Here is a 111,544-nt window from a genome sequence, read left to right as displayed (position 1 = left end):
TTCCGCGAGGCCATGGAGAAGCCTCACCTGGCGAAGCAGCCGGGCCAGGAGCAGCACATGGAGAAGTCGCCCACAGACGCCTGACCACCTGCACCGAAGGCGCCTGGGACGTCTGCGCCCAGGCCCCCTTGAGGTCCCGTACGGGCGGCCCCGACGGTGCACTGACAGGGTGGTCCCGTACTGTCGTTCCATGCCACGCCGCACCGCGACGATGCTCGCCTCCACCCTGATGCTGATCGCGCTCCTGTGCGCAGGGGTCTTCATCAATGTGCCGTACTCGGAGATGTCACCCGGTCCGACGGTGAACACGCTCGGCGAGCACGACGGTGAGCCGGTGCTCCAGATTTCCGGCCGCAAGACCTACCCGGCGGACGGCAACCTCAACATGACGACGGTCCGCGTCACGAGCGCCGACTACAAGATGAACCTCGTCGAGGCCGTGTACGGCTGGCTGGCACACGACAACAAGGTGGTCCCGCACGACACGCTCTACCCGGACGGCAAGACGGAAGAGCAGTCGACGCAGGAGAACGCCGAGGAGTTCAGCCAGTCTCAGGAGAGCGCCAAGGTCGCCGCCCTCAAGGAGCGGAACATCCCGGTGAAGTCCTGGACCATCGTCTCCTCCGTGCTCAAGGACAGCCCGGCCGAGGGCAAGCTGCACGCGGGCGATGTGATCAAGGCCGTGGACGGTACGCCGGTCAAGGCGTACGACGAGGTGGCGAAGCTGGTCACCAAGCACAAGCCGGGCGAGAAGGTCGTCTTCACCGTCGTGCCCGCCAAGGAGCAGGCCGCCGCCGAGAAGGAAAAGCGGACGGCGACGAAGACCGAGGACATCACCATCACCACGACGAAGTCGGACGACGACGGCGAGGAGCGCGCGATCGTCGGCATCGCTGCCGGGACCGACCACACCTTTCCGTTCACCATCGACATCAAGCTCGCCGACGTCGGCGGCCCGAGCGCCGGCCTGATGTTCGCCCTCGGCATCGTCGACAAGCTCACCCCGGGCGACCTCACCGGCGGAAAGTTCGTGGCCGGCACCGGCACCATCGACGACGACGGCAAGGTCGGCCCCATCGGCGGCATCGAGATGAAGACGGTCGGCGCCCGCGCCCAGGGCGCCGAGTACTTCCTGACGCCCAAGGACAACTGCGCGGCCGCCGCCCGGGACATCCCCGACGGGCTCACCCTCGTCAAGGTCGACACCCTCGACGACGCGATGAACGCCCTCAAGGACATCCGCGGCGGCAACACCGACAACCTGCCCCAGTGCACGAAGAGCTGAGCCGGCTCATGCAGTACTACGCCAAGATCTACGAGAGCTACTCGGCGAACGTCGCTGCCAGCGCCTCCGCCAGCCCCGGCACCAGGTCGGAGCCGGTGAGGACCTCGGTCGCCGAGTCCTTCTCGCGCAGCCGCAGTGCCGACTCCCGCTTCCCGCCGCGCAGCACCCCGACGGTCATCCGGACCTCCTGGCGCTCAGGATGCTCGGCGACCCACTTCGCCAGATGCTTCTCGTCGAGACCTTCCGGAACGGACGCCTCCGCGGACGGCGGCAGCATCAGCCGCTCCACGGACAGCGCGCAGCCGGCCACCGCGTCCGGCCATGCGATGGTGCCGAGAAACTCGTCCAACGGGCTGCCCGCGGGGAGTTCCTCCTGTTCGATGGGGGTAAGAGCGCCGTCGGGTGCGTCATCGGGGAGACCGAGACGCGTCGCGAGACCTGGTTCCTCGGAGCGCAGCTGAGCGGTGTCGACCAGCGCGAAGAGCCGTGCGGGCTGGTCCCAGCCGAGCCCGGAGACGTACTCGTCGATTTCGAGGACGGCACGGGTCAGCGGGCCGGCCGCCATGGGGGTGCCTGTAGAGGCGGTGTTGGACATGGTCACAATCCTGCCTCGTTCGCACCCCGAACCGGGAACCGAGTAAAGCATCAGTAAGTTGCATAGATGTGGCCCTGTGTTCGCAGGGCCCGAAGACCAAGACCGAACTTCGAGGTGCACACCTTGGCTTTCCAGATGCCGGACCGCGGCGGAGGCCCGACGGGGCCACGGATCAGAGTGGGCCGACCGTCCCGGCGCGTCCGGACGCTGCTCATGACACTGGGCGTACTGGCCGTGCTGGCCATGGCGTTCGTCATGTTCGCGGGGTTCTGGACGGACTGGCTCTGGTATCGGTCGGTCAAGTACTCCTCAGTCTTCACGACCACCCTGTGGACCAAGATCGGACTGTTCTTCGTCTTCGGTCTGCTGATGGCCCTGGCGGTCGGCGTGAACATCTGGCTGGCCCATCGGCTCAGGCCACCGCTGAGCGCCATGTCGATGGAGCAGCAGAGCCTGGACCGCTACCGCATGGGCGTGGCCCCGTACAAGAAGTGGATCCTGCTCGGGATCACCGCCCTAGTCGGGCTGATCGCGGGCGCCTCCGCGTCAGGCCAGTGGCGTACGTGGCTGATGTGGGTGAACGGAGTGCCCTTCAACCAGAAGGACCCCCAGTTCCACCTCGACGTCTCCTTCTACGCCTTCGACCTGCCCTGGTACCGCTTCCTGCTGGGCTTCGGCTTCGCCGCCACGATCCTCGGTGTGATCGCCGCAGCGCTGACCCACTACCTGTACGGCGGCCTCAGGGTCACCAGCCCCGGCGCGCGTGCCACGGCCGCGGCCACCGGTCATCTCTCCGTGCTGCTCGGCCTGTTCGTCGCCCTGAAGGCGGTCGCGTACTGGCTCGACCGGTACGGGCTCGCCGTGAAATCGAGCGACTTCAAGGCCACGGACAACTGGACGGGCCTCAGGTACGTCGACGCCAACGCATACCTGCCGGCCAAGACCATCCTGTTCTGCATCGCCGTGATCTGCGCGCTCCTGTTCTTCGCCACGCTGTGGCGGCGCACCTGGCAGCTGCCGCTGATCGGCTTCGGTCTTCTGGTTCTCTCGGCGGTGCTGATCGGCGGGCTGTACCCGGCGATCGTGCAGCAGTTCCAGGTCAAGCCGAACGAGCAGGCCAAGGAGACCTCGTACATCGAGAAGAACATCGAGGCAACACGCAAGGCGTACGGCATTGACGGCGTGAAGATCGACGAGGTCTCGGGCACAGGCGATGGCGGCGACGCCAAGCAGCATCGCGATCAGGCCGATTCGGTCGCGAGCTACCGGCTGAACGACCCGAACGTGGTCTCGCCGACGTTCCAGCAACTGGAACAGGAGCGGAAGTACTACCAGTTCCCGAAGACGCTGGACGTCGACCGGTACAACGGCCAGGACACGATCATCGGTCTGCGTGAGCTGAACCTCAACCGCGTGGACAAGAAGAACTGGATCAACCAGCACTTCATCTACACGCACGGGTACGGCGCGATCGCGGCCAAGGGCACAGCGATCCAGGAGGGGTCCGAAGGCTCCCCGGACTTCACCGAGCAGGGCCTGCCCACCACCGGCACCTTCAACAAGGGCTACGAGCAGCGCATTTACTTCGGCGAGAAGACCACCCAGTACTCGATCGTGGGCGGGCCCCAGAAGGAACTCGACTACGAGGAGGCGGGCGGCCAGAAGACGTACCAGTACAAGGGCAGTGGCGGCATCGACCTGTCGAACCCGCTGAACCGTGCAGCGTATGCGGCACGGTTCAGCGAGCCTCAGATGCTGTACTCCGGTGCCATCGGAGAGGGCTCGAAGATCCTCTACGACCGCACGCCCAAGGAGCGCGTCGAGGCGGTCGCGCCCTGGCTGACCATCGACGGCGACGCCTACCCGACCGTCATCGGCAAGCGGGTCGTGTGGGTTGTCGACGCGTACACGACCACGAACGGCTATCCGTACGCATCGCGCACCACACTCGGCGACACCACCACGGACGCACTGACCAACGAGGACAGCCAGCGCGCGGTGGTCGCCCAGCAGAACCAGGTCAACTACATCCGCAACTCGGTGAAGGCGACCGTCGACGCGTACGACGGCACGGTCAACCTCTACACGTGGGACGACAAGGACCCGGTCCTGAAGACGTGGAAGAAGGCGTTCCCGGACACGGTGAAGGCGAAGGCCGACATCCCGGCGGAGCTGAAGGAGCATCTGCGCTACCCGCAGGACCTGTTCAAGGTGCAGCGCGAGCAACTGGGCATCTACCACGTCACCAACGCCAACCAGTTCTACAACGCGAGTGACGTGTGGCAGGTGCCGAACGACCCGACGAACCGACAGGACAGCGTCGCCGTACCGCCGTACTACCTGTCGCTGAAGATGCCCGGCGACGACCAGCAACGGTTCTCGCTGACCACCACCTTCACCCCGAGCGGACGGCCGAACCTGGCCGCGTACATGGCGGTGGACGCCGATGCGAGCAGCGACGGGTACGGCACGATGCGGCTGCTCAGAGTCACCGGCGAGTCCGAGGTGGACGGACCGGTCCAATGGCAGAGCAAGTTGAGTTCGATCCCAGCGGTCCAGGAGTTCACACGGAACGCGGAGACGTCGAAGTCGAACATGATCTTCGGCAATCTGCTCGCGGTGCCCATGGACGCCGGATTCCTGTACGTCGAACCGATCTATGTGCAAGGCAGCAGCGCCGAGTACCCGCTGCTGAAGAAGGTCGCGGTGTCGTACGGAGGCACCACCGCCTTCGAAGACACCCTCGCCCAAGCGCTGGACAAGGTCTTCGGGGTACAGGACACGACCCCGCAGCCGCCACCGGACGAGGGCGAGGACACCACCGAGCCACCACCGGCGACGGGTGATCAGACCGTCCAAGAGGCGGTCGCCGACGCCCAGAAGGCATACGAGGCCAGCCAGGAAGCCCTGAAGAAGGGCGACTGGGAGGCGTACGGCCGGGCGCAGCAGGACCTCGAGGAAGCGCTGCAAAGGGCCGCGGAGGCTCGGGCCCAGCCCGACAACACCGGTGGTGAGGGCGCGGACAACGGCGACGGCAACACCGAAGGGAGCGGCGGAAGCGGCTGACCGGCGGCCGCAACTGACTGAGCGAAAGGCCCGTCCCGCGCCGTGATACGGTTGCCGAACAACGGCGCGGGGTGGAGCAGCTCGGTAGCTCGCTGGGCTCATAACCCAGAGGTCGCAGGTTCAAATCCTGTCCCCGCTACTGAAGACGAAGGGCCCGAATCCTCAAGGGATTCGGGCCCTTCGCCATGTGTGGGTCGTGTGTGTGTTCGCCCATTCGACCAGGACTGCCCCGACAAAGGGCGCTCCATGCGGGGAGACTTGAGAAATCTGTGTTTGACTTGTCTCTCTGTGGGCATGTCGACAAAACGCTGAAGTGACCTCACTGGCTGCGGTATACCAGGTGTACCCAGGTTGCAGGTGGTGCGACGATGGACGTTATGGGGGACAAGGCAACTCTGTTGGAGACAGGGCGTATTGTGCAGCCCTCCGACCGGGACGAGACCGGGGAGGCTGCGGAGGAGGCACGTCATCGGCTCGCCGCCGAAGCCGGCGACGTCGAAGCGATGAGCGTCCTCGGAAGCCTGCTGCTGCGCCGCGGCGATCTCGACGGAGCCGAGCCTCAGCTGCGTGCTGCCACCGCCGCCGGTGACCGTGCCGCCGCCAACAACCTGGGTGTCCTCCTGCACCAGCGCGGATACGCCGACGAGGCCGCCGGCTGGTGGCGGATCGCCGCAGTCGCCGGATCGGCCGCCGCCGCGCACGCACTCGGCCGCCACCACCGCGAGCGCGGGGACGAGCCCGCCGCCGAGTACTGGCTGCGCCAGTCCGCCGAGCAGGGCCACGTCCTCGGCGCGTACGCGCTCGCCGATCTCCTCGAGCACCGCGGTGACGGTGCCTCCGAGGCATGGATGCGGGCCGCCGCCGAGCGGGGCCACCGCGAGGCGGCGTACCGGCTTGCCCGCGCTCTGGACCGGCGGGCTGCCGCCGGCGGACCCGCGGTGCCCGCGCAGTCCACGAAGCAGAGCGGCACCGACAAGCCCGACAAGCCCGGCGATCCAGCTGACAAGGCTGACAAGGGTGCCGGGCTGTCCGTGATGGCCGAGGCTGAGCAGTGGTACCGGCAGGCCGCCGCGCGCGGGCACCGCAGGGCCGCGCTGCACCTCGGCGTCATCCTGGAGAAGCGCGGGAAGCTGAAGGAGGCCGGACGCTGGTACCTGACGTCCGCCAAGGACGGTGAGGCGCGCGCCGCTTGCGCGCTCGGGTTCCTGCTGCGGGACGCGGGCGACACCGACAGCGCCGCTGTGTGGTGGCTGCGAGCCGCCCAGGACGGCGACGGGAACGCCGCCAACGCCCTGGGCGCGCTGCACGCCGAGCGTGGCGAGACGCAGACCGCCGAGCGCTGGTACCGCGCCGCGATGGACGCGGGCGATGTGAACGGCGCGTACAACCTCGCGCTGCTCTGCGTCGAGCAGGGGCGAACCGGGCAGGCCGAGCAGTGGTACCGGCGTGCGGCGTACGCGGGGCACCGTGAGGCGGCCAATGCGCTGGCGATCCTGCTGCTTCAGGTCGGCGACGCGGCCGGGGCCGAGCCCTGGTTCTCCAAGGCCGCGGAGGCCGGCAGCGTCGACGCCGCGTTCAACCTCGGGATCCTGCACGCCGGTCGGGGCGAGGACGCCGCGGCCCTCAAGTGGTACGAGCGGGCCGCGGCCGCCGGGCACACCGTGGCCGCGCTCCAGGTCGGGATCGCGCGGTTGCGGGACGGCGACGAGCAGGAGGCCGAGCGGCATCTGCGTTGCGCTGCCGGCGGAGGGAGCGCGGAGGCGGCGTACCGGCTGGCTGCCGTGCTCGACGCCCGGCGCCCGCCCGCGTCCGCGCATGAGCTGGGGGAGCCGGCGACCGAGAAGAGTGAGTGCGAGGAGTGGTACGAGCGGGCTGCCTCGCAGGGGCACCGGCGGGCCCAGGTACGGGTCGGGATGCTGGCGTCCGCACGTGGGGACGTGGTTGAGGCGGCTCGGTGGTATCGGGAGGCGGCCGAGGCCGGGTCTCGGAACGGGGCGTTCAATCTTGGGCTGTTGCTTGCCCGGGAGGGGAGTGAGCCGGAGGCTGCGCTGTGGTGGACTCGGGCCGCTGACGCGGGGCATGGGCGGGCGGCTTTGCGGCTTGCCCTCGTCTATGCGCGTCGGGGTGAGCTTGCGGAGGGGCAGCGGTGGGCTGATCGGGCGGTGGCCCTGGGGCCTGACGAGGTGTCTGAGCGGGCGGCTCGACTGCGGGACGCCTTGAAGGAGGAGCTGTCCGCGTAGGGCTCCGCAGGAGGAACTGTTCGCCTTGGGGGCGCTGGACTTTGGGTTTCGTGGGCGGGTGCAGGCCGGTGGGTGGTCTGTGCCCACCCGTTCCGCCCTGCGGAACGACTGCCCACAGACCAGCGGGCCGGGTGCCCACAGACGGGCAGGCCGGCCGCCCGCAGACCGGCGGGCGTGGCGCCCGCAGACCCGCGGGCCGGCCGCCCGTAAAGCGATTTGCGCTGGTCGGCGGTGTTGACGTAGTGTTCAGTTCATCGCCGCGGGGTGGAGCAGCTCGGTAGCTCGCTGGGCTCATAACCCAGAGGTCGCAGGTTCAAATCCTGTCCCCGCTACTGAAGGCCGGAGGGCCGGAATCCGAAAGGGTTCCGGCCCTCCGGCCTGTTTGCGAGCGAGTGCGGCTACGGCCGGTGGCCCACCGCCTCCCCGTACAGTGCGCGGTCGACCAGGCGGGACTCCGGGAGTGGGTCGCCCTCCGACACGCCTGCCGCGCGATACGCGGACTGGAGGCGGTTTGTCGTCCCCGCGCGGATCTCCCAGTCCATGCGGAGGGAGGGCGTCGACTCCAGGACCGTACGGTCCGTCTTCATGAGCCTGGCCAGCTCGGCCACGAAGGCGGGGTCCTTCTTGTAGTCGGCGGCGAAGTACGTGTTGATCGTGCGGATGTACGCCCGTAGCAGCGCGACCCCCGCGTCCACGTCCTCCGTCAGCAGGTTCGGGCCGAACAGCATGCCGCCCAGGGGCTCGCCGGGCGGCTGGCCGCCGAGGAAGGCGTAGCGGTCGTCGCCGTCGACCTTGCGCCAGACCGGGTCGAGGAGCCAGGCGGAGTCGACGCCGCCGTTCTGCAGGGCGGTGAGGACGTCGGCCGAGCCGAGTGCCTGGAACTGGACCTTGTCGAGGCCGCCGCCGTGCTTCTTCAGGGCCTGGTTCATGGGGTACGCGATGACCGAGCCCTTGCCGATCATCGTGCCGAGCTTGCGGTCGGCCATCGGGACGTGCGACGCGCTCTCGCCGTCCTTCAGCCGCACCCACAGGCCGCTCTTCGACTTCGGGTCGGGCGAGAAGTTCCCGGCGACCCACTTGATGTCGAAGCCGCTGTTGACGCCGTTGATCACGGCGGCCTCGGGAGCGGCCCACTGGGCATCGATGTCGCCCTTCGCGAGCAGCGGCAGCGCGTCCGGCGTCGGCAGCACCTTCAGCGTGACATCCAGGCCCTCCTTCTTGAACTCGCCCTTCGCCACCGCCACTTGAAGCGGAGCCACATATTCCGCACTGAGCGTGCCCGTCGCGATCGTCAGCTTCCGGCGCTCCTTCAAGGGCTTTGCTGCCGGTGTGCCCTTGGTGCAGCGCGCGGGCGCACGGTCCGCCGCCAGGCCGGCCGGATCCGTCCAGCTCCCCTCCCCGCAGCCGGGCACCGCCTTGATGGTGCGCGGCTCGGAGGCCCCCGCGCCCTCCCCGGAGTCCTGGGCGGCACACCCCGCCGAAACCAGCAGCGCACCCGCGGCCAGCACGGCACCGCATGCGAAACGCCTCATGACTGCCCCCGCCCCCGGTCGCGCGGCGCCCACGGAGTGAGCAACCGCCCCAGAATCCGCACCAGTTCGGAAAACACGACGCCGAGTACGGCGACGCAGACGATCCCGACGAACATCACGTCGTTCTGGAAGAGCGCCCGTGAGTCGAAGATCAGATGGCCAAGACCGTTCGCCGCGGCGATCTGCTCCGAGGCGACGATGACCAGTACCGCCACCCCCGCCGCGATCCGCGCACCCACCAGCACCGCGGGCAGTGAGGCCGGCAGCAGCACATGCCGGAACATCTGCCAGGACGAGGCCCCGAAGACCTGCCCCGCGTCGCGGTACCCGGCCGGTATCGACATCACGGCCGACATCGTGGAGATCCACACGAAGAAGAAGACGGTGGCCGCGACGAGTGCCACCTGCGGTCCCTCGCCCAGCCCGAACATGTTCAGGAAGATCGGCAGCAGCGCGAGCTTCGGTACGACGTACAGCGCGTCCAGAAGCGGCTCAAGTGCCGCGCGTACCAGCGAGAGCGAGCCCATCAGCAGGCCCAGCGCATAGCCCGAGGCCGTGCCGATCGCGTACCCGGCGAGTACGCGCTTGAGGGTGGCCCACACATCCGGCCACAGGTCGCCGGCCGCCGCGCGGTCCCAGCCGTCGGCCAGGATCGTGGTGGGGGCCGGGTAGACCCGGTCGTCGATCCAGGCCTGGGCGGCGGCCAGTTGCCACAGCAGGACCAGCACCAGGGGCACGGCGAGGGCGAGGGAGAGTTCCAGGGTGCGGCGTCTGCGGTGGGTGCGTACGGGGTGCAGTTCCTGCGGGCCCGGGCGGCGGACCAGTACGGCTGCCGCATCGGTACGTTCCTTGCGTACGGCCGTGTTCATGCGGGCACCGCCTCCGGGCGCAGCAGCTGCCACAACTCGCTCTTCAGGGCGGTGAATTCGGGAGCCGAGCGGACCTCGCCGGAGCGTGGGCGCGGGAACGGCGGGCGGCGTTCGGCGATGAACCGGCCCGGGCGCGCGGACATCACCAGGACGCGGTCGCCGAGGACGATCGCCTCCTCCAGGCTGTGCGTGATGAAGAGGGTGGTCGTGCGCGTCGTCTGGGTGAGCTCCAGGAGCTCGTCCTGGAGGATCATGCGCAGTTGGGCGTCGAGCGCGGCGAACGGCTCGTCCATCAGCAGGATTTCGGGCTCCACGGCCAGCGCGCGGGCGATTGCCACGCGCTGGCGCATCCCGCCGGACAGCGTGGCGGGATACGCGGAGGCGAAGTCCGCGAGGCCCAGGCGCTCGAGCCAGTCACGGGCGCGGGCGTTCGCCTCGCGGCGCGGGACGCGCTGGATGTCCAGGCCGAAGCGGACGTTCGCGAGGACGGTCTTCCAGTCGTAGATGCCGTAGTCCTGGAAGATCATGGCGGCCGGGCGGGGGCTGGTGGTGCGGATCGCCAACTCGCCTGTGCTGGGGCGCAACAGGCCCGAGGCGATCCGCAGGAGCGTGGACTTTCCGCAGCCGGATGGGCCGACGATGCAGACGAACTCGCCGGGAGCGACGGTCAGGTCCAGCGGGCCCAAGGCGTTCACGGCTGAAGGGCCCCGGCCGAAGGTCCGGCTCAGATCAGTGGCTTGGAGTTTCGGGTGCGGCTCTCCCACGGTGTCTCCTCGCGGAGTGCGGAACGGACTGGTGGGTGCCGTCGACGATATGACGACCCGTCAGATTCGGGAAGTCCGCGCGCAGAAGTCCGAGGCCCGAAGTCCGCGCGCCGAAGTCCGCACGGAGATGCCCGCACGCAGCAGAAAGCCCCGGCACCCATGGGGTGCCAAGGCTTCAAGGCGTCCTTGAGGAACCGTATCCGCGGATCAGGCCGCCGCGCAGTTCGGGCACACGCCGCGGTACGTCACCTCGACCGCCGAGACCGTGAAGCCGAAGCGCTCGGTGTCGGGGAGGTCGGAGAGGGGGTCGCCGCTCGGGTGGACGTCGCGGATCGCGCCGCACTGGGCGCAGACCAGGTGATGGTGCGGACGGTGCGCGTTCGGGTCGTACCGCTTGGCGCGCTTGTCCGTGGCGACTTCCATCACCTCGCCGAGCGAGACCAGCTCACCCAGCGTGTTGTAGACGGTCGCGCGGGAGATCTCGGGCAGCTTGGCGACTGCGCGCGCATGGACCTCGTCGGCCGTCAGATGGACGTGGTCGCCGTCGAGGACCTCGGCCACGACGCGGCGCTGCGCGGTCATGCGCCAGCCACGTCCGCGCAGTCGTTCCAACAGGTCACTCATAAAGCGCAGTCTAACAGCCGGTGAAGCCAATCCCGAACGGGTGTGATTTTGGAGCACTACTCGACTTGGACGTTATCCAGAGTGGCGACGCGAGCGGGCCGGATCCCTGATGGCGCTCCGGCCCGCTCGCGTCGCTCAGGCCGGTGCGTGCTGCCGCAGTGGAGCCCAGCAGCGGATGATGTCGCGGACCGAGACGATGCCGATGGGCTCGTCGTGGTCGAGGACGATCAGATGCCGGAAGCCGCCGTGCGCCATGGCGTGCGCCGCCTCTTCCAGCGTCCAGGACGGCGCGGCGAACACGACGTCGGTGGTGGTGTGGGCGTGTGCCCGTTCGGCGTCCGGGCTCTGGTCCAGGCCGACGGAGTTGAGGATGTCGCGCTCGGTGAGGATGCCGAGGCCGGTGCCGTCGGGGTCGAGGACCACGGCTGCGCCGACGCGTCGTGCGGACATCAGCGCGGCGGCCTGCCGGAGGGTGTGATCGGGTCCGATGGTGAGGACCACCGTGCTCATGGCGTCGCGGACGAGCATGGACGGAGCCACCTCCTACGAATCCGTTCGTTAACGGATTCACAAGTTCACAAGTGGGGGGACTCTCAGAGTCGCAGTTAAAAGGGGAGTCAACAAGAGGGCGTGTACGAGCGCTTTTGGGGGCGCTGTCTTCCGGTGAGCGCCGGTGGCCTCAACCGGCCTCGGATCGGGCTCAGTAGCGGTGGTTCAGGTAGCCCAGCAACTCGTCGTGCAGGAGGCCGTTCGACGCGGCGGCGTTCCCGCTGTGCGGGCCCGGGCGGCCGTCCAGGCCGGTGAAGCTGCCGCCCGCCTCGGTCACGATGATCGCGTTCGCCGCCATGTCCCACAGGGACAGCTCGGGCTCCGCGCAGATGTCGACCGAGCCCTCGGCGACCATCATGTACGGCCAGAAGTCGCCGTACGCGCGCGTGCGCCACACCTCGCGGGTCAGGTCCAGGAAGCCGTCCAGCAGGCTCCGCTCCTCCCAGCCGCCCAGCGAGGAGTACGCGAAGGAGGCGTCCGACATCCGCGAGACCCGCGAGACGTGCAGCCGGGTCGCGGAGGACAGGCTGCGCCCGTTGAACGCGCCGTGCCCCTTCGCGGCCCACCAGCGGCGGCCCAGCGCGGGCGCGGAGACGACGCCTACGACGGGCTGGTAGCCGCCCTCGCCTGCCTCCATCAGCGCGATCAAGGTCGCCCAGACCGGCACCCCGCGTACGTAGTTCTTGGTGCCGTCGATCGGGTCGATCACCCAGCGGCGCGGGCCCGTGCCCTCGACGCCGTACTCCTCGCCGAGGACCGCGTCCCGCGGGCGGGCCCGCTGCAGGTGGCCGCGGATCAGCTCCTCGGCGGCCTTGTCGGCCTCGCTCACCGGCGTCAGGTCAGGCTTGGTCTCGACCTTGAGGTCGAGCGCCTTGAAACGGTCCATGGTCGCGGCGTCGGCGGCGTTCGCCAGGACGTGGGCGAGGCGCAGGTCATCGCGGTAGTCGGGCATGGCTGCACCGTATCTGCCCACTTCGGCCGGGGGCCATACCGTCCAGGTGCTCGGCACAGGACCTCCCCGCCGATGCGGTGATCACTTCCCCCGCGCGCACGGCGACGACGTACGCCCCCTCGATGCCGTCGCGAACCCTTGACAGTGCGCCCGTCCGCGTCAACTCTGAGCGGCAGAGCCGATCGCCCCAGGGAGGCGCTGATGCCTGCAGCCCGGGAATCCCTCCTCGACGCCGCCTATACGTCGCTTGCGCGGCGCCCGTGGTCCGCGGTGCGGATGGTCGATGTGGCCGCCGTGGCCGGGGTCTCCCGGCAGACCCTCTACAACGAGTTCGGCAGCAAGGAGGGGCTCGCCCGGGCCCTCGTACGACGGGAGGCCGACGCCTATCTCGCCGGCGTGGAGCGCGCTCTCGTGAGCCATGGCGAGCCGCGCGAGCGGCTGGCGGCGATCGCGGAGTGGACCGCTTCGGCGGCTCGCGGGAACCCGCTGGTGCGGGCCGTGCTCACCGGGTGCTGGAGCGAGCGGCTGCCGTCTCCGACACTGTCCGCCGTGCCGTCGTCCTCCGCGGTGCCGGCGCAGCGGCGGGCCGACGGGCCGTTGCCGTCGCCGGGGGACTTCGTGCAGGTCGTACGGGACCGGGCGGTTGCCTCGCTCACGGCGGTGGGGGTGACGAAGTCGGAGACGGCGGAGCTGGCGCGGGCCTGTGAGCTGGTGGTGCGGCTGGGGTTGTCTTGTGTGCTGGCTCCCGCCGGGGAGGGCGGTACGGCCGGCTTGGTTCGGGACGCCCTCGCAACCGTGCGGGTGGTGAGTTGAACCGGTTCTAAGCGGTTGTCCCGCTGAGGCGCCCGTTTGAGCTGCGGGTGCGTCGTGGCTGGTCGCTCCCCCACTCTCGGCTGCTCCCCCACTCTCGGCTTCGCTCGAGCGGGGGGACCCCCATGAGCGGGGGGGACCCCCATCGCGGCGGAGCCGCAAATGTCACAGCCCCGCGCCCCTATGGGGCGCTTCAGTGGGACGAGCCGGAAAGCTGGAGCCCGATCACTCCCACGATCACCAGCGTGATCGACACGATCTTCAGCGTGGAGACCAGGTCGCCCAGGAAGATCATGCCGTAGATCGCGGTGCCGGCCGCGCCGATGCCCGTCCAGACCGCGTACGCGGGGCCGACGTCGAGCTTCTTCAGGGAGAGGGTCAGGAGGCCGAAGCTGCCCAGGGCGAAGATGGCGAAGGCGACCGTCGGCCAGAGCCTTGTGAAGCCGTGTGAGAGTTTCAGGCAGACGGCGAAGCCCGTCTCCAAGAGACCGGCGACGACAACCAGCAGCCACGCCATGTGATGCCCTCCCACGCTCCGTGACCGCTTCGTCTGGCTTAAGGTCCCGCTTGGTGCGATTATGCCTTTACCGTCGTGGCGGCGATGCAAACAAAACTGAGGTCACCGGCGATCAGCCGCCGTCCACCGCCATCAGTCGCCCTCGCGCCGCTCACGCGTAGCGAGCAGCCTGCGCAGCGAGTAGAGCCGGGCCGGATCCGCGTGGCCCTCGGCCACCCACTCGTCCAGCGCGCAGTCCGGCTCGTCGTGGCTGCAAGCGCGCGGGCAGCCCTCGGTCCCCGGCTCCAGGTCCGGGAACGCGTGGATGACCCGGGACGGGTCCACGTGGTGCAGCCCGAAGGACCGTACGCCCGGAGTGTCGATCAACCAGCCGTCGTCGTCCGGCAACGGCAGCGCGAGCGCCGACGTCGTCGTGTGCCGCCCGCGACCCGTCACCGCGTTGACGACGCCCGTCGAACGCCGCCGCTCCTTGGCCACGAGCGCGTTGACCAGCGTCGTCTTGCCGACTCCCGAGTGCCCGACGAACGCCGTGATCTTGCCGTCCAACTGCTTGCGCACCCGGTCCACGGCCTCCCCGCTCTCCAGCTCCGCACGGCTGGTCACGACATACGGAACACCCAACGCCCCGTAGAGCTCAAGGAGTTCGTCCGGCGGGGCGAGGTCCGACTTGGTGAGCACGAGCAGGGGGTCGAGTCCGCCGTCGTACGCGGCGACCAGGCAGCGGTCGATCAGGCGTGGGCGTGGCTCCGGGTCGGCGAGGGCGGTGACGATCGCCAACTGGTCGGCGTTGGCGACGACGACGCGCTCGTACGGATCGTCGTCGTCGGCGGTGCGCCGCAGGACCGAGGTGCGCGGCTCGATGCGGACGATGCGGGCCAGGGTGTCCTTTTTGCCGGTGAGGTCGCCGACGATGGCCACCTGGTCGCCGACGACCGCGGCCTTGCGGCCCAGTTCGCGGGCCTTCATGGCGTACACCACGCGGTCCTCGACGAGGCATGTCAGCCGGCCCCGGTCGACGGTGAGGACCATGCCCTCGGCGGCGTCCTCGTGCTTGGGCCGGATGTTCGTACGTGGCCTGCTGCCCTTGCGGCCCGGGCGGGTGCGGATGTCGTCTTCGTCGGTGTGCTTGCCGTAGCGGCGCATGGTCCGTGTCCGCCCGTCAGTTCCCGAGCATTCCGGTCCACAGGTCGGAGAAGTCCGGCAGGGTCTTCGCCGTCGTCGCCACGTTCTCGATCTGCACGTCCGGCACGGCGAGACCGATGATCGCGCCCGCGGTGGCCATGCGGTGGTCGTCGTACGTGTGGAAGACCCCGCCGTGCAGCGGACGCGGGCGGATGTGCAGTCCGTCGGCGCTCTCCGTGACGTCGCCGCCCAGCTCGTTGATCTCCTTGGTCAGCGCGGCCAGGCGGTCCGTCTCGTGCAGGCGCAGATGGGCCACGCCCCGGAGGCTGGAGGGCGAGTCGGCGAGGGCCGCCACGGCCGCGATGCCGGGGGTCAGCTCGCCGACCTCGCCGAGGTCCACCTCGATGCCGTGGATCGCGCCGGAGCCGGTGAACTCCAGGCCCCGGTCGGTCAGTTCGCAGGAGCCGCCCATCTCGGTGAAGATCTCGCGCAGCCTGTCACCGGGCTGGGTGGTGTGCGCGGGCCAGTCGGGGACGACGACCCGGCCGCCGGTGACCAGGGCCGCCGCCAGGAACGGCTGGGCGTTCGACAGGTCGGGCTCGACCGTCAGATCGCGGCCGAGCAGCGCGCCGGCGGTGACCCGCCAGACGTTCGGCTCGCCGCCCGACTCCGGGGTGTCCACCTGGGCGCCGACCGACCGCAGCATGTCGACGGTCATCCGGATGTGCGGCATGGAGGGCAGCGTCGAGCCGGTGTGCCGTACCTCGACGCCCTGGTTGAAGCGCGGACCGGACAGGAGAAGCGCTGAGACGAACTGGCTGGACGAGGACGCGTCGATCTCCACAGGGCCGCCCTCCAGGGCCCCGCCGCCGTGCACGGTCAGCGGCAGCGCGCCGCGGCCGTCGTCGTCGATACGGGCACCGAGGGCGCGCAGCGCGTCGATCACGCCGTTCAGGGGACGCTCGTACGAACGCGGGTCGCCGTCGAAGCGGATGGGGCCGTCGGCGAGCGTGGCGACCGGCGGCAGGAAGCGCATCACCGTGCCGGCGTTGCCGACGTCGACCGTGGCCGGGCCGTGCAGGCCGGAGGGGATGACACGCCAGGCCTCGCCGGAGCCGTCCGGGCCCACGCCCTCCTCGATGCCGACGCCCATGGCGCGCAGGGCGTCGGCCATCAGCACGGTGTCGCGGGAGCGCAGGGGGCGGCGCAGCCAGCCGGGCTCGGCCGCGAGGGCGGCCAGCACCAGGGCCCGGTTGGTGACCGACTTGGACCCGGGCACGTGGACCGTCGCGTCGACGGCTCCGCTCGCGTGCGGGGCGGGCCAGAGGGCGGTGTTCTCGGGGTTCGGGGCCATGAACCCACTCTATAAGCAGGGGCTCGGTCGGTTGTCTGACGACTGCGGGTGCGTTGTGGCTGGTCGCGCCCCATGGGGGCGCGCGCGGTGTTTCAGACCTGCAGGAGCCACCTGCCCCCTCCTATCAGGGAGCACAGCGACACCGCGTGGAACAGGAACAGCCACATTCCGGCCGGGACATGGGTCAGCCGGGACAGCTGGTCCGCGTCCGAGTCGCCCGCATTGCCCCGGCTGCGCTTGGCCTGCAGCTCGAAGGCCGGGCGTACGCCGCCGAGGAGCAGGAACCAGACCACCATGTACGCGAAAGCCGCCTGCACCTGAGGGCCCGTCAGCCAGGACACCGCCACGAAGGTGCCGCCGGTGAGGAGCACCGTGAGTGCGCCGTACGCGTTGCGGATCATCACCAGCATCGCCACCAGGAGCAGCGTGGCCAGCCACAGGAGTGCGGTGATGTGGCCCGCGGCGAGCAGCGCGGCGCCGCCGAGGCCCAGCAGCGGGGGAGCGGTGTAGCCGGCCGCCGCGGTGAGGATCATGCCGAGACCGGTCGGCTTGCCGCGGCTGACCGTGAGGCCGCTGGTGTCGGAGTGCAGCCGTATACCGCTGAGGCTGCGGCCGGTGAGCAGCGCGACCAGACCGTGGCCGCCCTCGTGGGCGATGGTGATGGCGTTGCGCGAGAGCCGCCACAGGCCGTGCGGGACGATCACGGCGAGAGCGGCGACCATGGTGGCGCCGACCACCCAGAGGTCTGGGTCGGGCTGGCTGCCGAAAACCTCGTCCCAGAGGGTGGCCAGGGAGGTGGCTGCGGTGGGGTCCATTGCGGCGGAGGTCTCCTCTTGGTCGCGCCAAGTCTGGCAGTGTGGCACGTATGTGCGGACGTTATGCGTCGAGTCGTAGGCCTGAGGATCTCGCAGGAATCTTTGAAGTCGAGAAGTGGGAGCCGGAGGAACAGTTCGAACCCGACTACAACGTGGCTCCCACCAAGGACGTCTACGCGGTACTCGACCGTCCTCTAAAGGACGCCGAAGACCCGAAGCCGGTTCGCCAACTGCGCCGGCTCAAGTGGGGCCTGGTGCCTTCCTGGTCGAAGACGCCCGAGGGCGGCGCCCGGATGATCAACGCCCGCGCGGAGACCGTCCACGAGAAGCCCTCGTACCGCCGGGCCTTCTCATCCCGGCGCTGCATCATCCCCGCGGACGGCTATTACGAGTGGGTGACCGGCAAGGCCGAGCGCGATCTGGAGGCCGAGGGCAAGAAGAAACGGCCGCGCAAGCAGCCGTACTTCGTGCTGCCCGCCGACGGTTCTGTCTTCGCGATGGCCGGGCTGTACGAGTTCTGGCGGGACAAGACGCTCCCCGACGACCATCCGCAGTCCTGGTGGGTGACCTGCTCCGTCATCACCACCGAGGCGGAGAAGTCGCCCCTCGCCGTGGCCCCGGCCGACGGTCCGCACGCGCTGGCCGACATTCACCCCCGTATGCCCCTGATGCTCACCCCCGACCGCTGGGACTCCTGGCTCGACCCGTCCCGTAAGGACGTCGAGGACCTGCGCTCCCTGCTCGAGCCGCCCCCGCCGGGCCTGATGCGCGCCTACCCCGTCTCCACGGCGGTCAGCAACGTACGCAACAACGGCCCGGAGTTGCTGAAGGAGCTGGAGGGGCCCGAAGAGGGCACACTCTTCTGATGTGAGGCAGAGCAACGAACTCGTAGAGCTTGTGGAGACGGACGCGGGTACGGCCCGCGTCACCTGGCACAAGGCGAAGCAGGCGCGGCTGGTGCTCGCCGCGAGCCACGGGGCCGGCGGCGGTATCGAGGCGCGGGATCTGCGCGCCCTCGCCGCCGAGCTTCCCGCGCACGGCGTGACCGTCGCGCTCGTCGAGCAGCCCTGGCGGGTGGCGGGCAAGAAGCTGGCGCCCGCGCCGAAGACGCTCGACGTGGGCTGGCGCGGGACCTGGCAGACGCTCGCCTCAGGCGGCCTGCCGGTCGTGGCGGGCGGTCGCAGCGCGGGCGCCCGCGTGGCCTGCCGTACGGCGCGGGAACTGGGCGCCGCCGCCGTCCTCGCCCTCAGCTTCCCGCTCCACCCGCCGGGCAAGCCGGAGAAGTCGCGCGCCGACGAGCTGCTCGGGGCCGGTGTGTCCACGCTCGTCGTCCAGGGCGGCAACGATCCGTTCGGGAAGCCGGAGGAATTCCCGGAAGGTCCGTACGACCTCGTGGAGGTGCCGTACGGCGATCACGGTTTCGCAGTGCCCAAGCGGGCTGAAATCGGCCAGGAGCAGGCGCTCGGAATCCTCACCGAGGGGGTCGTGAAGTGGCTTTCGTCACTCGCGTAAGCCCGGATCACGGGGCGGGAATGATGCGGTAGCGGCCCCTGTTGAGAGCGGCAGAAGTACTCACACCGAGTACTTACCGTTCGTCCGAGAGGAAGTCCGCCGCATGGGTTCGACCATCTGCCCGAACCGCAGCAGTGCAACTGACCTGGACTGGTCTGTCCTGCATGCGGCAAAGACCGTCCCCGTACGGGCGGCCGGGGGACCCAATCGGCGCGCCGCCCAGACCACAGGTCGTCTATCCTCCGATTCGAGTGGGACCGGTTTCGGTTCGACGACATCGTTTGAGGAGGTGGGTCCGGTCACCGGTACCGACGCAGGGACCGACTACGGCCAGGCGGAGCAGCCCGAGGGCCGGGGCAGCGGTACGGAGTCGACCGCCGAGCGCAACGCGCGCTTCGAGCGGGACGCCATGGAATTCCTCGACCAGATGTACTCGGCCGCGCTGCGCATGACGCGCAACCCGGCCGATGCCGAGGACCTGGTGCAGGAGACGTACGCGAAGGCGTACGCGTCCTTCCACCAGTTCCGCGAGGGCACCAACCTGAAGGCCTGGCTGTACCGGATCCTCACGAACACCTTCATCAACTCGTACCGCAAGAAGCAGCGCGAGCCTCAGCGCAGTGCGGCCGAGGAGATCGAGGACTGGCAGCTGGCGCGTGCCGAGTCGCACATGTCGACGGGTCTGCGCTCCGCCGAGTCGCAGGCGCTCGACCACCTGCCCGACTCGGACGTGAAGGAAGCGCTCCAGGCGATCCCCGAGGAGTTCCGCATCGCCGTCTATCTGGCGGACGTTGAGGGCTTTGCGTACAAGGAGATCGCCGACATCATGGGGACACCCATCGGTACGGTGATGTCCCGGCTGCACCGGGGCCGCCGCCAACTGCGCGGCATGCTCGAGGACTACGCGCGTGAGCGCGGACTGGTCCCGGCCGGCGTCGGAGAGTCGAACGAAGCGAAAGGCTCGGGCTCATGAGCTGCGGAGACCCGCACGAGACGGACTGCAGTGAGGTCCTCGATCATCTCTACGAGTTCCTCGACAGCGAGATTCCGCCCGCCGATCGCGACAAGTACAAGCAGCACTTCCGGGAGTGCTCGCCGTGTCTGGAGAAGTACGGGCTCGAAGAGGCCGTGAAGAAGCTGGTCAAGCGGTGCTGCGGTCATGATGACGTGCCGACCGATCTGCGGTCGAAGGTCATGGGCCGTATCGAGATGATCCGCTCCGGCGAGACCGTCCCCGACCACGATGTGACGGCCACGCCCCGGGTGACGCCGCAGGAGTCCTGACCTCCTGGCGCGCCACGTACATACGCGTACACCGTGACCCCCGAGGGATCACGGTGTACGTCAGCGGGTCTGGTCGCGCGGCCCGTTCAGACCTCCAGGCCGTTCTCGATCCGCTTCAGGCCGTGCCGGGCCAGCGCCAGGTTGCTGCGGGACCGGTCGAGTGCCAGGTAGAGGAAGAGCGTTCCCTTGCTGCTGGTGAGTGGCCGGATCAGGTGGTACTGCTTGCCCAGCGTGATCAGGATGTCCTCGATCACGTCGTCCATGGCCAGTGAGGCCAGGGTGCGTATCTTGGACCGTACGACTTCGGTGTTGCCGGCCGCCGCGAGCTCCAGGTCGAGGCCTTGGCCGCCGCCCAGCGTGCCGAGCGACATGCCGCTTTCGTAGTCGACGAGGGCCACGCCGATCGCGCCCTCCACCGCCATGGCTTCCTTCAGCGCGGTGTCGATGTTCATGCTCTTGCCCCAATTCCTCGGTGCTGCTGACCGGTCGGTGTCCGGCCAACTACGATCGGCTGCAAGCGCTTACGGGTCGTAAGCGGTCAACTTCGTGGCGAGTTATGGAAGTTGACAGTCAAAGTACTGTGCGGCCCACGGAGGTGGAGGGGGAATGGGGGAAAAAGGTACGGCGCTCCAGGCTTCCCTGGACCGGCTCCTCGATTCCCCGGGAGTCACCGGCGTCGCCCTCATCGACGCGGTCACCGGCCTGACGTACGGAACCGCTGGAGACATCGCCGAGGCGGGTGACGGGCCGGAGGTCTCCGAGTTCGCCGCCCTCATCGCCGAACGGCTGGGCGCGGCAGGTGCCGACGGGGAGTTGGAGAGCGTGGTCACCACCAGCACGAAACGCCATCAGGTGCTGTTCTCCGTCGTACGACCCGGGGGTGATCCGCTGATCCTCGCGGCCGGCCTCGACCGGGACCGGGCCAATATGGCGCTGGCCCTGCGCAGTCTGGGCGACCGGGCCGCGGAGGTACTGGCGTGACGGCGCCCACGGCACGCAATGTGCCCGCGCTGCTGCAGGGTCTTCGCGCGGAGGGCTTCACCGGAACGGTGCGCGTCTCCGGCACACCAGGCGGATCGATTCACCTGCGGAACGGGCTGGTCGGCGCGATCGAGACACCGGGCGCTCCGACCGCCACATCGACGCTGCTCACCTCTGGGCGGATCGGCGACGAGGACTGGCTGGCCGCCTGCGCCGCGGAGCCCGACGCGGACCGGCTGGGCGGGCACTTGGTGGCCGAGGGCCTGATCGGCGCCGCCGAACTCGAAGTCGTCTGCACCGCGGCCGTGTTCGACGCGGCGTTCGCCATGGCGCTGAGTCCGCGGGGCAGTTGGGAGCTGGGCGACCGGGAGCCCGTACTCCTCGCGGAGCCGGGGGTCGAGCCGCGGCGGCTGACCGAGGAGGCCTCGCGGCGTGTGGCGCTGCTGTCGCGTCTGTGGGGGCCGCCGGGCGAGCTGACACGTGTCCGGCCCGCTCCGGTCGCCGGGGCCGGGACCCGTGGCTCCGACGGGTGGCTCGCGCCCCGGCACCGGGACGTCCTGGACAACGTCAACGGGCGTCGTACGCCACGAGACATCGCCTTCGCGCTGGGCCGCGGACTGTACGCCGTCATGCTCGACCTGATCCGCATGGAGGCCTTGGGCCTCGTCCAGTGGGGGAGCAGGACGACCGCCGACGGTCGGCCGAGCACTGCGCCTCGTGTGCCGCAGGACGAGCCGACCAACGCCGTACGGACCACTGCCGTACGGCCCCCCGAGGCCGCGCCGCTGCCGAAGCGCAGACCCGGCGGCGCGTCCCCCGCACAGGACGTCGGACAGAAGAAGAAAGGAGGGTAGTGAGCAGCGACGACGACCGAGCGGCACAGCCCCGGGAACGCGAAGAAGCCGCGCCCCCGGACGAGCAAGAACACAAGCGCGAAGAAGAATCAGGGCAAGAGAAGGAACGCGGGCAAGAGCCGGAGCAAGAGCAAGTACGCGGACAAGGATCAGAACAAGAAGCGCAAGATCAAGAACCAGAGCAGGAGCAAGAACGCGAACGAGGCAGCGCCTCTACGAGTGCCCGCCCTCCGCCGGATGCCGATGCCGAAGCCGGTTCTTCACCCGCGCCCCCACCGTTGCCCGTACGCCGACCGCTGCCCAGACGCGATGCCGCACCGGCCGCGCCCGCACTCCCGCCTGCTCTCTTGTCGATGCTCACGGCCGAGGAACTGGCCGCCGAGGCGCCCTCGGTCGACATGCTGCGGCGCGTCCGCCGGGCGCTGCGGGATCTCCCGGATACCGACTGAAATCCCCGGCGGGAATCTCCGGCCCACTCCGCCGAGTACCCCGAGTACGCCTCAAACATATCAGCACCGCATATGCCAGGACCCAAGGAGCACCAACCATGACCGAAATCCCATCGCCCGATTCCCTGACCGGCATTCTGACCTCGCTGCGTGAACGGGTGATGGGGGTCTCCGAGAGCGTCCTGTCCACGGTGGACGGCCTCCTCGTGGTCGCGGACACCGACACGGTTCACCCTGAGTCCGTCGCCGCCCTCGCCGCCGCGACTCTCGGTGTGGGGCGTCGCATGGCCGATACCGCCGGGGTCGGTGCGCTCCGCGAGGTGGTGGCCCGCTGCGGTTCGGGTCACGTCATCGTCGTGGCCGTCGGCGACCGCGCCCTGCTCACGGTCAAGGGCGACGACGGGCTCGATCTCGCCGCGTTCCAGCGTGAGTCTCCGGCCACGGTTGAACAGCTGACCAAGGCACTCGCCTCCGACGTGTCGCGTTGAGCGGTCTGACCCCGGTCCTGGCTGGGTAACCCCTGGGTAATGAGCGCCCGTCCGACCGTACGTGGTTGGATGCGAGGAAGAGGACAACAGGGGGCACAGTCCAGCCCGAGGCTGCACGCTCTTCGACGAACTGGCAGGCGGGAATGAGGATCTTCGGCAAGGGACGGCACCGGCCCTCCGCCTCATGGCGGCAGGCCACCGACCGCGCGTTCACGCTGATAGGCGACGGTCGGTACGAGGACGCGGGAGCGCTGCTCACGCGTGCGGCGGACCTGGAGCCCTGGCTGTCCGAGTCCTGGTTCAACCTCGCTCTGCTGCACAAGTTCCGGCACGACTGGGAGCAGGCGCGGGCCGCGGGTCTCAGGGCCGTGGCGCTGCTCGACCGGGCGACCGGGGCGCCCGACTGGTGGAACGTGGGCATCGCGGCCACCGCCCTCCAGGACTGGCCCCTCGCCCGCCGGGCCTGGCAGGCGTACGGGCTGAAGGTGCCCGGAGGCACCACTCGGCCGAAGCCCGGGGGAGGCGCCACCGCCTCCGGGGAACCGGTGGGGATGGAGCTGGGCAGCGCGGCCGTACGACTGTCGCCCGAGGGCGAGGCCGAGGTCGTATGGGGGCGTCGGCTGGACCCGGCCCGGATCGAGGTGCTGTCCATTCCGCTGCCGTCCTCCGGGCGGCGCTGGGGCGAGGTCGTCCTGCACGACGGGGTACCGCACGGCGAGCGGACCACGGCCGCCGGGCACGCGTATCCCGTGTTCGACGAGATCGAGCTGTGGGCGCCCTCACCGGTCCCCACCTGGGTCGTACTCCTGGAAGCGGAGACCGAGGACGACCGGGACGCCCTGGAGCGGCTCGCGGCCGACGCCGGCTTCGCCGCCGAGGACTGGTCGTCCTCGGTGCGGCTGCTGTGCCGTATGTGCTCGGAGTCCCGGATGCCGTCCGACGAGGGCGACGGCGAGCATCTGGATCCGCACGATCACAGCGAGCCGGGGCATCCTGGGCCGCTCGGGCATCGCACGGACGGGCAGCTGTGGATGCCGGAGCGGGAGTGCGGGCTTGCGGCGCCCGCCTCGCTGGTGCGGGGTTTGTTGGACGGGTGGGTTGCGGACAGTCCGGACACCCGGGACTGGCGGGATCTAGAAGAGGTTTGTTAGGGGTTGCGAGGACCGCTGTCGGCTTGCGGTCCGTCGTGGCTGGTCGCGCCCACGCGGCGGAGCCGCATATTGACACAGCCCCGCGCCCCTTACGGGGCTGCGCCCCGCTACGGGACCTGCGGCCCCGATACGGGGCGCGGAAAGGTGCTCAGCCGCCGCCGTAGGCTGTACCCGCAACTTTTTCTTGAGGATCCCAGGAAGGCATACGTCGGTCATGGCGCAGCAGGACACCGATCAGCAGCACGCGGGCGTGCTCCCCGTGGACGACGACGGCTTCGTCATCGACACCGAGGACTGCGAGGAGCGCGAGGCGGCGTACCGCGAGCGCGGCACCTCGCGGCCCATCACGGTCGTCGGGAACCCCGTGCTGCACAAGGAGTGCAAGGACGTCACCGACTTCGGCGACGAACTGGCCCAGCTGGTCGACGACATGTTCGCCAGCCAGCGCACCGCCGAGGGCGTGGGCCTGGCCGCCAACCAGATCGGCGTCGACCTGAAGGTCTTCGTCTACGACTGCGGGGACGACGAGGGCAAGCGCCACGTCGGCGTGGTCTGCAACCCGAAGCTCGTCGAACTGCCCGCTGATCAGCGCCAGTTGGACGAGAGCAACGAAGGCTGCCTGTCCGTGCCGACCGCGTACGCGCCGCTCGCCCGCCCCGACTACGCCGAGGTCACCGGGCAGGACGAGAAGGGCAACCCGATCAAGGTGCGCGGCACGGGCTACTTCGCGCGCTGCCTCCAGCACGAGACGGACCACCTGTACGGCTACCTCTACATCGACCGGCTCTCCAAGCGTGAACGCAAGGACGCGCTGCGGCAGATGGCTGAGAACGAGCCGCGCTATCCGGTCGTGGCCAACGACTGACCGTACGCGTCCGCTGTCGGTGCCCTGCCGTCCGCCTTCTGAACCATGGCCGAACGGCCGGGGCAGGAAATGACAGTTGGGGTCAACGCGTCCCCATGCACCCCTCTGCGAACGAAGCCTGGCCGGAAATCCCTTCCGACCAGGCTTCGTTCGTATGTCCGTCGGACGTTCGATCCCGTTTGTTCTTCATAGAACCAAAATGAGTCACGCAAGAGGGCGTTCTCGGCACCATGGGGTAGTGAGGGGAGCGGATCTGTTCCCTAACAGTCGGTTTTCGTGCTTCATGGAAGGGCGGGGATACGCAAACGACACATGCCCAGCGCAGCGAATGGGGCATATGTCAACAGGCGGCTGAGAGGGGTTTGTTCGTGCCTGCTTTCTCACAGAGCACCGCAACAACGCACACCCGGGTCGCGGTTCCACCGGCGCTCACTCTCCCGGTGATCGAGACCGAGTTTCCCCGGCAACTCCATCCGTATTGGCCCAGGCTTCAGAAGAACACCAGGGCCTGGCTACTGGAAAAGCGCCTGATGTCGCCCGACAAGGTCGCGGCTTACGCCGATGAACTGCGCTACACGGACCTGATGGCCGGCTACTACATCGGTGCGCCGGACGACGTACTCCAGGCGATCGCGGACTACAGCGCGTGGTTCTTCGTCTGGGACGACCGGCACGACCGTGACGTGATCCACAAAAGGCCGCTGGCCTGGCGACGCCTCAAACACCAGCTGCACGCGGCCCTCGACTCTCCTCAGGACCATCTGCATCACCGGGATCCCGTGGTCGCGGGGTTCGCGGACAGCATGGTGCGGCTGTACTCGTTCCTGAGCAGGCGATGGAACCACCGCTTCGCGCGGCATTTCCACGCCGTCATCGAGGCGTACGACCGGGAATTCCGCAATCGTACGTCGGGAATCGTCCCCACCGTCGAGGAATATCTCACACTGCGGCGGCTGACCTTCGCGCACTGGATCTGGCTCGATCTGCTGGAACCGAGCGCGGAGTACGAACTCCCCAGCGCCGTACTGAAAAATCCCGCATACCGGCGGGCGGCCTTGCTGTGCCAGGATTTCGCCGCCTGGTACAACGATCTGTGCTCACTCCCCAAGGAAATAGCGGGAGATGAGGTCCACAATCTCGGAATCAGCCTCATTCACCATGAAGGGCTGACGCTGAGCGAGGCCGTCACGGAAGTGCGGCGGCGAGTCCAGGGCACCATCACCGAATTTCTCCGGGTGGAAAAGGAGGTATTGCGGTACGCGGACCGGCTCGACGACGGATCCGCGCGCGGCGCCGCATTAGCGGCCGCTGTGAGGGCGTGTCTGCGCAATATGCGGAACTGGTTCAGTTCCGTGTACTGGTTCCACCACGAATCCGGCCGGTACCGCGTCGACAGCTGGGACGACCGCTCCACACCCCCCTACGTCAACAATGAAAGCGGCAGGTGAGAAATGACCGTCCAGTCCGCACAACCCGAGGCGACCGAGGCCGCCTCGAAGCCGCTCGAACCGGAACTCGCCGGGGGCGCACTGCCCTTCCTCGGCCACAGCTGGACCATGGCGCGCGACCCGCTGGGTTTCGTGACCCGGCTGCGCGACCACGGCGACATCGTCCGGATCCGGCTCGGACCGAAGACGGTGTACGCCATCAACAGCCCGGAACACACCGGAGCCCTCGGCCTGAACCCCGACTTCGGGATCGGCGGACCGCTCTGGGACACCATGGAAGTCCTCCTCGGCAAAGGAGTCGTGACCAGTAACGGCGCCCGGCACCGGCGCCAGCGGCGGACGATCCAGCCACCCCTGCGCATGGATGCGATCAAGCGGTACGAGTCGGTGATGGTCGAGGAGGCCCGCGCCCTCGCCGAGAGCTGGAAGCCCGGAGGCACCGTCGACGTCACGGCGGAGGCCTTCCGTACCTCCATCCGCATCGTGGCCCGCTGCCTGCTCAGGACCGAGAACATCGACGAACTCGCCGACCGGCTGAACGCCGCGCTGAACGTCGTGATCACGCGAATGTTCCGGCGGATGTGCCTGTCGTTCGGGCCCTTCTACCGGCTGCCGCTTCCGGCCCACCGCGAATTCGACCGCGCACTGGCCGAAATGCACCGACTGGCCGACGAACTCATCGCCGAGCGCCGCCGCGTTCCCATGGAGGGCCACGATTTGCTGTCGTCCCTGTTCGAGGCGGAGGACGAGAATGGCGAGCCGATCAGCGACCAGGAGTTGCACGACCAGGTCATTTCGCTCCTTACGGCGAGCAGTGAAACGACCGGTGTTCAGTTGATGTGGATCTTGGATCTGCTCACCGAGCACCCGGAACACGCGGAGCGAGTGCGCGAAGAAGTCGAATCCGTCATCGGTGACCGGACGATCACCATCGGCGACGTCAGGAAGCTCACGCACACCAACAATGTCATCACCGAGGCGCTCCGGCTGCGCCCGGCGGTGTGGATACTCACCCGGCGGGCATTCGCCGAAACCCAACTCGGCGGGTATCGCATTCCGGCCGGTGCGGATGTCGTCTACAGCCCGATGGCCGTCCAGCGCGATCCGAGGTCCTACGAGCGGCATCTGGAGTTCGACCCCGACCGCTGGCTTCCGGAGCGCGCCGAGGACATCCCGAAGTACGCGCACGTTCCGTTCAGTGTGGGCAATCGCAAGTGCCCGGGCGACCACTTCTCCATGGCCGAACTCGCCATCATTCTGGCGACGGTGATCCCGAAGTGGCGGTTCGAGTTCCTGCCCGAGACAGACCGCACGACCCGTATCGGCCTCACGCTCAAGCCCACCCGGCTGCTGCTGAAGGCCGTACCGCGCTGAACCCGCGTACCGGCGGGCGCACGTTCAGGCGACCTCGGGCTCCTTGTCCTGCGGGCCCCTGAACGTGCGCCGGTACGCCTGCGGGGTCGTCCCCAGCGACCGTACGAACTGATGGCGCAGCGCGGCCGCGGTCCCGAACCCCGTACGACCCGCGATCGCGTCCATCGTCTCGTCCGTCGCCTCCAGCAACTGCTGGGCCAGCAGCACCCGTTGGCGCAACAGCCAGCGATACGGCGTGGTACCGGTCTCCTGCTGGAAACGGCGCGCGAAGGTGCGCGGCGACATATGCGCACGGCCGGCGAGCTGCTCGACGGTCATCTCCTCGTCGAGGTGGCGCTCCATCCACACCAGCACCGCGCCGACCGTGTCGCACCGGGACAGGGGCAGCGGCCGCTCGACGAACTGGGCCTGACCGCCGTCACGGTGCGGCGGCACGACCATCCGCCGGGCGATCTTGTTCGCCACCTCCGTGCCCTGCTCCTTGCGGACGATGTGCAGACAGGCGTCGATACCGGCGGCGGTACCGGCCGAGGTGATCACCGGGTCCTCGTCGACGTACAGCACATCGGGTTCGACGGTCGCCCGCGGATAGCGGCGACGAAGATCGTCCGCGTGCCGCCAGTGCACCGTGCAGCGCCGCCCGTCGAGCAGCCCGGCCGCGCCGAGGATGAAGACGCCGGAGCAGACGCTGAGCACGCGCGCCCCGCGGTCGGTGGCCCGGCGCAGGGAGTCGAGCAGCTCGGGCGGGTACTCGCGATCCATGAAGTCGCTCCCGGCCGGTACGGCGATCAGGTCGGCCTCTTCGAGCCGGTCCAGGCCATACGGCGTGGAGACCGTGAACCCGGCGACATGGGTGCTGAGTGCCGGGCCCTCCGCCGAGACGACCGCGAAGTCGTACACGGGCAGGCCCTCGTCGCTGCGGTCGAGGCCGAACACTTCGCAGAGGACGCCGAGTTCAAAGGGATGCACCCCGTCGAGCAGGACCGCTGCCACGTTGCTCAGCATGATCCACCTCGCATGGATGCGCAGGTCAACGGAGACTTCGGCCGGGGGTCCGGGGGGTGTCCCCCGGGATGGCACAGCAGCATGCCGCCAGTATGTCCGAAGCGTGGCAGGAAATCGAGGGTGTGCGGCAGTCCTGCCACTGACGGTAAGGAGCAATGAGCGCGACAGTGGTGTCCATGGATACGACACGCATGGAAGCACTCATCGGAATGGTCACCGTCCTCGCGATCCTGGTCCTGCTCGTCCTCCCCGCCGCGATCGGAATCGCGCGCGACCGGCGCATCGACCGTGAGCTCAGGGAGGCCGAGCAGGGACACCCGGAGGATCAGAAGTCCTCGTCGAAGCCGACGGTCCCCTCCACCGCCACCTGGTACGCCGAGGGCCGCCGCTCAAAGAAGTTGGTCAGCTCCTGAACGCCCTGCAACTCCATGAAGGAGAAGGGGTTTTCGGACCCGTAGACGGGCGCCAGTCCGAGGCGTACGAGTCGCTGGTCGGCGACGCACTCCAGGTACTGCCGCATCGAGTCAGTGTTCATGCCGGGGAGGCCGTCACCGCACAGATCCCGGGCGAATTGCAGTTCGGCGGTGACGGCTTCGCGGATCATGTCGGTGATCTGCCTGTCCAGCTCCTCGTCGAAGAGATCAGGCTCTTCCCTGCGGACGGTGTCGACCACGGCGAACGCCGCGTTCATGTGGCAAGTTTCGTCTCGGAAAACCCAGTTGGTGCCGGTCGCCAGGCCGTGCAGCAGACCGCGGCTGCGGAACCAGTAGACGTACGCGAAGGCACCGTAGAAGAACAGGCCCTCGATGCACGCCGCGAAACAGATGAGATTGAGGAGGAACCGGCGGCGGTCGGCCTTGCTCTCGAGCCGGTCGATCTTCTCCACCGAGTCCATCCACTTGAAGCAGAACGCGGCCTTCTCGCGGATGGACGGGATGTTCTCGACCGCGTCGAAGGCGGCGGCGCGGTCCTCCGGGTCGGGGAGATAGGTGTCGAGCAGCGTCAAGTAGAACTGGACGTGCACGGCCTCCTCGAAGAGCTGACGGCTCAAGTAGAGCCGTGCTTCGGGGGAGTTGATGTGCTTGTAGAGGGTGAGCACCAGGTTGTTCGCGACGATCGAGTCGCCGGTCGCGAAGAACGCGACCAGTCGGCCGATGAGGTGCTGCTCGCCGGGTGACAGTTTCGCGAGATCTGTCACGTCCGAGTGGAGGTCGACCTCCTCCACGGTCCAGGTGTTCTTGATGGCGTCCCGGTAGCGCTCGTAGAAGTCGGGGTAGCGCATGGGGCGCAGGGTCAGCTCGAAGCCCGGGTCGAGGAGATTCTGGGTTCGGGTGGTGCTGGTCACTGGCAGGCCTCGCAGGACTCGGGGTTTTCGAGGGAGCAGGCGACGGCTTCGGGGTCCGGGTCTGCCTGCTGTACGGGGACGGGGGCGGCCGCGGCCGTGGAGGAACCGGCCGCGCGGGCGATGCGGGTCGCCGGGCGGGAGCGCAGGTAGTACGTCGTCTTGAGGCCCGACTTCCAGGCGTACGCGTACATCGAGGAAAGCTTGCCGATGGTCGGCGTCTCCAGGAAGAGGTTCACGGACTGGGACTGGTCCAGGAACGGGGTGCGGCCGGCGGCCATGTCGATCAGCCCGCGCTGCGGGATCTCCCAGGCCGTGCGGTAGAGGCGTCGTACGTCCTCGGGGATCCAGGTGAAGTCCTGCACGGAGCCGTTCGCCTCGCGGAGTGCCTCTCGGGTACGGGTGTCCCAGACGCCCAGCGCCTTCAGCTCGTTGACCAGGTACGAGTTGACCTGGAGGAACTCACCCGACAAAGTCTCGCGCTTGAAGAGGTTGGAGACCTGCGGCTCGATGCACTCGTAGACGCCCGCGATCGAGGCGATGGTCGCGGTGGGCGCGATGGCGAGGAGGAGGGAATTGCGCAGGCCGGTGGCGGCGATGCGCTCGCGGAGGGCCGACCAGCGCTCGGGCCAGGTGAGTTCGACGTCGTAGTGGTCGGGGTGCAGCACGCCCTGGGCCGTACGGGTCTTCTCCCAGGCCGGCAGCGGGCCGCTGCGCTCGGCGAGGTCGGCGGAGGCCTCGTACGCGGCGAGCATGATGCGCTCGGCGATGCGGGTGGAGAGGGTCTTGGCCTCCGGGGAGTCGAAGGGCAGCCGCAGCTTGAAGAAGACGTCCTGGAGGCCCATCGCGCCCAGGCCCACCGGCCGCCACTTCGCGTTCGACCGGCCTGACTGCTCGGTCGGGTAGAAGTTGATGTCGACGACGCGGTCGAGGAACGTGACGGCGGTACGGACGGTGGCGTCGAGCCGTTCCCAGTCGAGATCACCGGTCGATGTGCCGACAAAGGCACCCAGATTGACGGACCCCAGATTGCAGACCGCCGTCTCCCCGTCGTCCGTCACCTCCAGGATCTCCGTGCAGAGGTTGGAGGAGTGGACCGTGTGGCCGGGCAGGGCGGTCTGGTTGGCGGTGCGGTTGGCGGTGTCCTTGAAGGTCATCCAGCCGTTGCCGGTCTGGGCGAGGTTCCGCATCATGCGGCCGTACAGCTCGCGGGCGGGGATGGTCTTCCTCGCGAGACCGTCCGCCTCCGCCTTGCGATAGGCGGCGTCGAACTCCTCGCCCCACAGGTCGACCAGTTCGGGTACGTCGGAAGGGGAGAACAGAGACCACAGGCCGTCCTCGTCGACCCGGCGCATGAACTCGTCCGGGATCCAGTGCGCGAGGTTCAGGTTGTGCGTACGCCGGGCGTCCTCACCGGTGTTGTCCCGCAGCTCAAGGAACTCCTCGATGTCGGAGTGCCAGGTCTCCAGGTAGACGGCCGCGGCACCCTTGCGCCGACCGCCCTGGTTCACTGCGGCGACCGAGGCGTCGAGGGTCTTCAGGAACGGGACGATGCCGTTGGAGTGCCCGTTCGTACCGCGGATCAGCGCACCGCGGGAACGGATCCGGGAGTACGCGATGCCGATGCCGCCCGCGTGCTTCGAGAGCCGGGCGACCTGGTGGTAGCGCTCGTAGATGGAGTCCAGCTCGTCTTTCGGGGAGTCGAGGAGGTAGCAGGACGACATCTGGGGGTGCCGCGTACCGGAGTTGAAGAGGGTGGGGGAGGACGGCAGGTAGTCGAGGCGGCTCATCAGGCGGTAGAGCGCGGCGACTTCGTCGACGGACCGGGCGCTGTCGTCTTCGGCCAGTCCGCTCGCCACGCGCAGCATGAAGTGCTGGGGCGTCTCGATGACGTGCCGGGTGATCGGGTGCCGCAGGAGGTACCGGCTGTGGAGCGTACGGAGCCCGAAGTACCCGAAGCGGTCGTCGCCTTCGGTGTCGATGAGCGCGTCGAGGCGAGCCGCGTGGATCCGTACGAACTCGGCGGTGCGGTCGGCGATCAGGCCCTCGCGGTGCCCGGCCGCGACCGACTCGGAGAAGGACCGCACGCCCTGCGAGGCGGCCTCGGCCGCGATGCCGATGGCCAGCAGCCGGGCAGCCAGCGTCGAATAGGCGGGGTCCTCGGAGATCAGGCCCGCGGCCGCCTCGGTGGCCAGCTCACGCAGCTCCGCCACGTCCGCGCGTGCGGACCGGCCGCGCAACGCCGCGGCGGCGACCCGTCCGGGGTCGGTGTCGGGGAGGTCGGCGGTGAGGTCGGTCAGGGTCCGCAGCAAATCAGAGGGGCGGCCCGAAGGGCCTCCGTTGAGGGCGGTGGTGGGAGACGGGCGGGCGGTCCCTGGTCCGTCGGCCTCGGCCCTGTCCTGCTGCTGGTCCAGTGGCGCTTTCGCTGAGACCGGATCGGCCGGCGCGATGGTCACGTGGGGCTCTCCCTCGCTCGGTAAGGGGCCAGCGTGGAGAGGGGGTTCGGGGCGACACGGGCGTACGCGCACTGCGGCAGCGGGACGCCGCGTCCACCGGCCCACTCCGCGAGGCCCGGACGTCATGGTCACCCGGGCCGGCTTGGCCTGGGCACGCTGCCGGCAGGTCCTCGGACTGACGCTCGGGCACGGCCGTCCCGGGGACAGACATGCACAAGTACACCGTTGCGGGACAGTTCCGGATTCGCACCGGATTCCCCTGCGGCGGCAGCGAGGATGAGCATACATGTTGTGTTGGGCTTGGGGAGTGCACCCCACATGTTGTGTTGTGTGGCGGAGCCTCGGTGGGACGCGCGGGCGCGGGGCGTTGCGTTACGGTGCCTCCATGACGCCGGAGACCATCAGCTTCCGCCCGGACGACGAGACGTATCGCGAGCTGGAAGAGCTGGCTGCTGCCTGGCGCGTCACTCCGGCGGAGGCGATCGGAATGGCTGTGCACGAGGCGTACGTGCGTGAGCAATACCGGCGCGCCGCCGCCGAGTTGGACGAGTGGCGCAACGACCCTGCCTATCAGGCGGAGGTCGCTGACGCGCGAGCGGAGGTTGAAGACTCGCGCGTGTGGTGACGGCCTCTACAGCTCCAACTCGTAGGCCAGCAGGTTGAGGTCGTCGAGGTGGGGGATCGGGTTCCAGTCGCGTTCTGGGGCGCGGGCGAAGCCGAGACGTTCGTAGATGCGGTGGGCTGCGTGCATGGCGCGCTGGGTCGACAGGACGATGCCTGCGCAGCCTTCGGCTCGTGCGCGGTCCATGCAGGCGCGTACGAGGGCCTCTCCGATGCCTCGGCCGCGGGACTCCGGGGCGACGGCGAGCATCCGTATCTCGGCCTCACCGGGTTCCGCGATGTCGGCCATCGGTCCGCCGGAGGGTACGAAGGTCACGCCGCCCAGCACGCGGTCGTGCTCGACGGCGACCAGCACCTCGGCCGCGGCGGCGCGCTTGGCGACGTTCCGCAGCTCGTCCAGGTACCCGTCGCTCTCTCCGAAGTCGAGCAGGCCGTCCCCGAGATAGGCCTGCGCGGTGATCTCGCCGAGGGTCTCGTACTCCTCCGGGGCTGCCTGCCTGATCGCGATGTCCATGCGGTGCAGTGTGCATCACGGGTGTGACAACGGCCTGTGGTTTTCCCTGCGCTGGGGGCTCTGTACGGGGACCTCGTGCGGGGATCTCGGTACGGGACTCAGTGCGGGGATTTCAGTGCGGGATCTCAGCCCATGCCCGGCCACTGCGGCAGTGTCGCCACGAAGTCCTTCACGAAGTCGCGGGGGCCCGGGCCGAGGGCCACGCGGCCTGTGACGGTCAGGCGGGTGGTGAGGGTGGGGGAGTCGGCGTAGTAGGCGCGATGGGCGCCAGCTGGGGCGAACACGGTCTTGCCGCGGGTGAGTTCGCTCGCGGACTCGACGATGACCGCGCCCTCCGCGGCCGTGATGAACGACTCGTCCGCGCACACGCCCACCGCGAGCGGATCGTGCAGCGGGCAGGCGTCGCCGCCGCCGTGGAGGCGGTACGCGTCCATGTACACCCGCAGCAGGCGGGCGGCCAGGGCCGTGCCCGCGCCCGCCGCCTCCAAGACCGCCAGGTCGGCGGGCCGGAGGAGCCAGCGGAGCGAGGCGTCCAGGTCGACCATCGTGAACGGGATGCCGGACGAGACGACCACCTCGGCGGCGTCCGGGTCGGCCCAGATGTTGAACTCGGCGACCGGGGTGATGTTTCCGGGCACCTGCGCGGCGCCGCCCATGAACACGAACTTCTTGACGCGGTGGGCGAAGGCCGGGTCCTCGAGCAGGGCGATGGCCACGTTGGTGAGCGGGCCTGTGGCGCAGACGGTGAGTTCGCCTTCGTACTCGCGGGACAGGCGTAGCAGTGCCTGTGCCGACGACTCCGTCGGGTGCGGGGCCGTGGAGTCGGGCAGTGTCTCGTTGCCTAGGCCTGCCTTGCCGTGGAAGGCGGACGCGGACGTGTAGGGGAGGCGGGTCAGGGGGCGGCCGGCGCCTCGGTGGACGGGGACGTCGGCGTCGATGCGCATTGCTCGGGCGAGGGCTCGGGCGTTGAGGTACGTCTGCTCGGCGGGGAGGTTGCCTCCCACGGAGGTGTAGGCCTTCAGGTCCCACAGCCCTGTACCGAGGAGGTACTGGAGGGCCAGGGCGTCGTCTATGCCGGGGTCACTGTCGAGGACGATCGGTGAGGGAAGGGGCACGGTGGCCAGCGTAGCGGCGGGCGGTTGTGCCGCTGGGGGGAGTTCGCCCCCGCCGCCCCTACCCGTCCCATCCTCGGGGCGTTGCCCCGAGCCCCCACCAGGGGCTCTGCCCCTGGGCCCCGCTGGGGCTGCCGCCCCAGACCCCGCATCGGCCTGAACGGCCTCGTCCTCAAGCGCCGGACGGGCTGAATATCAGCCCGTCCGGCGCTTGAGGAGCGGGGGTCCGGGGGCTGGCCCCCGAACGGGGTCCGGGGCGGAGCCCCGAAGGGGGTCCGGGGGCGCAGCTCATGGCCGGGGTCCGGGGCGGAGCCCCGTGGGGGGCAGGGGCGCAGCCCTGAGGGGGTCTGGGGCGCAGCCCCCAGCGGGGTCCAGGGGCGGAACCCCTTGGTATGGGATGGGTAAGGGCGGCGGGGGGCGAAACACCCCCCGGCCCCACCCCCTAGTGCCCCGCCCCCGCCGTAGCCGGCGGCAGCTCCACCTGCACCCCCGCATCCCCCGCATCCGCCGTGTAATCCCCCGGCGACGTCTCGTCGACACCATCAGGCGCCTTCGCCGCGCGCAGCACGAACGTCAGGACCACCGTCACCACCACGTTCAGGACGAACGCCGTCAGCCCGATGTACCCCATCTCCCCGAGACCGGGGATCTCCGCGTTGGAGCCGCCGAAGTGCTTCTGGGTCGGCGAGGCGACCCCGTACGCGGCCACCGTGCCGTACACCATCCCGACCGCCCAGCCCGCGAGCAGCGCCCAGCGGTGGAACCAGCGGGTGAACAGGCCGCCGACCAGGGCGGGGAAGGTCTGGAGGATCCAGATGCCGCCCAGGAGCTGGAAGTTGATCGCGACCGTCTTGTCCATGGTCAGGACGAAGGCGAGCGCGCCCACCTTTACGAGCAGCGAGACGAGTTTCGAAACCTTCGTCTCCTGCGCCGCGGTCGCGTCGGGCTTGATGAAGTCCTTGTAGATGTTGCGGGTGAACAGGTTCGCCGCCGCGATGGACATGATCGCCGCCGGTACGAGCGCGCCGATACCGATCGCCGCGAAGGCGACACCCGCGAACCAGTCGGGGAACATCGTCTCGAAGAGCTGCGGGATCGCCAACTGCCCGTTCTCCACCTTGATCCCGGCCGCGATCGCCATGAAGCCCAGCAGCGCGAGCAGGCCCAGCATCAGGGAGTACAGCGGCAGAATCGTGGTGTTGCGCCGGATCACCTCACGGCTGCGTGAGGACAGCGTCGCCGTGATCGAGTGCGGGTACATGAACAGCGCGAGCGCGGAGCCCAACGCCAGCGTGGCGTACGTCCATTGGCCCGCCTCGGCCGGGACCAGCGCACCGCGCGGCGCCCCCGTCGCCTCGTTGGTCTGGCTGTACGCGTCGCTGGCCGCGGCGAAGATGTCGTCGAAGCCGCCCAGCTTGATCGGGATGTAGATGATGGCCACCGCGATCACGATGTAGATCAGGGTGTCCTTCACGAACGCGATCAGCGCGGGGGCGCGAAGCCCCGACGAGTACGTGTACGCGGCCAGCACGCCGAAGGCGATGAGCAGCGGCAGGTCCTTGATGAACCAGTTCGTGTTCTCGCCGCCGCCGACGCCCATCACGTCAAGGACGGCCTGGATGCCGACCAGTTGGAGGGCGATGTACGGCATCGTGGCGAGGATGCCGGTCACGGCCACCGCCAGCGACAGGCTCTTCGAGCCGAACCGCCCGCGCACGAAGTCCGAGGTCGTCACATAGCCGTGCTTGTGCGACACCGACCAGAGCCGCGGCAGGAAGGTGAAGATCAGGGGGTAGATGAGGATCGTGTACGGCACGGCGAAGAAGCCGGCCGCGCCTGCCGCGTAGATCGCCGCCGGGACCGCCACGAACGTATAGGCCGTGTAGAGGTCGCCGCCGAGCAGGAACCAGGTGACCCAGGTGCCGAACGACCGTCCGCCCAGGCCCCATTCGTCGAGGCTGTTCTCGTTCTCGGCCTTGCGCCAGCGCGAGGCCAGGAAGCCCATGACCGTGACGGCCAGGAAGAAGAAGATGAAGACGGCGAGTGCGACGCCGTTCACGCCGTCCTTCATGCCGACGCACCCCCGTTCTGGGAGGCCTCGGACCGGGCGGCCTTGCGGGCGCGCTGGTCACGCTGCCACAGCTGGTACGCGATCATCGTGAGCGCCGTGGAGATGAGCACCCAGGCCATCTGGTACCAGTAGAAGAACGGGATGCCGATGAACGTGGGATCCGTCTTGGCGTACGAGCCCACCCAGAGCATCGCCACGAACGGCGCGAACAGGCAGAGGCCGATCACCACACGGACCGGTGTCACCACCGGTGGCTTCACTTCAGACGCTCTTGGCGCATCCGGCGCCTCTGTCGCTTCTGACATATCGCGGTTCCGTCCCCTCACTGATTACCAGTTGCAACGCGCAGGAAATCTAAGGGACAGTTCCGCCCTATGGAACCCCCGTCCGGAATACGGAAGTAAATGTGCGCATTCCGTGGCGACCACGTGTGATCAGCAGCAACGGAACCCCTGCCGGGGATCCGACTCCTGACGCTCAGTACGCTCCCGCTCGAACTCGCGACGGGACGGCACGAGTGCGTCCGGATGTGCCGTACGGACATGGGTGGCGTAACGGTCGTACGCGGACTCGTCGGTCAACTCCCGTACGTACCACCGCACCGACCTAAGAACCCGGAGCAGCCCCGACAGCATCACGTTCCTCCTCCTTCTCCTGGCGGGTCGGGATCAGCCCGGCCGGGGCGACGATCTTCGACTCCACGTACGGTGCCTCGCTGAGCGTGGAGAGCGCGGGGCGGCGTACATGCCTGATGCACACCCTGGCAGCGTCCACGATCACGATCACGATGAGCAGTGCGAGGACCGCCGAAAGGACGCCGTCCACGGTGGAGTTGGTGACGACGGTACGCATGTCGTCCATGGTCTTCGCGGGCGCGAGCACCTCACCCCGGTCGATGGCGTCCTGGTATACCGAGCGCTGCTTGAAAAAGCCGACGCGCGGATCGCTCGAGAACACCTTCTGCCAGCTCGCCGTCAGCGTCACCGTGGCGTCCCACGCGAGCGGAATCCCGGTGACCCAGGCCCACTTGAGGCGCCCGGACTTCACCAGCAGCGTCGTACAGACGGCCAGCGCGACCGCCGCGAGCAGCTGGTTGGAGATGCCGAAGATCGGGAACAACTGGTTGATGCCGCCGAGCGGTTCATGGACGCCCACCCACAGGAAGTAGCCCCACAGACCGCAGACGATGCCGCTGGTGATGACGAGTCCGGGCTTCCAGCTCACGTTCTTGAAGGGCTTGTAGACGTTGCCCAGGGTGTCCTGGAGCATGAAGCGGCCCACGCGGGTGCCCGCGTCGAGCGCGGTCAGGATGAACAACGCCTCGAACATGATCGCGAAGTGGTACCAGAACGCGCGCAGACTGTCCCCGGTGATCTGGGAGAAGATGTCCGAGATACCGATCGCGAGCGTGGGAGCGCCGCCGGTCCGCGACAGCAGGGACGCCTCCTCGACGTTCCGTGCCGCCGCCGCAAGGTCCTCGGGGGATATCTGGTAGCCCCAACTCCCCACCACCTGCGAGGCGTTCTGCACCGAGTCCCCGATGACACCGGCGGGCGCGTTCATCGCGAAGTACAGACCCGGGTCGATGATCGACGCCGCGATCAGCGCCATGACCGCGACCGACGACTCCATGAGCATGGAGCCGTATCCGATCATCCGGACCTGCGTCTCCTTCTGGATCATCTTCGGCGTCGTACCGGAGGAGATGAGGGAGTGGAAGCCGGACAGTGCGCCGCAGGCGATGGTGATGAAGACGAACGGGAAGAGCGAGCCCGCGAAGACCGGACCGTCGCCGCGTGAGGCGAAGTCCGTGACCGCGTCCATCTTCAGCGTCGGCAGGGCGACGACGACGCCGAGCGCGAGCAGGAAGATGGTGCCGATCTTCATGAACGTGGAGAGGTAGTCGCGCGGCGCAAGGAGCATCCACACGGGCAGGATCGAGGCGATGAAGCCGTACGCCACCAGCCAGATCACCAGCGTCGAGGGCGCCAGCGTGAACGCGTCGGCCCACGTCGACTCCGCGACCCACCGGCCGGAGACCAGCGCGAGCAGCAGCAGCGCGATGCCGATCAGCGAGACCTCGGTGACCCGGCCTGGCCGCAGCACCCGCAGGTAGAAGCCCATCAGCAGGGCGATCGGGATGGTCATCGCGATGGAGAAGGTGCCCCAGGGCGACTCGGCAAGGGCGTTGACGATGACCAGGGCCAGTACCCCGAGCAGGATGATCATGATGGCGAAGGCGGCGAGCAGGGCGGCCGCGCCGCCGAACGGGCCGATCTCCTCGCGCGCCATCTGCCCGAGCGACCTGCCGTCGCGGCGCGTCGAGAAGAACAGCACGACCATGTCCTGCACGGCGCCCGCGAAGATCACGCCGGCGACGATCCAGATGGTGCCGGGCAAGTAGCCCATCTGCGCGGCCAGTACAGGTCCCACCAGTGGGCCCGCGCCGGCGATCGCCGCGAAGTGATGGCCGAGCAGCACGCGTCGGTCGGTCGGATGGAAGTCGATGCCGTTGTTGAGACGCTCGGCGGGCGTGGCCCGGGTCTTGTCGACCTTGAGGACCTTGTTCGCGATGAACTTCGAGTAGAAGCGATAGGCGATGGCGTACGAGCCGAGAGCCGCCGCCACCATCCAGGCGGCCGACACCTCCTCGCCCCGCGAGAGCGCCAGTACGGCCCAGCCCGTCGCGCCCACCAGCGCGACGAGCGTCCAGATGACGATGGATCGAGTCTTCGCGGTGCGCACCGGGTGGTCCTCCCGTCCATGCGGCGACGGGGGGACCGTAAAGCAGGAACAGCGGTTGCGCTACACCGCCTGCAGCAACACTCCTGATGCTGCTTCAGCCGCTACTCCTGAGGCCGCTTCAGCCGCGCGACGAACTTGTACCGGTCCCCCCGGTACACCGACCGCACCCACTCCACCGGCTGGCCGTCCTTGTCCAGCGAATGCCGGGACAGCATCAGCATGGGCAGGCCCACGTCCGTGCCGAGCAGGCCGGCCTCGCGTGGGGTGGCCAGGGAGGTCTCGATGGTCTCCTCGGCTTCGGCGAGATGGACGTCGTACACCTCGGCCAACGCCGTGTACAGCGACGTGTACTTGACGAGCGACCTGCGCAGCGCGGGGAAGCGCTTCGCGGACAGATGCGTCGTCTCGATCGCCATCGGCTCGCCGTTGGCCATGCGCAGCCGCTCGATGCGCAGCACCCGGCCGCCCGCCGAGATGTCGAGCAGCCCGGCGAGGGTGTCGTCGGCGGTGACGTAGCCGATGTCCAGGAGCTGCGAGGTGGGTTCGAGCCCTTGGGCCCTCATGTCCTCGGTGTACGAGGTGAGTTGGAGCGCCTGGGAGACCTTCGGCTTGGCGACGAAGGTGCCCTTGCCCTGGATGCGTTCGAGCCGCCCCTCGACGACGAGTTCCTGGAGGGCCTGGCGGACGGTGGTGCGCGAGGTGTCGAACTCGGCGGCCAGAGTGCGCTCGGGGGGTACGGACGTTCCGGGCGGCAGCGTCTCCGTCATGTCGAGCAGGTGCTTCTTGAGGCGGTAGTACTTGGGCACACGCGCGGTACGGATGGGGGACCCACCCTCGTTCTCCGCACTGCTCACGTCGGTGCTCATCCTCATGCCTTCCCGGCTCCTGGTGCCGATGCGGCCGACGTACGCGTCGGCACGGCTCACATCGTGGCACGGCCTGTCGTGCGAGTGTCCCCCGCACGCTCCGTGATCTCCCCTATATACCGTTCACCATTACCTCTGGTCTAGTCCACCACATTTAAGTGGTCCACCCGGGGCCGGCGAGCCCACCTGCTCTTTTTGCCACTTTCCTGCTTAAAGGTTCTTGAATATGTAGTTCTCGTAACGGACGTCCGGACGGGCCTGTTCGCCGTTGACACCCCTCTAGGTCTAGGCCAATCTTCGGCTACTGGTCTACACCACTGGTGGCCAGGCGAGGAGGGGTGACATGAAGCGCAAGCTCATCGCGGCCGTCGGTGTCGCGGGCATGATGGTCTCCATCGCGGCGTGCGGAGGCGGCGGCAGCAAGGCGGCCGAGGATCCCAAGGACCGCAAGGGCGAGTTGACGGTCTGGCTGATGGTGGATGCCCAGACGAGTTGGCCGGAGCTGGTGAAGCAGGCCAACACCGAGTTCAACGAGAAGTACCCGGGCGTCAAGGTCAACGTCCAGTACCAGCAGTGGGGCGACAAGACCAAGAAGCTCGACGCCGCCCTGTCCGGCGACAAGTTCCCCGACGTGGTCGAGCTCGGCAACACCGAGACCATGACGTACATCCTCAACGGGGCCCTCGGCGAGATCGACGAGAAGAAGTACGACAACTCCGACACCTGGATCGACGGCCTGAAGGACACCTGCTCCTACGAGGGCAAGATGTACTGCGTGCCCTACTACGCCGGTGCGCGTGTGGCCATCTACAACAAGGACATGTTCAAGGCCGCCACCGGCAAGGCCACCCTCCCCGAGACCGAGGCCGAGCTGACCGAGGCGCTCGACCAGGTCGAGGCCGAGTACGGCAAGAAGGACAAGGCGTTCTCCCCGCTCTATCTGCCGGGCCGCTACTGGTACGCCGCCATGTCGTACGTCGCCGCCTACGGCGGACAGATCGCCGAGTACGACGAGGGCGGCAAGAAGTGGAAGGCCACGCTCTCCTCACCCGAGGCGCAGAAGGGCATCCAGCACTACGTCGACCTGGTCAAGAAGTACAACAACGGTGACCAAACCAAGGACGAGCAGGACCACGCCAACGTCATGGCCAACCAGAAGACGGCCCTGATCTACGGCAACGGCTGGGAGTCCGGCAGCGTCATCGACCCGGCGGCCAACGGCAACCCCAAGCTCAAGGACAAGATCGTCACCGCCGGCATGCCCGGCCCGAACGGCAAGGCGCTGCCCAGCTTCATCGGCGGCTCCGATCTGGCCACCGTCTCCAAGTCCGAGAACCAGGACCTGGCACAGGACTGGATCTCGATCTTCACCAGCGAGAAGTCCGAGGCGGCGCTCGCCGAGAAGGACATCCTGCCGAACAACACCAAGCAGCTGGAACCGCTGAAGGCCAAGCCGGAGACGGCTCCGATCGCGAACGCCGTGCCGGACGCCTGGTTCACGCCGATCGCGCCGGGCTGGGCCGCTGTCGAGAAGAAGGAAACGCTCGAGCTGATGCTGCTCGACATCCTCAAGGGCACGTCGGTCGCGGAGGCCACCAAGGCCGCCGACGCGGAGATCGACGAGCTGATCAACGAGGCCTCCTGACGCCTTGATCCTGCGGGGACGGCGGGCCAATCCCCCAAGTCCGCCGTCCCCGCACCCCGGTTACCGGTCCGAACGGAAGGCCAGCACAGTGAGTGCCGCCGAAATGAAAGCCCCCGCCCCTCCGGTGCCCGTCCCTCCGCAGCCCGCGCACCGCGACACCCCGCCGTCGCCGGCCCGGACAGCGCCGAGGAAGCGGGTGGGTGCCTATCTGCCGTACGCCCTGATAGCCCCGACGGTCGTGGCGATCGCCGCGGTGTTCGTCTGGCCGCTCATCAAGACGGTGATCATGTCCTTCCAGGACGTGGGCCGCCGGGAGTTGTGGACGGGCCAGGCGGCCGAGTGGGTCGGCTTCGAGCAGTTCACCAACATCCTCGGTGACGGCGAGTTCTGGGACGTCGTCTGGCGGACGGTGCTGTTCATGGTCGCCTGCGTCGTCACCACCATGGGCGTGGGGCTGCTCCTCGCCCAGGCCATGCAGCGGATGAGTACGTGGATCCGGCTCGCCCTGACCGCGGCGCTGGTCGCCGCCTGGGCCATGCCGCTGCTCGTGGCGACCTCGATCTTCCGCTGGTTCGCCGACTCCGACTACGGCGTCGTCAACATGGTGCTGACGAAGTATCTGGGGCTGGACTTCCGCGGCCACAACTGGTGGCTCGACCCCAAGCAGGGCTTCCTGATCATCGCGGCGGTGGTCATCTGGGGCGCCATCCCGTTCGTCACCATCACCCTCTACGCGGCCCTCACCCAGGTGCCCAGGGAGCTCGAGGAGGCGGCGGCGCTGGACGGCGCGGGCGCGCTCGGCGTATTCCGCTACGTCACCTGGCCCGTCATCAAGCCGGTCTTCCAGATGGTCGCCACGCTCTCGGTGATCTGGGACTTCAACGTCTTCGGCCAGGTCTTCCTGATGCGCGGCAACGAACCGGAGCCCGAGTACAGCCTGTTGGGCATCTACTCGTTCGAGAAGGCCTTCGAGTCCAACTCCTTCAGCCAGGGCGCGGCCATCTCGCTCATCACGGTGCTGCTGCTCTCCGGTGTGGCCGTGTACTACCTGCGCCAACTGCTCAAGATCGGAGAGGTCGAGTGAGCGCCACGACGTCCACGCGCCCGGGGCGGCTTGCCCGCCTGGGGTCCAGTACGGCCCCCCGCCCGGATCGCAAGAAGAAGAGCCGGCACGTCTACAACCTCGTAGGCATCCTCGCCCTGCTCGTGATGGCCTTCCCGGTCTACTGGCTGGTCGTCAGCGCGCTGCGGCCCAACCACGAGATCCGCAGCTACGACCAGACCCTGTGGCCGTCCTCCGTCTCCTTCGACAACTTCAAGCGGGCGATCGACGCTCCGAACTTCGGCTCGGCGATCCAGTCCAGCCTGATCATCTGTGTCACGGCCGTGGTCGGGGCGATGGTGCTGTCGACGATCGCGGCCTTCGCGATCGGACGGTTCCACTTCACCGGCCGCAAGGCATTCATGATCACGCTTCTGGTGATCCAGCTGCTGCCGCCGACCGCGATGCTCATCCCCATCTACATCCAGCTCAACGGCCTGGGTGCGCTCAACGAGTACTGGGGCGTCATCGTCATCTACCTGGTCTCCGCGCTGCCCTTCGCCACCTGGATGATCCGCGGCTTCGTCATCAACATCCCCAAGGAGCTGGAGGAGTCGGCGATGGTAGACGGCTGCAGCCGCATGGGTGCCTTCTGGCGGGTCATCTTCCCGCTGCTCGCTCCGGGCCTCGCCGCCGCCTCGATCTTCTCGCTCATCAACGCGTGGAACGAGTACCTGCTCGCCTACGTGGTGCTCCAGGACAACGACAAGTACACCCTGAACGTGTGGCTGATGAACTTCACCACGTCCCGCGGAGTCGACTACGGCGCACTGATGGCCGCCTCGACACTCATCGCTCTCCCGGTGGTCGTCTTCTTCATGCTCGTCCAGAAGAAGATGGCCTCGGGGCTTACTTCCGGCGCCGTGAAGGGATAACGCCACCGATGACGACACTCACCGATGGAACCTCCACTCTGACCCGCGACGCCCTGGCCGTCCTGCAGCCCGGCTTCACAGGCACCACCGCCCCTGACTGGCTGCTCCGGCGCCTGAGCGAGGGCCTCGCCTCCGTCGGCCTCTTCGGCCGGAACATCGCCTCGCCCGACCAACTCGCCTCCCTGACCGCCCAGTTGCGCACCGAGCGCGACGACGTCCTGGTCGCCATCGACGAGGAGGGCGGTGACGTCACGCGCCTTGAGGTGCGTACGGGCTCGTCGTTCCCGGGCAACCACGCGCTGGGCGCGGTGGACGACGTCGCGCTGACCCGGGAGGTCGCCGCCGAACTCGGCCGCCGCCTGGCCGCCTGCGGCGTCAACCTCAACTGGGCCCCGTCCGCCGACATCAACTCCGACCCCGGCAACCCGGTCATCGGCGTACGTTCCTTCGGCGCCGACGCGTCATTGGTGGCCCGGCACACGGCCGCGTACGTCTCCGGCCTCCAGTCCGCCGGAGTCGCCGCCTGCGCCAAGCACTTCCCCGGCCACGGCGACACGGCGGTCGACTCGCACCACGCGCTGCCACGCATCGACGCGGAGCTGCCGGTCCTTCAGAGCCGGGAGCTGGCCCCGTTCCGTGCGGCCATCGAGGCGGGCACGCGCGCTGTGATGACCGCGCACATCCTGGTCCCGGCCCTGGACCCGGACCGCCCCGCGACCCTCTCGCCCCGCATCCTGACCGGGCTGCTGCGCGAGGAACTGGGCTACGACGGCCTCATCGTCACCGACGGCATGGAAATGCGGGCCATCTCCGGCACGTACGGCATCGAACGGGGCAGCGTCCTCGCGATCGCCGCCGGCGCCGACGCCATCTGTGTGGGCGGAGGGCTCGCGGACGACGAGACGGTACTGCGACTGCGGGACGCGCTGGTCGCGGCCGTACGGTCGGGCGAGCTGGCCGAGGAACGGCTGGCCGACGCGGCAGCGCGCGTACGAGCACTGGCGGCCTGGACGGCTTCGTCGGGAAAGCCGGGACCTGTGCGGGGAGCGGCTTCTGCTGCGGGCTCGCCTTCGGGGCCGGGTGCCCTGTCGGCCGGGCACTCCGGGAGCGCGAACCGCGCCGGCGTCGGCCTGATCGCGGCGCGGCGCGCGCTGACCGTGACCCGTGCGGAGCACTTCGCTCCGGTCACCGAGGCGCCGTACGTCGCCGCCTTCACCCCCGTCGCCAACTTCGCCGTCGGCGACGAGACCCCCTGGGGTGTCGCCGCCGAACTGCGGCGCCTGCTGCCGGGTACGGAGACGGGGAGCTTCGCGGGGGAGCGGGCCGGGTCGGAAGCGCTCGCGGCCGCGGGCGGCCGGCGGATCGTCGCCGTGGTCCGCGACGCCCACCGCCACGCCTGGATGGCCGCGGCCCTGGACACCGTCCTCGCCGCCCGCCCCGACACGATCGTGGTCGAGATGGGCGTACCCCAGTCGCCACCGCGGGGTGCCCTGCACCTCGCCACCCACGGCGCGGCCCGCGTCTGCGGCCGGGCGGCGGCGGAGGTCATCGCCGGCTTGTAGGCGGGCGGTTGGCACGGCGATTCGTCGCAGCGGGTTGTAAGGCTGCCTTTAAATGTAGTACTTCTTATACATGAGCGAGCAGGTGCACAACAGGCTGGCCATGGTGCGCGCCGAACGGAAGGTGTCGCGCCAGAGCCTGGCCGAGGCAGTGGGAGCCCACTACCAGACCATCGGCTATATCGAGCGGGGGCAGTACAACCCGAGCCTCGACCTGGCACTGAAGATCTCGAAGTTCTTCAATCTGCCGGTCGAGGCCCTGTTCTCCCTCGAACCGTTCCGGCCGCTCACGGACGAGGTCTACGGGAGGAACCAGCCATGACTACGACACGCCTGACCCGCTACGACGGGAGCATGCTGCGGATCATGAACGACCGCCGCGCCCAGGCTTTGTACGCCACGGCGGCACGCCGACGTCTGACCGTCGCCGTGCACATCACGCTCACCGTGGCCATCGGCGGACTGAATGCCCACATGTTCCTCGCCAAGGGTGAGCCGCTGTGGGCCGTCGCCGCGATGGCGGTGCTGCTGCTTCCCTGGATGGTCGCGACCGGGGCCATCAACGGTGCCACCCGGGGCCTGCTGGAGCTGCGCGAACACGTACTGGACGAGCGGCAGTCGGCGGAACGCAACCGCGTCCTGGCCCGGTCCCACCGCATGACGACCCTGCTCCTGGCCGCGGCGGCGACCGCCCTGCTGATCACGGGCGGTGTCAACGGCGACGCCCCGAAGGCCTACGCCGCACCCCTCCTCATCGCCGTCCTGGTCGTCAACTGGATCATGCCGCTGTGGGTGGCCGGCCTGACGGCCAAGGACGAGCCGGCCGAGGAGGAAGAGCCGACGGCCTAAGGGCCGGAGTCCCCGCCGAGACTGTGCCCCCGCAGGCGCCCAAGAGCGCCCTGCGGGGGCTTCCTTATGCGCCTATATGCCCTGCCACCCCGGCTTGTTGGCGTAGGTGTGCCGGAAGTAGTCGGCGAGCTTCAGCTTGGCCGCGGCGGCCTCGTCGACGACGACCGTCGCATGCGGGTGGAGCTGCAACGCCGAGGCGGGGCACACCGCGGCGACCGGCCCCTCCACCGTCGCCGCCACCGCGTCCGCCTTGCCCTCGCCGGTGGCGAGCAGCACCAGGTGCCGGGCGTCGAGAATGGTGCCGATGCCCTGCGTGATGACGTGATGCGGAACCTGCTCGATGTCCCCGTCGAAGAAGCGCGCGTTGTCGATGCGGGTCTGCTCGGTCAGCGTCTTGATCCGCGTACGCGAGGCGAGCGACGAGCAGGGCTCGTTGAAGCCGATGTGCCCGTCGGTCCCTATGCCGAGCAACTGGAGATCGACGCCACCCGTGTCTTCGAGCGCCTTGTCGTACGCCTCGCAGGCCGCCCGTATGTCCGACGCCGTCCCGTCCGGCCCCATGAAGGCCTTGGCTTCCAGCCCGAGCGGCTCCAGCACCTGCCTCCGCAGCACGGAACGGTACGACTCCGGATGCTCGGCCGGCAGCCCCACGTATTCGTCGAGCTGCGCGATCCGAGCCCGCGAGACATCCACGGCCCCGGCGCGCACCTTCGCCGCCAACGCCTCGTAAACGGGCAACGGCGTCGACCCGGTGGCCACCCCGAGCAGGGCGTCGGGCTTGCGCCTGAGCAGCTCCGCCATGGCCTCGGCGATGAGCTCGCCACCCGCCGCGGCGTCAGGAACGATGACAACTTCCACGCTGGGCCTGCCGTTCTGAAGGATCCGAAGGAGATCTGAAAGAGGGGGGACTCAACGACGTCTGTGGTTTAGACCAATCTAGCAGAACCGCAATCCGCTCCCACTCCCGAGCCGTACGGGGTTAGGGTGCGGGGTGGATGCTGCGCGCGAGGTTGTTGGATAAGGACACAGCAACAAACATCCGCCAACGCGTAGACATGGCGGAGTGGTCTAGTCCACAATTGCAGAGACAAAGCTTGAAAGCGCAACGGAACGATCAAGCAGTCTGACCGACCAAGCCTCCGCCTTCCCCGCACAGGAAGGCGGACCGAGGAACCGGGGCTCTCTGCCCTGACTGCGCCGGCTCCTCATCCTTCGGCCGACCGGGACCGCACACCCCACGGCCGTTGCTGCTCCGGGCTGCGGTGCCGGGAGGGTTGAGGGTCCCTCTCAGGCGCCGCGGCCCGCGGGTGCTGCATCATTCCGGGGAACGACCCCCGGACCCCCAGCCGTTTGCTCGCCGAGCCATGTTTTCGGGCCATGTCCGAGTGCCCAGGTACGCTCGCACTCGTGCCCTCCATGAACGACCTCGTCCGCCAGCACACCGCCCTCGGTGACTCCGATCTCGAGTGGCTCCACCTGCTGGTCTCGGAGTGGCAGCTTCTCTCCGACCTCTCCTTCGCCGACCTCGTCCTGTGGGTCCCCACGCGTGACGGCACCCGGTACGTCTCGGTCGCCCAGATGCGCCCCAACACCGGCCCCACCTCGTACCAGGACGACATGGTCGGCCACCTCGTCCCCCGCGGCCGCCGCCCCATGCTGGACGCCGCCCACGACGAGGGCCGGATCGTGCGCGAGGGCGACCCGGAGTGGCGCGAGGAGGTCCCCGTACGGGTCGAGTCCATCCCCGTGAGCAGGGAGGGCCGCGTCCTGGGCGTCATCGCCCGCAACACCAACCTGCTCACCGTGCGCACCCCTTCACGCCTCGAACTGACCTATCTCCAGAGCGCTTCCGACCTCGCGCAGATGATCGCGGCGGGTTCCTTCCCGTTCCCGAACCAGCAGGTCGACATGGACGCCTCGCCCCGGGTGGGCGACGGCCTGATCCGGCTGGACGCGGACGGCGTCGTCCAGTACGCCTCGCCGAACGCGCTGTCCGCGTACCACCGCCTCGGCCTCGCCGCCGACCTCGTCGGCCACCACCTCGGCAAGACCACCGCCGAACTCGCCCCGTCCCGCGGCCCGGTGGACGAGGCCCTGGCCAAGGTCGCCAGTGGCTGGGCGCCCCGCGAGTTCGAGATCGAGAGCGACGACGGGGTGATCCAGCTCCGCGCGATCCCGCTCAAACCCAAGGGCACGCGGGTCGGTTCACTCGTACTCCTGCGGGATGTCACCGAACTCCGGCGCCGCGAGCGCGAGTTGATCACCAAGGACGCGACCATCCGGGAGATCCACCACCGGGTGAAGAACAACCTCCAGACGGTCGCGGCCCTGCTGCGGCTCCAGGCCCGCCGCATCGACTCCGACAAGGGCCGCGAAGCCCTCGAGGAAGCGGTACGCCGCGTCGGATCGATCGCGATCGTGCACGAGACGCTCTCTCAGAACCTGGACGAGCGTGTGGAGTTCGACGAAATCGCCGACCGCGTCCTCGCCATGGTGGCCGAGATCTCACCGGGCAAGGTGACGGGCCGGCGCACCGGCCGCTTCGGCATCCTCGACGCCGAGGTCGCCACCCCGCTCTCCATGGTCCTCACAGAGGTCCTGCAGAACGCCCTGGAACACGGCTTCCGCGAAGGCGACCGCGGCACAGTAGAAGTCTCGGCAGTCCGCGGCGGCACCACCAAGCAGACCCGCCTCCTGGTAACCGTCCAGGACGACGGCATAGGCCTCCCCCCAGGCTTCGACCCCAAACGCTCGGGCAACTTGGGCCTACAGATCGTAAGAACCCTGGTGGAAGGCGAGTTGGGCGGAACGTTCGACATGGTCCCGGCCCCGGACCGAGGCACGCAAGTGATCCTGGACATCCCGGTCCGATCACACTGAGCGGACATGCTGAGGTCCGGTGCGTTCCCGTGCCCCGAGGGGCCGCAAGCCCTTAGGCGGCGCGGGGCTGTGTGGATTTGCGGCTCCGCCGCGTGGGCGCGACCAGCGCCGCCTTAGGAGCGCGGTAGCGCTCTTAGGGGCGCGGGGCTGTGACATTTGCGGCTCCGCCGCGGGGCGCGAGCCCCAACGAACCCGCAGCCCAAAACCGCCCGCCCAACGGAGCCCAAATACAGCAATGCGCCTTGGATCACTCCGTGATCCAAGGCGCATTGCTCATACGCGTACGCATCGGCGGGTACTGCGCGCTGCGGCTCGGGGGCGGGAGATGCGTACTCGCCGTACGCGCCGCCAAGCTCAGGCTGTTGCGGGGCGGGTTGTCAGGCGGAGGCCTGACGGGCCCGGTTGCGGGCGGCGCGGCGCTTCATGGCGCGGCGCTCGTCCTCGCTGAGACCACCCCAGACGCCGGAGTCCTGGCCGGACTCGAGCGCCCACTGCAGGCACTGCTCCATGACGGGGCAGCGGCGGCAGACGGCCTTGGCTTCCTCGATCTGCAGCAGCGCAGGACCGGTGTTGCCGATGGGGAAGAAGAGCTCGGGGTCTTCCTCGCGGCAAACGGCGTTGTGACGCCAGTCCATGGCTGCTACCTCTCCTTGGTATTACATGCGGGTTTGCTTGTGAATGTGAACGCTTTCACGAATCCCTCAACAAGTGAAGGGCCGACTACCAGACGGACTGGTGTCGTCCTTGAAGTGAGGAGGGGTTCTGGCTCTCTGTGGGGCCGATTCTGCGGGCCGCCCCGAGCGCCACGTAGAGACTCGCAAACCTCAGCGGCGGATACAACCCCTTCTGGAAAGTTTTTTTTGATTCCTCGGTGTCGACTAGGTCACAGCCGTACTTCCATGGGGTGGATCCTGGCCTAAACGTTCGAGTGAAAGGACTTTAGCCCCTTCTGCTCACACAATCACACGCAGTGCACGGCGAACGCCTGTGAACGTCACGCTCGTACGCAGTCCCAGATGGTCGCCGTCCATCTGAAGGGGGAGTGGCACCTTCGAATGCAAGGTGAAGTCCGTCAGGTCGTGCAGGGAGAGGGCGTGCTTTCCATGGGGCCCCCGCTCGGGGGACGAAGTGAGCAACTGCGTGGCATATCGGGCGACCGCAGCCGTGGACATCCGGCTGAGACCCAGTACGTCGAGGCCGGTTTCGAACGAGGCCTTAGGTGACGCATACACCGGGCGATTGCCGAGATACGTCCAAGGCGAGGTATTGCAGACGATCGACATCACCAAGTCGGACACAGGATCCTCACCGGACCGCTCCAGGGTGATCATGCCGTGCCGCCGATGGGGCTCGTCCAGGAACTGGCGCATCGCCTGGCGCAGATAAAGGGCGTGCGTGGAGCGCTTGCCGCGCTCACGCTGCTGCTCGACCCGTCCTATGACGCCCGCGTCGAAGCCGAAGCCCGCGCAGAACGTGAACCAGCGGGACGGAACCGCCTCGTCGTCCGTGCCCGGAGTGCCGGCCGCGATACCGAGGCCGACCGTGCGTTCCGTGCCGTCGCGCAGCGCGTCGAGCAGGGCGCCTGTCGCCTCCACGGGCTCGTTGGGCAGGCCCAGGGCGCGGGCGAAGACGTTGGTGGAGCCGCCGGGGACCACGGCGAGGCGGGGCAGACGGTCCGGATCGGGGCCTTGGTGCAGCAGGCCGTTCACGACCTCGTTGACCGTGCCGTCGCCGCCGAGGGCCACGACCAGCTCTATGTCCTTGCTCTCCGCCGCCTGCCGGCCGAGGTCCCTGGCGTGCCCGCGGTACTCGGTGGTGACCGCCTCGAGCTTCATCTCGCTAGCGAGGGCGTGGATCAGGACGTCACGCGTGCGTGCGCTGGTGGTAGTAGCTGCCGGATTGACCACGAGAAGTGCACGCATGCGATGCAGCGTACCTACCTGGTGGTACCCGGCCCATACCGAGGGGGGATCAGGCGGTCGAGGGGAGGGGGCCGAGGGCTACCCTGCAGGAGTGAGCGCTGCGAAGACCCCCACCCCGGACGCACCGGACGCACCCGAGACGGGCCCCCGCCCCGGGCGGCTGACCGCCGCGGCCGCGCTGGCCGCCCTTGAAGGGCTCGCGCTGGTCGCGGCCGGCGTCTACATCCTGGTGATGGGCCTGGCCGGCGACCCGGACGACCGGCAGCAGGCCGTCACCGGAGGGGTCACGCTGATAGTGCTCGCGCTGCTGCCGCTGCTGGCCGCGCGCGGGCTGCTCAGGCAGCGCAGCTGGAGCCGGGGTCCCGCGATCATCACGCAGATCATGGCGCTGCCCGTGGCCTGGACGCTCCTTCAGGCCGACAGCCTGGCCATCCCGGGCGGCATCGCCCTGGCCGTCGTCGCGGTCGCCGCGCTGGTGTTCCTGCTGAACCCGGAGACGACCCGGGCCCTCGGAATCCGCGGACCCGGGAACGCGCAGAAACAGAAGTAACCGGCGCATTCAGCCTCGTACGAGATCAGGCTCGTACGACTGCCCTTACTGGGGCGCTTACTCCTCGACGAGCAGTTTCTCCCGCAGCTGGGCCAGTGTTCTGGCCAGGAGGCGGGAGACGTGCATCTGGGAGATGCCTACCTCCTGGGCGATCTGCGACTGGGTCATGTTCGCGAAGAAGCGCAGCAGCAGGATCCGCTTCTCGCGCGGTGGCAGATCCTCCAGGAGCGGCTTCAGGGACTCGCGGTACTCGACGCCCTCCAGGGCCTCGTCCTCGGCGCCGAGGGTGTCGGCGACCGCGGGGGACTCGTCGTCCGTGTCGGGGACGTCCAGGGAGAGCGTGGAGTACGCGTTGGCGGACTCCAGGCCCTCCAGGACCTCCTCCTCCGAGATGGCCAGCTTCTCGGCCAGCTCGTGCACGGTGGGGGAGCGGCCGTGCTGCTGCGAGAGCTCCGCGGTCGCCGTGGTGAGCGCCAGGCGCAGTTCCTGGAGCCGGCGCGGGACGCGCACGGCCCAGCCCTTGTCGCGGAAGTGCCGCTTGATCTCACCGACGACCGTCGGCGTCGCGTACGTGGAGAACTCGACGCCGCGCTCCGGGTCGAAGCGGTCGACCGACTTGATCAGGCCGATGGTGGCGACCTGCGTGAGGTCGTCCAGCGGCTCGCCGCGGTTGCGGAAGCGGCGCGCGAGATGCTCGACGAGCGGGAGATGCATCCGGACCAGTTGGTTGCGCAGCTCCGCGTACTCCGGGCTGCCGTCCGGCAGTTTGCGCAGCTCGATGAACTTGGCCCGAGCCCCGCTGCGGTCGTGCGGGTCGTGCTGTACGTGCTGTACGTGCTGTACGCCCGTGGCGCCTTCGGCGGCGCCGCCCGAGTTCCGCTCATGCTGCTCGTGCTGCTCGCTCATAGTCCCGCCTGTCACCCGCAGCCGCCCTTCCGGGGGCGCTCCCCCAGACTCCGTCCCGGGAGATCCCCCTGGGACCCCGATCAGAGGCGCCCCGGCCGCCGAGGAGTCGTCCTCCGGGTGCGGCCGGGCCTGCTGCTCGGGGATGCCGTCGGCACCCTCCGCCGCCGTACGCCGGGGCCCGCTCAGGCCGCCGGCGCCCTCAGCGGGAAGTTCTCGTGTGCCGCGCTCTTCGTCCCGCACCGGCCCGTCCCCATTCCTCACGCCGGCCCGGGTCCCGCGCCGCGCTGTTTGTAGAGGCTGATCGAAACGGTCTTGTCGTCGGCGACCGAGGAGGACACCTTGCCCGCCAAGGCCGACAGCACGGTCCAGGCGAACGTGTCCCGCGAAGGCGCGTGGCCGTCGGTGGTCGGGGCCGAGACCGTCACCTCCAGCGAGTCGTCGATCAGGCGGAAGACACAGCTGAGGACGGAGCCGGGCACGGCCTGCTGCAGCAGGATCGCGCAGGCCTCGTCGACCGCGATGCGCAGGTCCTCGATCTCGTCGAGGGTGAAGTCCAAACGCGCCGCGAGTCCGGCCGTGGCCGTACGCAGCACCGACAGGTAGGCACCCGCAGCCGGCAGCCGGACTTCGACGAAGTCCTGGGTCGCGGGCTCGCCTGCGAACTGGGACACCCTCACCTCCAAGGTGGTACAAGCTCTATCGGGGGCCGAGGGTCGCCCCTCGGGGTAACGCGCTACGTGGTTCAGCGGTGACGCTACCGCGCTCTCAGGTTTCCTGTCCCCATGACCCCAACCCGTTGTCGTCACTCATAGTAAACACAGTTATACGCACAGTGGCTAGGGGTCTGCGGGCCCAATTGGGAAGAGCGTGCGCCGGGTTGACGTACCCAGGCGTCAGACCGCCGAATCTTACGGATCCTTCGGTCACACGATGACGTGGTCGACGAAGCACCATCGCCAGCTCTCACCGGGCTCGAGCGAGCGCATCATCGGGTGTCCCGTCTCCTTGTGGTGCTCCGTCGCATGCCGCATCGGCGACGTGTCGCAGCAGCCTACGTGACCGCAGTCCAGACACAGCCGCAGCTGCACCGGGTGCGTGCCCGCGGCACGACACTCGACGCAGGTCTCGCTGAGCGGTCCGGGTTCCGGACGCGGCAGCGAAGCGGTGTGCGTGCACTGTTTCATGATTGCCAGGTTACGACGGGCGCGGCGAAAACAGCTCAAGAACGAAGGCAGGCCGAAACCGATGCATGTGATGCCTCTGTTGCTGCTGATCGCGGGCTGTGCCGCGGTGGCCGGTGTGGCCCGCCGCACCCCGGTCCCGCCGCCCCTGCTGCTCGTCACGATGGGCCTGGCCGTCTCGTACGTCCCCTGGGTGCCCGAGTACGAACTCGACCCCGAAGTGGTGCTGCCGCTGCTGCTTCCCCCGCTGCTGTACACGGCGGCGACCGACAGCTCGTATCTCGATCTGCGGGCGCACATACGGCCCGTGGCGCTGCTGTCGGTGGGCTACGTGCTGTTCGCGACGCTCGTCGTCGGCTGGGCCGCGTATCTGATCGTGCCCGACCTGCCGCTCACCGCGGCCCTGGTGCTCGGCGCGGTGGTGGCGCCGCCGGACGCGGTGGCGGCGACGGCCGTCGCCCGCCGGGTCGGGCTGCCCTCGCGGCTCACCACGATCCTGCAGGGTGAGTCCCTGGTGAACGACGCGACCGCGATCACCGCCTTCAAGGTGGCGCTCGCCGCCGCCGTCGGGGAGGGCGCGTCCTGGGCGGGCGGGATCGGCGAGTTCCTTCTCGCGGCGCTCGGCGGGGTCGGGATCGGGCTCCTGTTGATGGTGCCGATCCACTGGCTGCGTACGCATCTCAAGGAGGCGCTGCTGCAAAACACGCTCTCCTTGTTGATCCCTTTCTTCGCGTATGCGGTCGCCGAACAGGTGCACGCCTCCGGAGTGCTCGCCGTTGTCGTCGTCGCCCTCTATCTCGGGCATCGCTCCTGGCAGGTCGATTTCGCCACTCGGCTCCAGGAGGAGGCGGTGTGGAAGATGGTCGCGTTCATCCTGGAGTCGGCGGTCTTCGCGTTGATCGGTCTGCAACTGCCGATCGTTCTGCAGGGGCTCGGGGAGTACGAGGGCATCCGCGCCGTCTGGTACGCGGTGGCCCTCTTCCTGGTGGTCGTCGCGGCCCGCTTCGTATGGGTGTATCCCGCGACGTTCCTGCCGCGCATGCTGTTCCGGCGGATCCGGGAGCGGGAGGAGGACCCCACCTGGAAGGGGCCCTTCATCGTCGGCTGGGCCGGCATGCGGGGTGTCGTCTCGCTCGCCATCGCGTTCTCGATCCCGCTGACCATGCACGGCGGCGAGGATTTCCCAGGCCGGAATCTCATCCTCTTCCTGACCTTCACGACGGTCATCGGGACGCTGGTCGTGCAGGGGCTGACGCTGCCCCCGCTGATCAAGTGGCTGAAGCTGCCCGGACGTGACGCACAGGCGGAGACGCTCGCGGAGGCGAACGCCCAGGCGCAGGCCTCCCGGGTCGCCGAGCAGCGCCTGGACGCACTCCTCGAGGACGAGCGCAACGCTCTGCCGCCCCCGCTCGCCGAGCGCCTCCGCTCGGTCCTGGAGCGGCGCCGCAACGCCGTGTGGGAGCGGCTCGGCTCGGTGAACCCGGTGACCGGGGAGTCTGTGGACGACACGTATCGCCGTCTGTCGCGCGAGATGATCGGCGCCGAGCGGGAGGTGTTCGTGAAGCTGCGCGACGGTCGCTATATCGACGACGAGATGCTGCGGACGTTGCTGCGGCGGCTAGATCTGGAGGAGGCGGCTGCCTATCGGGAGTCGGCGACCTGAGGTGATGGCCGACTACGGGGGGATGGCCGGTTGCGGGGTGAAGGGCGGTTACGGGGTGAAGGGTGCGCCCGTGATCACGGCTGCGACGGTCGTGCCGGGCGGGAAGGCGCCTTCCTCCGTGAGGGTCAGCAGTCCGTACAGCATCTTCGCGACATAGAGGCGCTCGACGGGCAGGCCATGGCGCTGTTCGAAGTCGGCGGCGAAGGCGTCGAGTTCGGGGGTGGTGCGGGAGTAACCGCCGCAGTGGAAGCGGTCGTCGAGGGACCAGTCGCCGCGCGGACCGCCGAAGGCGCGGTGCTGGAGGGTGCGTATCTCCGCGTCGAGGAAGCCGCCCTTGAGGACGGGGATGCCCAGGGTGCGCTGACCGGGGCCCAGTCCCGCGGCCAGCCCGGCGAGGGTGCCGCCCGTGCCGCAGGCCAGGGCGACGACGTCGGCCTGGCCGTGCAGCTCCTCGCCGAGGGTGCGACAGCCGCGTACGGCAAGGGAGTTGCTGCCGCCCTCGGGGACCACGTACGCGTCTTCGGCGCCCGCCTCGCTGAGGATGGTGGCCAGTGTTGCCGGCTCGGTCTTGTGGCGGTAAGTCGACCTGTCGATGAAGTGCAGCCTCATGCCGTCGGCGGCGCAGCGGGCGAGGGAGGGGTTCAGGGGGCGTTCGGCCAGCTCCTGGCCGCGTATCACGCCGATGGTGGGCAGGCCCAGGAGGCGGCCCGCGGCGGCCGTGGCGCGCAGGTGGTTCGAGTACGCGCCGCCGAAGGTGAGGACCGCACGGCCCGCGGCTGCGCGCAGGTTGGGGGCCAGTTTGCGCCACTTGTTGCCCACCAGGTCCGGGTGGATCAGGTCGTCCCGCTTGAGGAACAGCCGTATGCCGTGACGCGCGAAGCGCTCGTCCACGACGGCCTGGAGCGGCGACGGCAGTCGCGGCCGCAGGATGCCGAGGTCGAGCGCTTCGGGGGTCACTGGGGTGCTCGTCAGTTCAGGCGGTCTCGGATGCGCGCGCGCATGGAGGACATGGTGAAGCCGCGGGGGTCGACCTTGCCCGGCTGCCATTCGAGGTGGCCGATCACCGAGCGTTCGTTCCAGCCGTGGTGGCGGCAGACCGCCGCCGCGGCCCGCTCGATCGCCTCCAACTGGGCCGCCGGCCACGGGTCCTCGCCGTCGCCGAGGTTCTCGCACTCGAAGCCGTAGAAGTGGCGGTTGCCGTCGGTGTTCGCCTCGTTGTCCCTCGGGAGGCTCCGCTCGGCGATGACGGCGCGCAGTACGTCGTCGTCGCCGAGCCCCGCGTGGTTGGCGCGGCCGTAGCCGACGAGGTGGACTCGGCCGTCCTTGGTGATGACGCCGTGGCACAGCGGTCCCGGCAGTCCGCTGTAGCCGTCGCGGCAGATCTCGACCGTCCGCTTGCTGCCCCGGGTCACCGTGTGGTGGATCATCACGCCATGGACCGGGCCCCAAGGACCCTTGTGATTGCGATTGTGATGCTCCCAGTCGCCTACTTCGACGACGGTGCACCCTTCGTCCCGCAGTCGCTGCCGGAATCTGCCCGCGGACATGGGTGAGGCCATGACCGCCTCCTTACATGGGGGGCGCGACGGCCACCCATCGCGACCGCCTCGTACCGCCGCTTTTACCCGGAACTCCCCACCGGGGACCACTTGTTCGCACAGCGTGCGAGCCGAATCGGTCAGCTTGACCGCTATTCGACCGTCCACGGCCGGCGGTACGGGCGGTTCGCGTCAGGAGCGCAGTACTCCGTCGCCATGCGTCGCGATGTGGCTCTCCAGGGCCTGGAGAGCGCGCTGCGTCGCGTCGGGAGAGCCCGTGCCATGCCGCTCGGCGTAGTAGGCCGCGCCGAGACTCTTGAGCAGATCGCCGCCCGCCCGCTGCGCCTGCACTTCGTCGAGCTTGTGCTTGCCCTGTGTGATGCCGCGCTGTGCTTGTTCCTTGGCGCGGTCCAGGAAGCCTGCCATTGCTGTCTCCTCGTCGCTCGTCCGTCACCGGTTCAACGCCCGGCCCGATCTTGGTGTTCCCGCCCGGAAATGTCCGTGAACCCGGTCGGCGAAGGCCCCGGCCGACAGCCCTACGGTGTGCCCCTCAATCGAAGATCCAATCCTGCCCATTTCGAGCGGGCCACCCGAGTGAGGATGTGGATGCGGTTCGCATAGGCTGCAACGGATAGGTGGCGACGGGCAGTTGAGCTGGAGGTACGGGGCATGGGCGTGGCGATTCGCAGAGCCGGGGAAGGCGATCGGGAGGCCGTTACGCGGCTTCTGGACGACGCTTTTCAGAACGACCCGGTGAGCAGCTGGGTCTTCCCCGACGCGGACGACCGTCGCCGTACGCACCACCTGCTGATGGGGGCCTTCCTCGGCATCGTGCTGGACGAGGGCTATGTGGATGTCACCGAGGACGGTTCGGCCTGCGCGCTGTGGCTGCCGATGCCCGCGGAGGCCCACGAGGACGACGACGAGGACGGGCCCGCGCAGATGCGTGAGGCAGTCGATCCGGGCAATGAGCGGATCGAGCAGATCGCCCGGCTGACGGCCGGGATACACCCGGTGGGCACGGCCCACGAGTACCTGTGGATGATCGGCGTGGCTCCGGAGCGTCAGGGCGAGGGCCTCGGTACGGCGCTCATCCAGCACGTACTCGACCGCTGCGACCGCGAGCACCTGCCCGCGTACCTGGAGGCGAGCAGCGCCCGCAGCCGCGCCCTGTACGAACGCCTCGGCTTCACCTTCATGGGCAGCACGCTCGACCTGCCGGACGGTCCGCCCATGTGGCCGATGTGGCGCGAGCCGGCCTCGCGCTCCTGACGGAACGCGCCCGGCACGCCCACCCTCAACGCTGTCCGGCCCCGGCCCCGGACTCCGGCACGATCGTCGCGGCGATCCGCTCCACCAGGCCGTCCGGCACGCTCACTCCGGGGAGTACGCCCTCCAGTACCCCCGGCAGGGTCAGGTGCTCCAGGAGCAGGCCGAGCATGGCGAGGTACAGCACGGTCACGGTCTCGTCGCCGCCGGGGAGCCCGGCGTCGCGGTGGAAGTCCATGGCGTACTCGAGGTCCGCACGGACCGTCTTCGTGAATGAGGCCCTCAGCTCCGGGCGCCGCGTGGACTCCAGGCGCATCTCCATGAGCGCCAGATATCCCGTACGGTCCCGTTGCGCCCGCGCCATGAGGTCGTGCATGAACGCCGTGACCAACGCGCGGTCCTTCGGCGCCTTCATCAGCTCGGCCAGGACCTCCGGATCCGGCGCGAGCCGCTCGTGCAGCCGTACGTCGATCTGGCGCAGCAGGTCGTCGCGGCTGCTGAAGTAGTTCGAGGCGGTGCCCACCGGCACCCCGGCCTCGGCGTCCACCGCGCGGAACGTCAGCCCGCGTGCCCCCTCGCGCGCCAGTACCTCCACACCGGCGTCGACCAGGGCGGCTCTGCGCTCCGGGTTCCTGACCATGCGGAATCCTCTCTCCCAGTTGACTCCCGTGCCGGAAATCCCTTGCAACCACTACAAGTGAAGCACTATGAATGGAGTGGTTCAGCTCACGGCAGTCACCCTACGGAAAGAGACCAACTTGCGAAAGCTCACCTACTTCATCGCCTGCTCGATCGACGGCTTCATCGGCGACCCGAGCGGCGAGGCGGAGTTCTTCACGCGAATCGTCGACGACGAGTACGACGAGTACATCGAGTGGTTCTGGAACGAGTACCCGGAGGCCCTGCCGACCCACGTCCGCCGTGCGCTCGGTATCGACCACCGGGAGAACAAGAAGTTCGACACGGTCATCCAGGGCCGGGCCAGCTACGATCTGGCCCTGGCGATCGATGTCACCAGCCCGTACGCCCATATGAGGGAGTACGTCGCCTCGCGCACCCTCAAGGAGTCGCCCGACCCGAACGTCGAGATCATCTCGGACGACGTCGTCGGCAAGGTCCGCGAACTCAAGCAGGAGGACAGTGAGTTCGGCATCTACCTCTGCGGAGGTTCGAAGATCGCGGGCGAGCTGATCGATGAGGTGGACGAGCTCGTCATCAAGACGTATCCGCTGGTCCTCGGCTCCGGAATGCCGATGTTCGGCTCCGCCTTCGCGCTCACCGAGTTCACGTTCGACACGGTGCGCAGCTTCAAGAACGGCGTCCTCGTCCGGACGTACCAGCGCAAGCGGTAACCCGGGCACGTCGCTCATCTGTCGGCCCGGGCCATACCGCAATACCCTGAATGCATGGCCAGTGATGAGTACGTCTGTCCCGTTTGCGGCCACTCTGTCGACCAGGTCGTGCGCCGGCACAAGACCCTGGGCGTGTTCGTGCCCCTGTGGCGTCCCGGCCCGTGCAAGAACCCCAAGTGCGAGGCGTACGAGGGGGAAGAGGCCGAGTCGGAGCCCGTACTCAGGACGGAGTCCGGACCGGCGGTCGGGAAGACCGAGCAGCAGGACTCCTGACGCACATCACGCCCGCCTGAAAAAACTTCCGCGAGCCTGTAGAGAAGCGCGGGCCGGCTCCGACGTCCCCTGTGAGAACCGCCCACCACGGGCGGTCCGAGCCGAAGGAGCGGACTCATGAAGTACCTGGTGATGGTGCAGGGCACGCAGGCGGACTACGAGACCCAGGCGGGCAAGCCCACCGGCGGTGCCCCGGTCTGGAGCAAGGAAGACATCCAGGCCATGTACGAGCACATGGGGGCGATCAACAACGATCTCTCCGAGACCGGCGAGTTCATCGACGCCCAGGGGCTCGCCGAGCCGGCTCAGACCCGCCTGGTCGCCAAGGGCCCGGACGGCAAGCCCGTGATCACCGACGGGCCGTACGGCGAGACCAAGGAAGTGATCGCCGGATACTGGCTCCTGGAGTGCGAGAGCCTGGAGCGGGTCACGGAGATCGCCGAGCGCGTCATCTCGTGCCCCGTGCCCGAGGGCGCGAACGTGTACCCCGTCGTCATCCGGCCGGTCGGCGACGGCGGAGGCGATTGCTGAGCAGGGGAGACGTTTGAGACGTACGACCGAGGTCGAGGACCTGCTGCGCCTGCACGCGCCGCAGGTCCTCGGCGCGCTCGTACGCCGGTACGGGCACTTCGACGCCGCCGAGGACGCCGTACAGGAGGCGCTGCTGGCCGCGGCCGGGCAGTGGCCCGAATCGGGGGTGCCGGACAATCCGCGGGGCTGGCTGATCAGGGTCGCCTCGCGGCGGCTCACGGATGCGTTGCGCAGTGAGGAGGCGCGGCGGCTGCGGGAGGAGAGGGCGGCGGCGCTCACACCGCGCGACGCTTTCACCGCGCCGCCACCCGGGGCCTCGCGCGCGCCCTCCGAGGACGACACGCTGACCCTGCTCTTCCTCTGCTGCCACCCGGATCTGCCGCAGACCGGCCAGATCGCGCTGACGCTGCGGGCCGTCGGAGGTCTGACGACTGCCGAGATCGCCCGCGCGCATCTGGTGCCCGAGGCAACGATGGCGCAGCGGATCAGCCGGGCCAAGCAGAAGGTGAAGGGCGCGCGTTTCGGCCGGCCGGAGAACTGGGAGGCGCGGCTGCCCGCGGTTCTGCACGTCCTGTACCTCATCTTCAACGAGGGATACACGGCCACGTCCGGAGCCTCCCTCCAGCGGGCCGAACTCGCGGGTGAGGCCATCCGGCTGGCCCGTACGGTGCACCGGCTGCTGCCCGGTGACTGCGAGGTGACCGGCCTGCTCGCGCTGATGCTCCTCACCGACGCTCGCCGGGCGGCGCGCACCGGCCCGTATGGCGAACTGATCCCGCTCGACGAGCAGGACCGCGGGCTGTGGAACAAGGCGGAGATCGAGGAGGGCGTGGCCCTGGTGACGTGGGCCCTGTCCCAACGGCGCCCCGGCCCCTACCAGTTGAGGGCCGCGATCGCCGCCGTCCACGACGAGGCGGACTCGCCTGACAGTACCGACTGGGCTGAGATCCTCGGGCTCTACGACGTCCTCGTCCATCTCGTGCCCAGCCCCGTCGAACGGCTCAACCGGGCCGTGGCCGTTGCGATGGTTCACGGCCCTCGCGCCGGGCTCGCCGAACTGGACGCGCTCGCGCCCGAGTTGACGTCGGGGCATCGACTCGATGCGGTTCGCGCCCACCTCCTGGAACGCGCCGGGGATCCCGAGGGGGCCCGCGCCGTCTACGAATCGGCTGCCGCCAAGACCCTGAGCCTGCCCGAGCAGCGCTATCTCCGGGGTCGTGCGGCCCGGCTCGGGGACATCGCTTAGCGTGTCGCTCATGCCCGAGCTTCTGCACATCACCGAACGGTCCCTCTGGGACGCGGCCCGCGCGACCGGCACGTACGAGATGTCGACGCGTGGTCGCACCCTCCAGGAGGAGGGCTTCATCCACTGCTCGACCCGTGCACAGTTGCCGCGCGTTGCCGCTTTTTTGTACGGGTCGTATTCAGGCCCTGATGACCTTGTGGTGCTGGTCATCGACCCTGAACGGCTTGGCGTGCCGGTGAGGTACGAGGCTTCGGAGGCGGGCGGGGAGGAGTTTCCGCACGTCTACGGGGCTATACCGGTGGCGGCGGTTACCGCGGTGGAGCCGGGCGCTCCGCTATGAGAACCGGTTTGAAGCTGCGGGTTCGTTGTGGCTGGTCGCGCAGTTCCCCGCGCCCCTAAAGGAAAGGCCTGCGGCCTCCTTCAGGGGCGCGGACCGCACCGGACTTCACCAAGGCCGCTCAGGCGGGCAGGCCCCCGGTCGCCGGGTCCCGTGCCGTCAAGCAGTACGTGCCGCCTGCCGGGTCTCGCATCACCAGCCACCTCGCGCCGCTGTTCACGAACGTGGCGCCCAGTTGCTCGTGCCAGGTGCGGGTCGCCTCCATGTCGGAGCAGGACAGGTCCAAGTGGGCGGACGTGGGGCGGTCCTCGTCCAGGCGTTGGAGGAGGAGGCGGACTGGGAGGCCGGGGGACTCCACGATGTGGAACTCCGGGCGGGAGCCCGGGTGGGCGTTCCAGCCGGTGAGGGCGGGCCAGAAGGTGACGTCACGGTCGTACGCCGGTGGGGACAGGTCGATGCATACCTGGTCGAGGCGGCTTGTCGAGCCGTCGGGGGCCTCGGTCGCCGGTGGCCGGACCGACTCGCCGTGCCAGGGGACCACGCAGAACAGCTGGCCGCCGGGGGAGCGGAGTACCGCCCAGCCGGGGTTGTCGGAGACCATCTCCGCCCCCAGTCGCAGCGCCGACTCCACCAGCGCGGGGACGTCCTCGGGGCACAGGTCCAGGTGTGCGCCTCCGGGGCCCGAGGTGACGCTCTGTGCCTTTACGCAGGCGTCTCCTTCTTCCGGTTCTTCCGGTAGCAGGGTTACGAACTCGTCCTGGTCGCCCCGCGGTGGGGACGGGCGTGTTCCGGTGACCGTCGTCCAGAAGTCGCAGGCCCGGCCGTAGGTTTCGGCGGGGCGGTCGATGAAGGCGTACGTCCAGCGGATGCTCATCGGGGGATCGTAGGCCGGGGCTGGACGTCCGGCATTCCAATAAGGCGGGGCTGGCTAATCTGCTGCGGTGACCATCGAGTTGACGCTGTTGACGCGGGTTTCGTATCGCGACCGGGAGATCACGGGGCCCCGGCTGCGCGGGCTGCTCGCTCTGCTCGCGGAGGATCTGCGGGTGGGGGCCAGTACGGCGCAGCTGGTGGACGGGCTGTGGCCGGAGGAGCAGCCGGAGAACCCGACCAAGGCGCTTCAGGTGCTCGTTTCCCGGGTGCGATCGCAGCTCGGTCCTGGCGTCGTCGCCAGCACCCCGACCGGGTATCGGCTCGCCCTGGCCGAGGAGCAGGTCGACAGCTCCGCCGTGCTGCTGTGCTCCGCCGAGGCCGCCGCGCACGCCCGGGCGGGCGAGCACGCGGAGGCGCTCGCGCGTGCCGAGGCCGGGCTCGCGCTGTGGGACGGCGCACCGGCCGGCGACAGCGACGTACACGATGATCCGGTGTCCGCGCTGCGGGCGGCGCGCGCCCCGGCGTACGCGGCGCTGACGCGGGCCCGCGCGCTTGCCCTGTCCCGGCTCGGCCGCCGCCCGGAGGCCGTCGAGGTGCTCACGCGGCTCGTGGGCGAGCTGCCGCGGGACGAGGAGGTGCTGCTCGAACTGCTCCGCTGCGAGGCCGGCACGGTGGGGCCGGCCGCCGCGCTGGCCCGCTACGACGCCTACCGCCGCCGGCTGCGCGACGAACTCGGCACCGACCCCGGGCCCGCCCTGCGAGCCCTGCACCAGGAGCTGCTGCGGGGCGAGGCGCCGGTGGTCCGGCACGGGATCCCGTACGAGCCGAACCCGCTGCTCGGCCGGGACGACGACATCGCCGCCGTGGCCGGCCTGCTGCGGTCCTCGAGGGTCGTCTCGGTCATCGGTCCCGGCGGCCTCGGCAAGACCAGGCTCGCGCACGCCGTCGGCCGCGAGGCGGAGCAGCGGGTCGTGCACTTCGTGCCGCTCGCCGGCGTCACCGCCGACGACGACCTCGCCGGGGAGGTCGCTTCGGCCCTCGGCGCCGGTGAGTTCGTGCGTACCTCCGGGCTGCCCACCGACCTCCTCGCCGGCATCGCGGGCGCCCTGGGACCGTCAGCGCTGCTCATCCTCGACAACTGTGAGCAGGTCGTACGCGGCGCCGCCGAACTCGTACGGGCCCTGGTGTCCACGACCCGTGACCTGCGAGTGCTCACCACGAGCCGGGCTCCACTCGGCCTGTCCTCCGAATCCCTGTACCTGCTCCCGGAGTTGAGTCTGCCGACGACCGTCGAGCTGTTCGGGCAGCGGGCCCGGGCGGCCCGGCCCGGCGTCGAACTGCCCGTCGGCACGGTCGAGGAACTGTGCCGCCATCTCGACGGGCTGCCGCTCGCTGTGGAGCTGGCGGCGGCCCGGACGCGGGTCATGGCGGTCGACGAGATCGCGCGCCGCCTCCAGAACCGCTTCACCCTGCTGCGCGGCGGCCCGCGCGACGCGCCGCAGCGGCACCGCACACTGCTCGCCGTCGTCGACTGGAGCTGGCATCTCCTCGAACCGGACGGACAGGCCGCGCTGCGGGCCCTGTCCGTGTTCCCCGACGGCTTCACCGAGGACGCCGCCCGTCAACTCCTCGGTGACGAGGACGTGTTGGAGGTGCTTGAGCATCTCGTCGACCAGTCGCTGCTCAAGGTCGGGGAGACCGTGGCGGGCGTACGGTTCCGGATGCTGGAGACCGTACGGGAGTTCAGCACCGCGCGGCGGGAGGAGGCGGGGGAGAGCGAGCGGGTGACGGGGCAATTCCTCGCGTGGGCCCGGGACTTCGGGAAGGCGCACCACGACGCGGCCTTCGACGCCGAATCCGTGGCGGACCTGGAGCGGATCCGCGCCGAGCAGGACAATCTGCTGCACGCGCTGCGGCTGGCACAGGTACGCGACGACCGGCCCGTGATCGTTGGCGTCGCAGCCGTACTCGCCGGGCTCTGGAACATCGACTCCAGCTACCAGCGCACCATCGCGTTGATCGAGGAGACCGGCCGGACCCTCTCCCACTTCCGGCCCGAGCCGGAGTTCGTGGAGGTCACGCGGACCCTGGCGACCCTCTTCGCCTCCAACGTGCTGACGCTCCAGGGCTCGACCCCTCGCGCGCTGCGCGCGGTGACCGTCCTGCGCAGGCTGCCCCCGGCCCCGCCGGACACCCTGGTGCGCGCCGCGGCGATCGTGGTGAGCGGGATCCTGGGACCCGATCCGACCGCGCTCGCGACCCTGTGCGACAGCCCCGAGCCGCTGGTGGCCGGTGTCGCCAACGCCGCCGAGAGCTACGTACGGGAGCGCGAGGACGATCCGGAGGGGGCGCTCAGGACGGCGCGGCGGATGCTGGAGGCGTTCGAGCCGCGTGGGACGCCCTGGATGCTGACCATGGCCCATGCCCGGGTCAGCGAACTGTGTGTCCAGCTCGAACGGGGCCAGGAGGCGCGGCGTCATCTGCTGACGGCACTGCGCCTCCAGGACCAGCTCTTCGGGACCGATGCCGACGACACCGGGGTGCGCTGGGCCCTGGTGATCGCCTCTCTCCAGCTCGGGGACATCGACGCGGCGGAGTACTGGCTCGAGCAGACGGTGGGCAAGGCGGACGAGGGGTTCGGGGTGCGCATGTACGACCTCGGGTTGCGGGCGGAGGTCCTGATCGCCCGTGGGGACGCCGAGGCCGGTCTCGAAGTGTGGCGGCGTGCCGCCGATCCCTCGGCGAACGCCGACGGTCCGCTCTTCGGGGGCGAGGCGACCGGCCTTGAGCCGTGGACGCTGGAGGCCGAAGCCGTCACCGTGACCGCCCACGCGCAGCACGGGCGCCTCGATCTCGTGGAGGGACTGGTCCGTGAACTCCCGTGCAAGACAAGGGCGATGCTCTCCCAGCCTGCCGCCGCGCTGCCCGCGTACTACATGGATCTGCCTGTCTGCGGCACGCTTCTGCTGGCCCTCGCGATGGTCGATCTCGACCGGGGCGCCACCCGTTCGGGAGCCCGCCTGATCGCCCTCGCGGAACGCTGCCGCTTCCTGCGTTCCTTCCAGCCGACCATGTCCTCCGCCCGCGCCCGCGAAGCCGCCCGCAACGCCGACAAGGCGGCCTACGACGACGCGGTGTCGACGTATGCCGCCCTGGGGCGGGAGCAGTTGCGGGCTGCCGCGCTGGAGGCGCTCCGGGAGCGGGAGCAAGGTCTCTGAGGGCGGGGCGGTTGAAACCGCGAGCCGATCGGTGAGACTCGGGGGACCTTTGCGCAGGTCGGCGGCGTGGCGGCTGCTGATGGTCAGCCGACTCACACAGGATCTTCGGCGGATTCTCTCCCCACACGGGCCGGGGACTTGGCACGGTAGGGGCATGACAAGCACCGAGTCGGACGACCCCGACGCACCGAAGGCCCTCAGGACGAAGCGCGCCGCGAACAACGCCACGCCGACGGGTCCCACGAACGACACGGCCGGGAGTACCGGCCGTGTGACGGCCGCTCAGGCCATGCGCGGTGCGGCGGTTCAGCTCGCCGAACTGCTCGGCACCACCCCGGATTCCGTTTCCGCGCTCCGGCCGACACAGGACGGCTGGACGGCCGACGTGGAGGTCGTGGAGCTGGTGCGGGTCCCCGACACCATGACCGTCATGGCCACCTACCGCGTCACGCTCGACCTGCGGGGCCAGCTCCTCGGCTACGAACGAGTGCGCCGCTACGCCCGCGGCCAGCTCGACCGGGAGCGTTGAGCTCCCGATCAGCTGCTGCTCCAACTCCTGCTCCAAACTTCCGCTTTCGACAGTGGTTTTCGGTCCCGCCCGTGAACACGGCCGCTGTGTCTCCCGTACGTACCAGTGGAAACGGCCCCGTGCGGAGCACAGCGAAGGGAACCCGAACCCGTGACCGTCATGACCACAGCAAGCGGAACGCAACCCGTTGCCGCCTCCAGTTCCAGCGGTTCGGGGACCGCCGGGCTCTACGACATTCTCGAACTCATCCTGGACCGCGGGCTCGTCATCGACGTGTTCGTCCGTGTCTCGATCGTCGGCATCGAGCTGATCAAGATCGACATACGCATCGTCATCGCCAGCGTGGACACCTATCTGCGCTTCGCCGAGGCCTGTAACCGGCTCGACCTGGAATCGGGCCGCAAGGCGCCCGCCCGGCTCACCGACATCGTCGGCGACATGGTCGAGAGCGGGGCCAGGGGCACGACGAACGGCGCGATCAGCGGCGCCGTCGACGGTGTCGTCGACGCGGTCGGCGACTTCTTCGGCGGCGACGACGAGGAGGGGAAGAAGCGGTGAGCAAGGAGAAGGAGGAGAGGGCACAGGAGGAGAAGGGGAGGCGCGGTGAGTGACGCCCCGACGAACCCGGCGCCGGCCTCACCGGTCCCGGAGCCGGCACCGGACCCACCCCTGTACGTCTACGCCATCACCGGCTCCGACCATCCCCTGCGGCTCGACGGACTACGGACCGTCGGCGGCATCGGCGGCTCCCTGAGCGCGGTGATCCGCGGCGGGCTCGCCGCCGTCGTCAGCCCCGCACCCACCGAGCTACGACCCAAGCGCCGTGACCTCACCGCCCACCAGGAGCTGCAGGAGCGGCTGATGGCGGACGGGGCGGTGCTGCCCATGCGGTTCGGGATGCTCGCCCCCGACAGCGCGACCGTCGGAAGGGCGCTGGAGGAGAAGAGCGAGGAGTACACGCGCAGACTCGCCGAGCTGCACGGCACCACCGAGTTCAACCTCAAGGCCGCACGCGCCCAGGACGACCTGCTGCGCGAGGTGCTGAGCGAGTCCGAAGAGGCCCGCAGACTCAACGAGCTCACCCGGGACGGCAACGGCACCTACGAGGATCGCGTGGCTCTCGGCGAGTTGCTGGCCAAGCAGGTCGACGCCCGGCAGCGGCTGCTGGCCGAACAGGTCGTGCAGCAGTTGTCCTCGCTGACCCGCGCGAGAGTCGAGGGCCCTCCGGCGAAGGACGACTTCCTCAACGTCTCGTTCCTCGTCGCACGTGCTCACGCCCACGAATTCACCGAGGCGGGGCAGCAGTTGGCGCGTGACTTCGGCGAGGGCTACGACTTCCGGCTGCGCGGCCCCCTGCCCCCGTACAGTTTCGCGGCCTGACCCATGGGCCTGCTGACCGGCATCCTCACGCTGCCACTCGCGCCCCTGCGCACCACGATGTGGGTCGCCGGGCAGGTGCGGGACGCCGCCGAAGCGGAGTACTACGACCCGGCCCCCGTCCAACAGGCCCTCACCGAACTGGAACGGGCCCTGCTGGAGGGGCGGATCGACGAGGACGAGTACGACCGCCGCGAGGACGAACTGCTGGACCGACTCGACGAGATCACCGCATGGAGACGAGCCTCCGGATCATGACGCCACGACGCAGTACGCAACGAGGCATCACGCCACGGCACATCGGGCGACGATGCGTCACGCCTCGGCGCATCGGGCAGCGACGCGTCACGCCACGAGGCATTGGGCAGCGACCATGACGCAACCGGTGGCAGGCACACTCGGCGGATCGGCGTCACGCCTTCCGTCCCCGTACGTGCAGGGGCCGGGCGGCCAGGGCGCCAACCTCGCCGACATCCTCGAACGGGTCCTCGACAAGGGCGTGGTGATCGCGGGCGACATCCGGATCAACCTGCTCGACATCGAGCTGCTCACCATCAAGCTGCGGCTCATCGTCGCCTCCGTCGACAAGGCGAAGGAGATGGGCATCGACTGGTGGGAACACGATCCCACCCTCTCCTCCCGGGCCTCCCAGGCTTCCCAGGCGAGTTCCGGTGCCGCGGAGCAGCCCGTCGCCGAGCGGTCGGACGCGTCGCTCGCCGAGCGGCCGGACGGGCGGTCCCTTGCTGAGGCCGAGGATCCCGTCCGCTCCCTCGCCGAGGAGAACGAACGCCTGCGCGCGGAGATCGCCGCGCTGCGGTCCGCCGACAGGAGCCCTGCCTCATGACGCACACCGATATCGTCACCGACACCGATGTGAAGACCGACTTCGGCACCGGCATCAAGGCCGAGGTCAGAGCCGGCATCGACGCCGAGATCGACGACCGCGTCGAGACAGACCTCAAGACGGACGTCGAGACCGAGGTCGGCACCGGCACCGGCACCGGCGCGAAGACCGACATCGTCTACGCCTACGCCGTGCTGCGCCGCACCCCGGAGGCCGCCCGTGCGGTCGCGGACCTGCGCGGGGTCGCGGGCGAACCGATACGCCTGCTGGAGTTCGGCGACGACGCACCGGATGGCACTTCGGATGGCGCTCCGGACGAGGCACACGAGGCACACGAGGCACAGGATGGTGCCCGGGACGACGCACCGGACCACCCCCCGGCGCTCGCCGCGGTCGTCGGCACCGTCCCCGCCGCGGAGTTCGACGAGGCGTCCGTCAGGGCCGGCCTGGAGGACCTGGACTGGCTGGAGGCCACGGCCCGCGGGCACCACGCGGTGGTCGCCTCGCTCACCGGCCGCGGCATCGCCGTGCTGCCGCTGCGCCTGGTCACCGTCTACCGCGACGAGGGCCGCGTACGGCAGACCCTGGAGAACCGCCGCGACGACTTCCTGCCACTGCTGGACCGCGTCACGGGCCACGTGGAACTCGGCGTCAAGATCTACGCGGCTCCCGACGACGAGTCTCCCGACCCCGAACCGGCCAAGGGCCTGGGCGTCGGCCGCGCCTACCTGGCCGGACGCCGCCGCCGTAAGCGCTCGACGGAGGACGCCTGGCAGGCCGCCACCGACACGGCCGCCCGCCTGAGGGAACTCGCCGGCACCCTCGCCGTGGACCGCGTGGCCTTCCGTCCGCAGAGCGGCGAACTCGCCGGCTCGGCCCCCGGCCCCAACGTCAGCAACGACGCCTACCTCGTCCCCGAAGACCGCGTCGGCGACTTCCGCACCCGCGTCCTGGCAGCGGCCGAGGGCCTCCAGGGCGTTCATGTGGAAGTGACCGGGCCCTGGGCCCCGTACTCCTTCTCCCTCCCCGCGGAACCCGTCTCATGACCGCAGCCACCGTCGCCGACCGTCCGGTCGCCCTCATCGACCTCCTCGACCGCCTCCTCCAGGGCGGCGTCGTCATCACGGGCGACCTGGTCCTGTCCATCGCCGACGTCGACCTCGTACGCATCGATCTGCGCGCCGTCATCGCTCCGGTCGCCGCCGCCGCTGTCGACGCCGCCACCCAGCCGCAGTGAGGCCGCCATGCCCCCGCCCCCGGAAGCCCGTACCGCCGCCCGCCGCCTGTCCACCGACCCGGACACAGTCGAACGCGACCTGGTCAAACTCGTCCTGACCGTCGTCGAACTCCTCCGCCAGCTCATGGAACGCCAGGCCCTCCACCGAGTCGACAACAACGACCTCACAGAGGACCAGGAAGAACGCGTAGGCCTGACCCTGATGCTCCTCCACGACCGCATGCAGGACCTCTGCGCCCGCTATGACCTGCGGCTGGAGGACCTGAACATGGACCTTGGGCCCTTGGGGACGCTGCTGCCGTCCGACTGAAGGCCACCGCGGATTCCCGGACGGCTCGCGGGACCCGGCCGGACGTCGCAGCCTGGAAACCGGGAACGCCGTACCGGTGACCGGGCCCCGGTCCGTGGGGGCGGGCGGTACCCGGATGCCGGGCCGTGTGCTCGGGAGTCGGCTGATGGACGGGACAGCTCTGCACGCGCGCCTGCTGGGCGGCATGGATCTGCGCAGCGGAGAACGGCGGCTGGGGCCGCTGGACTCCGCACGTGCGGAATCGCTGCTGGCCTACCTGCTGCTGCACCGGGACGCGCCGCAGCCGCGTCGGCATGTGGCGTTCCTGCTGTGGCCCGGCTCGAGTGAGCGCCAGGCACACACGAACCTGCGCAAGGTGCTGCACACCCTGCGCCATGCGCTGCCCGAGGCCGACCGGCTGATCGACATCGGGCCGCGGAGCCTGCAGTGGCGCCCGGAGGCGTCCCTGTGGCTGGACGTGGAGCACTTCGAGAGGGCGCTGGCCGCCGGGCGGCTGGAGGACGCGGTCGAGACGTACGCAGGCGACCTGATGGAGGGCTGCTACGACGAGTGGCTCCTCGGTGAACGGGAACGGCTGGCAAGTCTTCACCTGGACGCGCTCGAGGAGCTGGCGCATCGCCATCGGCGCGACGGGCGTCTGCCGGACGCCATCCGCTGTGCCGAGCGGCTGGTCGCCTGCGATCCGCTGCGCGAGGAGAGCCATCGACTGCTGATGGAGCTGTGCCGGGCGTCCGGGGACCGTGCCCGTGCGGTGCGCGCCTACCACGCCTGCGCGGCGGTCCTGGAGCGCGAGCTCGGGATCGAGCCGTCGCCTGAGACCCGTGCCGTGTACGCGTCGCTCGTGGCCGACGCACCGGCTGGCCCGGGGACGCCGTCCGCTTCCCGTGGGAAGGCGTCCGGCACGTCGCCGTTCGTCGGGCGCGAGGTGGAGCGGGCTCGCCTGTCCGCCGTGTGGCGTGCCGCGGCGTCCGGACGGGCTCAGCTGGTGCTGGTCAGCGGTGAGGCGGGGGTCGGGAAGACGCGGCTGGTCGACGAGGTGCGTGCGCGGGTCGGTGGGCTGACGGTGCGGGCCCGTGCCTATCCGGGGGAGGACCCGGTGGCGTACGGGGTGGCCATCGCGTGGCTTCGGTCCCGGCCGGTTGCCGCGCGGCTGCCCCGGCTGGAGGGGTTTCACCTCGTTGAGCTGGCGCGTCTGCTGCCCGAGGTGGCCGCCCGGGTGCCGCCGCCCGAGCCGCTGCCCGAGGCGGAGCTGCGACGGCGGCTGTCCGACGCGATCGGCCACGCGCTGCTGGCCGCGGGGGCGCCGTTGCTGCTGGTCCTCGACGACGCGCAGTGGGCGGACGCGCAGTCGCTGCGTCTCGTCCACCACCTGCTGCGCGCGGCACCGTCCGCGCGGCTGCTCGTCGTGGCCACCGCCCGGCGCGAGGAGTGCGACGCGGACCACCCGCTCCTCGACCTGATCACCGCTGTCCAGGCGCTCGGACGCTTCACCGGGATCGAGCTCGACCGGCTCGACCGGGCGGAGACCGCGCTGCTCGCCGAACGCATCACGGGCGCGCCGCTGGAGACGAGCGGGCTTCAGCGCCTCTACGACGACAGCGAGGGCAACCCCTTGTTCGTCGTCGAGGCGCTCAAGCCCGACGCGCCGGCGGACGCGTCAAAGGTGCAGGCGGTGATCGCGGGCCGCCTGGCCCGGCTGTCGCGCCCCGCCGCGGCCCTGGCCGGCGTCGCCGCCGCGCTCGGCCGAGCCTTCACCGCCGATGTGCTGGCGGCGGCGAGCGGGTTGCCGGAGGAGACGTTCGTGGGCGCGTTGGACGAGCTCTGGCACCGCGGGATCATCCGCGCACACGGCCCGGGCGCCTACGACTTCAGCCATGGCCGAATCCGCGACGCCGCGTACGCCTCGCTCGGCCCGCCACGCCTGCGTCAGGCGCATCTCGCGATCGCCCGCGCACTCGAGCGGAGCGGAGACGCCGCCGCAGCCGCTCTCGCCCAGCACTACGACCACGCCGGTGCGACCGGCGAGGCCGTCCGCTGGTACGCCCGCGCCGCGGAGAACGCCCAATGGCTGCACGCCCACACGGCTGCCGTCCGGGCACTCGAACGCGCACTGGCGCTGGCCGGCCGCCTGCCACCCGGTCCTGACACCGCCCGGCTCCAGCTGCGCCTGCTCACCTCGCTCCCGGCACCGCTCGTGGCCTGCGAGGGATACGGCTCCGAACGGATGGCGCAGGTGCACACCCGCGCCCTGCGTCTGGCCGGACGACTCGGCTGCGACCCCGAGCCGCCGCTGGTGTGGTCCCTCGCGCTGGCCGCCCTCACCCGTGGCGAATGGGAGTCGGCACGTACGTACGGGGCCCAGTTGCGGGCGCGCGCCGAGCGGGACGACGACCCGGTCCTGCGGGTGGAGAGCGACTACATCCTCGGCATCGCCGCCTACTGGCCCGGACAACTGGCCGAGGCGCGCACCCACTTCGAAGCCGCGATGCGCCGCTTCCGGCCCGCCCTGCGCGGCGCCCACGTGCTGCGCTACGGGCAGGACCCGGAACTGCTCGTCCGGATGCGCCTGGCCCACACCCTCTGGCTCCAGGGCCATCCCGACGACGCCGACCACCAGCAGGCCCTCGCCCTGCACGCCGCCGGCGAGTCCGCCCACTCCTACAGCCGGGCCACCGTCTGGGTGTGGTCCGCGATCCTCGCCATGGACCGCGCCGACACCGAACGGCTACGCCGCTACGTGCGGATCCTCGCCGCCGACCCGATGGACGACGCTCCCGCCCAGATCCGGCTGGTGGCGGACATGTTCGCGGGCCACCTCGAGGTCCTCGACGGGCGCACGGCCGCCGGACTGGCCCGCGTACGGGACGTGCGTGAGCACCTCGTGCGTGGCCGGTCGCCCGCACCGGGTCTGCCGGGCGTGGCCACGCGCCTGCTGCTGGAGGACTACACGGTGGCGGGCGAGCCGAAGGCCGGCCTCGCGCTGGCCGACGAGGCGCTCGGCATGGGCCGCGGCGCCGAACTCTGGGAAGCCGAGATCAGACGCCTGCGCGCGACCTTCCTCGCCGCCCTCGACGCTCCCGGCGACGAGGTCGCGGCGGAACTGAGGCGCGCACTCACCGCGGCCCGGCGCCAGCGGGCGTACGCCTTCGAGCAGCGGATCCGGGAAACGCTCGCGGAACGCTGCCCCGGCCACGATCGTGCCCTGGAACGACAACCGGGGGACTGACAACCGGAGGAGGAGCCATGACCCTCACCGATCCGGCAGCCGCACTGCACGAGGGTTTCTCCGGCCAGATGCTGCGGCCGGCCCAGCCGGGTTACGACGAGGCCCGGCAGGTCTTCAACGCCATGATCGACCGACGCCCGGCACTCATCGCCCGCCCCGCCGACACCGCGGACGTCGCCGCGGCCGTAGACGTCGCCCGTAATCACGGGCTCGTCGTGGCGGTCCGCTGCGGCGGCCACAGCGTCGCCGGGCTGAGTACCTGCGACGACGGGCTGCTGATCGACCTCAGCGGCCTGAAGTCGATCACTGTCGACCCCGAAGCGCGGACCGTACGAGCCGGTGGAGGCGTCCTGTGGGGCGAACTCGACGCCGCCACCCAGGCGTACGGGCTCCACACACCCGGCGGGCGCGTCACCACCACCGGGATCGGCGGGTTCACCACCGGCGGCGGCTACGGCTGGACCTCCTGCACGTACGGGCTGGCCTGCGACAACCTCATCGCCGCAGAGGTGGTCCTCGCCGACGGCAGGGTCGTACGCGCCAGTGAGGACGAGCACGCCAACCTGTTCTGGGGCATCCGCGGCGGCGGAGGCAACTTCGGCATCGTCACGGAGTTCACCTTCCGGCTGCACCCGCTCGGCCCGACCGTCCTCGCGGGACTGACGATGTTCCCGATCGAGCGCGCCCCCGAGGCCCTGCGCGGCTGGCGGGACCGCGCCGACGCCGCACCCGACGAACTCGCGACCGCGTGCGTGGTGCTCACCGCGCCGCCCGAGCCGTTCGTCCCCGAGGAACTGCGCGGCAAACCGGTCCTGGGCGTGGCGGCCCTGTACGTCGGTGACGCCGGCCAGGGTGCCGAGGTGGTCCAGCCGATCCGGGACCTCCATCCCGCTGTCGACCACATCGCCCCCATGCCGTACACCGCCTTCCAGGCCGCCCTCGACCCGCTCGCGCCGCGAGGCTTCCGCAGCTACTGGCGCGGCGAGTACATGAGGGAGCTCAGCGACGAGGCGATCGACACGTTCCTCGCCCACGCCGTCGACCTGACCGTGGCCGGCGCACCCCTGAGCGAGATGGTCATCTTCCGCATCGGGCAAGGCGTCGCGACGGTGCCCGACGAGGCGGCGGCCTTCTCCCACCGCGACGCCGGCTACCTGTTCCACCCGATCTGCATGTGGGCGGACCCGTCCGACGACAGCCGGATGACCACAGCCGGCCGCGCCTTCGCCGCCGCCATGCGACCGTTCAGCACCGGCGCCTCGTACCTCAACTTCACCCCGGAGTCCGACCGCGTCCGCGACGCCTACGGCGACGACAAGTACGCACGCCTCGCGACCCTGAAGGACACCTACGACCCGACCAACCTCTTCAGACTCAACCAGAACATCCGCCCCAGCCACCTCGCGCCTGTGGGTTAGCTCCTCGAACTTGGGTACCTCCGCGGCCGTTACGGCGGGATTCCGCGGATCACCGCCGGAGAGATCAAACGCAAACTGTCGTGGCAGGAGGCGAAGGAAACAGCGTGAGCGGGTGGGGTGCCTCAAGGCCAAGCCCGGGCAGTCCACTTCACGCCGCTGAGAAGGCGCGGAATTGGATGGACACGGCTCGGCACCGTGACCGATGATCTCCGGCATGATCCGTGCCGCCACAGTGAACGACGTCGCGGAGATCCACGCGATGATCCGCGAACCAGCCAAGTACGAACGGGCTGTCGAGCAGGCCCGTGCGACCGAGGAGCAGCTCCGCGAGGCACTGTTCGGAGAACTTCCCGCTGCGTTCGCACTGATCCCCGAGGACGACGAGACGGGCAAGGCAGTTGGCTATGCCCTGTGGTTCCCCCGCGTCTCGACCTGGACGGGCACGCGCGGCATGCACCTGGAGGATCTCTACGTACGGCCGCACGCCCGAGGTGGCGGGCACGGCAAGGCTCTGCTCGCCTCCCTGGCCGCGATCTGCGAGCGACACGGCTACGAGCGCTTCGAGTGGTGGGTCCTGGCCTGGAACGAACCGACGATCGACTTCTACAAGTCGCTCGACCTGGAGCTCCTGGATGAGTGGACCGTACGTCGACTGAGCGGTGAGCCCCTCCAGGAACTCGCTGCCCAGGCCCCGGCTGTCCGCAACCAGAGCCCGGCTCTGTAGGGCGGGGGCATGCAACCTCCTGTCGCGGCAGTGATCGAAGCCCACGGAACACTGGAAAGGCTTCTCGCTGGACTGGACGACCAGCAGGTCGCCGAGGCATCCGCCCTACCGGGATGGTCACGCGGCCATGTCCTGGCGCATCTCACCGACAACGCGAGAATGTTCGCCCGTCTCGCGGAGCATGCCCTGCGCGGTGACCTCGTGGCGGGCTACGACGGCGGGGTGGACGAGCGCAACGCGATCATCGAGGCCACGGCGGGTCGCAGCGCCGCCGAGCACCGCGCGGAACTCGCCACGCACACGGCCGCGCTGGAGGCAGTCTGGGCACGCGCCGACGGCATGGACTGGAGCCGTCCCGTCACATTCCGAAACGCGGACCTCGCCGCCACGGTCTTCGCGCGCTGGCGCGAGACATGGATCCACATGGTCGACCTGGAACTCGGTGTGCGGCCGGACGACTGGCCCGAGGACCTGGCCGCACACGCCATCGACTTCCTCCTGGGCCGTCTTCCGGCAGGCACATGCCTCCGTGCAGAGGAGGTGCGTCGACACTGGTCCGTCGGCGACGGGCAGCCGGGCGCGGTGGTCACCGGACGGGTGCGCGATCTGGCGGCCTGGCTGGCCGGACGTACACCCGCGATCTCACCGGTGGCGGCGGAGGGGCTGCCCGCTCTCGGTCCCTGGCCGCCCCACCCGCCACAGCGACTGGACCGGGTGTGACGTCTGCGGCCGGCAGCCGGTATTGCGTTGTCGAAGGGAAGGAACGCTATGCGTGCCGACATAGTTTGGTGGGACCTGTCCGCGTCGGGGCAGACCATCGAGTCCATGCGTGAGTACCTGCGTGAGGAATCCGTCGCCGCGTTCTCCGCGGTGCCCGGGCTCCGCTTCAAGATGTGGCTCTCCGATCCGGACACCAACCGGTGGGGAGCCGTTTTGTTGTGGGAGTCGGAAGACGCGTCCCGCCAGGCACTGCCGAGTCGAGCGCTCGAACTCATCGGCTACCCTCCGGCGGTCGCGCAGGGGTTCGACGTCGAGGCCACAGCCGAGGGCCGATACGAGACAGAACAACTCGCCCTTCAAGGGCTGGCCTTCTCCGAGATCGCCGACTTCGGTGTCCGGACGCAGAAGACCGCACCCGATCCGTCAGGGCCGCCGTTTTAGGCGCCCCGAGGACCGGGTGCGGAAAGGGAGACGCTGCAACCAACGTAATCGCAGGTCAGAGAGCCTGATCAAGGATCAGGCCTTCTTGGTCTCCCAGAAGATCTTGTCGACCTGGGCGATGTAGTCGAGTGCCTTCTGGCCGGTCGCCGGGTCCGTGGAACCCTTTGCGGTCGAGAGGGACTTCAGGGTGTCGTTGACCAGCTGGTGGAGCTCCGGGTACTTCTCGAAGTGCGGCGGCTTGAAGTAGTCGCTCCACAGCACCGCGACGTGGTGCTTGGCGAGCTCGGCGCGCTGCTCCTTGATGGTCGTCGCCCGGGCCTGGAAGTGAGGGTCGTCGTTGCCGGCCATCTTTTCCTGGATGGCCTTCACCGACTCCGCCTCGATGCGGGCCTGGGCCGGGTCGTACACACCGCAGGGCAGGTCACAGTGTGCGCTGACCTTGACCTTGGGGGCAAACAGGCGGGAGAGCATTGAGCTGTCCTTCCTCGTGATCGTCTTCTCAGGTGGGACATTACTCCGTGCTGGACGGGATTTCGCGAGTGCCCCCATGGGCTTAGGACAAAAGTCCGGGGTGAGACTGAGACTGGTGGAGGATCGGACCGGGGAGGTGCCGGTGATGCCGGAGCTGTCGCAGGAGACCGAGCACGGGAGGGCTGTCTTGCCTTTCGGGGTGGCCGAAGTGACCGGGCCGTCCATGGTGCCCACGCTGTACCACGGGGATCTGCTCGTGGTGCAGTACGGGGCGCGGATCAGGCCCGGAGACGTGGTCGTTCTGCGTCATCCGTTCCAGCAGGACCTGCTGGTCGTCAAGCGCGCCGTGGAGCGGCGCGAGGGCGGCTGGTGGGTGCTCGGCGACAACGCGTACGCGGGCGGGGACAGCACGGACTACGGGACCGTGCCCGAGGAATTCGTCCTCGGAAAGGCATGGTTCCGGTACCGGCCCCTGAAGGAGGGTCAGCGTTCGCCGCTCGCGGTCGCGCGCTGGGCGTTCTCGGCCGCGCGGCCGGTGTTCCCCGACCGGTCGGCCTCCAGGCGCTTGCGGGCGCGGTAGGCGGCGACGTTGGCGCGGGTCGCGCAGCGGTCGGAGCAGTAGCGCCGGGAACGGTTCGTCGAGGTGTCGAGGTAGGCGTTGCGGCACGGCGCGGCCTCGCACAGGCCGAGGCGGTCCACGCCGTACTCGGTGAGGTGGAAGGCCAGGCCCATCGCGGCGATCGCGGCATAGCCGGCGGTCGCGTTCGAGGGATGGTCCGCCAGGTGCATGTGCCACAGCGGGCGGCCGTCGTCGTCCCGGAAGTCGTGCCCGGAGATCTGCGGGCTGACGGGGAATTCGAGGAGGAGCGAGTTCAGCAGGTCCACGGCGAGTGTTTCGTCGCCGCCGTCCGCCGCCTCGAAGACCGCCCGCAGCCGCGCCCGTACGCCCCTGAAACGGGTGACGTCCGCGTCTGTGGCGCGGCGGGCCGCCGACGCGTTGCCCCCGAAGAGGTCGCGGACGGCCTCGACCGAGGTGAGCGAGTCCTTGCCCCGGGCCGGTTCCTCGGTGTTGACGAGACGTACGGCGTAGTCCGAGTAATAGGCCAGTTCCACTTGTAGTCCTTACGAGGGCGCTCTATGGTCGTGATGCGAGCGAGTAATGGCTGACTGTGATTCCAGGGTATTACTCCTGGAGGGGAGGGGCTTGCATGACCACCGTGACCGGAGCCGACTGGCCTGCATGGCAAGCGAGCTGGGACGCACAGCAGGAGTGGTACCTCCCGGATCGTGAGGAACGCTTCCGGGTCATGCTCGACATGGTCGGAGCCCTGGTCGGCCCCGCACCGCGTGTACTCGACCTGGCATGCGGTACGGGAAGTATCACGGCCCGGCTCCTGAAAAGGTTCCCGGAGGCCGTCAGCACCGGCGTCGACCTCGACCCCGCGCTGCTGGCCATCGCCGAGGGCACCTTCGCGGACGACGACCGCGTCACGTTCGTGACGGCCGACCTGAAGGACCCCGACTGGACGACAAAGCTGCCGTACGACTCGTACGACGCCGTCCTCACCGCGACCGCCCTCCATTGGCTGCACCTCGAGCCCCTCGCGGTCCTCTACGGTCAGGTCGCGGAACTCGTCCGCGACGGCGGTGTGTTCATGAACGCGGACCACATGATCGACGAGTCCACCCCGCAGATCAACGCGGCGGAGCGCGCGCAGCGGCACGAGCGCATGAACCGCGCCAAGGAGGCCGGCGTACTCGGCTGGACCGAGTGGTGGCAGCTCGCCGCCCAGGACCCGGTACTCGCCGAGCCGACCGCCCGCCGCTTCGAGATTTACGGGGAGCACGCCGACGGCGACACCCCCTCCGCCGAGTGGCACGCACGCGTGCTGCGCGAAAAGGGCTTCGCCGAGGCCCGGGCCGTGTGGCGTTCACCTTCGGACGCGCTGGTCCTCGCGCTCAAGTGACGAGCGCATGAGTAAGGGGCGGTACGGGCATCCCGTACCGCCCCATCTCGTACGTACCGTCAGAGGACCTTCAGAGAACCTTGGACAGGAACGACTTCGTCCGCTCGTGCTGCGGATCCGTCAGTACGTCGCGGGGGTGGCCCGACTCGACGACCACGCCGCCGTCCATGAAGACCAGGCTGTCGCCGACCTCGCGGGCGAAGCCCATCTCGTGGGTGACGACGATCATGGTCATGCCGGACTCGGCGAGGTCACGCATGACGTCGAGGACGTCGCCGACCAGTTCCGGGTCGAGGGCCGAGGTGGGCTCGTCGAAGAGCATCAGCTTCGGCTCCATGGCCAGCGCACGGGCGATCGCCACGCGCTGCTGCTGGCCGCCGGAGAGCTGCGACGGGTACGTCCCGGCCTTGTCCGCCAGGCCCACCCGCTCCAGCAACTGGCCCGCGCGCTCCCGTGCTTGGGCCTTGCTGACGCCCTTGACCTGGACGGGGGCCTCGATGATGTTCTCGAGGGCCGTCATGTGCGGGAACAGGTTGAAACGCTGGAAGACCATGCCGATGTCCCGGCGCTTCAGGGCGACCTCGTTGTCCCTGAGCTCGTACAGCTTGTCGCCCTTCTGGCGATAGCCGACCAGCTCTCCGTCCACGTACAGACGGCCCGCGTTGATCTTCTCGAGGTGGTTGATGCACCGCAGGAAGGTCGACTTGCCGGAGCCGGACGGGCCGATGAGGCAGAAGACCTCGCCGGACTGTACTTCCAGGTCGATGCCCTTGAGGACCTCGACCAGGCCGAACGACTTGTGGACGCCCTCGGCCTTCACCATGGCGGTCATGCGGCACCTCCTGCCGACGGACGGTTCGACAGGGACAGCATGTTCGCCTTGATCTTCTGGAACGGTGTGTCCGGGAGGGTGCGGCTGGAACCGCGGGCGTAGTACCGCTCCAGGTAGTACTGGCCGACGCTGAAGACCGAGGTCAGCACCAGGTACCAGGCCGCGGCGAGGAACAACATCTCGGCCGGGGCGCCGGAGGTCTGACCGATGTCCTGGGCGACACGGAGCAACTCCGAGTACTGGACCACGGACACCAGCGAGGTCGTCTTCAGCATGTTGATGACCTCGTTGCCCGTGGGCGGCACGATCACGCGCATCGCCTGCGGGACGACGATCCGGCGCAGGGTCTTGCCGTGGCTCATGCCGAGCGCGTGCGAGGCCTCGGTCTGGCCCTCGTCGACCGAGAGGAGACCGGCGCGGCAGATCTCCGCCATGTACGCGGCCTCGTTGAGGCCGAGACCCAGCAGTGCCGTCAGGAACGGGGTCATGAACTGCGACCACTCGTCCTTGTAGACCGGCCCGAGGTTGATGTACTCGAAGACCAGGCCCAGGTTGAACCAGACGATCAGCTGGACCAGGACCGGGGTGCCGCGGAAGAACCAGATGTAGAACCACGCGATGGACGAGGTGACCGGGTTCTTCGACAGGCGCATCACCGCCAGCAGGATGCCGCCGACGACGCCGATCAGCATGCACAGCACCGTGAGCAGCAGCGTGTTGCCCACGCCGCTGAGGATGCGGTCGTTGAAGAAGTAGTCCGGGATCGCACCCCAGTTGATCTTTCCCTGGGAGAACGCGTAGATGACCCCGCCCAGCAGGGCGAGGGCGATGACGGCGGAGACGTACCGTCCGTAGTGACGGACCGGGATGGCCTTGATGGCCTCCGGGCCGGCCGGCGGGGTGTCCGCCGGTCCGTCCGTCTTGTCGATGTCAACAGTCACGGGTGTTGCCTTTCAGTGCCCGCCGGCCGCGCGGTCACTTGCCGCCGTTGATGGTGGCTTCCTTCACAGCGCCGTCCTCGACGCCCCACTTCTTGATGATCTTGTCGTACTCGCCGTTCTCGATGATCGCGTCCAGGGCGGCCTTCAGCGCGTCCCGCAGCTCGGTGTTGTCCTTGGCGACCGCGATGCCGTACGGGGCGGCCTCGACCTGCTCGCCGACGAGCTCGAAGTCCTTGCCTCCGCCAGATGTCTTCACCGCGTACGCGGCGACCGGGAAGTCGGAGGAGCCGGCGTCGGCGCCGCCACCGCGCAGGCGGGTCTGGGCCTGCTGGTCGTTGTCGAAGGCCTCGATGGTGATCGTCTTGCCGCCGGTGCACTTCTTCGCCTCGGCCTTGGCGAGGTCCTCGGAAACCGTGCCGCGCTGCAGAACGATCTTCTTGCCGCACAGGTCGGACCAGGTCTTGATGCCCTGGTCGTCGCCCTTCTTGGTGTAGATCGAGACACCGGCTGTGAAGTAGTCGACGAAGTCGACGCCCTCGCCGACCTTCTTGCCCGTCTCGGAGTCGACGCCCTCCTGGCGGTCCTTGGTGTCGGTCATCGCGGACATGGCGATGTCGTACCGGTCGGAACGCAGACCGGTGATCAGCGTGTCGAACGTGCCGTTCTCGAACTCGAACTTCACGCCGAGCTGCTTGCCCATGGCAGCGGCGATGTCGGGGTCGATACCGACCGTCTTGCCGGAGTCGTCCTTGAACTCGACCGGCGCGTACGCGATGTCGGAACCGACCTTGACGACGCCCGCGTCGCGGATCTCCTTCGGCAGCTTGTCGGCCAGTGGGGCCGCTTTCGCCGAGGAGGTGTCGGTGCTGTCCGAGTTGCTGCTCTCGGTCTGGTCACCGCAGCCCGTGAGCAGCAGGGCGCCGGCGACCGCGATCGCACCGACCGCGGCTATCCGGGAGCGCGCGGCGGTCGTACGACGGGTGGAGCTTGCGGTCATGGTGATTCCTCCGGCGGAAGGGTGGAGTGCCGATGGGTCGACGAGAACACACACCTTTGTGGGTGTCGCGACCTCGTGTGATGACGGCAATCTTGCCATTCGGACGGATCCCCTCAGGGTGCCCGCTATGTCAAAATCGGATAACGGGTGACCCCCGACCCGTGCCGGACCGGTCGATCGCGACCGGATCTTGTGCGGATTCTTCGCCTTCTGGCCGGAAGATCTTCGGTGCTTCGCGCGATGCGAGCAGCCGCCTCTGCGCACTTGCGGCGCCCTGCTGACTTGTCAGGATGTGTCTGTGTATACGGGCACAATTCCTGCCAGCGTCATGTGACCTTGGTGTTATGGACTCGTCGGCGACGGCGTCCGTCCGGTAAGAAGGTTCCTTACACCCCTCATCCGGGGCTCAGGGCGCGTGTGCGGCGCGCCCGTCGCGTATGTGCCCGTACGTACCCGTACGTAGCCGTCACATCAGGGACATACGCGGTGCCCGCCCACCCCTCACCCGGAGTGGACACCCTCAACCGTTCAAGACTTAAGGGGTAAAACAAGTGGCAGCGGAGATCGTCAATCCTCGCAGCGACGGCAGTACGGATCAGGACGGCGGCGCCGAGCCTCTCGATTCCATCGACCCGGCGTTCGCCCTGCACCGGGGCGGGAAGATGGCCGTGCGGGCCACCGTTCCCGTCCGGGACAAGGACGACCTGTCCCTCGCGTACACGCCCGGCGTCGCGAAGGTGTGCAGCGCCATCGCCGAGCAGCCGGAACTCGTCCACGACTACACGTGGAAGTCCTCCGTGGTGGCCGTGGTGACGGACGGCACGGCCGTGCTCGGCCTCGGCGACATCGGCCCCGAGGCCTCCCTCCCCGTGATGGAGGGCAAGGCGATCCTGTTCAAGCAGTTCGGCGGGGTCGATGCGGTGCCGATCGCTCTGGCTACGACGGACGTCGACGAGATCATCGAGACCGTGGTGCGCCTCGCGCCGTCCTTCGGCGGGGTCAACCTCGAGGACATCTCGGCGCCCCGGTGCTTCGAGATCGAGCGGCGGCTGCAGGAGCGGGTGGACATTCCCGTCTTCCACGACGACCAGCACGGGACCGCTGTCGTCACGCTGGCCGCCCTCAGGAATGCGGCTCGGCTGACGGGGCGGTCGCTCGGGGATCTCCGTGCGGTGATCTCCGGTGCGGGGGCGGCCGGCGTCGCCATCGCCAAGTTCCTGCTCGAGGCGGGGCTTGGAGATGTCGCGGTCGCGGACCGCAAGGGTGTCGTGTCCGAGGACCGGGACGATCTGACGCCGGTCAAGCGGGAACTTGCCGCGCTGACCAACAAGGCCGGGTTGTCGGGGTCGTTGGAGGCCGCGCTCGCCGGCGCCGACGTCTTCATCGGGGTGTCCGGCGGTACGGTTCCGGAGCCGGCCGTCGCTTCCATGGCCGAGGGCGCGTTCGTGTTCGCGATGGCCAACCCGAATCCCGAGGTGCACCCCGATGTCGCGCACAAGTACGCGGCTGTGGTGGCGACCGGGCGGTCCGACTACCCCAACCAGATCAACAACGTGCTGGCGTTTCCCGGGATCTTCGCGGGGGCGCTGCAGGTGCGGGCGTCTCGGATCACGGAGGGGATGAAGATCGCGGCGGCCGAGGCGTTGGCTGCGGTCGTCGGGGACGACCTTGCCGCGGATTACGTCATCCCGTCGCCGTTCGATGAGCGGGTTGCTCCTGCGGTCACGGCGGCGGTTGCCGCTGCCGCTCGGGCGGAGGGTGTCGCTCGGCGTTGACGCCGGCGTTGCCTCCGGCGGTTGGGTGGTTGGGTTCGTTGTCGGCTGGCGGCCTCGTTGTGGCTGGTCGCGCCCACGCGGGGTGCCTCCGGCGGTTGGGCGGTTGGGTTCGTTGTCGGCTGACGGCCCGGTTGTGGCTGGTCGCGCCCACGCGGCGGAGCCGCATATGTCACAGCCTCGCGCCGCTTGGGTGGGTGGTGGGTGCGGGGCCGCGTCGGGGGTGTCCGTCCTCGGACCGGCGCGCGTTGCTGTTGGCTGGTAGGGGGTGCCGGTGTTGGCGCGCCGGCCGCTGCGGGCGCACACCCCCGCCCCGTCCCCTTGCCGCCGTGGGCGGCTGCGGGGCCGTGGGGGTGCGGGCTCCCTCCGGGCGGGCTTTCCGGGGCGCGGGCTTGCTCGGGTGCGGGCGCCTTCCGGACCGCGGGCATGCTCGGGTGCGGGCGCCTTCCCGGCCGCGGGCTGCTCGGGCGCGGGCCCCTTCCGGACGGGGGTTTCGGTTCGCGTGCTCGTCGAGGGTGCGGGCAGTCGCAGGCTTTTGCTTTTAGGGGCGCGGGGAACTGCGCGACCAGCCACAACGCACCCGCAGCCGCGACACGACTGTCACCCCCACCCCGGTAGGCACCCACCCGCCCACCCACCCGCGGTAGGCGCCCCACCGGCCGGAGGCAGAGGGGCCTGGGGGCGCAGCCCCCCCACGCGGCGGAGCCGCAAATTGTTACAGCCGGGAAGGGGCGGGGTTGGGGAACTGACCAGCCCCGACGGACCCGCAGTCGCCCACGCACCGAACCCACCGCCCCCGTGGGCGCCCCGCTGAACTGCTGACCGTTAGGGTCGGCACATGTTTGCTGCATACGCTGCACGTATTGATCGGGATCAGCCCTTGAACGGGCTGGAGTTGGGCGAGCGGCCCGCCCCCGTGGCTCGGGACGGCTGGGCGACCGTGAACGTCAGGGCCGCTTCCCTGAACCACCACGACCTGTGGTCGCTACGGGGCGTGGGCCTCCCGGAGGACCGGTTGCCGATGATCCTCGGGTGCGACGCCGCCGGGGTCGACGAGGACGGCAACGAGGTCGTGCTGCACTCCGTGATCGGGCAGACAGGACACGGCGTCGGCCCCAAGGAGCCGCGCTCCATCCTCACCGAGCGGTACCAGGGGACGTTCGCGGAACAGGTCTCCGTACCCGCCTGGAACGTACTGCCGAAGCCCAAGGAGCTCTCCTTCGAGGAGGCCGCCTGTCTGCCCACCGCCTGGCTGACGGCGTACCGCATGCTCTTCACCAACGCCGGCGTACGCCCCGGCGACTCCGTTCTCGTACAGGGCGCCGGAGGCGGTGTGGCCACCGCCGCCATCGTGCTCGGGAAGGCCGCGGGGCTGCGGGTTTTCGCCACCAGCCGCGACGAGGCGAAGCGTAAGCGGGCCGTGGATCTGGGCGCCGTGGAGGCCGTGGAGTCCGGCGCCCGGCTGCCGGAGCGCGTGGACGCGGTCATCGAAACCGTCGGTGCCGCCACCTGGTCCCACTCCGTCAAGTCCCTCAAGCCCGGCGGCACCCTCGTCATCTCGGGTGCCACCAGTGGCGACCGTCCCTCGCACGCCGAACTGACCCGCATTTTCTTCCTCGAACTCAAGGTCGTCGGCTCCACGATGGGCACGAAGGACGAACTCGAGGACCTGTTGTCCTTCTGTGCCGCGACCGGTGTGCGTCCTGTCATCGATGAAGTCCTGCCGTTGGATCGTGCCCGTGAGGGGTTCGAGCGGATGGAGTCGGGTGAGCAGTTCGGGAAGATCGTCCTCAAGCCCGCCTCCTGACGCGTCTGCCTCCATGCCTGTTCCTTGCACACCCCTTGATGTCAACCAGGGTTGACGCCAAGGGGTGTGTCAACGTACGTTGACGTCATGACCGAAGCAACAGATCTCGCCGAGCGCGCGGGTGACCGCGATCCGCGGATCGGGCTGCGGGCCGTCTCCGCCTTGCGGCGGCTGCTGGAGCAGCTCGAAGCGGTGCAGGTGCGCAGTGCGCGCAATCAGGGTTGGTCGTGGCAGGAGATCGCCGCGGAACTGGGTGTCAGCAGGCAGGCCGTCCACAAGAAGTACGGGAGGCAGTGATGTTCGAACGGTTCACCAAGGACGTTCGCGCGGTGGTGCTGGGCGCGGTCGAGCACGCAGAGCGGATGGGTGCGGAGACGGTTGAGGAACAGCACATGCTGCTGGCCCTGCTCGACCGCGAGGGCAGTCGTGGGTCGTTCGCTCTCGCCTCCCTGGGGCTCGACCGTCAGAAAGAGTCAGCGAAGGAGGCCCTGGCCGAGGCGCGGCGACGGGGTGGGCTGTCGCGCGCCGAGGCGGACGCCCTGTCCGGTCTCGGCGTTGACCTCTCGGAGATCGTCTCCAGGGTCGAAGAAGCCCATGGCGTGGGCGCGTTGGGGTCCGACGGGAAGGACAAGGGGCGCGGCAAGGGGTGGTGGTCCGGGTTCATCGGCGGTCATCGTCCTTTCACTCGTGGCGCCAAGGATCTGCTTACGGAGTCCCTGCGCATCGCGATCGCTCACAAGGACCGGCACATCGGTGACGAGCACATCCTGATCGCCCTCACCTCCCGCCCCGGCGTCCCCGCGGAGGTGCTGGCCGACCACGGGGTGACGTACGCGTCACTGCGGCGCGTGCTCTATGGCGGGGGAGAGGCGAAGGCCGGCTGAGGCGAGGGGCGGCCGGGGTACGGTGCCCGGAGCTTCCGCGGGCGGCCGCACCCTTGAGAGCCCCCCGCTCAGCCCTGAGGCTGCCCCATTAGCCCTTGGGCCGCAGTACCACCCCTATGTGTGCCGCCGCCGTCGACAAGTGGCGGCGGCACTCCCGCAGTTGGTCCTCCGTCACCCCGTTGTCGCGGGCCGCGTCGCGGATGTCGTCGCGGAAGCGGTCCAGGAGGCGGTCGAGGTCGCGGGTGGGTTCGCCGGTCGAGTCGTCGTGCGCCCAGGCGGGTTCGTAGTCGGCGGGGAAGTCCTCGGGGGTGACCGTGTAGTCCGGCTCCGGTGTCCGCTCCCTCTCCGGCCGGCCTGCGTCCTTCCCGAAGCCCTTGCCGAAGTCCTTTCCGAACTCGCCGAATTCCTTGGCGAGTTCGGACAGGCCCTCCCGTACGCCCGTGGGCCAGTCGCCCCGTGCGAAGTGGTCCTGTACCTGGTCCTGGACGCGCTTGGCGACGCGCTGGAGTTCCTGGGCCTGGGCCCGCGCCCTTTCCTGGGCCTCCTTGGCCTGGCGGCGTGCGCGCTGGGCCTCCTCGCGAGCCCGTCGGCTCTCGTCCTTCGCTCGCCTGGCTTGTTCCTTCCACTCCTGCTTGACGCGGCGCATCTCCTCCTTCGCGGTACGCCATGCCTCCTTCTCCATGTACTCCGTGGAGTCCCCGTAGGCGGCCTCGTGCTCCCCCTGCCGCCCCTTGGCGCCGCCCGAGTTGGGCCTCCGGCGTGCCTCGCTCGCCGCCGCTCGCATCTCGCGGCGCAGGTCTCCCGCCGCGCCCCGTACGTCGGCCCTGATTTCGGCGGCAAGCTCCGCCACCGACTCGCGGATCTCCAGCTCCAGGTCGGCCAACTCGCCGCTGCGGTCGGCCAGTTCGGCGCGGCCCGCGTCTGTGATCGCGTACACCTTGCGGCCGCCCTCGGTGGTGTGGATGACCAGGCCCTCGGCTTCCAGCTTGGCCAGGCGGGGGTACACGGTGCCGGCCGAGGGCGCGTACAGGCCCTGGAAGCGCTCCTCGAGGAGCCGGATCACCTCGTAGCCGTGGCGTGGCGCCTCGTCCAGCAGCTTCAGGAGGTAGAGCCGCAGTCGTCCGTGGGCAAAGACGGGAGACATGTCAGAGCCCCTTCTTGTCGTTCGGGCTGTCGGACGGGGAGTCGGCGGGGCTCTCGTCGGATGGGCCGGTGCCGGTGTCCTTCGGCTCGGCGTCCCATGGCTCGTCCTCCGAGGGAGGCCTCCGCAGCAACGCGATCGAACCCGAGACCGTCGTCGCCTTCAGCTTTCCGGTGCCCGAGCCCAGGCGGCCGGTGATTTTGTGGGCGCCCCACTGGCCGCTGACCCGGAGGTCGTCGAAGGCGTTGGAGACGGTGCCGCTCGCGGTGTCGACCTCGACCTCCGCGTCCGCGGGGTGCGGCAGCCGGACGGCGATCTCCCCCGAGACGTTGTTCAGCCTGACCTCGGTGGGGCTGTCCGTGTCGAGGTCGACGATCATCGAGCCGCTCACCGAATCCGCCCGCACGCTGGAGCCCGAGCCCTCTACGACGGTGAGGTCACCGGAGACGGAGTTGAAGCGCAGGTCGCCGGTGACGGCCTGGGCCTCCAGGTTCCCCGAGACCGTGTCGGCGCGCACGGGGCCGGAGAGGCCGACGAGGGTCGTGTCTCCCGTGACGCCCTTCACCACTGTCGGCCCGTCCACCCCGGAGACCACGGCGGCGGCGCCGACCACGCCGACCTCTACGCGCGCATGTGCCGGAATCGCCAGGGAGACCACCGCCCCGCGACGCCAGCCCTTGCGGTCGAGCCACTTGAGGAAGCCCTTCCACGGCAGGTCCTCGTACGCAACCGTGAGGGTGCCGTCCTTGTGGGTCACCACGAGAGGTGGTCCCTCTATCTCGGTCACCTCGAGGCGGGTGGAACCCTCGTCCACCCCCACGACGTTCACCGTTCCGTTGACGAGTCGCACATGGAGCTCCGTCACGGGGTCATCGAAGGTGAGCTTCTTGGGCTCGGCGACTGACCACTCGGACATGGTGCTGACCTCCTCGACGCGAACGAACGGGACGTTGCGGAACATCGCGACAGCGGTCACCGGCCAACAGGAGCCAAGACTGATCGCGCCATATCGCGTCTTCTGCTATTCACGATATATCGCGGTCAGGGAAAGTCAAGACACCCGTTCCGGTGATCTCATGAGGGGTGACTGCGCAGCTGCGAGGCAGGCCTCGAGGCCTGCCTCGTCAACGGGCGTCGCTCGCCCTTACTCGTCGTCCTCGTCGTCCAGCCGCGCCAGCCAGGTCGCCAGCCGCTCCACCGGCACCTCGAAGTCCGGGTTGAGATCGACGAACGTACGGAACTGCTCGGCGAGCCACTCGAAGGTGACCTCTTCCTCGCCGCGCCGCTTCTCCAGTTCCTCGATGCCACGGTCGGTGAAGTACACGGATGCTCTCCTGGGGGCGTAGTTCTGACCTCTCCAGGTTATGCGGCGCCGGACCTTCGGCCGCACGCGCCCGCACGCGCCCGTACGGGCCCGCACACGTCGGAGGGCCCGGCCCCGAGACGAACTCAGTGCCGGGCCCTCCGGACGGCGCCCTTCAGAGGCGTACGCCCGAGACTTACGCCTCGAACACCTCCCGTACCAACTGCTCCTGCTCGGCCTGGTGCCGCTTCGCCGAACCCACCGCCGGAGACGAGCCGTGCGGGCGGGAGATCCGCCGCAGCCGCTCGCCGTGCGGGATGTCCGCGCCGACCGCCAGGTCCAGGTGGTCGATGAGGTTGAGGGCGATGAAGGGCCAGGCGCCCTGGTTCGCCGGTTCCTCCTGGGCCCAGAGGTACTTCTCGACGTTCGGGTACTTGGCGATCTCGGCCTGGAGCTCGGCACCCGGGATCGGGTACAGGCGCTCGATGCGGATGATCGCCGTGTCCTTGGCGCCGCGCTTCTGACGCTCCGCGTCGAGGTCGTAGTAGACCTTGCCGCTGCAGAAGACGACCTTGCGGACCGCGGCCGGGTCCACCGACGCGTCGCCGATGACCGGACGGAAGCCGCCCGTCGTGAACTCCTCCGCCTTCGACGCCGCCGCCTTCAGACGCAGCATCGACTTCGGGGTGAAGACGACCAGCGGCTTGTGGTGCGGGTTGTGGACCTGCCAGCGCAGCAGGTGGAAGTAGTTCGACGGGAGGGTCGGCATCGCGACCGTCATGTTGTTCTGGGCGCAGAGCTGGAGGAACCGCTCCGGGCGGGCCGAGGAGTGGTCCGGGCCCTGGCCCTCGTAACCGTGGGGGAGGAGCAGCGTGACGCCGGACGTCTGCGCCCACTTCTGCTCCGCCGACGAGATGAACTCGTCCACGACCGTCTGGGCGCCGTTGACGAAGTCGCCGAACTGCGCCTCCCACAGGACCAGCGCCTCGGGACGGGCCAGGGAGTAGCCGTACTCGAAGCCCATGACCGCGTACTCGGAGAGCAGCGAGTCGTAGACGTTGTAACGCGCCTGGTCCTCGGAGAGGTACTGGAGCGGGGTGTAGTCCTCGCCCGTGTTCTGGTCCACCAGGACCGCGTGGCGCTGGCCGAACGTGCCGCGGCGGGAGTCCTGGCCCGACAGACGGACCGGGGTGCCCTCCATCAGCAGCGAGCCGAAGGCCAGGGTCTCGCCCATGCCCCAGTCGATCGTGCCGTCCTCGATCATCGCCGCGCGGCGCTGCATCTGCGGCATCAGGCGCGGGTGGACGGTGATGTGATCGGGGATGTTGACCTGCGACTCGGCGATCCGCTTCACGACCTCCTGGGAGATCGCGGTGTCCACGTGGACCGGGAACTCGGCCTCGGGCTGCGGGACATGCACCTCGGCCGGCGCCTGGGCGGCCTCGCGGACCTCGGTGAAGACCTTCTCCAGCTGGCCCTGGAAGTCCTGCAGCGCCTGCTCCGCCTCTTCCAGCGTGATGTCGCCGCGACCGATGAGGGACTCGGTGTAGAGCTTGCGCACCGAGCGCTTCTTGTCGATCAGGCTGTACATCTGCGGGTTCGTGAACGACGGGTTGTCGGTCTCGTTGTGCCCGCGGCGGCGGTAGCAGATGAGGTCGATGACGACGTCCTTGTTGAACGCCTGCCGGAACTCGAAGGCCAGGCGTGCGACGCGGACGACGGCCTCGGGGTCGTCGCCGTTCACGTGGAAGATCGGCGCCTCGATCATCCGGGCCACGTCGGTGGAGTACATCGACGAGCGCGCGGACTCCGGTGGGGCCGTGAAGCCGACCTGGTTGTTGATGATGATGTGGACCGAGCCGCCGGTGCGGTAGCCGCGCAGCTGCGACATGTTCAGGGTCTCGGCCACGACGCCCTGGCCCGCGAAGGCCGCGTCGCCGTGCAGGGCGATCGGCAGGACCGTGAAGTCCGTGCCGCCCTTGCCGATGATGTCCTGCTTGGCGCGGGCGACGCCCTCCAGGACCGGGTCGACCGCCTCCAGGTGCGAGGGGTTCGCGGTGAGCGACACCTTGATCTGCTCGCCGTCCAGGCCCGTGAACGTGCCCTCGGCGCCCAGGTGGTACTTCACGTCACCGGAGCCGTGCATCGACTTCGGGTCGAGGTTGCCCTCGAACTCGCGGAAGATCTGCGCGTACGACTTGCCGACGATGTTGGCGAGCACGTTCAGCCGGCCGCGGTGGGCCATGCCGATGACGACCTCGTCCAGGCGGGACTCGGCGGCGCTGTCGATGACCGCGTCGAGGAGCGGGATGACGGACTCGCCGCCCTCCAGCGAGAACCGCTTCTGGCCGACGTACTTCGTCTGCAGGAAGGTCTCGAAAGCCTCCGCCGCGTTCAGCCGGCGCAGGATGCGCAGCTGCTCCTCGCGCTCCGGCTTGGTGTGGCCGCGCTCGACGCGGTCCTGGATCCACTTGCGCTGCTTCGGGTCCTGGATGTGCATGAACTCGACGCCGGTGGTGCGGCAGTACGAGTCGCGCAGGACGCCGAGGATGTCGCGCAGCTTCATCATCGACTTGCCGGCGAAGCCGCCGACCGCGAACTCGCGCTCCAGGTCCCACAGGGTGAGCCCGTGCTCGGTGATGTCCAGGTCGGGGTGCTTGCGCTGCTTGTACTCCAGCGGGTCGGTGTCGGCCATGACATGGCCGCGGACCCGGTAGGAGTGGATCAGCTCGAAGACGCGGGCGGCCTTCGTGACGTCGTCGTCGTGCGAGGCGTCGATGTCCTTGAGCCAGCGGACCGGCTCGTACGGGATGCGCAGGGCCTCGAAGATCTCGTCGTAGAAGCCGTTCTCGCCGAGGAGGAGGTTCGCGACGATGCGGAGGAACTCGCCGGAGGCGGCGCCCTGGATGACCCGGTGGTCGTACGTCGACGTCAGGGTCATGACCTTGGAGATGCCCAGCTTGTTGAGCGTGTCCTGGGACGTGCCCTGGAACTCCGCCGGGTAGTCCATCGAGCCGACGCCCATGATGACCGACTGGCCGGGCATCAGGCGGGGCACGGAGTGGACGGTACCGAGGCCGCCGGGGTTGGTCAGGGAGACCGTGACACCGGAGAAGTCGTCCATCGTCAGCTTGCCGTCGCGGGCGCGGCGGACGATGTCCTCGTAGGCCTGCCAGAACTCGAAGAAGTTCAGCGTCTCGGCCTTCTTGATGCCGGCGACGACGAGCTGACGGTCGCCGTTCGGCTTCACCAGGTCGATCGCCAGGCCGAAGTTGACGTGCTCCGGCTTGACCAGGGTGGGCTTGCCGTCCTTCTCGGCGTAGTGGTAGTTCATCGACGGCATGGCCTTGAGGGCCTGCACCATCGCGTAGCCGATGAGGTGGGTGAAGGAGATCTTCCCGCCCCGGGCGCGCTTCAGATGGTTGTTGATGACGATGCGGTTGTCGAAGAGCAGCTTCACCGGGACCGCGCGCACCGACGTGGCCGTGGGCAGCTCCAGGGAGGCGTTCATGTTCTTCGCAACGGCCGCGGCGGGGCCGCGCAGCGGTACGTACTCCGGGCCGCCCTGTGCCTCGGTCGCGGGAGCGGCCTTGGCGGGCGCGGCCTTCGCGGCGGCCGGCTTGGCGGCGGCAGCGGGCTTGGCGGCGGGAGCCGGGGCCTGAGCCGGGGCGGCGGCTGCGGGCTTCGGCGCCGCGGGGGCGGCCGGAGCGGGCGCGGCCGGAGCCTGGCCGTCGACGGAGGCCGGGGCGGCGGGAGCCGGAGCCGCGGGCGCGGCCTGAGCGGTCGATGGGGGTCCCCCCGCGCGGGTGGATTCGAGCGTGGGGGAAGTTCCTGCGGCCCCCGCGGCCGCAGTACGCGACGTGGCCGAGGCGGCGACGCCACCCGGCTTGTAGTCGGCGAAGAAGTCCCACCAGGCGCGGTCTACCGAATTCGGGTCCTGGAGGTACTGCTGATAGATCTCGTCGACGAGCCACTCGTTCGGACCGAAGGCGGCGGCCGGGTTCTTCCCGGCCTTCCCGGCTTGGTCGTCAGTGGAGATGCTCGAGTTACTGGGGGACTGTGGCGACACGGCGGCAACCGCCCTCTTCCGCTTCACAAGGTGATGGACAGCGGGAATTAAGGCTACGCCTCCATAGCCGCTGCATGCAGGCCGGGCGGGTTGATCGTCATGTAAGTCACATCGAAACGCGTGTTTCGGTGCTGGAAATGGCGGGAAACAAGCGCGGTTGCCCTGTGGATGCCCCGCGGAATCCGTGCATCTCGCCCTGCTCTTGCGGCTCGGGCTCGAACGCCGCGTCAGCCGTGAGCGGAGGCAGCCCCGGAAGAGTGACCTTGATCCGGCAGCCGCGCTGGGATTCGGCCACACCGATCCGGCCGCCGTGCAGATCGACCGCCCAACGCGCGATCGCCAGCCCCAGACCCGTACCGCCGTCGCTGCCCGGACCGTGCGGTGCGGCGACTCCGCCGCGGTTGAAACGCTCGAAGACCCGGTGCCACTCCGACTGCGGAATCCCCGGACCCTCGTCCAGCACCTCCAGATCGAGCGACTCCGGATACTCCCCGCGCCGCGCCTTCACCGTCACGCGGCCGTGCGGCGGGCTGTGCTTGACCGCGTTGTCGATGAGGTTGGCGACGACCTGGTGGATCCGCTCCGGGTCGGCGTGCGCGGTCAGCTCGGGCGGCGACACGTCCAGGTGCAGATGCACGTCCGTACGCGTGTGAGTACCGGACCCTGAGGAGATGCCCCCGCGCGCGGAGACCACCATGTTGGCCTCCTTCAGTACGCCGGACAGGTACGGCCACACCTCGAAGCGGCGCTTGCGCAGCGGTACGACGCCGTTGTCCAGCCGGGACAGGTCGAGCAGTGTGTCCACCAGGCGCCCGAGGCGCTCGGTCTGCTTGAGCGCCGTACGCATCGTCTCGGGATCGGCGGCCGAGACACCGTCCACGACGTTCTCCAGGACCGCGCGCAGTCCGGCGATCGGCGTCCGCAGCTCGTGCGAGACGTTCGCGACCAGCTCCTTGCGCTGGCGGTCCTGGGCCTCCAGGTCGTCGGCCATGCGGTTGATCGTCTGGGCCAGGTCGCCCAGTTCGTCGCGGCGGTCGGCGCCCTTGACCCGGCTCGTGTAGTCGCCGTGCGAGATGTTCCGGGCGACGGTGTTCATCTCGTCCAGGGGAGACGTCAGCGAGTGCGCCACGAACTGCGTGATCAGCAGGGTCGCGATCATCGAGAAGACGGTGATGAAGCGCAGCTCGGTCTCCGTGCGCACCGCGATCATCATCAGCACGGTGGTGATGAAGACCGAGACGACGACCAGCGCGCCGAGCTTCGTCTTGATCGAGAAGGGGCGTACGCCCTCCCAGAGGCTCGCGCTCCAGCCGCTCGCCGCCTTCTTGCGCGTATCGTCGCGCGCCTCGTCGGCCTCGCTCATGGAACAGCCTCCTCAGAAGATCGGGCTCGTCGGACTCAAGGAGTGGGGGTCTCCAGCGCGTAGCCGACGCCGTGCACGGTACGGATCCGCTCGGCGCCGATCTTCCGGCGCAAGGCCTTGATGTGACTGTCCACGGTACGGGTGCCGGAGGCGTCCGCCCAGTCCCACACCTCGGCGAGCAGCTGCTCCCGGGAGAGCACCGCGCGCGGCGTATTGGCCAGGCAGACCAGCAGATCGAACTCGGTGGGCGTCAGATGAACGTCCTCGCTGCGCACCCGCACCCGCCGCTGCGCATGGTCGATCTCCAGCTCGCCCAGGCGCAGGATGCCGGAGCGAGGCGTCGACGCGGCGACCACGGCGCGCTCCACGCGGCGCAGCAGCACATGGACGCGTGCGGCCAGCTCACGCATGGAGAAAGGCTTCGTCATGTAGTCGTCGGCGCCCACGCCGAGCCCGACGAGCATGTCCGTCTCGTCGTCGCGTGCCGTCAGCATCAGCACCGGCACCGGGCGCTGCGCCTGCACGCGGCGGCAGACTTCCAGGCCGTCGAAGCCCGGCAGCATGATGTCGAGGATCAGCAGATCGGGCTGCCAGGCCTCGGCCGTGTCGACGGCGGCCGGTCCGTCACCGGCGGTTTGCACGAGAAATCCCTCGGCCCGCAACCGGGCGGCGATGGCGTCCACGATCGTCGGATCGTCCTCGACCACCAGCACCCGGCGCTGTGCGCCCTGCGTCGCCGCCGCGCCGTTGTGGGAGGTGTGTGTCTGCTCCATCGCCCGCCCCTGAGGTGTGCTTTCCGGAATCGTGGGGGTGATTCCATGACTGCGCTTGACGCTTGAATGATCTGCGTCAGGTCAGCAGAGTACGGGCAGTGACCACCGCTCGGCTATCCAGGCCCGACAGCGAGATGCACGACGTCCGGAACGCCCCGGGCAACCGGGATCTCTTCGGTACGCACCTGCCGGAACCCGGCATTCCTCAACCTTCCCTCGAAATCAGACGAGGGTTGAGCCGACCACACGGCCAGCACCCCTCCTGGCCTCAACACCCTTGCGCACGCGGCGAGTCCGGCCGCCGAATAGAGGCTTTCGTTGCCCTCCGTCACGGTCCATCCCGGCCCGTTGTCGATGTCGAGGCAGAGCGCGTCGTATATGCCGGATGTCTCATTGACATAGGCGATCAAATCGTCCTCGACGATCTCGGTACGCGGATCCGCGAGCGCCGCGGCCGAGATCTCCGACAACGGCCCGTCCAGATGCCAGTCGATGACGGCCCGCTCCCGCTCGACCACCGCGATCCGCCCCCACCGCGGATCACCGGCCGCATGCGCCAGCGAGAACCCGACGCCGAGCCCGCCGATCAGCACACTCGGCTCCGGCCGCCCGTCGAGCGCATCCCGAGCGGCGTCGATGAGCAGCCGCTCGGACCGCCCGTCCGATGTGTCCATCAGAAAGCACCCGTTGGCGATGATCTGCAGCAACTCGCCATGCCGCCGCAGCACGACTTCGCCGTACGGGCCGTTGCGGCGGTCTAGGACTACGGGGACTACGTGGCTGTCGTACGCGGTGGTCATCCACCCATCTTTACAAGTCCTTCAGGGGAGGGTCAGCCGGTGCACAGGGGCACGTGGCGGGCGCGTGCGACTTGATGTGGTGCGGGAGCGCGGCGAGTTGGGGGTGGTGCGTGGGGAGTACGACGGTGGGGGCGCCGCTTTCGCGGAGGGTGGGGGCGGTGCCGGCCAGGCACGGCGGGTGCGCCGGGTGGCGGCCGGAGGTGGCAGGTGAAGCGGGTGCCGACCGGGTGCGGCAGATCAGCCAGGTGTCGGCCTGGCGCGGCAGGTCAGCCGGCGGAGCGGAGGTCGGAGACGAGCCGGAAGCGTTCCAGGACCACGGGCGTCGTGTCGTCGACGGTGAACCGGGGGTCCTCCAGTGCCGCGCGCATCTCCTCGCTGTGCCAGAACCGTTCGTGGCCCTCTCGCCACTCGGCCACGCTGGTGTACCCCTCCCCTTCGCCCACCGCGTGGGCGAGATCCACCTGCGCCAGCGGGACGACGCGGACACCGGTCACCTCGATAACCCCCACCGGCCGGTCGTCGGAGTCGACGACCACGGAACGGCTCCCGGCCTCCGGGAGGGGCTCCCCCTCGTGCTCGTACTCCACAAGAAGCTGCGTCGTGGAGGTCTTGGACCCGTCGAGGATCGCCGCGACAAGCCGGTCGCGCAGCGGGCCGGGAAAGGCGAACTCGGCTTTGGGCAACGATGCGAGGCCTTCGGGCGAGGCCGAGTCGGTCGTCATGTGGTGACGGTAGTCCGTAGCCTGCGGTCATGGCCGAACAAGCGGAGCGACCGCTGCTCTTCCTGGATGTCGATGGAACCCTCTTGCCCTATGGGGGAGCGCGGCTTCCCGCAGCCCTCGAGGACTGGGGCGGCTGGCAGGACGTGTCGAATCCTCAGCTGACGAAGATCGATCTCGCGCATGGTCCGCGTTTGCTGGCGCTGTCCTGCACCTTGGTGTGGGCCACGGCCTGGATGGACGATGCCAACGAGGTGATAGCGCCGCTGCTCGGGCTGCCTGAGCTTCCCGTGGCGGACCTGCCGGACGCGCCGGAGGAGGACGAGGCAGGCGGGCTGCACTGGAAGACCCGAGCCCTCGTCGAGACCGCGGCGGGACGCCCGTTCATCTGGGTCGACGACGAGTTGACCGATCTCGATCGCGCCTGGGTGTCAACGCACCATCCAGGGCAGGCACTTCTCCACCGCGTCGATTCCACGATCGGCCTCATCGATACGGACTTCGCCGTGCTCGAGGAGTGGCTGCGCGCAGCGTGAGGGACGGTCCCGGGCGCCTCAGGCAAGCTCCCGTGGCCCGTAGACGGCGTGCTCGGCGCCCGTGGCAAGTGCCCAGTAGCGGTCGCCGTAGGACCAATGCCACCACTCGGTCGGGTAGTTGACGAGGCCCGCCGCCGTCAGCGCATCGACGAGAAGCTGCCGGTTGGCTCGCGCTTCCGGGCCGATGTTGGGGGCGGCGGTGTAGCAGGCGCCTTCGCTCTCCTCCGGGCTGGCGTTCACTCGGGTTCCCATGTCGAGTTCCTGGCCGGCGGCCGTGACGAGGGTGAGGTCGACGGCGGCGCCGGCGCTGTGCGGGGCGATCTCCGGAGGGGACACGTAGCGGCTTGCGGCAGCGCGGAGTTGTTCCGGAGTCCAGTCGGGGTTGTTGCTCCGAAGTTCGTCGGCGTATCCCTCGAAGTACGAACGCTGCAAGGCGGGTGGCCGGTATCCCTCGACGAACAGCAGATGGATGCTGTCCGGCAGCAGCTTTTGTGCGTCGAGGAGCCGGGTCAGGACGCCTTCCCGCAGGTGAGCGAAGGCCCCTGAGGCATCATTTCTGCGAGCGTCGACGTCTATGGGGAACGGCTCGTGGAGCCGGACGTCGAGGAGCGGTTCGTCGCAGTCCACCACGGGTATGGCTGCGATCTTCGGGTCTGACATCAACACGATCTCGGGCATGGACCGATCATGGCCTAACGACTCGCGGCGTCAGCCCAATCCTTTGCCTGATCCGACGTCACGCGTCCCGTTCGGCTTCCCGAGCCGTACGCTCCAGCCGGCTTCGATAGTTCTCCCACCATGCCGCATCGCCCGGCGCCATGCCGTCGTTGCCCTTGTTCATCCCCGCGATGCCGTCTATGAGTTCCCGGACGATGTCGGCGTGACCTGCGTGCCGGTGCGTCTCGGCGATCATGCGCACGACGGCGTGATGCAGCGTCACCTCGTCCCTGTCGTCGGGCCACCACGGCACCTTGCCGATCGTGTCCAGCGCCAGCGCGTCGATCGTGGCGTCCGCGTGGGCCCATGCCCGCCGGTAGAGCCCCACGATGTACTCGCGTGACTCGTCGGCGGTTGCCCACATGTCCGCGTTGGTTTCCGCACCGTCGTCCATCCAGGGCAGCGGCTCGCCGGACGGTCGTCCGAAGGTGTCGCCGAGGTAGCCCAGCTCCATGGTTGCCACGTGTTTGACCAGGCCCAGGATGTTGGTGCCGGTCGGCGTCAGGGGGCGGCGGGCGTCGTACTCCGAGAGGCCTTCGAGCTTCCACAGCAGGGCGTCGCGGGCGGACTGCAGGTAGAAGTGCAGGTCGGCTTTGGGATCCGGGTCCGGTGCGGTCATGGGGTCAGTCTGCCGTTCGGGTGATCAATGTTCACCGGCTTTGTTGACCGCTGAGCCGTCTGTGATCGCTGACAGCGAACGGCCCTTGGTGGCGGGAACATTCCGCAACCCCTGTGCATTGAGTCTGCATAACTCAACTTGACTGCCATAGGGGAGACCATGACTTCGACGTCCACACCGCTCACCCTGCCCGTGCTGCCGCTCGACGACGAGGTCGTGCTGCCCGGGATGGTGGTGCCCCTGGACCTGAACGATGCCGATGTACGAGCCGCGGTGGAGGCCGCGCAGGCCGCCGCACGGTCCAGTGGGGGAAGCAAGCCGAAGGTGCTGCTTGTTCCACGGATCGACGGGACGTACGCGAGTACGGGTGTGCTCGGGACCGTCGAGCAGGTCGGCAGGCTGGCCGACGGCGACCCGGGCGCGCTGATCCGCGGGCGTGGGCGGGTGAAGATCGGGGCCGGGACCACCGGGCCAGGCGCCGCGCTGTGGGTCGAGGGGGCGAGGCTCGACGAGAGCGTGCCCGATCCGCTGCCCGGCCAAGTGGCCGACCTCGTCAAGGAGTACAAGGCCCTCGCCACCAGCTGGCTGCGCAAGCGCGGCGCCTGGCAGGTGGTCGACCGGGTCCAGGCGATCGACGACGTGTCCGCCCTCGCCGACAACTCCGGGTACTCGCCCTTCCTGACCACCGCGCAGAAGGTCGAGCTCCTCGAGACCGCCGACCCCGTCGCCCGGCTGAAACTCGCCACCGAGCAGCTCCGCGAGCACCTTGCCGAGCAGGACGTCGCCGAGTCCATCGCCAAGGACGTACAGGAAGGCGTCGACAAGCAGCAGCGCGAGTTCCTGCTGCGGCGGCAACTCGAGGCCGTACGCAAGGAGTTGCGCGAGCTGAACGGTGAGCAGGACGGCGAGGAGTCCGACGACTACCGGGCCCGCGTCGAGGCCGCCGATCTGCCCGAGAAGGTCCGCGAGGCGGCCCTCAAGGAGGTCGACAAGCTGGAGCGGTCGAGCGACCAGTCGCCCGAGGGCTCCTGGATCCGGACCTGGCTCGACACCGTCCTCGAACTGCCCTGGAACGAACGCACGCAGGACGAGTACGACATCCAGGGCGCCCAAGCGATCCTCGACGCCGAGCACGCCGGTCTTGAAGACGTGAAGGAGCGCATCACCGAGTACCTGGCCGTGCGCAAGCGGCGCCTGGAGCGGGGACTGGGAGTCGTCGGCGGGCGCCGCGGCGGTGCCGTGCTCGCGCTCGTCGGGCCGCCCGGTGTCGGCAAGACCAGCCTCGGCGAGTCCGTCGCGCACGCGATGGGGCGCAAGTTCGTACGGGTCGCCCTCGGCGGCGTACGCGACGAGGCCGAGATCCGCGGTCACCGGCGTACGTACGTGGGCGCGCTGCCCGGTCGTATCGTCCGCGCCATCAAGGAGGCCGGGTCCATGAACCCGGTCGTGCTCCTGGACGAGATCGACAAGGTCGGCTCCGACTTCCGGGGTGACCCGGCCGCCGCCCTGCTCGAAGTCCTCGACCCCGCCCAGAACCACACCTTCCGCGACCACTACCTGGAGGTCGAACTCGACCTGAGCGACGTGGTGTTCCTCGCCACGGCCAACGTCCTGGAAGCCATTCCGGAGGCGCTGCTCGACCGCATGGAGCTGGTGCGGCTCGACGGCTACACCGAGGACGAGAAGGTCGTCATCGCCCGCGACCACCTGCTGCCGCGGCAGTTGGAGCGGGCTGGGCTGGAAGAGGCCGAAGTCACCCTCGACGAGAGCGCGTTGCGCAAGCTCGCCGGTGAGTACACGCGGGAAGCGGGTGTACGGAACCTGGAGCGGGCGATCGCACGGCTGCTTCGCAAGGTCGCAGCTCAGCATGAACTCGGCGAGCGGAAGCTGCCGTTCACCGTCGGCGAGGGTGATCTGCGCGGGCTGATCGGCCGGCCTCACCATGTGCCCGAGTCCGCCCAGGATCCGGCTGAGCGCCGTACGGCCGTTCCCGGTGTCGCCACCGGGCTCGCGGTCACCGGCGCGGGTGGCGATGTGCTGTACGTGGAGGCGTCGTTGGCCGATCCGGAGACGGGTGCCTCCGGTCTGACCCTCACCGGTCAGCTCGGCGACGTGATGAAGGAGTCCGCGCAGATCGCGCTCTCCTTCCTCCGCTCGCACGGCGCCGAACTCGAGCTGCCCGTGGGCGACTTGAAGGACCGGGGCGTGCACATCCACTTCCCGGCGGGTGCGGTCCCGAAGGACGGGCCGAGCGCGGGGGTCACGATGACGACGGCTCTCGCCTCGCTGCTCAGCGGGCGCCTGGTCCGTACGGATGTGGCGATGACCGGTGAAGTCTCGCTGACCGGGCGGGTGCTGCCGATCGGCGGCGTCAAGCAGAAGCTGCTGGCCGCGCATCGGGCCGGCGTCAACACCGTCATCATTCCCAAGCGGAACGAGGCCGATCTGGACGATGTGCCCGCCGAGGTTCTGTCGAAGCTCGACGTGCACGCGGTCACGGACGTTCGGCAGGTGCTGGAGCTGGCGTTGTCGCCTGCGGCTCGCGGGGCGGCTGCGGAGGTTCCGGTGGCGGCGTGACGGACGCCATCGGGAATGAAGACCCGGTCCCCTCTCGGGGCCCGGGTCTTCGCCATACGGCGCCGAGGAGGGGGGTGTGTCGGGGTTGTGTGCGGGGTGCGGGTTGTACGTGGCTGGTCGCGCCCATGCGGCGGAGCCGCAAATTGACACAGCCCCGCGCCCCTAAAAAGACTGCGGCTGCCCGCACCGCGGAGAAGATTGCGCCCCGGCGCCCCTGAAGGGACTGCGGCTGCCCGCATCCTGCTCCCCGGAAATACCCCCGGAGCTGCGGGAATGGCTAAGCTTCGGCGAAACTTTCAGGATCGTGCAGCTTAGTCAGGGGCCGATGTGGGTGAGGGTGGTAACGGTGAGGGGCAGGCGTTGCGGGCGGGGCAGGGTGTGGATCAGGAATTCCTGGCCCTGGAGCGGGAGTTGACCGTTCTGCTGCGGCGTGCGCGGGCCTCCTCCGGGGAGATGGCCCGGGAGGTTCACCCCGACCTGGAGTCCGCCGCGTACGGGCTGCTCGCACGCCTGGACGAGCGGGGCGGTCAGCGTGCCACCGAGCTTGCCGCCTTCATCGGTGTCGGCAAGGCCACCATGTCCCGGCAGCTGAGGGCCCTCGAAGAGCTGGGCCTCATCACCCGCGAGCCCGACCCCGCCGACGGCCGCGCCTGGCTCGTCCACCTCACGGAGGAGGGCCGGGCCCGGTTCCGTACGGTCCGCGATGCGCGGCGGGCGCGCTACGTGCGGCAGCTCGCGAACTGGGACCGTAAGGAAGTCGCTGAACTGGCCCGGCTTCTTCACCAGTTGAACCGGAGGAGCGAGGGCTGAACTCGGGGGAGCGCAGGAGCGTGCAGGGGGATCACAGCTCGACGTACACCACCGTCGCGTCATCATGCACCTTGCTCCGGCCCAGGAACTCCCGCTCCGTATCCGCCCGTTCGAGTGCCCGCACCCGGTCCACGAGCGCCTGAGCGCCCTCCTTCCGCACCAGCGTGACGAGGTCCGCCCAGTCGCCCTGCCGGAATTTGTCCACCCATCGGGTGGCGCCGTCCGTCAGGGCGGTGAGCGTGCGGACTTCGGTGCGGGGGAGCGTGCCGGTTACCGCGCGGGTCGCCACCGACGGGTCCGCGGCGGCGGTGAAGAAGCCGCCCTCCTTGTTGCGGATCGTCGCGTCGGTGATCGCGTGGGTGGCCAGGGAGGCGCGGGGGACGCGGGCGAGGCGGTCGTCGAGGAGGGGGGTGACCGCACCGGACGGCGACTCGGCGAGGAGAGCGGAGTCGGAGAGGACCAGGTACTCGATCTCGTGCGCGGACCAGCGGGCGAGGACCACAGTTGCCTGAGGGGTTCGTGGGTGAGAAAGGTCACAAGTGGCGCGATGGGCGTCCGCGGTGCGTGAGATGGCCTGCGCCAGCACCTCGGCGAGGGTGAGATCTCGCCGTGAAGCGGACAGTTCACCCAGCGCTCCGCCGAGCCGTGCCGTGAACCACGGGACCGAGTGCCGGCAGCCCACCTCGGTCGCCGGCGGAGTCACTCCGTCAAGCACGACAAGCGAACCGCCCTGACCGGAGGCGGGGAGCCCGGCCGCCGCGTAGTCCTCGTTCGGGCGGGCAGGATCACCGGGGGCCGAGATCAGTTCCGTGCGCATCCGGCCAGTCTGCACGAGCTCTTCACAAGCTTCGTCAAAGGCTGGCAATCGTCGCCGAATTGGCGCGGAGTGGCAGGTCACCGCCGGAAATGAGGCGGAATAAATGGCTCCGCCGGGGCGCGGCGGCGCATCTTGCCACCGGCTGCCGCGGGAGTCCACCCGGCCCGCCACGCAAGGTCGCTGCACAGGCCAGAAGAACTTGCCCACCCCTGCCTCACCGATGTTCACTCCTTTGGGTGGCGGGTCAGGCGTTGCGCGGCCACTGCCCACCGGCACTGGGAGGGTCGGAAGCCGTAACGGTGACGACACGTTCGCTGACGGACCGTCACCAGGGCCCACGGGTAAACGAGTCAAGAATGCGAGCATCGGTGCAGAAGATGCGGCCTCGGCGCAAAGGCAGTCAGTCGGCCTCGGGAGAGGCCCCCGGGCGCACGCCGGGCTCCCCGGAACCGGCCTCGTCGGCGGCGCCGGAGCACACCCGGAACTCCCCGGCAGGAACGCCGGGTTACCCCGACCCCGCAGGAACTGCCAGAGTCACCGGAATCGCCGGACAGGGCCGCCCCGCCCACGTACGCACCCGCCTGATCGTCGCCGTCGCCGTGGTGGCCGCCGCGATCGCCGCGGCCGGTGCCCCCTCCATCATCACCGCCTCCAGCGACCTGAACGACTCCCAGAACCTCGTCACCCTCGCCGACCGCACCAAGGACGCCCTGACCCTCGCCCACGCGCTCGCCGACGAACGCGACGAGGTCACCTCCTACATCGCGGCCGGCCGCCCCGACGGCGAAGGCCCCTCCGAGCGGCACAGCGCCCGCGTCGACCGGCAGGTCGACGAGCTGAGCACCGAGGAGGCGCCCGCCGAGCTGCGCAAGGACCTCGACGAGATCTCCTCCGTACGCAGAGCAGCGCTCACCGGCAAGAGCACCGCTCTCGAAGCGCATCAGGCGTACTCCGCCGCCATCGCCGAACTCCACGGCCTCGCCGAGGACCTGGCCGAGCGGCTGCCGCCCCGCGCGGGTTCCGGCGCGCACGCGCTCGCCGACCTCGACACCGCCGTCCAGCAGGCCGCCGCCACCCGTGGCCTCCTCCTCGCCGCACTGAACGTGCCCACCAGGACCGAGACCGTCACCGACCCGGCCACCGGCGAGACCAGCAGGAAGATCACCTCGTCCACGGCCGACACGAGGACGCGCAACGCGCTCACCGCCGCCGCCCAGCAGGCGAACGTCCGCGAGCAGGTCGCACTCGCCGACTTCCACGACGGCGCGCCGAGCACCGACAGCGCCTCGTACTACTCCACGGTGACCGGCCCCGACGTCACCTCCGCCGAGAGGTACCTCGCCACTCTCGTCGACCGGGCGACCCTCTCCGAGTCCGAACTCGGCACCAACGCCGAGAAACTGGATGCCGCGCTCTCCGCCCGCGTCGAGCAGATGCGCGGCATCGAGGCCTCCCTCAACAGCCAACGGGCCAAGGATCTTGCCCAGTTGCGCGACGACGACGTCACCGCGCTGGAGATCCGTATCGCGCTCCTCGGTTTCCTGATGCTGGTCGCCGTCGGCGTCTCCACGGCCATGGCCCGTACGCTGACCCGCCCGCTCGCCGTCCTCCGCCTCGGCTCGGCCCGGCTGGCCGCCGACCCGGCGGCCCAGGAGCCGGTGAAGTTCACCGGCCGCAACGACGAGTTCGCCCAGGTCGTACGCTCCGTAAACGCCCTGCACGCGCACGCCGTCGCCCTCCACGAGCGGCTGAAGACCCTGGAGAGCGACCGCAAGCACCTCATCGGCGGGCGCCAGGTCATGGCCGACGAGCGCGACAAGCTGCGTCGCGAACTCGCCGAAGCCGCCGCCCACTTGGCGCAGGTACGGCAGAGCATCCACGGCACCTTCGTCAACCTCTCGCTGCGCACCCTCGGCCTCGTCGAGCGGCAGCTCTCCGTCATCGAGCAGCTCGAGGAACGCGAGCAGGACCCCGACCGGCTCGCCACGCTCTTCCGCCTCGACCACCTTGCCACCGTCATGCGCCGCCACAGCGAGAACCTGCTGGTCCTCGCGGGCGCCGAACACGGCCACCAGCACCCCGAGCCGGTCCCGCTCGTCGATGTCGCCCGCGCCGCCGTCAGCGAGATCGAGCGCTACGAACGCGTACGGATCGCCGCGCTGCCGCCCCACGCGCACCTCGCCGGGTTCGCGGCGGACGACATCAGCCACCTGATGGCCGAACTCATGGAGAACGCCACGTCGTTCTCGCCGCCCGACATCCCCGTCGAGGTCTCCGGCTGGCTCCTCGAAAGCGGCGAGGTCATGCTCTCCGTACACGACGAGGGCATCGGCATGACCACCGAGCGCCTCGACCAGCTCAACACCCGCCTCTCGGACTTCGACCCCGAAGACGCCTACGACACCTACGACCCGGAGAGCGGCGAGGGCCTCGGGCTCGGCCTGTACGTGGTCGCGCGGCTCGCACACCGGCACGGCGTACGGGTACGGCTGCGCGAGCAGAAGCAGGGCGGCATCGCGGCGGTCGTGGTCCTGCCCAAGTCACTACTGGCCGCCGCCCCGGCCATAGCGGTCCCGTCGGCGACCCACCCGACACTCGGCAGCGCCAAGTCACTGTCGTTCCCCGGCGCCGACTCCGAGGCCAACTCCAATGTCCTGCACGGCCGTTCGGGCCAAGCGGGCCCCTCCAACCAGGACCCGCTGATCGCGGCGGCGGAAGAGGCGGCACGGGAGGACACCGATTCCGGCGCCGACGCCGATTCCGGCGCGGGCGCCGGGGACGTCGTACGGGACGACGCCGCGTCCTTCGCGCCTGCCGATTCCGGCGGGGGCGCTGAGGGGGTCGTACGGGACGAGGCCGCGCTCTTCGCGCCTGCTGATTCTGGCGCGGGCGGCGGGGAGGTCGTATGGGACGAGGCGGCGTCCTTCGCGCCTGCCGATTCCGGCGGGGGCGCTGAGGGGGTCGTACGGGACGAGGCCGCGCTCTTCGCGCCTGCTGATTCTGGCGCGGGCGGCGGGGAGGTCGTATGGGACGAGGCGGCGTCCTTCGCGTCCGCTGATTCCGGCGGGGGCGCTGAGGGGGTCGTACGGGACGAGGCCGCGCTCTTCGCGTCGGCCGATTCGGACACCGGCGCCGGGGAAGTCGTACGCGACGAAGCGGCGCCCTTCGCGCCTTCCGCACCGGAAGCCGAGCCCGCGGCCGCGGAATCCGCCCAGCCAGCCGAGGCCGCGCCCGCGGATTCGGCACTCTCCGCACCGGAAGCCGAGGCCGCGCCGGCAGAATCGGCTCAGCCCGCTCAGCCCGCTCAGCCCGCTCAGCCCGCTCAGCCCGCTCAGCCCGCCGAGGCCGCGGAACCCGCAGAGTCCGCTCGGGCCGCCGAGCTCGCACAGTCCGCTCGGCCCGCGGAGCCCGCCGAGGTCCCAGAGCCCGCCGAGGTCCCAGAGCTCGCTGAACCTCCGGAGTCTGCCGAGCGCCCCGGGTTTCCCAAGCGACCCGGGCCCCCTGCCCCCTCCGCGCCCGAGACCACCATGGCGCTCATCGCCATCCCCGCGCAGGCCGGCAACCCCGACCCGTACGCCATCGGCCCCGACTCCCACGAGCGGGCCCACGACGACCGTTTCGCGCACGACCGATTCGCGGACGAACGGGTCGCAGGCCAACAGGTCGCGGACGAGCGGGTCGCAGGTCAGCAGGTCGCAGCGGCGCCGGGCGAGGGCGAGCCCGAGCGGGTCACCGACAAGGGGCTGCCCAAGCGGACGCCCAAGGTCAACGCGCCCCGGCCGGCGGCCAGGCCGCGCGCGGCGTCCGTGGATGCCGAGGCGCTGCGCCGCAGGCTGGGCGGGTTCCGCCGCGGGGCGATCGAGGGGCGCCGCGACGTCGAGGCGGAACTCGCGGGGCAGGCGGCGCCCACAGGGGAGCGCGAGCGCGCATCAGAACCCGTACGGGAGCGCGCACCAGAGGCCGTGGAAACCGAGGGGGACAACGTCCAGGGGGACACCGTCGAGGAGGCAAGCAGTTGAAGGCGCCGAGTACCTTCGGACTGAGCAATGAGGCCCGTAATCTGCACTGGCTGCTGACAAACCTCGTCGAGGAGGTGCCGGGCATCCTGTCGGTCGCGGTGGTCTCCTCCGACGGGTTGCTGCTGCTCTCCTCCGACCCCGGGAGGAACGCGGAGGCCGTAGCGGTGGCGGGCACCGGCCGGCCCACCGGCCCCAGGGGCTCCTCCGCCGACCTGGCCACCGTCGTCTCCGGCATCGGCAGCCTCACCATCGGCGCCGCACGGCTGATGGACTCCGGCGGGGTCAAGCAGACGATGGTCGCGATGGAAGAGGGCAGCCTCTTCGTGATGTCGATCAGCGACGGTTCGCTGCTCGGCGTGCACGGCGCCCCGGACTGCGACATGAGCGTCGTCGCGTACCACATGGCGCTCTTCGTGGGCCGCGCCGGGCACGTCCTGACCCCCGAACTCCGCAGCGAGCTGCGCCAGTCGATAGAGGACGCGTCGATAGGGAGCACCCAGTGAGCAGCCAGGCGCCCAAGCTTCCGATACGTCGCGGCGACAGAAAACCGGCCCGCGTACGCCCGTACTCGCTCACCGGCGGCCGTACGCGCTTCGGACACGTACTGCTCGTCGAGACCTTCGTGGCGAGCACCGCCGCTCTCGAAGCCCCCGAGGAACGGCGGGAGTTGACGAACGGCTCGCTCAACACCCGTGTCATGCCCGAGATGCGGGCCATCGTCGAACTCTGCCGCCGCATGCGCACGGTCGCCGAGATCGCCGCGCTGCTGAAGATGCCGCTCGGCGTGGTCCGCGTACTCATCAGCGATCTCGCGGACCAGGGAAAGCTCCGCGTCTACGGAACCGGTCACGGCCCCGGACAGCCGGACCGCGCACTGCTCGAAAGGGTGCTGAATGGACTCCGCCGTCTCTGAGGTCGCCACCGGCAACATCGCCGTCCCGGACGCGGACGAGAACCTCCAGGCCTGGCAGACGGACCCGACGCGCGCCCCGATCGCCACGAAGATCGTGGTGGCGGGCGGCTTCGGCGTCGGCAAGACCACGCTCGTCGGCGCCGTCTCCGAAATCACGCCCCTCGAGACCGAGGCGCTGATGACCGAGGCGAGCGAGGAAACCGACGACCTCACCGCGACGCCCGAGAAGCTGACGACGACCGTGGCCATGGACTTCGGCCGCATCACGCTCGACGACGACCTGGTGCTCTACCTCTTCGGCACACCGGGCCAGCAGCGGTTCTGGTTCATGTGGGACGACCTCGTCCGCGGGGCGATCGGCGCGGTCGTCCTCGCCGATACCCGCCGTCTGAAGGACTGCTTCCCCGCGCTCGACTACTTCGAGAGCTGCGGACTGCCGTACGTCGTCGCCGTCAACCACTTCGACGGCACCGAGCGGTACGAACCCGAAGACGTGCGCGAGGCCCTCACCGTGCCCGCACACATACCTGTCATGATCATGGACGCGCGCCGCCGGATCTCGGTGATCGAGACCCTGCTGGCCCTCGTCGGCCACGCGCTCGCCGTCAGCCCCGAGTAGTTGCAGGTAGGAGACAGCACCCGCATGCGGAAAATACTCGTCGTCGGAGCCGGTCAGTCCGGACTCCAGCTAGCCCTCGGACTCCAGTCGCACGGGTACGAGGTCACCCTGATGTCCAACCGGACGGCGGACGAGATCCGTGCCGGCCGCGTCATGTCCACGCAGTGCATGTTCCACACGGCCCTGCAGCACGAGCGCGATCTCCAGCTGAACTTCTGGGAGTCCCAGGCCCCGAAGATCGAAGGACTCGGCGTCTCGGTCGCGGCCCCCGGCTCGCACGACCCGGGCCCCACCCAGCGGGCGATCGACTGGGTGGGCAGGCTCGACGGCTACGCGCAGTCCGTCGACCAGCGCGTGAAGATGGCCGGCTGGATGGAGACGTTCGCACAGCGCGGCGGCCAGCTCGTCGTCCACGGCGCGGCGGTCTCCGACCTCGACTACTTCTCCCGTACGTACGACCTGGTGCTGGTGTCGGCGGGCAAGGGCGAGCTGGTCTCGATGTTCGGCCGGGACGCCGCCCGCTCCCCGTACCGCGAGCCGCAGCGCGCCCTGGCCGTCGCATACGTCCACGGCCTGGGCCCGCGCCCCGAACACCCCGACTACGAAGCGGTCCGCTGCAACCTGGTCCCCGGCGTCGGCGAGCTCTTCGTCATGCCCTGCCTCACCACGTCCGGCCGCGCCGACATCCTCTTCTGGGAGGGCATACCCGGCGGCCCGCTCGACGTCTTCCAGGGCGTCAAGGACCCGGCCGAACACCTCTCCCTGACCCTGGAACTCATGGAGAAGTTCGTGCCGTGGGAGTACGCGCGGGCCACCAAGGTCGAACTGACCGACGCCAACGGCACGCTGTCCGGCCGCTACACCCCCACCGTCCGCAACCCCGTCGGCCGCCTCCCCGGCGGCGGACTGGTCCTGGGCGTCGCCGACGTGGTCGTGGCGAACGACCCGATCACCGGCCAGGGCTCCAACTCCGCCTCGAAATGCGCCGCTTCATACCTGGACTCGATCCTCTCGCACGGTGAGCGGGAGTTCGATGAGGCCTGGATGCGGGGGACCTTCGAGCGCTACTGGGACACCGCCCAGTACGTCACCAAGTGGACCAACGCGATGCTCGGCGCCCCGCCGGAGCACGTCCTGAACCTCATCGGCGCGGCAGGCCAGCTCCCCCCGGTCGCCGACCGCTTCGCCAACGGCTTCAACGACCCGGCGGACTTCGAGAACTTCTTCTATGAGCCGGAGAAGACCGAGGCCTATCTGGCGTCGGTGGCGGGATCGCCAGCCACTGACGGGGCTTCGCCCTCGTAGCCCTCGTATCCCTCGTCCGATCCGTCCGTCGCGCCCGGGGGGAGCTTCGGTGGCGTGTACTGCCGCAGGGGCTCCCCGGACGGGTCGGGGCGGACCGCGCCGAGGATGGGGTTGGCCGCGAGTGGTGAGACCTTGACCTTCGCGCCGGGTCGGGGTGCGTGGATGACCTTGCCGTCGCCCAGATAAAGGGCGACGTGGGTGGCCTCGGGGAAGTAGACGACGAGGTCCCCGGGACGCAGCTCGCTCAGCGGAATCCGGGGCAGTTGGTCCCACTGCTCCTGGCTGGTACGGGGGATGAGCTGGCCCGCGTACCCCCAGGCCTCGGACGTCAGCCCCGAGCAGTCGTACGTGTCCGGCCCCTCGGCGCCCCACTCGTACGGCTTGCCGATCTGCTCCACGGCGTACCGCAGCGCCGCCTCGCCCTGCCGCGAGGGCGGACGAGCCGCGCTGCTGCCGAGCGCGCCGGAGGCTACGAGCTCCTCCTGCGCCTCGGCCTCCGAGTCCTTCTCCAGCTCGGCCAGTTCGGCGAGCTGCTCCGCGCTGAGGGAGGCGAGCAGTTCCTCGACGTCCTCGAGGCGCTGCCGTACGGTGTCGCGGTCCTTCTTCTGCCGTTGGGCGAGGGCGAGTTGGCCGTCGAGGGCCTTGCGGGCGGCGCGGGCGAGTCTGTCCGTCCTCTTCTCGCTTCCGGTCAGCCGGTGCACCGTCGCGGCCCGCCGCTTGGAGAGCTGCCGGATCACATGTGCCTGGTCGAGGGCGTGCTGCGGGTCGCGGGCGAGGAGCAGGCGCACGTACGGGGAGATCTCGGTGCTGCTCTGGTACTGCTGCCGGGCGAGCCGGGCGGCGGCGCTGCGGCTGTCGTGCAGGGAGAGCCGGGCTCTGGCGAGCCGCCGGTTCAGCTTCTCGACTTCGGCGCGTTGGTTGTTGAGCTTCTCTTCAGTGGCGTTGTAGGTCTCGGTGGCCTGCTCGGCTTGGCGGTAGAGGCGCTGAAGGTCTGTCAGCAGCTGGGCGATGGGGCGTTCGCCGGGCTCGGCGGGCTCGGCGGGTTCGGCGGGTTCCGCTGCGGCCGCGGGTACGGGTGCGGGTGTGAGTGCCGGCGAGAGTGCTGCACTGGTTGCGATCGTCACCGTACAGACCAGACGCAGAAGCCTTCCTGACACGTCTTCACCTCCGGTACGAGGTGGCCCCTCCACCCCGTACCGCGAGCATCAGACGGCTGCGGCGCGCTCGCGCGGGCAGTGGTCGGTTCGGCTCAAGGGGGTCACTCGTCGGCGGTGTCGGGCTTTGCGCTCGGCGTGGCGCGTGGCTTGGTGTGCGGTGTGGCGTCCGTTGCGGTGTCCGGCCTGGTCTCCGGCTTGGACCACGGCCACTTGAGCTTGCTGCCCTTGTCGCCCTTGTTGCCCTCGGGGTCGAACTCGTACTTCCACCCCGGGTGGAGGGCGAGCTTTCTGCCTTGCGCCGCTGCCGGCACGCGTCGGTAGACGAGAACGGTCGGTGGGCCGCCCGCCGCGTCCGGGACCGGGACCCGGTACACCTTCGGCGGGTGCCCGGTCATGCCGAGCAGCACCGGCAGTACGCGGCCGTCGAGAGGCCCGCCCACGAAGGGAGTGTCTTCGCTCTTCACGGGTCCAGTCTCACAAACGGGGCGTCGCCGATCACGGGGAGCACCCGGCGGACCAGCTCGCCGAGCGGTCCCTCGGTGCTCTCCAGCGCGAGCGCGGCCCGTACGACGCCGGCGGTCTGTGGGTCGCGTCCCGCGGTCGCCACGAGCGTGGCCACGAACTGCTCGACCAGCCAGTCGCGCAACTCGTCCAGCGGCGGTTCCTTCTCCTCGTCCAGCCAGATGAGGGAGGCGGCCTCGACGGCGGTGATCCACATCCGCACGGTCATCCGGAGCCGTGGCCCCGGCTCCTTCACGTCCAGGTGACTGAGGATGTGCTCGGCGGCGG

113 protein-coding genes, 2 tRNA genes and 1 riboswitch (2 of these 116 cut by a window edge) are annotated in these 111,544 nt (G+C 69.4%); of the genes, 63 read left to right on the top strand and 52 right to left on the bottom strand.

Annotated features, from left to right (window positions below; all coding sequences use genetic code 11):
- Together OHT21_RS14930 and OHT21_RS14925 are read left to right on the top strand one after the other, a co-directional pair.
- Positions 1-84 carry the final stretch of a hypothetical protein gene (locus OHT21_RS14930; RefSeq protein WP_328768782.1) on the top strand. It extends 126 nt beyond the left edge of the window, so only the last 84 of its 210 coding nucleotides appear in the window; its start codon lies off the left edge, out of view; the stop codon is at positions 82-84.
- Positions 85-190: 106 nt separating this feature from the next.
- Entirely contained in the window at positions 191-1,285 is a 1,095-nt protein-coding gene (locus OHT21_RS14925) for a YlbL family protein (RefSeq protein WP_328768781.1), read from the top strand.
- A gap of 37 nt (positions 1,286-1,322) precedes the next feature.
- Here OHT21_RS14925 and OHT21_RS14920 read toward each other — a convergent pair whose 3' ends face one another.
- Positions 1,323-1,880, bottom strand: a complete 558-nt coding sequence (locus tag OHT21_RS14920) for a PPA1309 family protein (RefSeq protein ID WP_328768780.1) — start codon at positions 1,878-1,880, stop codon at positions 1,323-1,325.
- Positions 1,881-2,015: 135 nt separating this feature from the next.
- Here OHT21_RS14920 and OHT21_RS14915 point away from each other — a divergent pair, with 135 nt between their 5' ends.
- The 4 genes from OHT21_RS14915 to OHT21_RS14900 all read left to right on the top strand — a co-directional run bounded on the left by OHT21_RS14915 (position 2,016) and on the right by OHT21_RS14900 (position 7,518).
- The gene (locus OHT21_RS14915) at positions 2,016-4,946 is read left to right on the top strand and encodes a UPF0182 family membrane protein (RefSeq protein ID WP_328774085.1); all 2,931 of its coding nucleotides are present in this window, start codon (positions 2,016-2,018) and stop codon (positions 4,944-4,946) included.
- A gap of 65 nt (positions 4,947-5,011) precedes the next feature.
- Positions 5,012-5,085: transfer RNA gene (locus OHT21_RS14910), tRNA-Met, on the top strand.
- A 229-nt stretch (positions 5,086-5,314) separates the two neighbouring features.
- Positions 5,315-7,186, top strand: a complete 1,872-nt coding sequence (locus tag OHT21_RS14905) for a tetratricopeptide repeat protein (RefSeq protein ID WP_328768779.1) — start codon at positions 5,315-5,317, stop codon at positions 7,184-7,186.
- Between the two features lie 258 nt (positions 7,187-7,444).
- Positions 7,445-7,518 (top strand) — tRNA-Met (locus tag OHT21_RS14900).
- Between the two features lie 66 nt (positions 7,519-7,584).
- On the opposite strand, the gene OHT21_RS14895 is transcribed toward OHT21_RS14900, so the two are convergent.
- From OHT21_RS14895 to hisN, 6 genes are all read right to left on the bottom strand, one after another.
- Positions 7,585-8,718: an ABC transporter substrate-binding protein gene (locus tag OHT21_RS14895; protein WP_328768778.1), complete on the bottom strand. Its 1,134-nt coding sequence runs from the start codon at positions 8,716-8,718 to the stop codon at positions 7,585-7,587.
- Positions 8,715-9,587, bottom strand: a complete 873-nt coding sequence (locus tag OHT21_RS14890) for an ABC transporter permease (protein ID WP_328768777.1) — start codon at positions 9,585-9,587, stop codon at positions 8,715-8,717. The genes OHT21_RS14895 and OHT21_RS14890 overlap by 4 nt, the downstream gene beginning before the upstream one ends.
- Entirely contained in the window at positions 9,584-10,351 is a 768-nt protein-coding gene (locus OHT21_RS14885) for an ABC transporter ATP-binding protein (protein WP_328768776.1), read from the bottom strand. Before OHT21_RS14885 ends, OHT21_RS14890 begins: the two co-directional genes overlap by 4 nt.
- Before the next feature lie 207 nt (positions 10,352-10,558).
- On the bottom strand, positions 10,559-10,975 hold the full coding sequence (locus OHT21_RS14880) for a Fur family transcriptional regulator (RefSeq protein ID WP_328768775.1): 417 nt from the start codon (positions 10,973-10,975) through the stop codon (positions 10,559-10,561).
- A gap of 135 nt (positions 10,976-11,110) precedes the next feature.
- Positions 11,111-11,503, bottom strand: coding sequence for a CBS domain-containing protein (locus OHT21_RS14875; protein WP_328768774.1), 393 nt, complete (start codon positions 11,501-11,503; stop codon positions 11,111-11,113).
- Positions 11,504-11,675: 172 nt separating this feature from the next.
- Entirely contained in the window at positions 11,676-12,476 is an 801-nt protein-coding gene (gene hisN / locus OHT21_RS14870; protein ID WP_328768773.1) for a histidinol-phosphatase, read from the bottom strand.
- Between the two features lie 201 nt (positions 12,477-12,677).
- Here hisN and OHT21_RS14865 point away from each other — a divergent pair, with 201 nt between their 5' ends.
- Complete coding sequence (locus OHT21_RS14865; RefSeq protein WP_328768772.1) at positions 12,678-13,289, top strand: TetR/AcrR family transcriptional regulator; 612 nt, start codon at positions 12,678-12,680, stop codon at positions 13,287-13,289.
- 190 nt (positions 13,290-13,479) lie between these two features.
- On the opposite strand, the gene OHT21_RS14860 is transcribed toward OHT21_RS14865, so the two are convergent.
- The 4 genes from OHT21_RS14860 to OHT21_RS14845 all read right to left on the bottom strand — a co-directional run bounded on the left by OHT21_RS14860 (position 13,480) and on the right by OHT21_RS14845 (position 17,094).
- Positions 13,480-13,803, bottom strand: a complete 324-nt coding sequence (locus OHT21_RS14860) for a DMT family transporter (RefSeq protein WP_328768771.1) — start codon at positions 13,801-13,803, stop codon at positions 13,480-13,482.
- Between the two features lie 132 nt (positions 13,804-13,935).
- The gene (gene rsgA / locus OHT21_RS14855; protein WP_328768770.1) at positions 13,936-14,946 is read right to left on the bottom strand and encodes a ribosome small subunit-dependent GTPase A; all 1,011 of its coding nucleotides are present in this window, start codon (positions 14,944-14,946) and stop codon (positions 13,936-13,938) included.
- 16 nt (positions 14,947-14,962) lie between these two features.
- Positions 14,963-16,279, bottom strand: coding sequence for a 3-phosphoshikimate 1-carboxyvinyltransferase (gene aroA / locus OHT21_RS14850; protein WP_328768769.1), 1,317 nt, complete (start codon positions 16,277-16,279; stop codon positions 14,963-14,965).
- A 92-nt stretch (positions 16,280-16,371) separates the two neighbouring features.
- Positions 16,372-17,094: a M50 family metallopeptidase gene (locus tag OHT21_RS14845; RefSeq protein WP_328768768.1), complete on the bottom strand. Its 723-nt coding sequence runs from the start codon at positions 17,092-17,094 to the stop codon at positions 16,372-16,374.
- Positions 17,095-17,144: 50 nt separating this feature from the next.
- Here OHT21_RS14845 and OHT21_RS14840 point away from each other — a divergent pair, with 50 nt between their 5' ends.
- The 4 genes from OHT21_RS14840 to rsrA all read left to right on the top strand — a co-directional run bounded on the left by OHT21_RS14840 (position 17,145) and on the right by rsrA (position 19,890).
- The gene (locus tag OHT21_RS14840) at positions 17,145-17,960 is read left to right on the top strand and encodes an SOS response-associated peptidase (RefSeq protein ID WP_328768767.1); all 816 of its coding nucleotides are present in this window, start codon (positions 17,145-17,147) and stop codon (positions 17,958-17,960) included.
- Position 17,961: 1 nt separating this feature from the next.
- On the top strand, positions 17,962-18,606 hold the full coding sequence (locus tag OHT21_RS14835) for an alpha/beta hydrolase family protein (protein ID WP_328768766.1): 645 nt from the start codon (positions 17,962-17,964) through the stop codon (positions 18,604-18,606).
- 289 nt (positions 18,607-18,895) lie between these two features.
- Positions 18,896-19,579 carry an RNA polymerase sigma factor SigR gene (gene sigR / locus OHT21_RS14830; protein ID WP_328768765.1) on the top strand — a complete coding sequence of 228 codons (684 nt, stop codon included), beginning with the start codon at positions 18,896-18,898 and terminating at the stop codon, positions 19,577-19,579.
- A complete protein-coding gene (rsrA, locus tag OHT21_RS14825) occupies positions 19,576-19,890 on the top strand; it encodes a mycothiol system anti-sigma-R factor (protein WP_328768764.1) in 315 nt (104 codons plus the stop codon). The genes sigR and rsrA overlap by 4 nt, the downstream gene beginning before the upstream one ends.
- Before the next feature lie 86 nt (positions 19,891-19,976).
- Here rsrA and OHT21_RS14820 read toward each other — a convergent pair whose 3' ends face one another.
- A complete protein-coding gene (locus tag OHT21_RS14820) occupies positions 19,977-20,342 on the bottom strand; it encodes a hypothetical protein (protein ID WP_328768763.1) in 366 nt (121 codons plus the stop codon).
- Between the two features lie 154 nt (positions 20,343-20,496).
- On the opposite strand from OHT21_RS14820, the gene OHT21_RS14815 reads away from it, so the two are divergent.
- The 7 genes from OHT21_RS14815 to OHT21_RS14785 all read left to right on the top strand — a co-directional run bounded on the left by OHT21_RS14815 (position 20,497) and on the right by OHT21_RS14785 (position 27,500).
- A complete protein-coding gene (locus OHT21_RS14815; protein WP_328768762.1) occupies positions 20,497-20,871 on the top strand; it encodes a hypothetical protein in 375 nt (124 codons plus the stop codon).
- On the top strand, positions 20,868-21,725 hold the full coding sequence (locus OHT21_RS14810; protein WP_328768760.1) for a DUF4388 domain-containing protein: 858 nt from the start codon (positions 20,868-20,870) through the stop codon (positions 21,723-21,725). Before OHT21_RS14815 ends, OHT21_RS14810 begins: the two co-directional genes overlap by 4 nt.
- A 547-nt stretch (positions 21,726-22,272) precedes the next feature.
- Complete coding sequence (locus OHT21_RS14805) at positions 22,273-22,662, top strand: roadblock/LC7 domain-containing protein (RefSeq protein WP_328768759.1); 390 nt, start codon at positions 22,273-22,275, stop codon at positions 22,660-22,662.
- Between the two features lie 143 nt (positions 22,663-22,805).
- Positions 22,806-23,813 (top strand): tetratricopeptide repeat protein, encoded by a 1,008-nt coding sequence (locus tag OHT21_RS14800; protein ID WP_328768758.1) that lies wholly within the window; start codon positions 22,806-22,808, stop codon positions 23,811-23,813.
- Between the two features lie 214 nt (positions 23,814-24,027).
- Entirely contained in the window at positions 24,028-24,678 is a 651-nt protein-coding gene (def, locus tag OHT21_RS14795) for a peptide deformylase (RefSeq protein ID WP_328768757.1), read from the top strand.
- A 368-nt stretch (positions 24,679-25,046) separates the two neighbouring features.
- On the top strand, positions 25,047-26,126 hold the full coding sequence (gene cyc1, locus OHT21_RS14790) for an epi-isozizaene synthase (protein WP_328768756.1): 1,080 nt from the start codon (positions 25,047-25,049) through the stop codon (positions 26,124-26,126).
- 3 nt (positions 26,127-26,129) lie between these two features.
- On the top strand, positions 26,130-27,500 hold the full coding sequence (locus OHT21_RS14785) for a bifunctional albaflavenone monooxygenase/terpene synthase (RefSeq protein ID WP_328768755.1): 1,371 nt from the start codon (positions 26,130-26,132) through the stop codon (positions 27,498-27,500).
- A 24-nt stretch (positions 27,501-27,524) separates the two neighbouring features.
- On the opposite strand, the gene OHT21_RS14780 is transcribed toward OHT21_RS14785, so the two are convergent.
- Positions 27,525-28,505, bottom strand: coding sequence for a GlxA family transcriptional regulator (locus OHT21_RS14780; RefSeq protein WP_328768754.1), 981 nt, complete (start codon positions 28,503-28,505; stop codon positions 27,525-27,527).
- Positions 28,506-28,660: 155 nt separating this feature from the next.
- Between OHT21_RS14780 and OHT21_RS14775 the strand changes: the two genes are divergently transcribed.
- Complete coding sequence (locus tag OHT21_RS14775; protein WP_328768753.1) at positions 28,661-28,918, top strand: hypothetical protein; 258 nt, start codon at positions 28,661-28,663, stop codon at positions 28,916-28,918.
- Here the strand turns inward: OHT21_RS14775 and OHT21_RS14770 are convergent.
- The gene (locus OHT21_RS14770; RefSeq protein ID WP_328768752.1) at positions 28,831-29,850 is read right to left on the bottom strand and encodes a ribonucleotide-diphosphate reductase subunit beta; all 1,020 of its coding nucleotides are present in this window, start codon (positions 29,848-29,850) and stop codon (positions 28,831-28,833) included. The genes OHT21_RS14775 and OHT21_RS14770 overlap by 88 nt on opposite strands.
- Positions 29,847-32,303: a ribonucleoside-diphosphate reductase subunit alpha gene (locus OHT21_RS14765; protein WP_328768751.1), complete on the bottom strand. Its 2,457-nt coding sequence runs from the start codon at positions 32,301-32,303 to the stop codon at positions 29,847-29,849. Before OHT21_RS14765 ends, OHT21_RS14770 begins: the two co-directional genes overlap by 4 nt.
- A gap of 144 nt (positions 32,304-32,447) precedes the next feature.
- Positions 32,448-32,587, bottom strand: a riboswitch (cobalamin riboswitch).
- 101 nt (positions 32,588-32,688) lie between these two features.
- Between OHT21_RS14765 and OHT21_RS14760 the strand changes: the two genes are divergently transcribed.
- Positions 32,689-32,928 carry a hypothetical protein gene (locus OHT21_RS14760; protein ID WP_328768750.1) on the top strand — a complete coding sequence of 80 codons (240 nt, stop codon included), beginning with the start codon at positions 32,689-32,691 and terminating at the stop codon, positions 32,926-32,928.
- A gap of 6 nt (positions 32,929-32,934) precedes the next feature.
- Here the strand turns inward: OHT21_RS14760 and OHT21_RS14755 are convergent, their stop codons facing one another.
- The 7 genes from OHT21_RS14755 to OHT21_RS14725 all read right to left on the bottom strand — a co-directional run bounded on the left by OHT21_RS14755 (position 32,935) and on the right by OHT21_RS14725 (position 40,232).
- Positions 32,935-33,438, bottom strand: coding sequence for a GNAT family N-acetyltransferase (locus OHT21_RS14755; RefSeq protein ID WP_328768749.1), 504 nt, complete (start codon positions 33,436-33,438; stop codon positions 32,935-32,937).
- Positions 33,439-33,563: 125 nt separating this feature from the next.
- Complete coding sequence (locus OHT21_RS14750; RefSeq protein ID WP_328768748.1) at positions 33,564-34,553, bottom strand: nucleoside hydrolase; 990 nt, start codon at positions 34,551-34,553, stop codon at positions 33,564-33,566.
- Between the two features lie 439 nt (positions 34,554-34,992).
- A complete protein-coding gene (gene mctP, locus OHT21_RS14745) occupies positions 34,993-36,621 on the bottom strand; it encodes a monocarboxylate uptake permease MctP (RefSeq protein ID WP_328768746.1) in 1,629 nt (542 codons plus the stop codon).
- Positions 36,618-36,926 carry a DUF3311 domain-containing protein gene (locus OHT21_RS14740; RefSeq protein ID WP_328768745.1) on the bottom strand — a complete coding sequence of 103 codons (309 nt, stop codon included), beginning with the start codon at positions 36,924-36,926 and terminating at the stop codon, positions 36,618-36,620. The genes mctP and OHT21_RS14740 overlap by 4 nt, the downstream gene beginning before the upstream one ends.
- Before the next feature lie 129 nt (positions 36,927-37,055).
- Positions 37,056-37,256 carry a YbdD/YjiX family protein gene (locus OHT21_RS14735; protein WP_328774084.1) on the bottom strand — a complete coding sequence of 67 codons (201 nt, stop codon included), beginning with the start codon at positions 37,254-37,256 and terminating at the stop codon, positions 37,056-37,058.
- Positions 37,228-39,366, bottom strand: a complete 2,139-nt coding sequence (locus tag OHT21_RS14730; protein WP_328768744.1) for a carbon starvation CstA family protein — start codon at positions 39,364-39,366, stop codon at positions 37,228-37,230. Before OHT21_RS14730 ends, OHT21_RS14735 begins: the two co-directional genes overlap by 29 nt.
- Before the next feature lie 101 nt (positions 39,367-39,467).
- Complete coding sequence (locus tag OHT21_RS14725; RefSeq protein ID WP_328774083.1) at positions 39,468-40,232, bottom strand: GntR family transcriptional regulator; 765 nt, start codon at positions 40,230-40,232, stop codon at positions 39,468-39,470.
- A 343-nt stretch (positions 40,233-40,575) separates the two neighbouring features.
- Between OHT21_RS14725 and OHT21_RS14720 the strand changes: the two genes are divergently transcribed.
- The 6 genes from OHT21_RS14720 to OHT21_RS14695 all read left to right on the top strand — a co-directional run bounded on the left by OHT21_RS14720 (position 40,576) and on the right by OHT21_RS14695 (position 46,262).
- Positions 40,576-41,877 (top strand): sugar ABC transporter substrate-binding protein, encoded by a 1,302-nt coding sequence (locus OHT21_RS14720; protein ID WP_328768743.1) that lies wholly within the window; start codon positions 40,576-40,578, stop codon positions 41,875-41,877.
- 88 nt (positions 41,878-41,965) lie between these two features.
- A complete protein-coding gene (locus tag OHT21_RS14715; RefSeq protein WP_328768742.1) occupies positions 41,966-42,961 on the top strand; it encodes a carbohydrate ABC transporter permease in 996 nt (331 codons plus the stop codon).
- Positions 42,962-42,999: 38 nt separating this feature from the next.
- Complete coding sequence (locus OHT21_RS14710) at positions 43,000-43,854, top strand: carbohydrate ABC transporter permease (protein ID WP_328774082.1); 855 nt, start codon at positions 43,000-43,002, stop codon at positions 43,852-43,854.
- Between the two features lie 8 nt (positions 43,855-43,862).
- Entirely contained in the window at positions 43,863-45,416 is a 1,554-nt protein-coding gene (locus OHT21_RS14705; RefSeq protein WP_328768740.1) for a glycoside hydrolase family 3 protein, read from the top strand.
- Between the two features lie 70 nt (positions 45,417-45,486).
- Positions 45,487-45,735 carry a helix-turn-helix transcriptional regulator gene (locus OHT21_RS14700; protein ID WP_059416565.1) on the top strand — a complete coding sequence of 83 codons (249 nt, stop codon included), beginning with the start codon at positions 45,487-45,489 and terminating at the stop codon, positions 45,733-45,735.
- A complete protein-coding gene (locus OHT21_RS14695) occupies positions 45,732-46,262 on the top strand; it encodes a hypothetical protein (protein ID WP_328768739.1) in 531 nt (176 codons plus the stop codon). The genes OHT21_RS14700 and OHT21_RS14695 overlap by 4 nt, the downstream gene beginning before the upstream one ends.
- 72 nt (positions 46,263-46,334) lie before the next feature.
- Here OHT21_RS14695 and nagB read toward each other — a convergent pair whose 3' ends face one another.
- Positions 46,335-47,120 (bottom strand): glucosamine-6-phosphate deaminase, encoded by a 786-nt coding sequence (gene nagB / locus OHT21_RS14690; protein ID WP_328768738.1) that lies wholly within the window; start codon positions 47,118-47,120, stop codon positions 46,335-46,337.
- A 558-nt stretch (positions 47,121-47,678) separates the two neighbouring features.
- On the opposite strand from nagB, the gene OHT21_RS14685 reads away from it, so the two are divergent.
- The gene (locus tag OHT21_RS14685; protein ID WP_328774081.1) at positions 47,679-49,142 is read left to right on the top strand and encodes a sensor histidine kinase; all 1,464 of its coding nucleotides are present in this window, start codon (positions 47,679-47,681) and stop codon (positions 49,140-49,142) included.
- 377 nt (positions 49,143-49,519) lie between these two features.
- Here OHT21_RS14685 and OHT21_RS14680 read toward each other — a convergent pair whose 3' ends face one another.
- Positions 49,520-49,777: a WhiB family transcriptional regulator gene (locus OHT21_RS14680; RefSeq protein WP_016639615.1), complete on the bottom strand. Its 258-nt coding sequence runs from the start codon at positions 49,775-49,777 to the stop codon at positions 49,520-49,522.
- A gap of 318 nt (positions 49,778-50,095) precedes the next feature.
- The gene (locus OHT21_RS14675) at positions 50,096-51,064 is read right to left on the bottom strand and encodes a diacylglycerol/lipid kinase family protein (RefSeq protein WP_328768737.1); all 969 of its coding nucleotides are present in this window, start codon (positions 51,062-51,064) and stop codon (positions 50,096-50,098) included.
- A gap of 91 nt (positions 51,065-51,155) precedes the next feature.
- On the opposite strand from OHT21_RS14675, the gene OHT21_RS14670 reads away from it, so the two are divergent.
- Positions 51,156-51,614, top strand: a complete 459-nt coding sequence (locus OHT21_RS14670) for a hypothetical protein (protein WP_328768736.1) — start codon at positions 51,156-51,158, stop codon at positions 51,612-51,614.
- 57 nt (positions 51,615-51,671) lie between these two features.
- On the opposite strand, the gene OHT21_RS14665 is transcribed toward OHT21_RS14670, so the two are convergent.
- The 3 genes from OHT21_RS14665 to OHT21_RS14655 form a co-directional block, all read right to left on the bottom strand.
- Positions 51,672-52,781 (bottom strand): RNA polymerase sigma factor SigF, encoded by a 1,110-nt coding sequence (locus OHT21_RS14665; RefSeq protein WP_328768734.1) that lies wholly within the window; start codon positions 52,779-52,781, stop codon positions 51,672-51,674.
- Positions 52,778-53,191: an anti-sigma regulatory factor gene (locus OHT21_RS14660; protein WP_328768733.1), complete on the bottom strand. Its 414-nt coding sequence runs from the start codon at positions 53,189-53,191 to the stop codon at positions 52,778-52,780. Before OHT21_RS14660 ends, OHT21_RS14665 begins: the two co-directional genes overlap by 4 nt.
- A 252-nt stretch (positions 53,192-53,443) precedes the next feature.
- Positions 53,444-53,704: a UBP-type zinc finger domain-containing protein gene (locus OHT21_RS14655; RefSeq protein ID WP_328768732.1), complete on the bottom strand. Its 261-nt coding sequence runs from the start codon at positions 53,702-53,704 to the stop codon at positions 53,444-53,446.
- Between the two features lie 61 nt (positions 53,705-53,765).
- On the opposite strand from OHT21_RS14655, the gene OHT21_RS14650 reads away from it, so the two are divergent.
- Positions 53,766-55,364, top strand: a complete 1,599-nt coding sequence (locus tag OHT21_RS14650) for a Na+/H+ antiporter (protein WP_328768731.1) — start codon at positions 53,766-53,768, stop codon at positions 55,362-55,364.
- 48 nt (positions 55,365-55,412) lie between these two features.
- Here the strand turns inward: OHT21_RS14650 and OHT21_RS14645 are convergent, their stop codons facing one another.
- The 3 genes from OHT21_RS14645 to OHT21_RS14635 all read right to left on the bottom strand — a co-directional run bounded on the left by OHT21_RS14645 (position 55,413) and on the right by OHT21_RS14635 (position 57,328).
- A complete protein-coding gene (locus OHT21_RS14645; RefSeq protein ID WP_328768730.1) occupies positions 55,413-56,321 on the bottom strand; it encodes a 1-aminocyclopropane-1-carboxylate deaminase/D-cysteine desulfhydrase in 909 nt (302 codons plus the stop codon).
- Positions 56,322-56,332: 11 nt separating this feature from the next.
- Positions 56,333-56,923: an N-acetylmuramoyl-L-alanine amidase gene (locus tag OHT21_RS14640; RefSeq protein WP_328768729.1), complete on the bottom strand. Its 591-nt coding sequence runs from the start codon at positions 56,921-56,923 to the stop codon at positions 56,333-56,335.
- 171 nt (positions 56,924-57,094) lie between these two features.
- A complete protein-coding gene (locus tag OHT21_RS14635) occupies positions 57,095-57,328 on the bottom strand; it encodes a hypothetical protein (RefSeq protein ID WP_328768728.1) in 234 nt (77 codons plus the stop codon).
- A 243-nt stretch (positions 57,329-57,571) separates the two neighbouring features.
- Here OHT21_RS14635 and OHT21_RS14630 point away from each other — a divergent pair, with 243 nt between their 5' ends.
- Positions 57,572-58,174 carry a GNAT family N-acetyltransferase gene (locus tag OHT21_RS14630; RefSeq protein WP_328768727.1) on the top strand — a complete coding sequence of 201 codons (603 nt, stop codon included), beginning with the start codon at positions 57,572-57,574 and terminating at the stop codon, positions 58,172-58,174.
- A gap of 25 nt (positions 58,175-58,199) precedes the next feature.
- Here OHT21_RS14630 and OHT21_RS14625 read toward each other — a convergent pair whose 3' ends face one another.
- On the bottom strand, positions 58,200-58,811 hold the full coding sequence (locus OHT21_RS14625; RefSeq protein WP_328768726.1) for a TetR/AcrR family transcriptional regulator: 612 nt from the start codon (positions 58,809-58,811) through the stop codon (positions 58,200-58,202).
- 118 nt (positions 58,812-58,929) lie between these two features.
- Here OHT21_RS14625 and OHT21_RS14620 point away from each other — a divergent pair, with 118 nt between their 5' ends.
- The 5 genes from OHT21_RS14620 (at position 58,930) to OHT21_RS14600 (ending at position 61,913) form a co-directional block, all read left to right on the top strand.
- Positions 58,930-59,523 (top strand): dihydrofolate reductase family protein, encoded by a 594-nt coding sequence (locus OHT21_RS14620; protein ID WP_328768725.1) that lies wholly within the window; start codon positions 58,930-58,932, stop codon positions 59,521-59,523.
- 54 nt (positions 59,524-59,577) lie between these two features.
- A complete protein-coding gene (locus OHT21_RS14615; RefSeq protein WP_328768724.1) occupies positions 59,578-59,796 on the top strand; it encodes a hypothetical protein in 219 nt (72 codons plus the stop codon).
- Between the two features lie 117 nt (positions 59,797-59,913).
- Positions 59,914-60,327 (top strand): YciI family protein, encoded by a 414-nt coding sequence (locus OHT21_RS14610; protein ID WP_328768723.1) that lies wholly within the window; start codon positions 59,914-59,916, stop codon positions 60,325-60,327.
- Positions 60,328-60,340: 13 nt separating this feature from the next.
- Positions 60,341-61,573, top strand: a complete 1,233-nt coding sequence (locus tag OHT21_RS14605; protein WP_328768722.1) for an RNA polymerase sigma factor — start codon at positions 60,341-60,343, stop codon at positions 61,571-61,573.
- 10 nt (positions 61,574-61,583) lie between these two features.
- Positions 61,584-61,913 carry a DUF952 domain-containing protein gene (locus tag OHT21_RS14600; RefSeq protein ID WP_328768720.1) on the top strand — a complete coding sequence of 110 codons (330 nt, stop codon included), beginning with the start codon at positions 61,584-61,586 and terminating at the stop codon, positions 61,911-61,913.
- Positions 61,914-62,031: 118 nt separating this feature from the next.
- Here the strand turns inward: OHT21_RS14600 and OHT21_RS14595 are convergent, their stop codons facing one another.
- Positions 62,032-62,784 (bottom strand): VOC family protein, encoded by a 753-nt coding sequence (locus OHT21_RS14595; RefSeq protein ID WP_328768719.1) that lies wholly within the window; start codon positions 62,782-62,784, stop codon positions 62,032-62,034.
- Between the two features lie 67 nt (positions 62,785-62,851).
- Here OHT21_RS14595 and OHT21_RS14590 point away from each other — a divergent pair, with 67 nt between their 5' ends.
- The 14 genes from OHT21_RS14590 (at position 62,852) to OHT21_RS14525 (ending at position 76,827) form a co-directional block, all read left to right on the top strand.
- A complete protein-coding gene (locus tag OHT21_RS14590) occupies positions 62,852-66,001 on the top strand; it encodes an ATP-binding protein (RefSeq protein WP_328768718.1) in 3,150 nt (1,049 codons plus the stop codon).
- A gap of 154 nt (positions 66,002-66,155) precedes the next feature.
- Positions 66,156-66,530 (top strand): gas vesicle protein GvpO, encoded by a 375-nt coding sequence (locus tag OHT21_RS14585; protein ID WP_328768717.1) that lies wholly within the window; start codon positions 66,156-66,158, stop codon positions 66,528-66,530.
- 159 nt (positions 66,531-66,689) lie between these two features.
- The gene (gvpJ, locus tag OHT21_RS14580) at positions 66,690-67,088 is read left to right on the top strand and encodes a gas vesicle protein GvpJ (protein ID WP_328768716.1); all 399 of its coding nucleotides are present in this window, start codon (positions 66,690-66,692) and stop codon (positions 67,086-67,088) included.
- Positions 67,089-67,199: 111 nt separating this feature from the next.
- On the top strand, positions 67,200-67,910 hold the full coding sequence (locus tag OHT21_RS14575; protein ID WP_328774080.1) for a GvpL/GvpF family gas vesicle protein: 711 nt from the start codon (positions 67,200-67,202) through the stop codon (positions 67,908-67,910).
- A 3-nt stretch (positions 67,911-67,913) separates the two neighbouring features.
- Positions 67,914-68,165 (top strand): gas vesicle protein GvpG, encoded by a 252-nt coding sequence (locus tag OHT21_RS14570; RefSeq protein ID WP_328768715.1) that lies wholly within the window; start codon positions 67,914-67,916, stop codon positions 68,163-68,165.
- A 115-nt stretch (positions 68,166-68,280) separates the two neighbouring features.
- Positions 68,281-68,751, top strand: coding sequence for a gas vesicle protein (locus OHT21_RS14565; RefSeq protein ID WP_328768714.1), 471 nt, complete (start codon positions 68,281-68,283; stop codon positions 68,749-68,751).
- The gene (locus OHT21_RS14560) at positions 68,748-69,797 is read left to right on the top strand and encodes a GvpL/GvpF family gas vesicle protein (RefSeq protein WP_328768713.1); all 1,050 of its coding nucleotides are present in this window, start codon (positions 68,748-68,750) and stop codon (positions 69,795-69,797) included. Before OHT21_RS14565 ends, OHT21_RS14560 begins: the two co-directional genes overlap by 4 nt.
- Complete coding sequence (locus tag OHT21_RS14555; protein ID WP_165341758.1) at positions 69,794-69,988, top strand: gas vesicle protein; 195 nt, start codon at positions 69,794-69,796, stop codon at positions 69,986-69,988. Before OHT21_RS14560 ends, OHT21_RS14555 begins: the two co-directional genes overlap by 4 nt.
- On the top strand, positions 69,960-70,298 hold the full coding sequence (locus tag OHT21_RS14550; protein WP_443050635.1) for a gas vesicle protein K: 339 nt from the start codon (positions 69,960-69,962) through the stop codon (positions 70,296-70,298). Before OHT21_RS14555 ends, OHT21_RS14550 begins: the two co-directional genes overlap by 29 nt.
- A gap of 145 nt (positions 70,299-70,443) precedes the next feature.
- The gene (locus OHT21_RS14545) at positions 70,444-73,524 is read left to right on the top strand and encodes an ATP-binding protein (protein WP_328768712.1); all 3,081 of its coding nucleotides are present in this window, start codon (positions 70,444-70,446) and stop codon (positions 73,522-73,524) included.
- Positions 73,525-73,541: 17 nt separating this feature from the next.
- Entirely contained in the window at positions 73,542-74,942 is a 1,401-nt protein-coding gene (locus OHT21_RS14540; protein ID WP_328768711.1) for an FAD-binding oxidoreductase, read from the top strand.
- A gap of 214 nt (positions 74,943-75,156) precedes the next feature.
- Entirely contained in the window at positions 75,157-75,666 is a 510-nt protein-coding gene (locus OHT21_RS14535) for a GNAT family N-acetyltransferase (RefSeq protein ID WP_328768710.1), read from the top strand.
- Positions 75,667-75,675: 9 nt separating this feature from the next.
- Positions 75,676-76,386, top strand: coding sequence for a maleylpyruvate isomerase family mycothiol-dependent enzyme (locus tag OHT21_RS14530; RefSeq protein WP_328768709.1), 711 nt, complete (start codon positions 75,676-75,678; stop codon positions 76,384-76,386).
- A gap of 48 nt (positions 76,387-76,434) precedes the next feature.
- Positions 76,435-76,827 (top strand): hypothetical protein, encoded by a 393-nt coding sequence (locus OHT21_RS14525; protein ID WP_328768708.1) that lies wholly within the window; start codon positions 76,435-76,437, stop codon positions 76,825-76,827.
- Between the two features lie 75 nt (positions 76,828-76,902).
- On the opposite strand, the gene sodN is transcribed toward OHT21_RS14525, so the two are convergent.
- Positions 76,903-77,298, bottom strand: coding sequence for a superoxide dismutase, Ni (gene sodN, locus OHT21_RS14520; RefSeq protein WP_328768707.1), 396 nt, complete (start codon positions 77,296-77,298; stop codon positions 76,903-76,905).
- A 145-nt stretch (positions 77,299-77,443) separates the two neighbouring features.
- Between sodN and sodX the strand changes: the two genes are divergently transcribed.
- Positions 77,444-77,878, top strand: a complete 435-nt coding sequence (gene sodX / locus OHT21_RS14515; RefSeq protein ID WP_328774079.1) for a nickel-type superoxide dismutase maturation protease — start codon at positions 77,444-77,446, stop codon at positions 77,876-77,878.
- Here the strand turns inward: sodX and OHT21_RS14510 are convergent.
- Complete coding sequence (locus OHT21_RS14510; RefSeq protein ID WP_328768706.1) at positions 77,782-78,411, bottom strand: CGNR zinc finger domain-containing protein; 630 nt, start codon at positions 78,409-78,411, stop codon at positions 77,782-77,784. The two genes, sodX and OHT21_RS14510, sit on opposite strands and share 97 nt — an antisense overlap.
- 95 nt (positions 78,412-78,506) lie before the next feature.
- On the opposite strand from OHT21_RS14510, the gene OHT21_RS14505 reads away from it, so the two are divergent.
- Positions 78,507-79,265 (top strand): class I SAM-dependent methyltransferase, encoded by a 759-nt coding sequence (locus OHT21_RS14505; RefSeq protein WP_328768704.1) that lies wholly within the window; start codon positions 78,507-78,509, stop codon positions 79,263-79,265.
- 70 nt (positions 79,266-79,335) lie between these two features.
- Here OHT21_RS14505 and OHT21_RS14500 read toward each other — a convergent pair whose 3' ends face one another.
- The 3 genes from OHT21_RS14500 to OHT21_RS14490 are packed head-to-tail and all read right to left on the bottom strand — an operon-like array spanning position 79,336 to position 82,035.
- Positions 79,336-80,097 carry an amino acid ABC transporter ATP-binding protein gene (locus tag OHT21_RS14500; protein WP_328768703.1) on the bottom strand — a complete coding sequence of 254 codons (762 nt, stop codon included), beginning with the start codon at positions 80,095-80,097 and terminating at the stop codon, positions 79,336-79,338.
- Complete coding sequence (locus tag OHT21_RS14495) at positions 80,094-81,038, bottom strand: amino acid ABC transporter permease (RefSeq protein ID WP_328768702.1); 945 nt, start codon at positions 81,036-81,038, stop codon at positions 80,094-80,096. Before OHT21_RS14495 ends, OHT21_RS14500 begins: the two co-directional genes overlap by 4 nt.
- Before the next feature lie 34 nt (positions 81,039-81,072).
- Complete coding sequence (locus OHT21_RS14490; protein ID WP_328768701.1) at positions 81,073-82,035, bottom strand: ABC transporter substrate-binding protein; 963 nt, start codon at positions 82,033-82,035, stop codon at positions 81,073-81,075.
- Positions 82,036-82,586: 551 nt separating this feature from the next.
- On the opposite strand from OHT21_RS14490, the gene OHT21_RS14485 reads away from it, so the two are divergent.
- The 4 genes from OHT21_RS14485 (at position 82,587) to OHT21_RS14470 (ending at position 86,498) form a co-directional block, all read left to right on the top strand.
- Positions 82,587-83,810: an NAD(P)-dependent malic enzyme gene (locus OHT21_RS14485; RefSeq protein ID WP_328768700.1), complete on the top strand. Its 1,224-nt coding sequence runs from the start codon at positions 82,587-82,589 to the stop codon at positions 83,808-83,810.
- 835 nt (positions 83,811-84,645) lie between these two features.
- A complete protein-coding gene (locus OHT21_RS14480; RefSeq protein ID WP_328768699.1) occupies positions 84,646-85,614 on the top strand; it encodes a zinc-binding dehydrogenase in 969 nt (322 codons plus the stop codon).
- Positions 85,615-85,701: 87 nt separating this feature from the next.
- Positions 85,702-85,911, top strand: coding sequence for a helix-turn-helix domain-containing protein (locus OHT21_RS14475; protein ID WP_010984411.1), 210 nt, complete (start codon positions 85,702-85,704; stop codon positions 85,909-85,911).
- Positions 85,911-86,498, top strand: coding sequence for a Clp protease N-terminal domain-containing protein (locus OHT21_RS14470; RefSeq protein WP_328768698.1), 588 nt, complete (start codon positions 85,911-85,913; stop codon positions 86,496-86,498). Before OHT21_RS14475 ends, OHT21_RS14470 begins: the two co-directional genes overlap by 1 nt.
- Positions 86,499-86,586: 88 nt before the next feature.
- On the opposite strand, the gene OHT21_RS14465 is transcribed toward OHT21_RS14470, so the two are convergent.
- From OHT21_RS14465 to OHT21_RS14430, 8 genes are all read right to left on the bottom strand, one after another.
- The gene (locus tag OHT21_RS14465; RefSeq protein WP_328768697.1) at positions 86,587-87,642 is read right to left on the bottom strand and encodes a PadR family transcriptional regulator; all 1,056 of its coding nucleotides are present in this window, start codon (positions 87,640-87,642) and stop codon (positions 86,587-86,589) included.
- 1 nt (position 87,643) lies between these two features.
- Complete coding sequence (locus OHT21_RS14460) at positions 87,644-88,555, bottom strand: DUF4097 family beta strand repeat-containing protein (protein WP_328768696.1); 912 nt, start codon at positions 88,553-88,555, stop codon at positions 87,644-87,646.
- A gap of 228 nt (positions 88,556-88,783) precedes the next feature.
- Entirely contained in the window at positions 88,784-88,963 is a 180-nt protein-coding gene (locus OHT21_RS14455) for a DUF6104 family protein (protein ID WP_236239996.1), read from the bottom strand.
- A gap of 175 nt (positions 88,964-89,138) precedes the next feature.
- Complete coding sequence (locus OHT21_RS14450; protein ID WP_328768695.1) at positions 89,139-93,011, bottom strand: multifunctional oxoglutarate decarboxylase/oxoglutarate dehydrogenase thiamine pyrophosphate-binding subunit/dihydrolipoyllysine-residue succinyltransferase subunit; 3,873 nt, start codon at positions 93,009-93,011, stop codon at positions 89,139-89,141.
- 106 nt (positions 93,012-93,117) lie between these two features.
- On the bottom strand, positions 93,118-94,374 hold the full coding sequence (locus OHT21_RS14445; RefSeq protein ID WP_328768694.1) for a HAMP domain-containing sensor histidine kinase: 1,257 nt from the start codon (positions 94,372-94,374) through the stop codon (positions 93,118-93,120).
- Between the two features lie 35 nt (positions 94,375-94,409).
- Positions 94,410-95,147 (bottom strand): response regulator transcription factor, encoded by a 738-nt coding sequence (locus tag OHT21_RS14440; protein ID WP_328768693.1) that lies wholly within the window; start codon positions 95,145-95,147, stop codon positions 94,410-94,412.
- A gap of 113 nt (positions 95,148-95,260) precedes the next feature.
- Positions 95,261-95,947 carry a spermidine synthase gene (locus OHT21_RS14435; protein ID WP_328768692.1) on the bottom strand — a complete coding sequence of 229 codons (687 nt, stop codon included), beginning with the start codon at positions 95,945-95,947 and terminating at the stop codon, positions 95,261-95,263.
- 266 nt (positions 95,948-96,213) lie between these two features.
- Positions 96,214-96,669, bottom strand: a complete 456-nt coding sequence (locus tag OHT21_RS14430) for an ASCH domain-containing protein (protein ID WP_328768691.1) — start codon at positions 96,667-96,669, stop codon at positions 96,214-96,216.
- Positions 96,670-96,698: 29 nt separating this feature from the next.
- Here OHT21_RS14430 and OHT21_RS14425 point away from each other — a divergent pair, with 29 nt between their 5' ends.
- Complete coding sequence (locus OHT21_RS14425) at positions 96,699-97,202, top strand: HAD domain-containing protein (protein ID WP_328768689.1); 504 nt, start codon at positions 96,699-96,701, stop codon at positions 97,200-97,202.
- Positions 97,203-97,220: 18 nt separating this feature from the next.
- Here the strand turns inward: OHT21_RS14425 and OHT21_RS14420 are convergent, their stop codons facing one another.
- Entirely contained in the window at positions 97,221-97,880 is a 660-nt protein-coding gene (locus OHT21_RS14420; RefSeq protein WP_328768687.1) for a M15 family metallopeptidase, read from the bottom strand.
- Positions 97,881-97,938: 58 nt separating this feature from the next.
- Positions 97,939-98,538 (bottom strand): DinB family protein, encoded by a 600-nt coding sequence (locus OHT21_RS14415; protein WP_328768686.1) that lies wholly within the window; start codon positions 98,536-98,538, stop codon positions 97,939-97,941.
- 159 nt (positions 98,539-98,697) lie between these two features.
- Here OHT21_RS14415 and lon point away from each other — a divergent pair, with 159 nt between their 5' ends.
- Together lon and OHT21_RS14405 are read left to right on the top strand one after the other, a co-directional pair.
- The gene (lon, locus tag OHT21_RS14410; RefSeq protein ID WP_328768685.1) at positions 98,698-101,115 is read left to right on the top strand and encodes an endopeptidase La; all 2,418 of its coding nucleotides are present in this window, start codon (positions 98,698-98,700) and stop codon (positions 101,113-101,115) included.
- 327 nt (positions 101,116-101,442) lie between these two features.
- A complete protein-coding gene (locus tag OHT21_RS14405; protein ID WP_328768684.1) occupies positions 101,443-101,925 on the top strand; it encodes a MarR family winged helix-turn-helix transcriptional regulator in 483 nt (160 codons plus the stop codon).
- A 31-nt stretch (positions 101,926-101,956) separates the two neighbouring features.
- On the opposite strand, the gene OHT21_RS14400 is transcribed toward OHT21_RS14405, so the two are convergent.
- Entirely contained in the window at positions 101,957-102,742 is a 786-nt protein-coding gene (locus OHT21_RS14400; RefSeq protein WP_328768683.1) for a protein phosphatase 2C domain-containing protein, read from the bottom strand.
- A 356-nt stretch (positions 102,743-103,098) separates the two neighbouring features.
- Between OHT21_RS14400 and OHT21_RS14395 the strand changes: the two genes are divergently transcribed.
- Genes OHT21_RS14395 through OHT21_RS14375 form a run of 5 tightly spaced genes read left to right on the top strand, consistent with a single transcriptional unit; the run spans position 103,099 to position 109,598 of the window.
- The gene (locus OHT21_RS14395) at positions 103,099-106,761 is read left to right on the top strand and encodes a sensor histidine kinase (protein WP_328768682.1); all 3,663 of its coding nucleotides are present in this window, start codon (positions 103,099-103,101) and stop codon (positions 106,759-106,761) included.
- Positions 106,758-107,264 carry a roadblock/LC7 domain-containing protein gene (locus OHT21_RS14390; protein WP_328768681.1) on the top strand — a complete coding sequence of 169 codons (507 nt, stop codon included), beginning with the start codon at positions 106,758-106,760 and terminating at the stop codon, positions 107,262-107,264. The genes OHT21_RS14395 and OHT21_RS14390 overlap by 4 nt, the downstream gene beginning before the upstream one ends.
- Positions 107,261-107,674, top strand: coding sequence for a DUF742 domain-containing protein (locus OHT21_RS14385; RefSeq protein ID WP_328768680.1), 414 nt, complete (start codon positions 107,261-107,263; stop codon positions 107,672-107,674). Before OHT21_RS14390 ends, OHT21_RS14385 begins: the two co-directional genes overlap by 4 nt.
- Positions 107,655-108,293, top strand: a complete 639-nt coding sequence (locus OHT21_RS14380) for a GTP-binding protein (RefSeq protein ID WP_328768679.1) — start codon at positions 107,655-107,657, stop codon at positions 108,291-108,293. The genes OHT21_RS14385 and OHT21_RS14380 overlap by 20 nt, the downstream gene beginning before the upstream one ends.
- Positions 108,294-108,317: 24 nt before the next feature.
- Complete coding sequence (locus OHT21_RS14375; RefSeq protein WP_328768678.1) at positions 108,318-109,598, top strand: styrene monooxygenase/indole monooxygenase family protein; 1,281 nt, start codon at positions 108,318-108,320, stop codon at positions 109,596-109,598.
- On the opposite strand, the gene OHT21_RS14370 is transcribed toward OHT21_RS14375, so the two are convergent.
- From OHT21_RS14370 to OHT21_RS14360, 3 genes are all read right to left on the bottom strand, one after another.
- A complete protein-coding gene (locus tag OHT21_RS14370) occupies positions 109,544-110,755 on the bottom strand; it encodes a C40 family peptidase (protein ID WP_328768677.1) in 1,212 nt (403 codons plus the stop codon). The two genes, OHT21_RS14375 and OHT21_RS14370, sit on opposite strands and share 55 nt — an antisense overlap.
- 101 nt (positions 110,756-110,856) lie before the next feature.
- Entirely contained in the window at positions 110,857-111,219 is a 363-nt protein-coding gene (locus OHT21_RS14365; protein ID WP_328768676.1) for a hypothetical protein, read from the bottom strand.
- Positions 111,216-111,544, bottom strand: the 3' portion of a protein-coding gene (locus OHT21_RS14360; RefSeq protein ID WP_328768675.1) for a TetR/AcrR family transcriptional regulator. The gene runs 397 nt beyond the window's last position; the window shows 329 of its 726 coding nt (coding positions 398-726); its start codon lies off the right edge, out of view — the gene reads right to left on this strand; its stop codon occupies positions 111,216-111,218. Before OHT21_RS14360 ends, OHT21_RS14365 begins: the two co-directional genes overlap by 4 nt.

This window comes from Streptomyces sp. NBC_00286 (assembly GCF_036173125.1).
Lineage (GTDB): Bacteria > Actinomycetota > Actinomycetes > Streptomycetales > Streptomycetaceae > Streptomyces.
Note: the sequence above shows the minus strand (reverse complement) of the source record. Positions and strands in the feature narration are given on the sequence as shown.

Bases quoted from the DNA above. Each gene is read 5' to 3' on its own strand.
- rsrA (WP_328768764.1), top strand. From the start codon at position 19,576: ATGAGCTGCGGAGACCCGCACGAGACGGACTGCAGTGAGGTCCTCGAT.
- OHT21_RS14415 (WP_328768686.1), bottom strand. From the start codon at position 98,538: ATGACCGCACCGGACCCGGATCCCAAAGCCGACCTGCACTTCTACCTG.
- OHT21_RS14720 (WP_328768743.1), top strand. From the start codon at position 40,576: ATGAAGCGCAAGCTCATCGCGGCCGTCGGTGTCGCGGGCATGATGGTC.
- OHT21_RS14655 (WP_328768732.1), bottom strand. From the start codon at position 53,704: ATGAAACAGTGCACGCACACCGCTTCGCTGCCGCGTCCGGAACCCGGA.
- sodN (WP_328768707.1), bottom strand. From the start codon at position 77,298: ATGCTCTCCCGCCTGTTTGCCCCCAAGGTCAAGGTCAGCGCACACTGT.
- OHT21_RS14860 (WP_328768771.1), bottom strand. From the start codon at position 13,803: ATGGCGTGGCTGCTGGTTGTCGTCGCCGGTCTCTTGGAGACGGGCTTC.
- OHT21_RS14430 (WP_328768691.1), bottom strand. From the start codon at position 96,669: ATGACGACCGACTCGGCCTCGCCCGAAGGCCTCGCATCGTTGCCCAAA.
- OHT21_RS14815 (WP_328768762.1), top strand. From the start codon at position 20,497: ATGGGGGAAAAAGGTACGGCGCTCCAGGCTTCCCTGGACCGGCTCCTC.
- OHT21_RS14610 (WP_328768723.1), top strand. From the start codon at position 59,914: ATGAAGTACCTGGTGATGGTGCAGGGCACGCAGGCGGACTACGAGACC.
- rsgA (WP_328768770.1), bottom strand. From the start codon at position 14,946: ATGCGCCGCTACGGCAAGCACACCGACGAAGACGACATCCGCACCCGC.
- OHT21_RS14585 (WP_328768717.1), top strand. From the start codon at position 66,156: ATGACAAGCACCGAGTCGGACGACCCCGACGCACCGAAGGCCCTCAGG.
- OHT21_RS14400 (WP_328768683.1), bottom strand. From the start codon at position 102,742: ATGCGCACGGAACTGATCTCGGCCCCCGGTGATCCTGCCCGCCCGAAC.
- aroA (WP_328768769.1), bottom strand. From the start codon at position 16,279: ATGGCCCCGAACCCCGAGAACACCGCCCTCTGGCCCGCCCCGCACGCG.
- OHT21_RS14650 (WP_328768731.1), top strand. From the start codon at position 53,766: ATGCATGTGATGCCTCTGTTGCTGCTGATCGCGGGCTGTGCCGCGGTG.
- OHT21_RS14440 (WP_328768693.1), bottom strand. From the start codon at position 95,147: ATGGAGCAGACACACACCTCCCACAACGGCGCGGCGGCGACGCAGGGC.
- OHT21_RS14675 (WP_328768737.1), bottom strand. From the start codon at position 51,064: ATGCGTGCACTTCTCGTGGTCAATCCGGCAGCTACTACCACCAGCGCA.
- OHT21_RS14475 (WP_010984411.1), top strand. From the start codon at position 85,702: ATGACCGAAGCAACAGATCTCGCCGAGCGCGCGGGTGACCGCGATCCG.
- OHT21_RS14920 (WP_328768780.1), bottom strand. From the start codon at position 1,880: ATGTCCAACACCGCCTCTACAGGCACCCCCATGGCGGCCGGCCCGCTG.
- OHT21_RS14905 (WP_328768779.1), top strand. From the start codon at position 5,315: ATGGACGTTATGGGGGACAAGGCAACTCTGTTGGAGACAGGGCGTATT.
- OHT21_RS14775 (WP_328768753.1), top strand. From the start codon at position 28,661: ATGAGCGCGACAGTGGTGTCCATGGATACGACACGCATGGAAGCACTC.
- hisN (WP_328768773.1), bottom strand. From the start codon at position 12,476: ATGCCCGACTACCGCGATGACCTGCGCCTCGCCCACGTCCTGGCGAAC.
- OHT21_RS14925 (WP_328768781.1), top strand. From the start codon at position 191: ATGCCACGCCGCACCGCGACGATGCTCGCCTCCACCCTGATGCTGATC.
- OHT21_RS14895 (WP_328768778.1), bottom strand. From the start codon at position 8,718: ATGAGGCGTTTCGCATGCGGTGCCGTGCTGGCCGCGGGTGCGCTGCTG.
- OHT21_RS14500 (WP_328768703.1), bottom strand. From the start codon at position 80,097: ATGACCGCCATGGTGAAGGCCGAGGGCGTCCACAAGTCGTTCGGCCTG.
- lon (WP_328768685.1), top strand. From the start codon at position 98,698: ATGACTTCGACGTCCACACCGCTCACCCTGCCCGTGCTGCCGCTCGAC.
- OHT21_RS14555 (WP_165341758.1), top strand. From the start codon at position 69,794: ATGACCGCAGCCACCGTCGCCGACCGTCCGGTCGCCCTCATCGACCTC.
- OHT21_RS14890 (WP_328768777.1), bottom strand. From the start codon at position 9,587: ATGAACACGGCCGTACGCAAGGAACGTACCGATGCGGCAGCCGTACTG.
- OHT21_RS14705 (WP_328768740.1), top strand. From the start codon at position 43,863: ATGACGACACTCACCGATGGAACCTCCACTCTGACCCGCGACGCCCTG.
- OHT21_RS14565 (WP_328768714.1), top strand. From the start codon at position 68,281: ATGACGCAACCGGTGGCAGGCACACTCGGCGGATCGGCGTCACGCCTT.
- OHT21_RS14625 (WP_328768726.1), bottom strand. From the start codon at position 58,811: ATGGTCAGGAACCCGGAGCGCAGAGCCGCCCTGGTCGACGCCGGTGTG.
- OHT21_RS14640 (WP_328768729.1), bottom strand. From the start codon at position 56,923: ATGGCCTCACCCATGTCCGCGGGCAGATTCCGGCAGCGACTGCGGGAC.
- OHT21_RS14880 (WP_328768775.1), bottom strand. From the start codon at position 10,975: ATGAGTGACCTGTTGGAACGACTGCGCGGACGTGGCTGGCGCATGACC.
- OHT21_RS14695 (WP_328768739.1), top strand. From the start codon at position 45,732: ATGACTACGACACGCCTGACCCGCTACGACGGGAGCATGCTGCGGATC.
- OHT21_RS14760 (WP_328768750.1), top strand. From the start codon at position 32,689: ATGACGCCGGAGACCATCAGCTTCCGCCCGGACGACGAGACGTATCGC.
- OHT21_RS14915 (WP_328774085.1), top strand. From the start codon at position 2,016: ATGCCGGACCGCGGCGGAGGCCCGACGGGGCCACGGATCAGAGTGGGC.
- OHT21_RS14725 (WP_328774083.1), bottom strand. From the start codon at position 40,232: ATGAGCACCGACGTGAGCAGTGCGGAGAACGAGGGTGGGTCCCCCATC.
- OHT21_RS14480 (WP_328768699.1), top strand. From the start codon at position 84,646: ATGTTTGCTGCATACGCTGCACGTATTGATCGGGATCAGCCCTTGAAC.
- OHT21_RS14680 (WP_016639615.1), bottom strand. From the start codon at position 49,777: ATGGACTGGCGTCACAACGCCGTTTGCCGCGAGGAAGACCCCGAGCTC.
- OHT21_RS14535 (WP_328768710.1), top strand. From the start codon at position 75,157: ATGATCCGTGCCGCCACAGTGAACGACGTCGCGGAGATCCACGCGATG.
- OHT21_RS14380 (WP_328768679.1), top strand. From the start codon at position 107,655: ATGGACTCCGCCGTCTCTGAGGTCGCCACCGGCAACATCGCCGTCCCG.
- OHT21_RS14435 (WP_328768692.1), bottom strand. From the start codon at position 95,947: ATGACCACCGCGTACGACAGCCACGTAGTCCCCGTAGTCCTAGACCGC.
- OHT21_RS14805 (WP_328768759.1), top strand. From the start codon at position 22,273: ATGACCGAAATCCCATCGCCCGATTCCCTGACCGGCATTCTGACCTCG.
- OHT21_RS14875 (WP_328768774.1), bottom strand. From the start codon at position 11,503: ATGCTCGTCCGCGACGCCATGAGCACGGTGGTCCTCACCATCGGACCC.
- sodX (WP_328774079.1), top strand. From the start codon at position 77,444: ATGCCGGAGCTGTCGCAGGAGACCGAGCACGGGAGGGCTGTCTTGCCT.
- OHT21_RS14490 (WP_328768701.1), bottom strand. From the start codon at position 82,035: ATGACCGCAAGCTCCACCCGTCGTACGACCGCCGCGCGCTCCCGGATA.
- OHT21_RS14865 (WP_328768772.1), top strand. From the start codon at position 12,678: ATGCCTGCAGCCCGGGAATCCCTCCTCGACGCCGCCTATACGTCGCTT.
- OHT21_RS14740 (WP_328768745.1), bottom strand. From the start codon at position 36,926: ATGTCAGAAGCGACAGAGGCGCCGGATGCGCCAAGAGCGTCTGAAGTG.
- OHT21_RS14595 (WP_328768719.1), bottom strand. From the start codon at position 62,784: ATGAGCATCCGCTGGACGTACGCCTTCATCGACCGCCCCGCCGAAACC.
- OHT21_RS14630 (WP_328768727.1), top strand. From the start codon at position 57,572: ATGGGCGTGGCGATTCGCAGAGCCGGGGAAGGCGATCGGGAGGCCGTT.
- OHT21_RS14755 (WP_328768749.1), bottom strand. From the start codon at position 33,438: ATGGACATCGCGATCAGGCAGGCAGCCCCGGAGGAGTACGAGACCCTC.
- OHT21_RS14840 (WP_328768767.1), top strand. From the start codon at position 17,145: ATGTGCGGACGTTATGCGTCGAGTCGTAGGCCTGAGGATCTCGCAGGA.
- OHT21_RS14470 (WP_328768698.1), top strand. From the start codon at position 85,911: ATGTTCGAACGGTTCACCAAGGACGTTCGCGCGGTGGTGCTGGGCGCG.
- OHT21_RS14375 (WP_328768678.1), top strand. From the start codon at position 108,318: ATGCGGAAAATACTCGTCGTCGGAGCCGGTCAGTCCGGACTCCAGCTA.
- OHT21_RS14505 (WP_328768704.1), top strand. From the start codon at position 78,507: ATGACCACCGTGACCGGAGCCGACTGGCCTGCATGGCAAGCGAGCTGG.
- OHT21_RS14615 (WP_328768724.1), top strand. From the start codon at position 59,578: ATGGCCAGTGATGAGTACGTCTGTCCCGTTTGCGGCCACTCTGTCGAC.
- OHT21_RS14420 (WP_328768687.1), bottom strand. From the start codon at position 97,880: ATGCCCGAGATCGTGTTGATGTCAGACCCGAAGATCGCAGCCATACCC.
- OHT21_RS14460 (WP_328768696.1), bottom strand. From the start codon at position 88,555: ATGTCCGAGTGGTCAGTCGCCGAGCCCAAGAAGCTCACCTTCGATGAC.
- OHT21_RS14570 (WP_328768715.1), top strand. From the start codon at position 67,914: ATGGGCCTGCTGACCGGCATCCTCACGCTGCCACTCGCGCCCCTGCGC.
- OHT21_RS14735 (WP_328774084.1), bottom strand. From the start codon at position 37,256: ATGCTGTCGGGGCTGCTCCGGGTTCTTAGGTCGGTGCGGTGGTACGTA.
- OHT21_RS14800 (WP_328768758.1), top strand. From the start codon at position 22,806: ATGAGGATCTTCGGCAAGGGACGGCACCGGCCCTCCGCCTCATGGCGG.
- OHT21_RS14465 (WP_328768697.1), bottom strand. From the start codon at position 87,642: ATGTCTCCCGTCTTTGCCCACGGACGACTGCGGCTCTACCTCCTGAAG.
- OHT21_RS14700 (WP_059416565.1), top strand. From the start codon at position 45,487: ATGAGCGAGCAGGTGCACAACAGGCTGGCCATGGTGCGCGCCGAACGG.
- def (WP_328768757.1), top strand. From the start codon at position 24,028: ATGGCGCAGCAGGACACCGATCAGCAGCACGCGGGCGTGCTCCCCGTG.
- OHT21_RS14820 (WP_328768763.1), bottom strand. From the start codon at position 20,342: ATGAACATCGACACCGCGCTGAAGGAAGCCATGGCGGTGGAGGGCGCG.
- OHT21_RS14545 (WP_328768712.1), top strand. From the start codon at position 70,444: ATGGACGGGACAGCTCTGCACGCGCGCCTGCTGGGCGGCATGGATCTG.
- OHT21_RS14785 (WP_328768755.1), top strand. From the start codon at position 26,130: ATGACCGTCCAGTCCGCACAACCCGAGGCGACCGAGGCCGCCTCGAAG.
- OHT21_RS14540 (WP_328768711.1), top strand. From the start codon at position 73,542: ATGACCCTCACCGATCCGGCAGCCGCACTGCACGAGGGTTTCTCCGGC.
- gvpJ (WP_328768716.1), top strand. From the start codon at position 66,690: ATGACCACAGCAAGCGGAACGCAACCCGTTGCCGCCTCCAGTTCCAGC.
- OHT21_RS14600 (WP_328768720.1), top strand. From the start codon at position 61,584: ATGCCCGAGCTTCTGCACATCACCGAACGGTCCCTCTGGGACGCGGCC.
- OHT21_RS14445 (WP_328768694.1), bottom strand. From the start codon at position 94,374: ATGAGCGAGGCCGACGAGGCGCGCGACGATACGCGCAAGAAGGCGGCG.
- OHT21_RS14685 (WP_328774081.1), top strand. From the start codon at position 47,679: ATGAACGACCTCGTCCGCCAGCACACCGCCCTCGGTGACTCCGATCTC.
- OHT21_RS14780 (WP_328768754.1), bottom strand. From the start codon at position 28,505: ATGCTGAGCAACGTGGCAGCGGTCCTGCTCGACGGGGTGCATCCCTTT.
- OHT21_RS14560 (WP_328768713.1), top strand. From the start codon at position 68,748: ATGACGCACACCGATATCGTCACCGACACCGATGTGAAGACCGACTTC.
- OHT21_RS14845 (WP_328768768.1), bottom strand. From the start codon at position 17,094: ATGGACCCCACCGCAGCCACCTCCCTGGCCACCCTCTGGGACGAGGTT.
- OHT21_RS14395 (WP_328768682.1), top strand. From the start codon at position 103,099: ATGCGAGCATCGGTGCAGAAGATGCGGCCTCGGCGCAAAGGCAGTCAG.
- OHT21_RS14525 (WP_328768708.1), top strand. From the start codon at position 76,435: ATGCGTGCCGACATAGTTTGGTGGGACCTGTCCGCGTCGGGGCAGACC.
- OHT21_RS14530 (WP_328768709.1), top strand. From the start codon at position 75,676: ATGCAACCTCCTGTCGCGGCAGTGATCGAAGCCCACGGAACACTGGAA.
- OHT21_RS14425 (WP_328768689.1), top strand. From the start codon at position 96,699: ATGGCCGAACAAGCGGAGCGACCGCTGCTCTTCCTGGATGTCGATGGA.
- mctP (WP_328768746.1), bottom strand. From the start codon at position 36,621: ATGAAGGACGGCGTGAACGGCGTCGCACTCGCCGTCTTCATCTTCTTC.
- OHT21_RS14635 (WP_328768728.1), bottom strand. From the start codon at position 57,328: ATGGCAGGCTTCCTGGACCGCGCCAAGGAACAAGCACAGCGCGGCATC.